At 39.4% G+C, this 115,343-nt stretch carries 91 protein-coding genes (2 of these 91 cut by a window edge); 50 read left to right on the forward strand and 41 right to left on the reverse strand.

Features of this window, described 5'->3' with window-relative positions:
- Both JN11_RS20465 and JN11_RS20470 read left to right on the forward strand, forming a co-directional pair.
- On the forward strand, positions 1 to 43 hold the 3' end of the coding sequence (locus tag JN11_RS20465) for a glycosyl hydrolase family 8 (RefSeq protein ID WP_144915612.1). The gene continues 1,202 nt to the left of window position 1, outside the view; the window shows 43 of its 1,245 coding nt (coding positions 1,203-1,245); its start codon lies off the left edge, out of view; the stop codon is at positions 41 to 43.
- A gap of 137 nt (positions 44 to 180) precedes the next feature.
- On the forward strand, positions 181 to 1,086 hold the full coding sequence (locus JN11_RS20470) for a patatin-like phospholipase family protein (protein ID WP_144915614.1): 906 nt from the start codon (positions 181 to 183) through the stop codon (positions 1,084 to 1,086).
- Positions 1,087 to 1,104: 18 nt separating this feature from the next.
- Here the strand turns inward: JN11_RS20470 and JN11_RS20475 are convergent, their stop codons facing one another.
- Complete coding sequence (locus JN11_RS20475) at positions 1,105 to 2,409, reverse strand: flavin monoamine oxidase family protein (protein WP_144915615.1); 1,305 nt, start codon at positions 2,407 to 2,409, stop codon at positions 1,105 to 1,107.
- 131 nt (positions 2,410 to 2,540) lie between these two features.
- Between JN11_RS20475 and JN11_RS20480 the strand changes: the two genes are divergently transcribed.
- Entirely contained in the window at positions 2,541 to 3,035 is a 495-nt protein-coding gene (locus tag JN11_RS20480) for an FUSC family protein (protein ID WP_144915617.1), read from the forward strand.
- Between the two features lie 36 nt (positions 3,036 to 3,071).
- Here the strand turns inward: JN11_RS20480 and JN11_RS20485 are convergent, their stop codons facing one another.
- The 9 genes from JN11_RS20485 to bglX all read right to left on the reverse strand — a co-directional run bounded on the left by JN11_RS20485 (position 3,072) and on the right by bglX (position 26,614).
- A complete protein-coding gene (locus tag JN11_RS20485) occupies positions 3,072 to 6,782 on the reverse strand; it encodes a LamG-like jellyroll fold domain-containing protein (protein WP_144915619.1) in 3,711 nt (1,236 codons plus the stop codon).
- 355 nt (positions 6,783 to 7,137) lie between these two features.
- Positions 7,138 to 9,930 carry a glycoside hydrolase family 2 protein gene (locus tag JN11_RS20490; protein WP_144915620.1) on the reverse strand — a complete coding sequence of 931 codons (2,793 nt, stop codon included), beginning with the start codon at positions 9,928 to 9,930 and terminating at the stop codon, positions 7,138 to 7,140.
- 158 nt (positions 9,931 to 10,088) lie between these two features.
- Entirely contained in the window at positions 10,089 to 11,669 is a 1,581-nt protein-coding gene (locus tag JN11_RS20495; RefSeq protein ID WP_144915622.1) for an FG-GAP repeat domain-containing protein, read from the reverse strand.
- A gap of 156 nt (positions 11,670 to 11,825) precedes the next feature.
- Positions 11,826 to 13,373 (reverse strand): FG-GAP repeat domain-containing protein, encoded by a 1,548-nt coding sequence (locus tag JN11_RS20500; RefSeq protein ID WP_144915623.1) that lies wholly within the window; start codon positions 13,371 to 13,373, stop codon positions 11,826 to 11,828.
- A gap of 18 nt (positions 13,374 to 13,391) precedes the next feature.
- Positions 13,392 to 14,711, reverse strand: coding sequence for a vanadium-dependent haloperoxidase (locus tag JN11_RS20505; RefSeq protein ID WP_144915625.1), 1,320 nt, complete (start codon positions 14,709 to 14,711; stop codon positions 13,392 to 13,394).
- A 7-nt stretch (positions 14,712 to 14,718) separates the two neighbouring features.
- A complete protein-coding gene (locus JN11_RS20510) occupies positions 14,719 to 18,300 on the reverse strand; it encodes a VCBS repeat-containing protein (protein ID WP_144915627.1) in 3,582 nt (1,193 codons plus the stop codon).
- 90 nt (positions 18,301 to 18,390) lie between these two features.
- On the reverse strand, positions 18,391 to 20,226 hold the full coding sequence (locus JN11_RS20515; RefSeq protein WP_144915628.1) for a RagB/SusD family nutrient uptake outer membrane protein: 1,836 nt from the start codon (positions 20,224 to 20,226) through the stop codon (positions 18,391 to 18,393).
- A gap of 26 nt (positions 20,227 to 20,252) precedes the next feature.
- On the reverse strand, positions 20,253 to 23,507 hold the full coding sequence (locus JN11_RS20520; RefSeq protein WP_144915630.1) for a SusC/RagA family TonB-linked outer membrane protein: 3,255 nt from the start codon (positions 23,505 to 23,507) through the stop codon (positions 20,253 to 20,255).
- Positions 23,508 to 24,313: 806 nt separating this feature from the next.
- Positions 24,314 to 26,614, reverse strand: a complete 2,301-nt coding sequence (gene bglX / locus JN11_RS20525) for a beta-glucosidase BglX (protein WP_144915632.1) — start codon at positions 26,612 to 26,614, stop codon at positions 24,314 to 24,316.
- 201 nt (positions 26,615 to 26,815) lie between these two features.
- Between bglX and JN11_RS20530 the strand changes: the two genes are divergently transcribed.
- Together JN11_RS20530 and JN11_RS20535 are read left to right on the forward strand one after the other, a co-directional pair.
- Positions 26,816 to 27,577 (forward strand): NUDIX hydrolase, encoded by a 762-nt coding sequence (locus tag JN11_RS20530; RefSeq protein WP_144915633.1) that lies wholly within the window; start codon positions 26,816 to 26,818, stop codon positions 27,575 to 27,577.
- 99 nt (positions 27,578 to 27,676) lie between these two features.
- The gene (locus tag JN11_RS20535) at positions 27,677 to 29,548 is read left to right on the forward strand and encodes a M1 family metallopeptidase (RefSeq protein WP_144915635.1); all 1,872 of its coding nucleotides are present in this window, start codon (positions 27,677 to 27,679) and stop codon (positions 29,546 to 29,548) included.
- A gap of 10 nt (positions 29,549 to 29,558) precedes the next feature.
- On the opposite strand, the gene JN11_RS20540 is transcribed toward JN11_RS20535, so the two are convergent.
- Entirely contained in the window at positions 29,559 to 29,939 is a 381-nt protein-coding gene (locus JN11_RS20540; RefSeq protein WP_144915637.1) for a VOC family protein, read from the reverse strand.
- A 138-nt stretch (positions 29,940 to 30,077) separates the two neighbouring features.
- On the opposite strand from JN11_RS20540, the gene JN11_RS20545 reads away from it, so the two are divergent.
- Entirely contained in the window at positions 30,078 to 31,064 is a 987-nt protein-coding gene (locus JN11_RS20545; protein ID WP_144915638.1) for a GlxA family transcriptional regulator, read from the forward strand.
- A 110-nt stretch (positions 31,065 to 31,174) separates the two neighbouring features.
- Complete coding sequence (locus JN11_RS20550; protein ID WP_144915640.1) at positions 31,175 to 32,461, forward strand: metallophosphoesterase; 1,287 nt, start codon at positions 31,175 to 31,177, stop codon at positions 32,459 to 32,461.
- A 198-nt stretch (positions 32,462 to 32,659) separates the two neighbouring features.
- Here JN11_RS20550 and JN11_RS20555 read toward each other — a convergent pair whose 3' ends face one another.
- Entirely contained in the window at positions 32,660 to 34,189 is a 1,530-nt protein-coding gene (locus JN11_RS20555) for a carboxylesterase/lipase family protein (protein ID WP_144915642.1), read from the reverse strand.
- A 167-nt stretch (positions 34,190 to 34,356) separates the two neighbouring features.
- On the opposite strand from JN11_RS20555, the gene JN11_RS20560 reads away from it, so the two are divergent.
- On the forward strand, positions 34,357 to 34,839 hold the full coding sequence (locus tag JN11_RS20560) for an Lrp/AsnC family transcriptional regulator (RefSeq protein WP_144915643.1): 483 nt from the start codon (positions 34,357 to 34,359) through the stop codon (positions 34,837 to 34,839).
- A gap of 4 nt (positions 34,840 to 34,843) precedes the next feature.
- Positions 34,844 to 35,806, forward strand: a complete 963-nt coding sequence (locus JN11_RS20565; protein ID WP_144915645.1) for an EamA family transporter — start codon at positions 34,844 to 34,846, stop codon at positions 35,804 to 35,806.
- Positions 35,807 to 35,968: 162 nt separating this feature from the next.
- Here JN11_RS20565 and JN11_RS20570 read toward each other — a convergent pair whose 3' ends face one another.
- Complete coding sequence (locus JN11_RS20570; protein ID WP_144915646.1) at positions 35,969 to 37,012, reverse strand: ATP-binding cassette domain-containing protein; 1,044 nt, start codon at positions 37,010 to 37,012, stop codon at positions 35,969 to 35,971.
- Positions 37,013 to 37,169: 157 nt separating this feature from the next.
- On the opposite strand from JN11_RS20570, the gene JN11_RS20575 reads away from it, so the two are divergent.
- From JN11_RS20575 to JN11_RS20595, 5 genes are all read left to right on the forward strand, one after another.
- Entirely contained in the window at positions 37,170 to 37,586 is a 417-nt protein-coding gene (locus JN11_RS20575) for a DUF1003 domain-containing protein (RefSeq protein ID WP_144915648.1), read from the forward strand.
- 86 nt (positions 37,587 to 37,672) lie between these two features.
- Positions 37,673 to 38,620 carry a lysylphosphatidylglycerol synthase transmembrane domain-containing protein gene (locus tag JN11_RS20580; RefSeq protein ID WP_144915649.1) on the forward strand — a complete coding sequence of 316 codons (948 nt, stop codon included), beginning with the start codon at positions 37,673 to 37,675 and terminating at the stop codon, positions 38,618 to 38,620.
- A 177-nt stretch (positions 38,621 to 38,797) separates the two neighbouring features.
- Positions 38,798 to 40,576, forward strand: coding sequence for an aromatic amino acid hydroxylase (locus tag JN11_RS20585; RefSeq protein WP_144915651.1), 1,779 nt, complete (start codon positions 38,798 to 38,800; stop codon positions 40,574 to 40,576).
- A gap of 4 nt (positions 40,577 to 40,580) precedes the next feature.
- Entirely contained in the window at positions 40,581 to 41,285 is a 705-nt protein-coding gene (locus tag JN11_RS20590) for an SDR family NAD(P)-dependent oxidoreductase (protein ID WP_144915652.1), read from the forward strand.
- Between the two features lie 87 nt (positions 41,286 to 41,372).
- Positions 41,373 to 42,806 (forward strand): PAS domain S-box protein, encoded by a 1,434-nt coding sequence (locus tag JN11_RS20595; protein ID WP_144915654.1) that lies wholly within the window; start codon positions 41,373 to 41,375, stop codon positions 42,804 to 42,806.
- 61 nt (positions 42,807 to 42,867) lie between these two features.
- Here JN11_RS20595 and JN11_RS20600 read toward each other — a convergent pair whose 3' ends face one another.
- Together JN11_RS20600 and JN11_RS20605 are read right to left on the reverse strand one after the other, a co-directional pair.
- The gene (locus tag JN11_RS20600; RefSeq protein ID WP_144915656.1) at positions 42,868 to 43,386 is read right to left on the reverse strand and encodes a hypothetical protein; all 519 of its coding nucleotides are present in this window, start codon (positions 43,384 to 43,386) and stop codon (positions 42,868 to 42,870) included.
- Positions 43,387 to 43,405: 19 nt separating this feature from the next.
- Positions 43,406 to 43,735, reverse strand: a complete 330-nt coding sequence (locus JN11_RS20605) for a single-stranded DNA-binding protein (RefSeq protein ID WP_144915657.1) — start codon at positions 43,733 to 43,735, stop codon at positions 43,406 to 43,408.
- Positions 43,736 to 43,882: 147 nt separating this feature from the next.
- Between JN11_RS20605 and JN11_RS20610 the strand changes: the two genes are divergently transcribed.
- From JN11_RS20610 to mnmD, 3 genes are all read left to right on the forward strand, one after another.
- Complete coding sequence (locus tag JN11_RS20610) at positions 43,883 to 44,239, forward strand: hypothetical protein (RefSeq protein ID WP_144915659.1); 357 nt, start codon at positions 43,883 to 43,885, stop codon at positions 44,237 to 44,239.
- 144 nt (positions 44,240 to 44,383) lie between these two features.
- Positions 44,384 to 45,742, forward strand: coding sequence for an MBL fold metallo-hydrolase (locus tag JN11_RS20615; protein WP_144915660.1), 1,359 nt, complete (start codon positions 44,384 to 44,386; stop codon positions 45,740 to 45,742).
- 21 nt (positions 45,743 to 45,763) lie between these two features.
- Positions 45,764 to 46,468: a tRNA (5-methylaminomethyl-2-thiouridine)(34)-methyltransferase MnmD gene (mnmD, locus tag JN11_RS20620; RefSeq protein WP_211360867.1), complete on the forward strand. Its 705-nt coding sequence runs from the start codon at positions 45,764 to 45,766 to the stop codon at positions 46,466 to 46,468.
- A gap of 61 nt (positions 46,469 to 46,529) precedes the next feature.
- Here mnmD and JN11_RS20625 read toward each other — a convergent pair whose 3' ends face one another.
- The gene (locus JN11_RS20625; RefSeq protein WP_246139064.1) at positions 46,530 to 47,327 is read right to left on the reverse strand and encodes an ankyrin repeat domain-containing protein; all 798 of its coding nucleotides are present in this window, start codon (positions 47,325 to 47,327) and stop codon (positions 46,530 to 46,532) included.
- A gap of 71 nt (positions 47,328 to 47,398) precedes the next feature.
- Here JN11_RS20625 and mazG point away from each other — a divergent pair, with 71 nt between their 5' ends.
- From mazG to JN11_RS20650, 5 genes are all read left to right on the forward strand, one after another.
- Positions 47,399 to 48,202, forward strand: a complete 804-nt coding sequence (gene mazG / locus JN11_RS20630; RefSeq protein ID WP_144915664.1) for a nucleoside triphosphate pyrophosphohydrolase — start codon at positions 47,399 to 47,401, stop codon at positions 48,200 to 48,202.
- A 60-nt stretch (positions 48,203 to 48,262) separates the two neighbouring features.
- On the forward strand, positions 48,263 to 48,709 hold the full coding sequence (locus JN11_RS20635; protein ID WP_144915679.1) for a hypothetical protein: 447 nt from the start codon (positions 48,263 to 48,265) through the stop codon (positions 48,707 to 48,709).
- Positions 48,710 to 48,922: 213 nt separating this feature from the next.
- Entirely contained in the window at positions 48,923 to 49,489 is a 567-nt protein-coding gene (locus tag JN11_RS20640) for an RNA polymerase sigma factor (RefSeq protein WP_144915681.1), read from the forward strand.
- A complete protein-coding gene (locus tag JN11_RS20645; protein WP_144915684.1) occupies positions 49,470 to 51,008 on the forward strand; it encodes a hypothetical protein in 1,539 nt (512 codons plus the stop codon). Before JN11_RS20640 ends, JN11_RS20645 begins: the two co-directional genes overlap by 20 nt.
- 24 nt (positions 51,009 to 51,032) lie before the next feature.
- Complete coding sequence (locus JN11_RS20650) at positions 51,033 to 51,794, forward strand: outer membrane beta-barrel protein (protein WP_144915686.1); 762 nt, start codon at positions 51,033 to 51,035, stop codon at positions 51,792 to 51,794.
- An 8-nt stretch (positions 51,795 to 51,802) separates the two neighbouring features.
- Here the strand turns inward: JN11_RS20650 and JN11_RS20655 are convergent, their stop codons facing one another.
- The gene (locus JN11_RS20655) at positions 51,803 to 53,050 is read right to left on the reverse strand and encodes an ABC transporter permease (RefSeq protein ID WP_262713299.1); all 1,248 of its coding nucleotides are present in this window, start codon (positions 53,048 to 53,050) and stop codon (positions 51,803 to 51,805) included.
- 57 nt (positions 53,051 to 53,107) lie between these two features.
- Here JN11_RS20655 and JN11_RS20660 point away from each other — a divergent pair, with 57 nt between their 5' ends.
- The 8 genes from JN11_RS20660 to JN11_RS20695 all read left to right on the forward strand — a co-directional run bounded on the left by JN11_RS20660 (position 53,108) and on the right by JN11_RS20695 (position 64,496).
- On the forward strand, positions 53,108 to 54,325 hold the full coding sequence (locus JN11_RS20660; RefSeq protein WP_144915690.1) for an exo-beta-N-acetylmuramidase NamZ family protein: 1,218 nt from the start codon (positions 53,108 to 53,110) through the stop codon (positions 54,323 to 54,325).
- A gap of 134 nt (positions 54,326 to 54,459) precedes the next feature.
- Complete coding sequence (gene fmt / locus JN11_RS20665; RefSeq protein ID WP_211360868.1) at positions 54,460 to 55,377, forward strand: methionyl-tRNA formyltransferase; 918 nt, start codon at positions 54,460 to 54,462, stop codon at positions 55,375 to 55,377.
- A 145-nt stretch (positions 55,378 to 55,522) separates the two neighbouring features.
- Positions 55,523 to 56,194, forward strand: a complete 672-nt coding sequence (locus tag JN11_RS20670) for a response regulator transcription factor (RefSeq protein WP_144915692.1) — start codon at positions 55,523 to 55,525, stop codon at positions 56,192 to 56,194.
- A gap of 21 nt (positions 56,195 to 56,215) precedes the next feature.
- Positions 56,216 to 57,571 (forward strand): sensor histidine kinase, encoded by a 1,356-nt coding sequence (locus JN11_RS20675; protein ID WP_144915695.1) that lies wholly within the window; start codon positions 56,216 to 56,218, stop codon positions 57,569 to 57,571.
- A 189-nt stretch (positions 57,572 to 57,760) separates the two neighbouring features.
- The gene (locus JN11_RS20680) at positions 57,761 to 59,044 is read left to right on the forward strand and encodes a TolC family protein (protein ID WP_144915697.1); all 1,284 of its coding nucleotides are present in this window, start codon (positions 57,761 to 57,763) and stop codon (positions 59,042 to 59,044) included.
- Positions 59,045 to 59,065: 21 nt separating this feature from the next.
- Positions 59,066 to 60,169 carry an efflux RND transporter periplasmic adaptor subunit gene (locus tag JN11_RS20685; protein ID WP_144915699.1) on the forward strand — a complete coding sequence of 368 codons (1,104 nt, stop codon included), beginning with the start codon at positions 59,066 to 59,068 and terminating at the stop codon, positions 60,167 to 60,169.
- 77 nt (positions 60,170 to 60,246) lie between these two features.
- The gene (locus JN11_RS20690) at positions 60,247 to 63,399 is read left to right on the forward strand and encodes an efflux RND transporter permease subunit (RefSeq protein WP_144915702.1); all 3,153 of its coding nucleotides are present in this window, start codon (positions 60,247 to 60,249) and stop codon (positions 63,397 to 63,399) included.
- A gap of 152 nt (positions 63,400 to 63,551) precedes the next feature.
- A complete protein-coding gene (locus JN11_RS20695; protein ID WP_144915705.1) occupies positions 63,552 to 64,496 on the forward strand; it encodes a D-2-hydroxyacid dehydrogenase family protein in 945 nt (314 codons plus the stop codon).
- A 21-nt stretch (positions 64,497 to 64,517) separates the two neighbouring features.
- Here JN11_RS20695 and JN11_RS20700 read toward each other — a convergent pair whose 3' ends face one another.
- Positions 64,518 to 64,844 carry a hypothetical protein gene (locus tag JN11_RS20700; RefSeq protein ID WP_144915706.1) on the reverse strand — a complete coding sequence of 109 codons (327 nt, stop codon included), beginning with the start codon at positions 64,842 to 64,844 and terminating at the stop codon, positions 64,518 to 64,520.
- A 422-nt stretch (positions 64,845 to 65,266) separates the two neighbouring features.
- Between JN11_RS20700 and JN11_RS20705 the strand changes: the two genes are divergently transcribed.
- A complete protein-coding gene (locus JN11_RS20705) occupies positions 65,267 to 65,485 on the forward strand; it encodes a hypothetical protein (RefSeq protein WP_144915708.1) in 219 nt (72 codons plus the stop codon).
- 102 nt (positions 65,486 to 65,587) lie between these two features.
- Here the strand turns inward: JN11_RS20705 and JN11_RS20710 are convergent, their stop codons facing one another.
- A complete protein-coding gene (locus JN11_RS20710; protein ID WP_144915710.1) occupies positions 65,588 to 68,530 on the reverse strand; it encodes a helix-hairpin-helix domain-containing protein in 2,943 nt (980 codons plus the stop codon).
- Complete coding sequence (dinB, locus tag JN11_RS20715; RefSeq protein WP_144915712.1) at positions 68,520 to 69,692, reverse strand: DNA polymerase IV; 1,173 nt, start codon at positions 69,690 to 69,692, stop codon at positions 68,520 to 68,522. Before dinB ends, JN11_RS20710 begins: the two co-directional genes overlap by 11 nt.
- Positions 69,693 to 69,900: 208 nt before the next feature.
- Here dinB and glgP point away from each other — a divergent pair, with 208 nt between their 5' ends.
- Entirely contained in the window at positions 69,901 to 71,556 is a 1,656-nt protein-coding gene (gene glgP, locus JN11_RS20720) for an alpha-glucan family phosphorylase (RefSeq protein ID WP_144915715.1), read from the forward strand.
- Between the two features lie 171 nt (positions 71,557 to 71,727).
- Positions 71,728 to 72,564: a hypothetical protein gene (locus JN11_RS20725; protein WP_144915718.1), complete on the forward strand. Its 837-nt coding sequence runs from the start codon at positions 71,728 to 71,730 to the stop codon at positions 72,562 to 72,564.
- Between the two features lie 61 nt (positions 72,565 to 72,625).
- On the opposite strand, the gene JN11_RS20730 is transcribed toward JN11_RS20725, so the two are convergent.
- On the reverse strand, positions 72,626 to 73,075 hold the full coding sequence (locus JN11_RS20730) for a VOC family protein (protein WP_144915722.1): 450 nt from the start codon (positions 73,073 to 73,075) through the stop codon (positions 72,626 to 72,628).
- A gap of 3 nt (positions 73,076 to 73,078) precedes the next feature.
- Positions 73,079 to 73,456: a winged helix-turn-helix transcriptional regulator gene (locus JN11_RS20735; protein WP_144915724.1), complete on the reverse strand. Its 378-nt coding sequence runs from the start codon at positions 73,454 to 73,456 to the stop codon at positions 73,079 to 73,081.
- A gap of 206 nt (positions 73,457 to 73,662) precedes the next feature.
- Between JN11_RS20735 and JN11_RS20740 the strand changes: the two genes are divergently transcribed.
- Positions 73,663 to 75,000, forward strand: a complete 1,338-nt coding sequence (locus JN11_RS20740; protein ID WP_144915727.1) for an ArnT family glycosyltransferase — start codon at positions 73,663 to 73,665, stop codon at positions 74,998 to 75,000.
- Positions 75,001 to 75,065: 65 nt separating this feature from the next.
- Here JN11_RS20740 and JN11_RS20745 read toward each other — a convergent pair whose 3' ends face one another.
- The 5 genes from JN11_RS20745 to JN11_RS20765 all read right to left on the reverse strand — a co-directional run bounded on the left by JN11_RS20745 (position 75,066) and on the right by JN11_RS20765 (position 81,871).
- Complete coding sequence (locus JN11_RS20745; RefSeq protein ID WP_144915729.1) at positions 75,066 to 77,549, reverse strand: carboxypeptidase-like regulatory domain-containing protein; 2,484 nt, start codon at positions 77,547 to 77,549, stop codon at positions 75,066 to 75,068.
- A 144-nt stretch (positions 77,550 to 77,693) separates the two neighbouring features.
- The gene (locus JN11_RS20750) at positions 77,694 to 78,860 is read right to left on the reverse strand and encodes a phenylacetate--CoA ligase family protein (RefSeq protein ID WP_144915732.1); all 1,167 of its coding nucleotides are present in this window, start codon (positions 78,858 to 78,860) and stop codon (positions 77,694 to 77,696) included.
- Position 78,861: 1 nt separating this feature from the next.
- The gene (locus JN11_RS20755; RefSeq protein ID WP_144915734.1) at positions 78,862 to 79,785 is read right to left on the reverse strand and encodes a glycosyltransferase family 2 protein; all 924 of its coding nucleotides are present in this window, start codon (positions 79,783 to 79,785) and stop codon (positions 78,862 to 78,864) included.
- 5 nt (positions 79,786 to 79,790) lie between these two features.
- Positions 79,791 to 81,032, reverse strand: a complete 1,242-nt coding sequence (locus JN11_RS20760) for a hypothetical protein (RefSeq protein WP_144915737.1) — start codon at positions 81,030 to 81,032, stop codon at positions 79,791 to 79,793.
- A 5-nt stretch (positions 81,033 to 81,037) separates the two neighbouring features.
- Positions 81,038 to 81,871: a hypothetical protein gene (locus JN11_RS20765; RefSeq protein WP_144915740.1), complete on the reverse strand. Its 834-nt coding sequence runs from the start codon at positions 81,869 to 81,871 to the stop codon at positions 81,038 to 81,040.
- A gap of 290 nt (positions 81,872 to 82,161) precedes the next feature.
- Here JN11_RS20765 and JN11_RS20770 point away from each other — a divergent pair, with 290 nt between their 5' ends.
- Together JN11_RS20770 and JN11_RS20775 are read left to right on the forward strand one after the other, a co-directional pair.
- Complete coding sequence (locus JN11_RS20770; RefSeq protein WP_144915742.1) at positions 82,162 to 82,464, forward strand: DUF1330 domain-containing protein; 303 nt, start codon at positions 82,162 to 82,164, stop codon at positions 82,462 to 82,464.
- Positions 82,465 to 82,595: 131 nt separating this feature from the next.
- Entirely contained in the window at positions 82,596 to 82,832 is a 237-nt protein-coding gene (locus JN11_RS20775; RefSeq protein ID WP_144915745.1) for a hypothetical protein, read from the forward strand.
- 224 nt (positions 82,833 to 83,056) lie between these two features.
- Here the strand turns inward: JN11_RS20775 and JN11_RS20780 are convergent, their stop codons facing one another.
- Positions 83,057 to 84,016 (reverse strand): hypothetical protein, encoded by a 960-nt coding sequence (locus JN11_RS20780; protein WP_144915746.1) that lies wholly within the window; start codon positions 84,014 to 84,016, stop codon positions 83,057 to 83,059.
- A 294-nt stretch (positions 84,017 to 84,310) separates the two neighbouring features.
- On the opposite strand from JN11_RS20780, the gene JN11_RS20785 reads away from it, so the two are divergent.
- Positions 84,311 to 84,619 carry a hypothetical protein gene (locus tag JN11_RS20785; RefSeq protein ID WP_144915749.1) on the forward strand — a complete coding sequence of 103 codons (309 nt, stop codon included), beginning with the start codon at positions 84,311 to 84,313 and terminating at the stop codon, positions 84,617 to 84,619.
- 15 nt (positions 84,620 to 84,634) lie between these two features.
- Here JN11_RS20785 and JN11_RS20790 read toward each other — a convergent pair whose 3' ends face one another.
- The 4 genes from JN11_RS20790 to JN11_RS20805 form a co-directional block, all read right to left on the reverse strand.
- Positions 84,635 to 85,027 (reverse strand): (R)-mandelonitrile lyase, encoded by a 393-nt coding sequence (locus JN11_RS20790; RefSeq protein WP_144915751.1) that lies wholly within the window; start codon positions 85,025 to 85,027, stop codon positions 84,635 to 84,637.
- A gap of 44 nt (positions 85,028 to 85,071) precedes the next feature.
- The gene (locus JN11_RS20795; RefSeq protein ID WP_144915754.1) at positions 85,072 to 85,824 is read right to left on the reverse strand and encodes an SDR family NAD(P)-dependent oxidoreductase; all 753 of its coding nucleotides are present in this window, start codon (positions 85,822 to 85,824) and stop codon (positions 85,072 to 85,074) included.
- Between the two features lie 179 nt (positions 85,825 to 86,003).
- On the reverse strand, positions 86,004 to 86,885 hold the full coding sequence (locus JN11_RS20800) for a helix-turn-helix domain-containing protein (RefSeq protein WP_144915757.1): 882 nt from the start codon (positions 86,883 to 86,885) through the stop codon (positions 86,004 to 86,006).
- A gap of 36 nt (positions 86,886 to 86,921) precedes the next feature.
- A complete protein-coding gene (locus JN11_RS20805) occupies positions 86,922 to 87,731 on the reverse strand; it encodes an SDR family NAD(P)-dependent oxidoreductase (RefSeq protein WP_144915759.1) in 810 nt (269 codons plus the stop codon).
- A 156-nt stretch (positions 87,732 to 87,887) separates the two neighbouring features.
- Here JN11_RS20805 and JN11_RS20810 point away from each other — a divergent pair, with 156 nt between their 5' ends.
- From JN11_RS20810 to JN11_RS20845, 8 genes are all read left to right on the forward strand, one after another.
- Complete coding sequence (locus JN11_RS20810) at positions 87,888 to 88,034, forward strand: DUF4261 domain-containing protein (RefSeq protein ID WP_170227813.1); 147 nt, start codon at positions 87,888 to 87,890, stop codon at positions 88,032 to 88,034.
- Positions 88,035 to 88,223: 189 nt separating this feature from the next.
- Entirely contained in the window at positions 88,224 to 89,030 is an 807-nt protein-coding gene (locus tag JN11_RS20815) for a DJ-1/PfpI family protein (RefSeq protein ID WP_144915765.1), read from the forward strand.
- Between the two features lie 264 nt (positions 89,031 to 89,294).
- The gene (locus JN11_RS20820; protein WP_144915767.1) at positions 89,295 to 89,738 is read left to right on the forward strand and encodes a hypothetical protein; all 444 of its coding nucleotides are present in this window, start codon (positions 89,295 to 89,297) and stop codon (positions 89,736 to 89,738) included.
- A gap of 179 nt (positions 89,739 to 89,917) precedes the next feature.
- Entirely contained in the window at positions 89,918 to 90,256 is a 339-nt protein-coding gene (locus JN11_RS20825; protein ID WP_144915769.1) for a PadR family transcriptional regulator, read from the forward strand.
- Positions 90,253 to 90,954, forward strand: coding sequence for a hypothetical protein (locus tag JN11_RS20830; protein WP_144915772.1), 702 nt, complete (start codon positions 90,253 to 90,255; stop codon positions 90,952 to 90,954). Before JN11_RS20825 ends, JN11_RS20830 begins: the two co-directional genes overlap by 4 nt.
- Positions 90,955 to 90,965: 11 nt before the next feature.
- Positions 90,966 to 91,637 (forward strand): hypothetical protein, encoded by a 672-nt coding sequence (locus tag JN11_RS20835; protein ID WP_144915774.1) that lies wholly within the window; start codon positions 90,966 to 90,968, stop codon positions 91,635 to 91,637.
- A 299-nt stretch (positions 91,638 to 91,936) separates the two neighbouring features.
- Entirely contained in the window at positions 91,937 to 94,363 is a 2,427-nt protein-coding gene (locus JN11_RS20840) for an ABC transporter permease (protein WP_144915777.1), read from the forward strand.
- Between the two features lie 150 nt (positions 94,364 to 94,513).
- Positions 94,514 to 95,209 (forward strand): hypothetical protein, encoded by a 696-nt coding sequence (locus JN11_RS20845; protein WP_144915778.1) that lies wholly within the window; start codon positions 94,514 to 94,516, stop codon positions 95,207 to 95,209.
- Between the two features lie 79 nt (positions 95,210 to 95,288).
- On the opposite strand, the gene JN11_RS20850 is transcribed toward JN11_RS20845, so the two are convergent.
- On the reverse strand, positions 95,289 to 96,008 hold the full coding sequence (locus tag JN11_RS20850; RefSeq protein WP_144915781.1) for a LytR/AlgR family response regulator transcription factor: 720 nt from the start codon (positions 96,006 to 96,008) through the stop codon (positions 95,289 to 95,291).
- Between the two features lie 10 nt (positions 96,009 to 96,018).
- Entirely contained in the window at positions 96,019 to 97,056 is a 1,038-nt protein-coding gene (locus JN11_RS20855) for a sensor histidine kinase (protein WP_144915783.1), read from the reverse strand.
- Positions 97,057 to 97,254: 198 nt separating this feature from the next.
- On the opposite strand from JN11_RS20855, the gene JN11_RS20860 reads away from it, so the two are divergent.
- From JN11_RS20860 to JN11_RS20870, 3 genes are all read left to right on the forward strand, one after another.
- Positions 97,255 to 98,679 carry a C1 family peptidase gene (locus JN11_RS20860; protein WP_144915785.1) on the forward strand — a complete coding sequence of 475 codons (1,425 nt, stop codon included), beginning with the start codon at positions 97,255 to 97,257 and terminating at the stop codon, positions 98,677 to 98,679.
- A 639-nt stretch (positions 98,680 to 99,318) separates the two neighbouring features.
- Entirely contained in the window at positions 99,319 to 99,633 is a 315-nt protein-coding gene (locus JN11_RS20865; RefSeq protein WP_144915788.1) for a hypothetical protein, read from the forward strand.
- Positions 99,634 to 99,909: 276 nt separating this feature from the next.
- On the forward strand, positions 99,910 to 100,416 hold the full coding sequence (locus JN11_RS20870; RefSeq protein WP_144915789.1) for a membrane lipoprotein lipid attachment site-containing protein: 507 nt from the start codon (positions 99,910 to 99,912) through the stop codon (positions 100,414 to 100,416).
- Positions 100,417 to 101,111: 695 nt separating this feature from the next.
- On the opposite strand, the gene JN11_RS20875 is transcribed toward JN11_RS20870, so the two are convergent.
- The 5 genes from JN11_RS20875 to JN11_RS24545 form a co-directional block, all read right to left on the reverse strand.
- Positions 101,112 to 101,618: a hypothetical protein gene (locus JN11_RS20875; RefSeq protein WP_144915792.1), complete on the reverse strand. Its 507-nt coding sequence runs from the start codon at positions 101,616 to 101,618 to the stop codon at positions 101,112 to 101,114.
- Positions 101,615 to 102,334, reverse strand: coding sequence for a hypothetical protein (locus JN11_RS20880; protein ID WP_144915795.1), 720 nt, complete (start codon positions 102,332 to 102,334; stop codon positions 101,615 to 101,617). The genes JN11_RS20875 and JN11_RS20880 overlap by 4 nt, the downstream gene beginning before the upstream one ends.
- A gap of 56 nt (positions 102,335 to 102,390) precedes the next feature.
- A complete protein-coding gene (locus tag JN11_RS20885; RefSeq protein WP_144915797.1) occupies positions 102,391 to 102,903 on the reverse strand; it encodes a hypothetical protein in 513 nt (170 codons plus the stop codon).
- 4 nt (positions 102,904 to 102,907) lie between these two features.
- Positions 102,908 to 103,660, reverse strand: coding sequence for a hypothetical protein (locus JN11_RS24800; protein WP_246139065.1), 753 nt, complete (start codon positions 103,658 to 103,660; stop codon positions 102,908 to 102,910).
- A gap of 124 nt (positions 103,661 to 103,784) precedes the next feature.
- Positions 103,785 to 103,943: a hypothetical protein gene (locus JN11_RS24545; RefSeq protein WP_170227814.1), complete on the reverse strand. Its 159-nt coding sequence runs from the start codon at positions 103,941 to 103,943 to the stop codon at positions 103,785 to 103,787.
- A 135-nt stretch (positions 103,944 to 104,078) separates the two neighbouring features.
- Between JN11_RS24545 and JN11_RS20895 the strand changes: the two genes are divergently transcribed.
- Positions 104,079 to 104,330, forward strand: coding sequence for a hypothetical protein (locus JN11_RS20895; protein WP_144915799.1), 252 nt, complete (start codon positions 104,079 to 104,081; stop codon positions 104,328 to 104,330).
- Between the two features lie 331 nt (positions 104,331 to 104,661).
- On the forward strand, positions 104,662 to 105,960 hold the full coding sequence (gene ltrA, locus JN11_RS20900; RefSeq protein WP_144915802.1) for a group II intron reverse transcriptase/maturase: 1,299 nt from the start codon (positions 104,662 to 104,664) through the stop codon (positions 105,958 to 105,960).
- Between the two features lie 293 nt (positions 105,961 to 106,253).
- Here ltrA and JN11_RS20905 read toward each other — a convergent pair whose 3' ends face one another.
- On the reverse strand, positions 106,254 to 111,002 hold the full coding sequence (locus JN11_RS20905; protein ID WP_144915805.1) for a DUF6443 domain-containing protein: 4,749 nt from the start codon (positions 111,000 to 111,002) through the stop codon (positions 106,254 to 106,256).
- Between the two features lie 74 nt (positions 111,003 to 111,076).
- On the reverse strand, positions 111,077 to 115,343 hold the 3' portion of the coding sequence (locus tag JN11_RS20910; RefSeq protein ID WP_144915807.1) for a DUF5977 domain-containing protein. Its footprint extends 47 nt past the window's final position; the window shows 4,267 of its 4,314 coding nt (coding positions 48-4,314); its start codon lies off the right edge, out of view; the stop codon is at positions 111,077 to 111,079.

The following is a 115,343-nucleotide window of genomic DNA, read 5'->3' on the forward strand; positions in this document are numbered from 1 at the left end:
AAACATGATCATTTTATCAGGAAATTACTGGAAGGCAAATTAATTACAGGGAACACATGATGAAATCATTATTTTGTATTTAAACAAATGAGCATTTAATTGGTCAAAAGCATTAGTTTTTAAAGGACACCTTTTTCCAGTTTTAACGTATAAGAATTATAAAGTAAATTTTTCAATCCAATGAAGCAAAAAGCAGCATTAGTATTATCGGGTGGAGGAGCAAGAGGCATAGCCCATATTGGAGTTATTGAAGAACTGGAAAAAAGGGGGTTTGAAATAACTTCTATCGCGGGTACCTCAATGGGTGCTGTTGTTGGTGGTGTTTATGCTTCAGGAAAGCTGGAGGCTTACCGCGATTGGCTTTATACCATGGATAAGATGAAGCTTTTTAACCTGCTCGACTTTAGTTTTACAACCGAGGGACTGGTAAAAGGGGATAAGTTGTTTCAAAAAATGAAGGAATTCATTTCGGATCAGGACATCGAGGATTTTAAAATACCTTATGCAGCTGTTGCAGCAGACATTATTAATAAAAAGGAAGTTATTTTTACCCATGGAAACGTATTTAACGCCATAAGGGCTTCTATCGCTATACCAACAGTATTTACTCCTGTTAAAACAGAAGATGGCCTGCTGGTTGACGGGGGAGTTATCAATAATATTCCCATAGAATATGTTAAAAGACTGCCGGGAGATATATTAATTGCCGTAAACGTAAATGCAGATATTCCCTACATTAAACCAGCCCCGCCAAAAACAGAAATTGTTGCAGAGCAATCTGTTTATCAAAAAAGACTTAAAGATTTTTATAGTCACCTGCAAAAGCTTAATCCTTTAAGTAACGAAGAAAAAATTGGCTATTTTAACCTGATCAATAAAACCATCAGCTTAATGATGTTTCATATCGCCAAAATATCCATAGAAAAAAACCACCCCGACATACTTATCGAGGTATCTGCCGATTGCTGTGGTGCTTTTGATTTTTACCGGGCCGAAGAAATGGTTGAAACCGGCAGACTAGCTGCCATTCAAAGTTTGACGCAATATGAAGATAATGAAAAAAGAAAGTTAAGGATAGAGCGATAAAAACTTAATTTTTAAAACTTATTTTAATATCCTTTTTGCAACCTCCTGCCCGCTCGAAAGAGCAGCTTCAACGGTTCCCATAGCAGCGCCTTCATACAGATATTCGCCAGCAAAAAACAGGGTATTATTTACCTGGTTATTGAGTATCCGCCGTGCTTGCGATGCTGCCATAGTATCATAAGCATATGAACCAAGTGTAAACGGATCACTTGTCCAGTTAGCTATATAAAAAGCGGTGAGCTTATCTTTTAACTCATCAACAGTTATTTTAAATATATTACTTAATGATTGGAGGGCTTGCTGTAAGACTTCTTCATCCGGTATATCTTTTTTTAGTGCTGCGGGCGGCCCACCCAGCCAACCGGTTAATACAGTGCTATGTTGCGGCACCTGTGTCCACCATGTAGGTATTTCTTCTGCCGATAACAGGAACCCCATATTTTCCAGGCTTTTTCCTGCTAATGCCTGAGTTTTATCATCCAGCCAAAAAGATTCGTCAAACTCGAGCAATACTTTTATTATTGCACCAAATCCCATATCGGCTATTGCTTTATGCTGTTCAGGTATTGGCGGATCAAAAGACACAGCTGCTTTTTGATTTTTATCAGCCTGTAAAATCCCCAATGGCAGGGCAACTACTATTTGCGCTGCTTCATAAACAGTTCCATCCAGCGTTAATACAGTTACCTTCCCTTGCTCCCACTGAATTTCTTTAGCTATTGAGTTCAGGTAAATTTCACTACCAGCATTGGTGATTTCCTGCTCCAGGTATTTAATCATTACCCCATAGCCGTCTTTAACACGATGCTGAGCCTCATTATCTTCATCCAGCCACTCATTACGCAAGGCAAAGGTGCTTGCTTTTTCAGGATCAGCAGTATCATAACCCGATACAAAGCGGCGAACTGATTTTTTTAATTCATTGTATTCATCTCCAGCAAATTCTTTTTCTAAAAAAGCTTCTATGCTTATGTCATGCTTAAGCAGCAGCAACTTTTTCATCAGCAAATCCCACTCCTCTATAAATCCGCCTTCATGTTCAAATTCACCGTTTTTATATTGCCACATTTCACCACTCGCTGGCAGGTAATCTATATTTGCTTCTTTTAACAATTGAAGTGTTACTGGTAAATCGCCATGTATAAACTCTGCACCTAATTCAACATGCTTAAAAAAGAGTTCATTGTGCAGGGTATGGATCCGGCCACCAGATCGTTCGCGAGCTTCCAGTACCGTTACCTTTTTTCCGGCTTGAGCCAAAGTATACGCTGCCATTAAGCCGGCAGCACCAGCACCAATAATTAAAACTTCACATTTATCCATTTTTATTAATCCAGGCAGATTATTGTCTATCGCAAAATAACATAAATTAAATTTTTGTTATATATTTAATACAAAGCGAAGGTTATTTGTTCAAAAAAATACAAAATTCGTCCTAAGATATTTCACTACCCATGATCATTAATCCTTTTGACAAAAAGCAAATTGCACCCAACTCCATCTACATTATAAAATGTTTAGTTGGCGTAATTATTTGCTATATCCCTTATGTATTATTTCCTCAATATCCGTTTTACTGGGCCATTGTATCTGTTGCATTAGTGTTATCGCCTGATCATAGTACCACACAGGCCTATAACCGGATTAAAGCAAATGTATTAGGGTGCCTGGTTGGTATTTGTTTATATCCATTGCAACTACCAGATCTCCTTATTTTATGTATCGGGGTAACGTTAACTATTTGTATTGGGCTAGCATTTAATGTAAAAGATGCCATAAGAAGCGCATTAGCCGGATTAGTTATTGTAACCATACAAGCAGAACGAAGCAAACATTGGTACATTGCCGTGGAAAGACTAATGTGCGTAGTTAGCGGATGCGTAGTAGCACTGTTGGTTACTTTGCTGTTTAACTTAATTTTAAGCAAAACAAAGATTAAAACAGATTAGCAATATCGCTTATATAGCGTTATGCCCTTTCAAATATTATCGTTTTATAAAAGGCGCCTCGCCTACCAGGCTTTTATTGCTATCGTTTAATACCCTTACAATATAAGTACTCGGCGGAAAATTGCTTACATTACCCTGCCATACAGCCTGCGATAGTGTTCCGGTTAATATAACCGATCCTGTAATGCTTATTATTTTAATATCATACAATTTGGCACCCGTTGATTGTGTGTCCAAGTACGCCGCATTATTTTGAACTACCGTTACATTTACAATACCACTTGTTGGATTAGGGTAAATCATCACATTAGGGATGTTAGTACTACTACCATATATCAGCCTCACAATATTTGAATAGCTTACGGTACTATCTATAGCCAAAACTTTTAAACGGTATAGATCAATCCCATTTACAGGATTTTTATCAAGAAAGCTATAACTGCCCCGGGCATCTGATAAAAAGCTGTCGATGGCAGTAAAAGTTACGCCATTGTCGGTACTTCTTTCCACAATAAAAGTAGTGTAGTTCTGCTCATTTTCTGTTTTCCAGTCAATTTTCGCTCCTCCGGTGACTTTTACTGCTGTAAAATCCAATAAATGAATGGCTAATGCCGCGTCTTCCCTGATGATAACTTTGAAACGATTTTTCCCAAAAGAAGCAGTATCATTCAGGTCGATATTAAAAATATAAGAGCTGTTATTCTTAATATCCAGTGAATCTTTTTTGTAAGTATCTATTAACCACAGGTCATAAACCGCCGGAACAGCTTTCAACTCGGTACGGGTAAGGGTATATTGACCGCTTGTTAATGCACTTACCCCGATATTGGCTGTATCCGGTTGATTTATTTTAGGCAATGTGAACCATTTAGATACCACTTTAAAACTATCTACCGAAGTAACCCAGGCAGATTGAGGAGAACTTTGCCCCGGGAAGAAAAGGTCATCCTCTCTTTGATTATATTTTTTAGTTGATCCCTGATTAAAGCCAATCAAAACTTCATTTTTGCTGGTAGTATCCTTTGATAAAGATAAACGAAGATCCTGGCTGTAAGCGGCCGTTCCTGCCGATTTCTCCAAAGCCAGTATTGTTGCCCCTGTATGTTGTGCAGATGATTTGGCATTTTCAGTAAATTGTAAAGTTGCCGAACCGGCACCGCTTGCTTTTACAAAAAAGCCTTGTCCGCTGCCTATAATATTGGTACCACCGTTGGTAGATGCCCCTGTTTGTGCGTTATACGTTCCATAGGCATCGGATACAGTTATAAACTCCCAGGCTGTAGGGTTTACATTCACCCCAATTATAGTCTCAAGTGATGCGTTTGAGTTATAGAATCCGTTCCAATCGATAGAAGATGCATATGGGTTGCCCACCAGGTTAAATCCACGCACTGCCGAGTTTCCCGCAGGGGTAGCAGGAGTACCTGCTATTACAGTATATCCCAGATTGGGAGGTGTTGACGGATTAGGGTTATACCAATCTATCACCTGTACCGATCCCTGGTTTAACGTACCAGAAGTAGTTAGCGTAGCAGGTTTTGGGGTACTCGTTGAAACGTAGGGTGAGCTGGTAGTTAATCCCCCCCTGAAAAAGAATAAAAATCCGTTACCTACAGGTATATTATAATAGGTAGTACCGCCGCCGTCGCCATCAATTAAATAGTTAGGCGAGTTGGCAATATCTTTTACGCCGCGATTATTACTATTTAAAAAGGTGCTGTATAACGGCGCCAGATTTTCACGGTACAAGTAAAGCGTTGGGTTGCCTGCTTTACTAAAGCCACCAGCTGTACCATCCGTTCCGGTAAGAAACGTTGAATCTTTAAGATAATTTACACTATAGATTTTATTGCTGTACGAATCTGTACCGGAACTCACCGGTGATGACAGCAACCTGTATCCACGATATCCTGCTCCCCCGGTTATATAGCGTTCTACCTTTACTGAGCCTGTAATGCTGTATGCTGATGGAATAATGCCCACTGCCGCGGTAGTTGTAGCATTACTTTTTAATGTTAAAGCACCGGTGTTGGTATTGTCAACAAACAAGTTGCCGCTGGTCATTGTCAGCGTGTTAAACACATCGACGGGGCCTCCTTTTATAGTTACTTTTCCATACGTTGTTATACCGCCCGATACCGTTGAATAAGTATTATTAATGGTTAAGTTACCGAATTCTGCAGTATTTACAGTATTGGAACCGGTATAGGTTTGTGTTGCCGTTGTGCCATTAAAGATCACCGTTGGGAAAGCAGTTGATGAATAGTTTATAGTACCACTATTGACGATATTACAGCCTATAGTTAATGTTTGTCCATTTAAATCAAGCTTCGCGCCGCTGTTAAGGGTCAAATTATATACACTGATACTTTGCGTTAACTGGGGGCAGGTGGTTACATTCGGGATAAGCAGCGAGACACTTCCATCAAAAAAAGGCAGCTGATTGCTGATACCGAAGGTTGTGTTATTCCAGTTATTGATAAGGGTAATGTCGCTTGATTGATTACCCGTCCACGTATAAACAACCGGCGTATTCACTGACACATTTAATGTTGAAATGCATTGGGCATTTTGTGTTACTGTTACTGCGTATGCACCCAGGGGGCTGGCATTTGTATTTATTGGATTCTGCAAGGTTGAGGTAAAGCCATTGGGTCCGGTCCATGAATAAGTGGAGTTAGCAACAGTATTGGCAAACAATTGTACAGATCCATCACAAAGCTGATAGGCGCCGCCTCCGTATAATGCATATACATCAGCATCGGTCAGGGCATGATTAAATATAGCAATATCATCAAGCAAGCCCTTATAAAAGTAAGATGTAGGGGGCGATGGCCAGTTCTGCAGGTTATCATATCCAAAGCGCCAATATCCGGCTTCGGTTTCAGCAACTTTATTTGTCGAATCCTCAGCCTTTATCACACCATCTACATACATTTTAACACCGTTGGTGGATGAAAAAGTCAATACCACGTGATGCCACTTCCCATCGTTATAAGATGCTGTAGTATTTATACATCTAAAACCATTATAATAAACACCAAAGTATATCTGTCCGGCATTATTTAAATAAATATGATGGTCATAATTACCGCTTGAGCCCGTTTGTTGATTTCCCCAACCAGCCAATTTACCGCCGGTTGTAGTAGTGGTGTTAAACCATAGGCTTATTGAAAAATCCTGTGGAGCTGAAGTAATATTTGTTTTGGTAGTTATGTATTGAGAAACGCCGTCAAAGCTATAAGCATTGTTGGCAGCCCCAAAACGGTCTGTTGTTGGTTGAGCCACCGTAGGGCTGCCTTCTGCTATACCATTATTTCCGCTTCCCGAAACATCATTAGTGCTTCCACTGGTGAATGGCAAAGCAAGTGTAGCACCGGCTGTTACTGATTGAGCGGTAGCTATAATAGGATTAGCCACTATTGTTGCAGTGCCAGAAACTCTTGCACTTGGTATCCCGGCAGAAGTGTATGAAACATAATAAGTTCCTGAAGTTTGTGGCAAATAGGTAGCCCCGGTTGCAATTACTGTAGTACTTGTTGACGTGGCATACCAGTTGTAGGTACCACCTGCTGGTAAACCGCCCGAAGCGGTAAGTGTAACAGAACCCGCACCACAACCCGGACTGCCTGAGACTGCTACAGATCCAATGATTTGGGCATTAATATTATTAATAAAAATAAATACCAAAATAAATGTGCCTGATATTTTTGTTAATAAATTATTAAAAGTAACCATTTTTATCATCCACGTAGTGTAAAATATACAGGGTTTCTCATAACGTATATAACTTTTTGATTATCAAATAAAAAAGTCACACATACGCGTACTTACTCCCTATTAATTAAGTAACCTTAGTCTAAGACAAAAATATACGAAAATAACAAACCGGCAGCTTTATTTATTATTTTTTCACTTTTTAATATATATGATTTATTTTTAATACCTGAGAATATATATCAGATTCACCAGGCAAATATTTAACAGAAAGATGCAATTAGAAGCGTATAAGTTAATATCCTGAAAAAAAACAGGGCCCCGGTTTGCACCGGAGCCCTGTTCAATTATTTGTTTTAAGTGATTATTTTATCAATAATGTGATTTATTTTGCAGGTAATGTGATTATTTGTTTGGTTAAATTCCAGCCTTCTAATAAAACTGTTGGCTGTACATCGCCTAATTTAGCTACCGGAGCGCTTACTGAAACGGTTATGCTTTCGTGTGGGGCAAGAGTAAAGTAATTACCTGTCCAGTAGCTCGGCATTACTTCTTCGCCGTTTTTCATTAATTGCGGGCGAACAAAAAATGCAATTTTATTACTGCTGTTGGTAAATTGCATTGTCCATTTATCTTCGTTGTTACCTTTTTCAGTTTTTACAACCTTAGCCTGTACCTGAGCTGTACTCATATTATTAAATGCTGTAAAGTCATTACCAGGTGCCAGCCAATAAACGTTATGTGAAACGTTCTTACCAGCAGCATCGGTTAAATTAAGTACCACAAAGTTCACTCCTTTGCTCGATGCCAGCAATTCTTTCAGTTTAATTACTTCCTGCGCACCTGTTTCGGCCATACCGATGTGATCTACTGTAAATGATTTTACCAGTTTGCTGTCTATATCATACACATCAGCTTTGGCAATCAGTAATCCGGTAGCGTGGTGAGTACGATTGATAACAGCTGCGGTTGAATCATCCTGGTTAAACTGAATATGTAAGGGTTCGCAGGCGTTTTGCATGGCATAGTAACCAGCATTGGGCTCCAAATACCAATCATATATTTGCCAGATAACACTTGGAAGTGCCGCATTCAGTTTCCAAAGCATCACACCACCCGTTTCGTTTATTTTATGGCCTGCTGCTTCAAATATACCCTGGTACCCTACCGCATTCATCAACTGCATTTTATCAGAAAAATTTACCATTGTTTGCGGCTGACCATATCTTTTCACCATCTCTTGGTAATAGCTATCATACCTGCCAGCTCCTGTAGCTGCGTCATGATACCCCCAGGTGTTATTTAGCGGAAATGGCAGTTTGGTATCCCAAACCAGGTTTGGAATTACTTTAGCCAGTGTAGTATAAGGAGGTTGCGAAGGAATACCTGTTTCATCTTTAAATACCCAATCGCCACCATCATCAGCTTTTTTATAATATACTTTCGGATCTTCCCATTGGTATGGGCCACCGCTGTACACACCCGAAGGCATATCGTCAGGATATGAACCTTTCCATCCTGCCGGTAATTTGGCAAAGCCAGATGAACTCGGAATAAACGGACGGGTGCCATCTAAACCAATAACATTATCGCGCATGGCGTCATATAGTTCCTTGCGGGCGTGCCCCTCGTTACCACCTGTCCAAACCAATAAGCTTGCATGGTTACGAATGCGGTAAATTGTACTTACCACGTTTTTGATAAATACATTCCCTTCCAGCGGCCAATCTGGCGATCCTTTAAATTCGCCCTGTGTATCGCCTGTAACCCAAAAGTCAGACCATACCATTTCACCGTATTTATCGGCAGCATTCCAGAAAGCATCAGGAGGTGTTACGCCGCCGCCCCAAATGCGTACCAGGTTTACATTGGCATTACGGCATAAATGCATTTCGTAATCATAACGTGCCGAATCCCGGTTTACCATCATATCGGGGACCCAGGCGCCACCTACCAGGTGTACACGTTTACCGTTCACATAAAAAAAGCGGCGAACAAAACCATTTACCATACTAGCATTTGAGGATACCGTGCGAATACCAAAAACAAATGTGGTATCGTCAGAAACACTGGTTCCATTAGTATATTGCAAGCGTATGCGGTATAAATTTGCCCGGCCATATCCATTTGGCCACCACAAATGAGGCCGCTTAATTAACAGCTGACTTATTTTATCGGCATTTAAATCAACTACAGAAGCGCCGTTTGCTGCAACTGAAATTGCCTGCGAAAACTGGGAAGGCAATCCTGTAAAGTTTTCAGGGCTGATACTTACTGTTAGTTTTCCGTTTTGAGCAGTATTGCTATGGTTTGATAAAGTTAAATTTAAAGATAGTTTAGCGGTGCTGGTATCAGGCAGATTGGGCAATTCTGTTACCAGTTTAGGGTGACCGATAGTTACAGCACCAGATGAGCGCAGATAAACAGGCTGCCAGATTCCCATGTTACGATCGCGCACGGGAGGAATCCAGTCCCACCCTACGGAACAAAGCATGGTTACGTTTTTACCAATGTCGCCGGTAGGCCCTCCATTTTCATAAAATGGCCCCATTGCCTGTAATTGTTCTTTTGCGGGATAGCCCGGATAATCTAAAGGATATATTTTTACGGCAATCGCATTATCGCCGCCTGCAATAACCGCATCGGTTACATCTAAATTATAATCGGCAAACATACCTACCATTTGGGTGGAGTCGGCTATTTGCTTACCGTTTACCCATACCGCTGCGCGATAATTTATCCCTTTAAATATCAGCTGAAAATGACGTCCTTTTTCGCTTGCTGCAACTTTGAAAGTTGTACGGTACCAGTAAGGTTTTTTCCATGGATTAGGATCGTTAGGTAAAAAGCTATACTGCTCCAGATTATATTCTTTATTAAACTGATCGGACGCATCTGGAATCAACATGTTATTTAATCCCTGATACGGAGAGGGGTAAATATGATTAGCTACCAATCCGGTTAGCACTGTTGAGGGCACTTTAACCGGGAACCAGTAAACCGGTGAATGATATTGAACGCTGGATAACTCGCTACCCGTTGCGTTTATAAGTGAAGATGATTGAAGATCGAAATTTGTTAACTTAACCTGTTTTACGGTTCCGGTTTGGGCAAATGATAAAAATGGCAAAGCACTCACCATAAAACCAAAGGCAACCGAATACATCAATTTTTTCATTAGTAAAATTTAATTTGAAGCGATAAAAACAATAGATTTTAAGACAAGAAATCAGGCTTATTTGATTTCTTGTCTTATTTTTTACTACTATAATTTATGCTGTAAAACTACTTAACAAAAGGGTTGCGTAAACTGTACTAATTTACCCTTTTATTATACTATTTTGGAGTATTGGCAGCTTTTGAAGTACTTATGTTTTTTAAAACTATTATTGGATTTTTTTCATCCCATTGAGGAGCAAAACCTTTTTGATTTACAAAACCACGACCCGGTGTTGAAAAATTCCCTAATATAATATCCAGTTTGCCGTCCTGGTCAATATCGCCCACCTCCATGGTTAACCAGCGTCCATAGGTTTCTATAGGCAGCTCATGAGGCATAAACTTACCTGGGCCCGTTTGTTCAAGGTAAGTAAAGCCTGCCGATGGGTGATATTTATAATCTGCGAAAAAAGCAATGGTAGCTATATCCAAATCGCCGTCATTATCAAAATCAGCTGCAATGGCTTTTGTACAGCCATCTATATGATAAAAATAAGTCTGTTTAAATTTCCAGTTACCCTGATTGGTAAAAACATATACCCCATGGTAAGGTTTAAGTACTTTTGAATAATCGCTGTTATCGCCGCAGGTGTACAAAATATCAGGTTTACCATCATGATTAAAATCAACCAGTTGAAAACTGCTTGAGCCGTAAACAGCTGGAAAATGTAACAGATTTTGGGTGATGAAACCACCTTTATGATCATTCAAAAACATCCAGATGCCTTCATCAGCCTGTGCAAATAAGCACATTACATCGGGCCAGCCATCGTTATTAAAATCGCCGGTAATTAATTGCTCACCACCAGCTTCGTTCCTGATCAACTTTTTAACATAGGTATGGTTAGTTTGTTGCTGTAACAGATACAATCCCCCGTTATCATGACCAAAACCACAAACAACATAATCGGTTAAACCGTCCTTATTAAAATCTGCAGCAACAGTTTGTACTGAACGCGGAAGACTGTCACCTATAATTACCTGTTGATCGTCCTTAATTTTACCATTCAGTTTTACTTGTATAACTTTCCCTTTAGCTACGTTAATGGGTGCCATAACCCCTATACAGGTCAAAATGGCACTTTCTGAATTATCAGCATCTTTAGTGAAGATAACGCCCGTAACCGGTGAAGGCATACTTTTTACCAGTTTCGAATTCAGTTTCTTATCCCATTTATAAAAATTATTAGCAGCATCGCCACTATAAAACTGTTTATCAAAAGGGTTAAATGCTAACAATGTGGTCATGGCTGTCGGCCCATCGGGCTTTGCAACAGGCTTTAACAAGCTGAATATGGCCCAGTCTTTAAGCGGTTGAACGCCCGGTTTGGGAATTACCAAATTCATAGGCGAGGTTTTAGAATAATAGGTGACAATTTTTTGCCATTGAACAATATTTAACAAAGAATTTCCATCGGCATAATATTGCCCCATGTAATTCTGTATATGAAGTTGTTTGGCCATAGCCGGCAAAACACCACTTACCCAACTGGCCCTGTCAACTAAAGCAGGCGAAGGAAGCTGGTGGCAAAGTGTACAATATTTTGTGGCTAACTGCCTGCCATCATCTATATCATCCTGAACTGAGTAGGGTTTATTTTTGTTACTGCAGCCTGTTAACCAAGAAATAGCAACAACCAATGAAAAAACAGCAATAATTATTACTTTATTGGGCTTTAGTTTATTGTTCAATAACATTTTTAAATATAGATTTAGCTTTTCCTTATATCAAATAACGCACATATATTTTACTTAAACACTTATTTGTAAAACATATATGGAATAAAAATTTCAGTGCCTGAATCCATTTAAAATATAGATTCAAGCACTGAAAGTATTTATAGATCTTAACTTTTACTTACGGGTATTGTTTTCCAATACCACAAAAGGAATGTTTTCTTGCCAGAAAGGCTGCAAATCGTTCTGATTCTTAAAACCACGGGAGTAATTACCCAAAATGATGTCCGGTTTTCCATCGCCGTTATAATCGTCCACATCCATGCTCATCCACCGGCCATATTTACTAATAGGTATTGCGTGGGGCGTAAAGCTAAATAACTTATCCTGCTTAAAATAAATAAACCCTTCAGAAGGCTTGTTCTTAAAATCAGCAAAAAAGGCAATGGTAGCAATGTCCAGGTCCCCGTCGCCATCAAAATCAGCAGCAATTGCTTTTGTACAACCATTTATTGGGTAAAACCATTGCTGTTTAAATTTCCAATCGCCCATATTTTTAAAGATATACAAACCATGATAAGGTTTCAAAATACGCGAATCGTGGAAATTATACCCGCAGGTGTATATCAGATCTGGTTTCCCGTCATGGTCAATATCGGCTAACTGAAAACTTGATGATCCGTAAACAGGTGGAAACCGTAAAAGATTTTTTGGAGAGAAACCGCCTTTATGATCATTTAAAAACATCCACAGACCTTCGTCTACACTTCCAAATAATACCATCAGGTCTGGCCAGCCGTCATTGTTAAAATCCCCTACTACAGCTTGTACTGCTCCGGCTTTATCAGATATATTTGATTGAACGTAGGTTTTATCTGCCTTTTGTGTAAATAGATAAACCCCACCTTTTAAATGTCCCTGTGCTAAAATCACCAGATCTGTTAAGCCATCTTTATTAAAGTCCCCTTCAATTGTTTGCACTGGGCGCGCCAATTCTGAGGCAATTACAGTTTGATTTTCTTTTCCTGTTTTCGCATCCAGATTTACATTTATAACCTTGCCATTAGGGAAATCAATCGGATCCAAACGGCCAATATTGGATGTTATTGCCTGGTTGCCCGATGCATCCTTTCTAAAAATGGCACTTACAGCCGAAGAAGGCAAAACGGTAGCGGCTTGTTGTTTTAGATTACTGTCATATTCTGTTAAATTTGAGGCAACGTAATCTGAAGTGTATATTTTATGATTAAGCTGATTAAAAGCAACCATTGAAGTATAAGCAGGATTGGCTTGCGGAGCAGGCATTTTTAAAGTAAAACCAGCCCAATCATTAACTAACGGAATTGGTGGCTTTGCTGTATCCAAATTATCTGGTGCCAACTTTCTGTAGTAAGCTTGAATGGTTTCCCACTCCTGCATAGACACACCAGCCACAGAATCCTTTTTATAATACCCATCCATATAGGCGGTTATCCCCAAATAATGGGACATTGAGCGTAAAGCGTGGTACCGCCAAACATCTTTAGTTAATGCATTTACAGGTACCAGCGCGTGGCATTTTGTACAATTTATCTGTACCAGGTTTTTTCCATCAAGTATGGTGTCGCCGGTAAAGTTATAAGATGTATTACCTTTATTTTTACAACTATCAATCAAAATACTTCCTGATAGCAAAACCACTAATAACAGAATAGATGATATTAGGTAAGTCTTTTTAATGTTCATAATATATTTGAAGATTATTTAATTGTTTAATTTTAGTTTTTGCCAGATATAGTTGCCTATTTGCTTACCCTGAACGGCGGCGGTGAGTGAGCTATTTAGATAATGGATACCACCATAAAAACGGCTCATCGCTGTTTCGTCTGATGCCTGGATAAAAGAATTAAAATGGCGCTGCATACCTATATAGTGTAGGTCGCTTGTATCCTGAAATGCAAAGTTATCACCAAATAAATGGGTTAATACTGTTGCAGAAGCTGCACTTATGGTTGAGTGGCCTGCTGTATATTCTGGAAACGGAGGTGTTTGCAATAATGGCAACCAATAGTGATCTATTTTTTCGTTGATATTGGTAACCGGCCTGGCATAGCTGTACTTGTATTTCACTTCCCAGCAGCAAATAAAGGCATCATATAGCGCAATGGAAGTTAAAGCATAAGCCAACGCGGTTTTCACGCCGTTTGCATGTGTTTGTTTACAGGCAATTGTTGTAATACCAATCCAGTGGCCACCCGGCGTAATTTTTTTATCGGCAAACATCATATGGCCGTTATGCTGTATTACAAAAGGGTTATCATCCCAAAAAGTGGCTATTTTTTTCTGCTCAGCGGTTAAGTTTTTATTGGTATTATAAACCTCGGTGTATTGTTTTACATAAGGGCTATTTTTATCTTCGCTGTAAGCCGGCGGCGGACCAGGTGAAAACTGTGAAGACGATTCAATAGCAAACACTTTCATATCTCCCCAGCAAAATTCAACGCCATCCATGTAATCAGGAGGGGTTGGGCGCCACTTAGCCGGGCTGTTTTCGCCCAGGTATTTAGGTTTACCACGTGTTTGCGGATAATCATCAACGGCAGCCCTTTTAAGGATGGTTTTACCTATCTTTTCTCCGAAATCTACAGAGCGCGTATAGGTTGAATCATCCAGATTATCCTTGTACATCGCATAAACTTTATTTTCATATTTCTTTAAGGTATCAACAGAAAAGGTAACCTTATGCGCTACTGTAAAAAAGGCCTTTGTAGCTGCTAAAGCATAATTATATTTTTTCCCTTTTTCGGGTGCTGGTGGATTCGCAAAGCCCTTCAGCTGGGTAATTATTGAATTATATTTAGGATCCGCATATCTCATTGCCTCATAAGAAGCCAATGCCGTGTAGCCATAAATCCTACTGGCTACAGGCGGTGTAAATACATCGTAAATAATTACCTGTGTTAGTTGATTTTCATTTTGATGCAAAACATCTGCATCACTTAACAATACGGCCTTTGGCTTTTGGGCACATCCTGCAAGCAGAATTACACCAGTTATAAAGGCTAAAATTTTAAAGCGTCTCATAAAAAAATTAATTTATAGGGATTTTACGTGAATGTCCGTAACTATCTGTAATAGTAACGCTTGTCATATTTTTATCAATATTGAAAAATCTTCCTGATTGTGAAAGGAATGATGTACCGTTATAAAACTCTTGTTTACTTGCTGTGCCATTTTTATACTTAATGGTAGCATACACATCCAACGGTTGTAATTTCACAGTTTCTACAGGTCTTTTTAATTCAAATAGTTTCAATGCATCCCTGTTTTGGCTGGCAGCAAGCAAGTAATTGCCTTTAGCACCCTGCAATTTCACCAATGCTTTACCATCACCGGGAATATAAATTCCGCTTTGCAGAATTGTTAAGGGTTTAAAGTGCCCGTTCCCATCACCCTTCAACACTAAACCATTAAAGGCATCATACCGGCCTGTAGTAATATCAGTTCCATAGTCATTGCCGTTTATTGCTACATCTAAGTTCCCATCTCCATCAAAATCATCTACAACCATTCCATTGAGCTGAGATATTTGGGCCTCAATAGGTAATGGCACCATGGTAAATTTACCATTGCCCTCATTTTGCAAATAGCATGATTGCAGCATATTCGCCTTTAGTCTTATGGCACCTTTACGCATTTCGGGCGTTATAACGGAATCCATTGTGGCTACTGCAAACGATTTATAATTTTGAAACTTAACGCGCATTCCAATCATTTGCTTAACAATATCATCACGGGTATTTACAGGAAATTCTTGCAATGCGCCTTCCTGGTCTTTTAAATAAACTGAAGCGAAAGCATCAAAACTGCCGTTATTGTCAAAATCCTTAGCTGTTATATAAACAGGATATTTATCGGTAGCCTTATAAAATGTATTTAGGCCGGTATTGCCAACAATATAGTCTGTTTTACCGTCGTGATTAAAGTCACCTGCAACAATGGAGTTCCACCAGCCATATTTGTCACTTATCCCGGTTTTATCAGTAACGTTTTTAAATACACCATGATCATTTTTTAAAAAAGTTACAGGCATCCATTCACCGGTGAGGATCAAATCAGGCCAGCCGTCATTATCAAAATCAGTAAATATAGCATCACATACCAACCCAATATCTTTTAACTCTTTGGCAACAGATGCAGTAACGTCTGTAAATTTCACATGCCCGTTCTTACTGTCATTACGTAAAATAATACTGGATACCGGTTTAGGATAATTCCATGGCTCAACACGGCCCGATACAAAAAGATCAAGCTTACCGTCCTTATTATAATCAATAGCTTTTACACAGAGTTTGCTGGTAAAGTTTTTGGGTAAAGCATCAGGCTCTTCTGTAAAGTTCCCTTTGCCATCGTTAATATAAAGTCTATCGCGGTATGAAGGCGAACCGGGCTGTTTTTCATAACCGCCACTTGCAATGTATAAATCCAGTTTACCGTCGCCATTAGCATCAAACAATAATAAACCCTCATCCTTAAAATGATCATCTATATTGTTTTTTCCGGGAGGCAATAAATCACGCTGAATAAATTTTCCGTTAGGTTGCTGTAAAAGCAGCTGAGCCGGGTATTTGGATGTACCTCCAATAACCATATCATCAAAGCCGTTTCCGTCAACATCCCCTACTGCTATGGCAGGTGTATATTGTGATAATTTATGAGGTAACAGTTTTTGGATATTAAAATCAACCAGGTCATCTTCTTTATGTTTATAGGTGATGCCTGCAGATTTGGTTACTTCGTGAAATAATGACTTATTGTTTATTAAAGGCTGCGCAAATGTATAAGGCTCTTTAGCATTTGTTATACTTACGTTTAAAAACTGATCGGCCTTTACATTTTTTAATTGCTGTTTTTTTCCATTTTGCCATCTGATAACTACCGAATCCAGTAAACTATCTTTTCCTAATCCAAAATGGGCAATATTTTGTATGGTTGACAGGTACCCTCTGAAAGGATTATTTTCATATACCTGGTGTTTGCCATGATTATAATAAATATCGGCCCAAGCACCTATTCCGTCAAGGTTTTGAGCACTGCCATGGAACCTGATATTTAAAAAGTGACTATTGCTTTTATCTTTTTCCCTTGATGTATTTTTATAAATCAATACCTCATCATCAATATTGCTGATGATCATATCCATATCGCCATCATTATCCAAATCGGCATAAGCAGCGCCATTTGAAAAAGTTGGCACATCAAGTCCCCAACTTTTAGTAACATCAGTAAACTGAAGGTTACCATTATTTTTGTAGGCGTAGTTTGGAATTTTCACTATTGGGATCTGGTCAAGTACCTGCTTTTTTGATGCTACCAGAAATGCTTCGGCCCTGAAAGTCGTAAAATCATGATCGGTTACATCGCGGGGATAGCCATTGGTTACTACCACATCGCGGTAGCCATCATTATCAAAATCGGTTATTAAAGGACACCAGCTCCAATCTGTTTGTGATATTCCAGACAAGTAAGCTGTTTCACTAAAAACAGGATCGCCAATGGAGTCATTTTGACCTAATCTGGGTCCCTGATTAATTTGCAGGGTATTATGGTTGTATTGGTATTGATAACCGTAGTAATCAAAGTTTTGATATAGCTGATAATTATTGGGCGCCATAAACATCTTCTTCCTGTAATTATCTTCGGGCTCCATATCAAGCTCAAAAACGTCAGCAAGGCCATCATTATTCATATCCTCGATATCCTGACCCATTGCACTTGTTGAGGTATGTTTAAAGTACACCTTTGATTTGTCGGTAAATGTACCGTCGTGGTTGTTTATGTATAGTATATTGTTGGATAAGAAATCATTGGTAACATAAATATCTTTCCACCCATCGCGGTTAATATCAATAGTAGTAGCCGCATGTCCATAACCTTCAATTAAAATACCTGCTTGTTTTGATACATCATGAAAAACAGGATGTTTTAAAATTGGATCCCAGTCATTTCTATAAAGATGCCCAGTACTTGAACGGGAGCCATCCTTAACAACAGGCCTGAATGATGATGTGTTATCACTTGATTGCGCTGAATTAACAGTTAGATACATGTCCAGATCGCCATCATTATCATAATCGAAAAATGAAGCCATTGTGGAGTGAAGCTTAATATCCAGGCCATATTCCTTTGCCATTTCTTTGAAATGAGGAACACCGTTTTTATCCGGCCCCTGATTGATATAAAGCAAATTGGTTCTTTTTACAGAATCATTCAGTAATGTATTGCACACATAAATATCGGGCAAACCATCGTTATTAATATCGATAATAGCAACTCCTCTGCCCCAGCCACCAAGGCCGCCTACACCTGCTTCTTTAGTAACATCAACAAATTTCATGTTACCCTTATTAATGTATAATTTATTGGATACCTGGTTGCCTACAAGATAAATATCGGGCAAACCATCGTTATTAAAATCACCTATGCCAACGCCGCCTCCATTATAAATATTCAGTTTATCTAAAGGGTTTATCGTATCATTTTCAATTATTTTATTGTTAAAATTCACACCCGAATAAGACGATGGAATCTGTTCAAATAAGGTTTCTTTTTTTTTGCAGGAAGCTATTATTGCTACAAAAAAAACTAATAAAAGATAATAGGGAAATTTCATTTAGCGTTTAAAAAACAGTAACAATGGTAGGCTAAGATAAAAAAAAAGGGAGAGATTTTATCTCTCCCTTTTGTATAAGATCCTTAGCTATTAATAATTAGGATTCTGTTTTAATTTTCCATTCTCAGCTTGTATTTCTTGCTGAGGGATAGGATAAAACTCATCTCTGCCTGCTGTAAATTTCGCAGTACTAAGCACAGGATTAGCAATACGGGTATCGCTTTTGTAATAAGTATTTAATACTCCAGCCATATAGCCAGTACCTAAAGGTCCACCTGTAGCACCATCCTGACGCTGAAGATCAAAGAAACGTTGACCTTCCATACCGAACTCAAGTTGTCTTTCTGTCATAACAGCAGCAAGGGCATAAGCCTGGCCGTTTGCCGAAAATTGACCTGAATACAATCCTACTACATAATTAGCAGCAGGAGTATTGGTAAAACCACCTTGAGGTTTAGTATTATCAATATAAGTATGTACCCATCCGGTTGGATCAGCAGCTCTGGCCCTAACTAAATTCACATCACTTTCAGCAGCAGACAAAGCGGCTGTTTCAACTTCACACTCTGCACGCAACAAAATAACATCAGCAAAACGCATAATACTATAGTTGTTAGCTGAACCCTGGTTAGTAGCCCAGGTACCATAGTTATCTGTAGTAGCTGTAGCAACAGCTTCATAGAACGAGTTTTTCTTAGGAGTATATGGAACAAGGTCACCACGAGTCCATGGCTCACCACCACACAGTCCCCAATCAAGATATGGAATACCGCGGCGGCCCACTGTCCAGTCCAGGCGTGAATCTACCGCTACGTTAGTAGGAGTATATGAAGCAGTAGCAGCAACACCGTGGTCATTAGGCAGGTTAACATCATCATAAGTTGGGAAACCTGTAGCCGCATCAATCTGAAACATTGGCAAACCATTAGCATCAACTTTATAAGCATTAGCTAAATGATATGAAGGTACATAAAAACCGCAACAGCTGGTATAAGTACCACCACCTGGGAAGTTTAATACATCTCCAGCATCATCATTTTGACCATTTGAACCATCACTTACTGACATTTGAGCAGCAAATACCGATTCAGGACCATTTTTAGTTGATGCATTGAAGTTATTATTAAATGGTTCCAAAGCATATTTCGCACCACTTGCTGTTACACCATTATTAATACAATCAGTTAACAATGGTAGCGCTTTTGCATATTGGTGATCATAAACATACGCTTTTGCTAAAAATGCTTCAGCGGCATAGTAATTAGCACGACCAGCCTGTGGTTGAGTTTTAGGTAATACCGTCATAGCAAACGCAAAGTCGGCCTCAATTTTATCCCATATCGGACCTGGGTTAGGAACGTTATAATTACCAGCAGCGTAAGTAACTGTTTCGTCAACATATGGAACATTTCTCCATATTTTGGCTAATTCAAAATGATATATAGCACGTAAAAAACGGGCTTCAGCAATGGCATTTTGGCCTACTGTACCAGCTTCAGAACCATCAGTAACTAAAGGCACTTCCTGTATAACGTTGTTGGCACGCTGAACGCCAGCATAGCAAACCTGCCATTTAGACTGCAGATAAGAATTGGTTAAGGAAATACCAGCGTGTTGTTCAATTGCAGGCAAATCTGGTGCCTGGTCATTGGTTGTTGACCCTTTATAGGCATCATCAGCACCAACCCCACCATAAGTCCAGTTGCTTATACCAGATCCGTAGTTAGTACCCGGTTGCCCGCTATAATATCCGTCCAACAATGAATATGCACCTATTAGTAATCCGTCCACGCCGGCTTTATTGGCAAGCGTACTCGCAGCTAACGCCCCCGCGGGAGTTGAATTCAAAATTTTCTTACAAGAATATCCCGCTGTAAAGAAAATTAATGAACCTAAAGCCAGAATTTTATAATTTAATTTTTTCATGACAATGTTGTTTTCTTTTTTAATCATTAAAATGACGCGTTAACACCAATTATATAAGCTCTTTGATTAGTAGGATACGCGCCCCAATCAACACCAAATGAAGAACTTGCGGTTGCACCGGAACCATTATTTGTAATTGAAGGTACCAATTCAGGATCAGGACCTGTATATTTTGTAATGGTAAACAAGTTTGTTCCTTGTATATAAACGTGCAATTTGCCTCCTCCGATTGCCTTTAACCAGTTTGGATCAAAAGTATAACCGATTTGAGCCACGCGGCACTTTAAGAATGAACCATTTTCAATATAGAAAGTACTTGGCGGAGTGGTAGAAACATTTAAAGCCTCTTGAGTTGCGCCAGGGTTAGTAACCTGTCCATTAACTACTGTTGCAGAATTGGTTAACAAGTTAAGTTGTTTACCACCTGGGAAACTGTTATAAGTATCGGTCCACCATTTGATATAGTTAAAATCCTTGTTTCCTTGTGATCCATATAATACCATTGAGAAATCAAAATGCTTATAAGAAGCATTGATATTTAAACCGTAAGTAAAATTAGGATTTGGATTACCAATAGCAGTTTCATCACTTGCATCAACTATTCCATTATGGTTAGTATCCTGATAAATGTAAGAACCAACTACTGAACCAGAAAGGTTAGGTGTAGAATTTAACTGAGCAGTATTTTGGTTAATACCATTAATCTTATAACCATAAAATTCGCCTATAGGCAAACCTTGTTTCTCCTCTACGAAAGCACCGATACGTGAACCACCAAATAAGTATTGAGTTTGGGTAATATTGGTAATGTTGTTTTTGTATGCAGAGACGTTAGCAGTAAGGCTAAATCTGAAATCACGACCAATTGCATCATGATAAGTAGCACTAAAATCAAAACCCTTATTCTCTACAGTACCAATATTTACATAAGGAGCAGTTGCGCCACCTGCGGTTGAAGGCAATGTTTGTTGGAACAATAAGCCAGAAGACTGTTTCCTGTAATATTCAGCAGTGAAATCTAAATGGTTAATAACTGACATATCTACACCAATATTAAGCACTTTATCTGTTTCCCATGTGGTTTTAGGGTTACCGATAGTACTTTGAGCATAACCAGTTGTCAATGTACTTAAAGCACCTGTAATAGCGTAGTCAGTAGCACCAAAACTTGATCCGTAGGTATTAACAGCGTTTGCACCGCCGATGTTTCCATTGTATCCGCTTTCACCGTAGCTACCGCGCAGTTTAAGTTCTTGTAACCAGCTTACACCTTTCAAGAAATCTTCTTGCGAAGCACGCCATCCTAATGAAACTGATGGGAAAGTACCCCATTGACGACCAGGGTAAAATTCTGAATATCCGTCACGACGTATAGTTGCACCAAATAAGTACTTATCAGCATAGCTATAATCAACACGGCCAAAATAAGATTCAGTACCTGTAGGCTGAACAAGGTAGGTGCCATTACCACCTTGCAAACTGATAGAGGTTGGTAAAGTTGTTTGATTTAAACTAAGATATGCAGGGTCTAAAGAGATAAAATTTGTTGCATATCCACCAACTTGCTGACCACCGGTTTTCTTTATTTCGTAACCTGCAAAAGCACTAATGGTGTGTTTACCAAAAGATTGTTTGTAAGTAAGGGTGTTGGTAAAGTTGTAGTTGAAAAAATAATTTGAAGCCTCATCATAGTTGTTAGGAGAGGTATGAGATTCATAGTTTTCGTAAGTGTTGTAACCAACAATCTGGTAGAAGTTATTGCTTGCGTTACCGCTAAAAGCAGTACGGGCAGTAAAATACTTCAGGAAGTCGGCTTCAGCAAATACAGTTCCCTGCATATTCCAGGTTCTGTTCAGGTTGTTTGCATTTCTTTGTTGCATAGCAACTGGATTGCTTGCATTACCAAGTGGCTCACCGCTAGGGCCAGCATAACCGCCACCATAATTGCCAGCTAAATCATAAACCGGGATAATTGGCATTTCGCGGTATGTTTCTGATATACTACCACCTTCTTGTTGCTGGTTGTATGGACTACCACCAACATTGTTCCTGTAAAATACATAACCGTTTTCGCCGAAACGAACTTTGTTATTCAATACGCTATAAGTATTGTTAACCCGTAACTGATAACGTTTTTCGTAAGTATCAATCAATGTACCATCCTGATCTAAGTATTGCAATGAATACAAGAAAGTACTATGGTCTGTACCGCCGCTAGCTGTAACAGTATGGCTTTGTTGTAAAGCATTTTTAAAAATTTCGTGGAACCAATCTGTACCTGCCTGATTAAATTTCTGTACCAGGAAGTCGTTATTTGGATTGGCCGCGTCGAAATGATAACCACCAGCTATTGTAGGGTCATTAGTAACACCTGCTGCCCCAAAAGCTCCATAAGCTGTAGTACCATGGTAACCATATGTAGGTAACGTACCCGCACCACCAGGATAAAGCGTTTCGCCACCGGCATCACCAGCTTCAAAAGTTAATATTGACTGCTGAGTAGGATTCATTAAGTGCCATACATTTCCAGATAAAGCTCTCTGTTGACCAACGTAGCCATCATAGCTAATAACAGTTTTACCTGGTTTACCTTTTTTAGTAGTAACAACAATTACACCATTACCACCGGCAACCCCGTAGATAGCAGCAGAACCGGCATCTTTCAATACGGTGATACTTTCTATATCGGTTGGGTTTACCTGCGACATACTGCTACTTTGAACTCCGTCAATAACGTACAATGGAGTAGTGTTACCGAAGTTACCTACACCACGAACGAATACTGTACTTGGAGCGCCAGGAGCACCCTGGTTAATAACAGTAACACCAGAAACCTGGCCTTGCAACAATTGTTCAGAAGAAGTAACAGGCACTTTCTTGGCATCAGTGATATCCACTATACCTACAGCACCTGTAATATCCTTCTTAACTTGTGTCTGATAACCTGTTACCACTACCTCATTCAGAGTACTGGTAGATGGTTCAAGTGAGATAGTTAGGGGGCCGCCTTTAAATACGACCTCTTTTGTTTGGAAACCAATGTAACTTATTTCGAGTACATTGCCTTGAGATAATGAGAGGGTAAAATTACCGTCAACATCTGTTACTGCACCTGTGTTAGTACCTTTGATCCTTACGGAGGCCCCAACAATAGGTAATTTGTCATCGCTGCCGATAACTTTACCTGTTTGTTTTGTTTGTGCTGTAACTACCAATGAAGAAACTAAGCAGCATAGCAGCAAGCATAGCGTTCTTCCCTTTAGGAGTAAACTTTTAAACATGAGATTGAGATTTAGTTGATTAATTTATTTGATTTTAAGCTTGTTATTCTGTGAGATTAGAATTAATGCTGTAACTTAATATCAGGAGGTTTAAGAGAAACCATGATATTAACCCTGTAAAAAAGGTTGGGCAACAAAAAATATTTATGTAGGAAAAAATGTAAAAGTTTTATCATGTAATTTACTTTAATAAATTAAAAACTTATCGTTACCTCATTTTCCGCCCGCTAAAAAAGGTGACGGCTACTTCAATAAATGTTATAATACTATCAGGTTTCTTTAATCCTTTGCTGATGCAAAAAACTACATTGGCATTGATACTAATGTAAATAGTGTGTACTGTTTACACAAGTAATTTTATAAGAATTACAAAATAATTATTTTATTGGTTAAGTGAATAACAAAACCCGCCATTGATTGCCTTAACATTATCAAACTGTTAACAAAATCAACATCGAATTAAAAAAATAGAAATGTAACATTGTCGTTATACAATACAATATCGTGGCAAAAAGCAGTTTCAAAGTTCCACAAATGATAAAAATGTCATTTGTGTCCCTATTTTTTAATTATTACATACCCTTTTGAAAGTAGGCAATCCGTTTTTTTGAAGTGTTAAAATTTCATCACTTTATGTTAAACACTTAAAACAATTGAAAATAGCCCCAGATAAACTCAACCAAATCAATATTTAAACAACATTTCTTTATAATCGCAGTGTACTTTATTGCATTATGATTAACAGAAAAAAGGGCTTTCCGCTTATAAGCAGAAAGCCCTTTTTTCAATTAAAAGCCTATTTTTATTTATTTAGACCATTGTACCGAAGCTGAATGAGTTTCGTTTGAATTGGTACCTATCTGAACAATAAATTGCCCCGGCTCCCAATCATATACTAAATCATTATTGTAAAACTTCAGATCGTTTGTGGTAACGTTAAACGACACTTCTTTGCTCTCACCTGGCTGGAGGTTTATTTTCTGATAGTTTTTTAACTCTTTTACGGCACGGCTAACACTTGCAACCGGATCGCTGATATATAATTGCACAACTTCTTCACCTGCAAATTTCCCTGTATTGGTTATTGTTACTGTGGCTTTGAGTGTTTCATTTCCCTTAAGATCAGTTTTGCTCAATTTCACATCGCTATAATTAAAGGTGGTGTAACTTAATCCATAACCAAATGGGTAAAGCGGGTTATTGGAAATATCCAGGTAATCTGATTTGAATTTAGCCGGTCCTTTACCACTAAATGGCCTGCCTGTATTTTTATGATTATAATAAATCGGTATCTGCCCAACACTTAATGGGAATGTAGCTGTTATTTTACCGGCCGGATTATAATTACCAAAAAGCACATCGGCTATAGCATTACCTGCTTCAGTACCCGGAGCCCAAGCATCCAGTATTGCATCTGCATGTTCATTCTCCCATGGTAAGGCTAGTGGCCTGCCATTAAATAATACAATCACTAAAGGTTTTCCTGTTTTTGCAAGAGCTTTTAGCAAATCGCGTTGATTTTCAGGTATAGTGATATCAGAGCGGCTTGAAGACTCTCCCGACATGTTTGCAGACTCTCCTACTACTGCAACAACAACATCAGCTTTTTTAGCTGTTTCTACAGCTTCGTCAATCAATTCCTGTGGTGAACGTTTATCTTTCATCTGGTTTAACCCAAATGGGAATGCACGTGCACCTAATAAAGAATCATCCGTAATATTTGAGCCCTTGGCGTATAAAATATTAACGCTGCTACCTACTACGTTTTTTACACCCTCCATCACACTTACTGATTTTTCAGGATCGCCGGCTATTACCCAGGTACCCAGCATTTCTGAATGATTATTGGCCAGCGGACCTATCAGCGCAATAGTTCCTGATTTTTTAAGTGGCAGGGTTTGCGCTTTATTTTTTAATAATACAAAAGAATGTTCAGCAATTTTACGAGCAAACTGGCGGTTCTCATCTGTTAATACATCCTGCTTTTCCCTATCCGCATTTATTGACTTATTTGCGTTATCAAATAAACCCAGTTTATATTTAGCTTCAAGTACCCGACGGCAGGCAATATCTATTTCCTGCTGGGTTACTTTTCCTTCTTTTAATGATTTTTTAAGCGTAGTTAAAAACCCTTCGCCAACCATATCCATATCAAGGCCTGCTTTTAATGCCAATGCCGATACCGTTTGCAGATCGCCCAACCCATGATTGGTTACTTCATTTACTGCAGTATAATCAGATACTACAAAACCTTTAAAACCCCATTGTTTGCGAAGCAAATCGGTCAGTAACCATTTATTAACGGTTGCGGGCATGCCGTTTATCGTATTAAATGAGCTCATAAAACTACCTGCTCCTGCGTCAAGTGCTGCTTTATAAGGTGGCAGGTAGTCCTGGTACATTTTATTAAGGCTCATATCAACGGTATTATATTCACGGCCGGCTTCTGCACCACCATATAATGCAAAGTGCTTTACGCAAGCCATTACTGCATCGCCATCTTTCATATTATTACCCTGGTAACCTTTAACCATTGCCTTAGCTACCTGCGAACCATACCATGGGTCTTCGCCCGATCCTTCTGAGATACGTCCCCAGCGCGGATCCCGTGCAATATCAACCATTGGCGAGAAAACCCAGTTTAAACCTTCGGCAGTAGCTTCCTTAGCTGCAATATGCGCCGATTCCTGAATTAAAGCCATATCCCAGGTTGCAGAAATGCCTAATGGGATAGGAAATATGGTACGATGACCATGGATAACATCCAACCCGAATATTAATGGAATATGCAAACGCGATTCTTTAACAGCCAGATCTTGTATTTTAGAAACATATTCGGTTCCGTAAACACCAAACACGCCACCAATTTCCCCTTTTTTAATTCGTTCTTCAACGCCATTATTTACCACAGAGCCTGTAATGGGCCGCCCCATGGTTACCAAATTTAACTGACCAATTTTTTCATCAAGCGTCATTTTGCTCATTAAATTGGTAACAAATGCATTCATCTTTGCATCATCGTTCTTTGTTTGTGCCGAAGCATTTAAAAGTGACAATACTAGAATAGAGAGTAATGCGGTTTTAAAAGTTGACAAATAGTTAGTCATATTCTGATAAATTATGATTTTTTAATCTCTGATAAAATAAAGGCAGCGAATAAATTAACAAGCAGTTTCAATGCCTGTTATAATAGAAACTTTAAACTGTTAATAGATAATTGGTTTGGACTATATAAATCAAAGTGTATTATAGACACAATTGTAATATTATAATTTAAATAATCAAAGTATTTTTGTACAATAGCAAAAATGTTAACTGAAAAAGAACTTAAAGAGTATTGTGCAGGTGCCCGCGAAAACTATCTGGCGCATATTTCCATTGATTGCGTGGTGTTTGGTTTTCATGAAGGCCTGATGAAAGTATTGCTTTTGGAAGTAAAAGACGAAGGCGAATGGTACCTGCCCGGAGGTTTTTTGTTAAAAAAAGAACCCATTGAAATGGCGGCAAACCGGATTCTGAAAGAACGCACAGGTTTGGATGAAATATTTTTACAGCAATTTCATGTTTTTGGCGATCCCGACAGGTCAAAGCAACATTTTGATATGTATAAGGACATGATAGCCCCTGAAGAAAACTGGTTCACTAATCGATTTTTAACCATTGGCTACTATGCCCTGGTTGATTTTTGCGAAACGAATCCTGCACCTGATCAATTTGCAGCCAAATGTTCCTGGCGCGATTTAAATGATCTGCCTGAATTAAAGCTAGACCATGCACTGATATTAAAAACTGCGCTGGATACTTTACGGCTTCAGTTAAATTATCAGCCTATTGGCTATAACCTGATGCCTAAGGAGTTTACCATGCCCGAACTGCAGAAATTGTATGAAACTATATTGGATAAAAAATTGGACCGGCGTAATTTCCAGCGCCGGATGCTTGGTTTTAGCATTTTGACCAGATCGGATCAACCACGTAAAGGCGGGGCACATAAAGCACCATATCTTTATTCGTTTGATCTTGAAAATTATAAAGCTGCTTTAACCGAAGGGTTTAAAGGAGGCTGGTAAATAATAAGGTTTAGTTTGTATTATTTGAATTACTTAAAAACAAGTTTTCAATCTTCACTAAGCACATAATAGTTAACAGATAAAAATAAATACCCCTTAATGAAGATTGTACATAAGTTCATTTTATTAATAGGCGCACTCATCTGCAGCTCCGTCAGCTTCGCTCAAAACTCATTACCACTGCCTTCAAATATAAAGGCAACATATACTAACGGAAACAGGACAAGCAGCGGAGAACCAGGAAAAAACTATTGGCAAAACAGTGCAGATTATACTATAAAGGTAAAATTTGATCCTAAAAGCCGCGATCTTAACGGAACAGTATCTATCGATTACATAAATAACAGTCCTGATTCATTAAAAGAGATTCATTTCAATTTATATCCCAATCTGTATAAAAAAGGATCTATCCGTAATATGCCGATAAATGGCGATGACATCACTGATGGTGTTAAAATACAACAGATTAGTATAAACAATCAGCAACAAAGCACAGATCAATGGGCAATTGACGGAACTAACATGATTGTTAAAACACCACTACTACCAAAGCAATCTATACATTTTGATATTACTTATTCGTATACGTTAAATAAAACCTCCCATATCCGTACCGGGCAGGTAGATAGCGGTGCATTTTTTATTGCTTACTTTTTTCCGCGGATAGCTGTATATGATGATATTGACGGATGGAACCGCAATCATTACCAGGGTACACAGGAGTTTTATAATGATTTCAGTCATTTTAATGCAGAAATTACTGTTCCAGGCAATTATGAAGTTTGGGCAACCGGGAATTTAAAAAATGCGAACCAGGTTTACACTCCAAAATATGCCAAACGTTTAAACTCGGCTGCTTTCAGCGATAAGGTAACCAGTATAATTAATGCTGAAGACCTTGCTGAGGGGAATATCACCCAAAATAAAACCAGCAACACCTGGAAGTTTGAAGCGGATAGCGTTACGGATCTTGCTTTCGCCATCAGCAATCATTACTTGTGGAAATCATCAAGTTTAGTGGTTGATCCTAAAACGGGAAGACGTATTAGGGTAGACGCCGTGTTTAACCCCGAACATAAAAGCTATTTTAATGTAATCAATTATGCGCGGAAAACAGTTGAAACCATGAGCTATAGTTTCCCCAAATGGCCCTACCCTTTTCCGCATGAAACCGTTTTTGACGGGCTCGACCAGATGGAATATCCTATGATGGTTAACGATGCTCCTTATGAAAAATCGGACGACGATATAGAACTGACAGATCACGAAATATTTCATTCCATGTTTCCATTTTATATGGGCATTAATGAAACTAAATACGCCTGGATGGATGAAGGCTGGGCCACTATTGGCGAATGGGTGATCAGTCCTATTATCGATCCTAAAATAACAGATCTGTATGCCGTTAATGATTACGAAAATAATGCCGGCAAAGAAGAAGATGCGCCGATTGCAACATTAAGCACCCAGTTAGACGGAATTGCCTATATGACTAATTCATATCCTAAACCTGCTTTGGGCTATCTTTATGTAAGGGATATGCTGGGCGATGAATTATTTACAAAGGCTTTGCATTATTATATTGCTAACTGGCACGGCAAGCATCCTATGCCTTATGACTTTTTCAATTGTATGAACACAGGCGCGGGCGTAAATCTTAACTGGTTTTGGAAAAGCTGGTTCTTCGACTCGGGTGTTCCAGATCAGGCAATCAGCAAGGTAGATATTGATCAAAACAAGTACACCATAACAGTAAGTAATATCGGCACCAAACCGGTACCCGTTGATTTAACTGTTTATTACGATGATAACAGCAGCCAAATTATCCATCAAAGCATTTCCTGTTGGAAAGACGGCAATAAAACGGTAATAATTCCTTTTATTGCTGAAAAGAAAGTTCAAAAATTAGTTTTAGGCAACGGCTATGATCCCGATGTTGATAAGACCAATAATGTTTGGCTTGCACAATAATTAGTAACCATTAATTATTTGAGTGTAGGGCTACGCCATTACCTTCTGTATCAACAAAAAAGGCCATAAAGCCAACCTCGTCGCTTATTTTTGTTTTGGGCATAGTGATCTGGCCGCCTACGGTCTCAATTTTCTCTAATGCAATCTGCAGATCTGGGTTCGCGTTCAGATAAATTTTAGCACCATCTGCGCTGGGCTTATGATAAGGCCCTTGCACCAGGCCTCCGGAAACTTTTCCATTCATATCAAATGGAAAAAAAGCCATTTTCATACCCATCATTTCTGAATCTTCCATTTTGATGTCGAATACTGCTTCATAAAATTTCTTTGCTCTGGCTATATCATTAACAGATATTTCAAACCAGTTTAAAATATTCACTGATGCATCCATATTTTTGTTTTTAGGTTGATTTTATATACCAAAGCTACCATCAATAATTTATAACCATAACGTATAAATACGACAACCTAAGGGGTTGATTGCGACAAACCAATAGTGTAAGTTTGAATAAGCAATAAATCCTTTATTATGAAACATGTATCTATACTGGTTCCAAATAGCCCCTGTATATTAAGCAGTGTAATTGGCGCTTTTAAAGTGTTTAATACAGTAAACAGCACACTCAAAAGACAGAATAAAGAACCTTTTTTTAAAATACAATTGGTTGGACTGAGTAATGAAACATCGTTATATGAAGGTTTGTTTATTGTGCGCCCTGAAGCACTGATTAGTGAAGTGCACCAAACGGACTTAATTGTGATACCGGCCTTTTCAGGAGATATTGAATCATGCCTTCAGTTAAACCAGGCCTACATCCCTTGGATAAAGGAAATGTTTAACCGTGGAGCCGAAATAGCAAGCCTTTGCACGGGCGCCTTTTTGCTGGCATCAACAGGCCTATTAAATGGCCGCAGTTGTTCAACGCACTGGATGGCCGCCGACGCTTTCAGGCAAGCTTTTCCGGATGTAAAACTACAACACGAAAAAATAATTATAGACGAAATGGGTATTTACTCCAGTGGCGGCGCATACTCTTTTCTGAACCTGATGATTTACCTGGTAGAAAAATTTTGCGGACGTGAAATGGCTGTTTATTGTTCAAAAATGCTGGAGATTGAAATAGAAAGAAAAAGCCAGTCGCCGTTTGCCATATTTATTGGCCAAAAAGATCATGAAGATGAGTCTATTAAAAAGGCACAATTATTTATGGAGAACAACGTCAACAACAAAATATCCGTTGATCAGCTGTCTGAAATGTTTGCTATAAGCCGCCGCAATTTCGAACGCAGATTTAAAAAAGCCACCTCCAATACCCCTGTTGAATACCTGCAGCGTGTAAAAATTGAAGCAGCAAAAAAAAGCCTCGAATCAAGTAGAGAAAACATTAATGAGGTGATGTATTCGGTTGGCTATTCAGATAGTAAAGCTTTCAGAACTATATTTAAGAAAATAACAGGGTTATCGCCAGTGAATTATCGGAATAAGTATAATAGGGAAATGACGGGCATTATGTAAGTGTTTAAAAATGAATACATGAACGCCGTGAACACTTAATACTTCCACTTATAATTTTTACCCTCCAATTACCTTTCCTTTTATAAATTGCAGCTTTTAATATCAAAAATATGCACGGAGGCGGTATCATCAGGGTGTTTTTAATTATTGCAGCCATAAGCTTGCTGCTGGACTGGTACGTTTTTAACGGCCTCAGAACCTTTACACTCGATTGGCAATCAACCCGTTGGCGACAAGTAGTAACATTAGGTTATCTCCTAATCTCCATTGGCGTTACTGCGCTCTTTATTTTAGGTTTCGGCAGCTTTAGTACCGCGAAGGGAATGACACCGTTTCATGAATGGGTATTAAGTTTCTTTATTACCTTTTTCGTCACCAAGCTTATATTCGTGCTTATTTTGTTATTGGGCGATATTGGTCGTTTCTTTTATGGTATAGTGAACAACATCATTAAGCCTAAAGACAAAATAATTGAGCCCTTTTTCCCTGCAAGACGTAAATTTATCAGCGAGATAGCCATACTAACCGCTGCTATTCCTTTTACCGGCTTTCTGTATGCCATGTTTAAGGGCAAGTATGATTACAAAGTACACCGTACCACACTATATTTTAATGATTTGCCTGAGGCATTTGACGGTTTTACCATTACCCAGCTTTCTGATATTCATTCCGGTAGTTTTGACAATACCGAAGCCATGCAAAGAGGCATTGATTTGGCGAAAGCTCAAAAAAGCGACCTCTTTGTTTTTACCGGTGATTTGGTGAACAATGCTGCCTGGGAAATTGAACCCTACATCAAAAATTTCGGTCAGCTGAAAGCGCCTTATGGGCAATTTTCTATTTTGGGAAATCATGATTATGGTGATTATATTGAATGGGTCAGTGAAGCCGAAAAAGCAGCCAATCTCGATAAATTAAAACAACACCATAAAGAACTGGGCTACCGTTTATTGCTTGATGAAAATGTAGAAATTGAGAAAAATGGGCAGAAAATATCCCTTATCGGTGTGCAAAATTGGGGCAAGGGCTTTATACAGATTGGCGATTTAGATAAAGCCTTACGCGGTGTAGATAAAGACGCCTTTAAGATCCTCCTGTCGCACGACCCCTCCCACTGGGAAGAAAAAGTACGTTATAACCCGACAACCATCCACTTAACACTTGCAGGTCATACCCATGGAGCGCAATTTGGAGTAGAAGTTGCAGGTTTCAGATGGAGTCCGGTACAATACCGCTATGTGGACTGGGCCGGTCTGGTAAACGAAAAGAACCGATACCTTTACGTAAACCGCGGCTTCGGCTTTTTAGCTTTTTCAGGCCGGTTAGGCATCTGGCCAGAAATTACGGTGATTACTTTAAAGAAGGGAAATGCGAAGGATGATAAATCTGAAATTTAGGTTTGAGGTCTCCAATGCGATTGCCAATGCATTCACGTTAATATCGCTCGCAGAATAGAATCACCCTGTCATTGCTTCGCTCGACATCCCTCTCTACGACAAGTCGTAAAGAGGGAATTAAAAAGAGAAATAAACCCTTTCCCAACCCTCTTTGCCGTTTGCGGGAGAGAGGGCAGATCCAGCGCAGCGTGGATTGGGTCAGTTATTCCCTTTCAACACAAAAACCGCCGAAGGAAAATTCTTATCATCATAAATCTCTTTTAAACCAATAGCTTTGCTGGTACTATCGTACGACATAATTTGCCTGGCATCATTACTATAATTGGGCCACTGCGGCAATGTACCACCATTGGGATTACCGGTTTTTATAAACGCCACCCAAGCTTTATGCATATTGGTTGCCAATTGTTTTTTCACCATATCCGGTGATGAGGCTAAGCCCGGGTTGTTCCAAACAAATTGTAGCTCAGCAGCATGGGCAGCACCCAAATTACTGGCCTTATCATAATTTAAACGGTACATCCAAACGGGTATCCTGTTTTGCACCAATACTTTGGCAAATCTGTAGCTATGCATCTGGTACATATACTGGGTAAGTACTTTCGCCGCGGCATCATACGGGGCATTGGTTTTTAATTCCAGTTGATAGGCTTTATAAACCATTGGGTAATCCTCCCCAAAAAGCGATCTTAAAATTCCGGTATCCGGGTGCTGCAAAGGATCATCACCGGCCATAAACAGTGCCGCTTCAATTTTATTAGTACCAATCAGTGCTTTTATCCGCGGCATATTTTTACCGGCAGCATATTGGTACGGATCGCCTTTTATAATTACCCCATCCGCTACCGGACCGAAAAACGAGTTACCACCAATACCACTGCAGGCAATTCCCTGCGCTTTCATTAATGAATCAGCAGGTAATTTTAATAAGGTTTGTATATCATAACGCCCTTTGCCCATAGCATGCAATACTCTCAATCGCTCGTGCCTGGCTGTAACCGTATCCCTGATGCATTGTACCGAGCCGCTTTCGGCAATATATTGTTGAAACAATCCTTTTGATTTTGGTGAAACCAGTACCGCACTGATCAGTTTTGCCCCTGCCGATTCCCCCATTAGGGTAATCCTGTTTGGGTCGCCGCCAAAGGCTACGATATTATGTTTTATCCAGCTAAGCGCCATTATACAATCAAGCGTGCCATTATTGCCTGATGTGGCATAATCTTTATTTAAATCGCCCAGGTACATAAAACCAAAAACACCCAGGCGGTAATTAATGGTTACAGTAACAATATCATCCTTATCCGCAAAGGCATGGCCGTTTTCGCCTTTTCCCGCCCCTGCTGTCATGCTGCCGCCATGTACCCAAACCAGCACCGCACGTTTTTGATGATCAATTTTGGGTGCATAAATATTGAGCGACAAACAATCTTCAGAGCCAATCACTTTTTTGCCCGCATTTTGAGTAGCTACAGATCCAAATTTCTGTGCAGACAAAGTATCCTTCCAAACCCCGTGTTCAACTGGAGGATTAAAACGTAACGGACCAACAGGTGGCGCAGCATATGGGATACCTTTAAATACAGCAATCCCATCCTCATTTAATCCCTTAATGTACCCCCTATCGGTTTTAACAATAGGGTCAATATTTTGTGCCGATGCCCGGCAAATGAAAACGATTGGAATAAGTAAAAAGGCGGCGGCTATTTTAAAGGATTTGTTCATCATAAAATTTTCAGGCAGCTAAAATTAAGCAATATACATTATAGGTCATGTGATTTTTTAATTACAATGGACATTCATCTTTTTGTAATTTTCGATCATTACAAAAGAACATAATTCATAATTTTTAATTTTATTTTGAATTTAATTCATTTAAATATTAAATTTACAGTATGAATAACGAAACAGAGATTATACTGGATAAAACAGACCTGCATATTTTACGCCTGATGCAGGAAAATGCCCGTATCTCTAATGCTGAGCTGGCCCGCGAACTGGATATGGCACCTTCGGGTATGCTGGAGCGGGTAAAAAAACTCGAACAAAAGAATGTCATTTTGCAATATACCACCCGCATAAACCCCAATGCACTACAGCAAAAAATGCTGGCCTTTATATTTATGAAAGCTGCGGATGGCCCTGGCTGCAATGATACCGCCAAACAGCTGGCAAAAATTCCCGAAGTGCAGGAAGTACATCATATTGCAGGTGATGATTGTTACCTGGTAAAAGTGCGCACCTATGATTCGGCTTCGCTAATGCACCTGATGCGTAATAACTTCACCAAAATACCCAACCTGTTAAGCACACGCACCACTATTGTGCTTGAAACAGTAAAAGAACAACAACAATTGGTTATACCCGAAAAACAATAAAGCCATGACAACATCATCAAAAAGTCCGTCTATTTTATTAGTAGTAATTGCATTTGCTATTGTTTACCTGGTTTGGGGTTCAACCTACTTTTTTATCAGGATAGCCGTACAAGGCGGTTTACCCCCGTTTATATTGGGAGCCATACGGTTCACAACCGCCGGACTTTTATTGATGAGTTGGTGTATAATAAAGGGTGAAAAGATATTTGTAGCTAAAGACATTATTAATGCTGCTGTAACCGGTGCGCTTTTATTATTTGTGGCCAATGGCATTGTGATTTGGACAGAGCAAACACTGCCCAGCGCTATGGTGGCTATTTTGGTATCATCGGCCCCTATCTGGTTCATCCTGCTCGATAAACCTAACTGGGCATTCAATTTCAAACTTAAAAGTACCATTTTCGGTTTGGCAATTGGTTTTGCCGGGGTGATATTGCTTTTTAGCGAACAAATTGGCGATCTGTTTAAGAGCAGTGATACGCACTCAAAATTACCATGGATGTTATTATTGGTACTGGGCACTATTTCATGGTCTGCCGGTTCTTTATATTCCAAACATAAACATCCCTCAGTATCCGCTTCGGTTAGCACAGCATGGCAAATGATTATGGCTGGTTTAATTTATATCCCGGTTAGTTTTTTACATCATGAGTATGATCATTTAAACTGGAACCAGATCCCTGCAAGCAGTTGGGGAGCTTTAATTTACCTGATTATCTTTGGTTCAATAACGGCCTATAGTGCCTATGTATGGTTGTTACAGGTTCGTCCGGCTACGCAGGTAAGTACTTATGCCTATGTTAACCCGGTTATTGCGGTACTATTAGGTGTGGTGTTTGCTGGTGAAAATATTTCCTTTATTCAGTTTACCGGCCTGGCTATCATTTTGGCAAGCGTGTTATTAATTAATCTCGCCAAGTATCGCAAACCAAAGGTAGATGTGGCTGTACTGGCTGAGGTAGAATGAAAAAAATCACCACGCGTCCTTGCTAAGAATGAAGCAATCTCTATACTACGCAGATCAGGGAGCAGAAGCTATTGTTCAATGAAGATATTCCGTTCTGTTGATTGTCCTGTGCAGAGATCGTTTCGTTCCTCACGATGACGGATGGATATAAAACCGCTCTCTCTACACCTCCTTCGGCAAAGACCTTACCGGGCTTTCCCATTTTCCGAATTCGAAATAATCCTCAATATTAATATTGATCTTGCTTCCTTCGGGATATTTTCTTTTGGCGTAATTGGTAGCTCTTAAAATTATACCATCGCGCTCAATAATCAACTCTTCATAAAAACCTTTAAACAAAACCTGTTTAACGGTCCATTTACTGCTAAAGCCTTTAACAATTTTAACATGATCGGCATAAATAACGATGGTTCCCCTTTTTGAATTGATACCACATTTTTTAGCTTCTTCTGATGTTAACTGACTATTGCTGGCTAAAATCTGAGCCGTGTATAGCAACTTAGGCGAATTATAAAGCTCTTCCGGACTTCCATTCTCCACTATTTCGCCTTCCTTTAACACAATCAGTTCATCTGCCATAGATAATATTTCAGCCGGGTCATGCGAAACCAATACAACAGTTACACCCCACTCCTTTACAATATACCTGATATCGTGTTGCAACCCTTCGCGGTAAGTGGCATCAACCTGGTTAAAAGGTTCATCAAGCAATAAAACTTCGGGCTTACTTATTAATGCTTTGGCTATGGTAACACGCTGTTTTTCGCCACCGCTTAATTTGCCAAAGGGCATATCTTTAAGTGGAAAAATATCCAGCATATTTAAGGAATCGGTTATTTTTTTGAGCTCTGTGTCCTTACCCAGTTCGCTGGCTGATAATCCTGACCGTACACTGTCCCAAACAGTAGCATAAAAATCCATGTCCTGGTTGTTTTGAGTAACCAGTCGCATAGCCTCGTGTGCTGGCTGCAATTGCTCCTCACGTTTCAGTATGCGTTCTTCCTTAAAAAAGACCTCTCCCGCATCAGGCTGCAATAAACCATATAATAAATTTAACAAGGTAGTTTTGCCGCTGCCGCTTTCGCCAACAATAGCGGTTATTTTACCTTTTGGTATAAAGATGGTTACATTGTTTACTCCCGAAGATTTATCGCCAAAATAGTTCTTGGTAACCGATATGGTCTCCAGGATCATTTCATTATGCATAGCCCGCTCTTTTTACTTTTTTTGTTAAAAAAATTATCGCCTGCGCTTTTGCAGATGGTAACTAATACGAATCGAAACTATAAAAGTTTATCAATAAAAAGAAATATCCAATTGACACAATTATTATATATTTAGCCACATAAACAAAAAACAACATATGAAACTTGACAAAACGTGGCATCAGCACCATGAAGATACTTTAGGGTTCGGACAACGACTGGCAGATTCAGTAGCCTGTGGAATGGGATCGTGGAGATTTATTATTATCCAAACAGCAATAGTTGTTTTATGGATGATTGCCAATGTTGTTGGCTTTATTTACCATTGGGATGTGTATCCTTATATTTTACTTAACCTGCTCTTTTCAACACAGGCTGCTTATGCTGCACCTATCATTATGATGGCCCAAAATCGCCAAAACGAACGTGACCGCACACAAGCCAATGCCGACTATCAAACCAACCTGGAAGCCAAAAAAGAAATTGAAGAGCTGCTGGAAAAACTGAACTCCATTGAGATTGATAAACTAGATAAAATACTGGCCATTTTGCAAAAAACAGAAGCCAAAGCATAAAGCTAAACAAGTGTTGTAAAACATTTTAACGGTATTTAACTTTTCACTAAACAACAAATCTTTGCTTTTTAGTAGTTTTGCCCACAATGACACATATTGAAGACGCCATAGCCAACGAAGCTGAAGCCGAAATAACCCCGAAAACGCGTAAGCAAAAACTTTGGAATGTAGTTAAAACCATTTTAAAGATTGCCGTAACTTCTGCATTGCTTTATTGGGTTTTTAGTAAAGTACCTTTTAGTGAAGTGAAAAACAGGCTGGTAAATGCCAATTATTATTGGATGTTTGGCGGTGTTGTATTCTATTTCTTCTCTATGGTGGCTTCTTCGTGGCGTCTGCTAAGCTTTTTTAAGTCGATAGATTTGCGCTTAAACCCACGCTTCAATTTCCGCTTATATCTTTTAGGCATATTTTATAATCTCCTGCTTCCGGGTGGCATAGGTGGCGACGGATATAAAATTTACCTGTTGCATAAAAGCTATAATTTCCCAACAAAAAAGGTTTTCATGGCTATTTTGTTCGACAGACTGAGCGGCCTATGGGCTATCGGCTTAATTGTAGTAGCTTTAAGGATATTCATTCCGCTTATTCCAGTAAGCATTCCGTTATTATTAGCGGCATTTGTGGTAGCGTCAGCCATCTACTACATAGTAGTTAAAATGTTCTTTAAAGATTTTACTAAACATTTCTTTAAGGGCCATTTAAAAGCCATTTTAGTGCAATCGTGCCAGGTAATTACGATTATCTGCGTGTTGATGGGGCAGGATTTTCATGGCAAATTTGCACCTTACCTGTTATCATTCCTGCTTTCGGCTCTTGCTGCAGTATTGCCCATATCAGTAGGCGGTGCCGGTATCCGCGAATATATATTTAAAGTATTAGCTGGCTGGTTAAATATGAATGTTGGCCTCGCTGTATTCTTAAGCATTTCATTTTACCTCATCTCGCTTGTAGTAGCCTTATCAGGACTTTATTATGTAATACGTCCAAGCCGTTTGCAGGATGGCTTGCCGGCAGAAAAAATTGATAATTAATCATCATTAAAAACGGAGACACATTAATTGCGTCTCCGTTTTGTCAATTTACTTCTATCCATTTATCAATAATACTGATACACAAAGCATTGCACCATAGTGTATTTATCCTGCCATTCTTTATAAACTTATTTCGTTAATTTTACGTTCTCTTATAAACCAGTTAGTGATTGATTAATGAGCCATTTTAATGATTTCGGTAACCCACAGGTTACTGCATTGCCCGCGCATTTAAAACAATTTATAGTTGAACAACATTACGAGCATTATACCCCGGTTGACCATGCCGTTTGGCGCTACGTAATGCGCCAGAACTATAGTTACCTTAAAGATGTTGCCTATTACCCCTACATCCCCGGTCTGCAAAAAGCTGGATTAACCATCGAAAAAATACCCAGCTTGCAGGAAATGAATGACGCCCTTGCCAAAATAGGTTGGGGGGCAGTTACTGTTGATGGCTTTATTCCTCCTGCTGCTTTTATGGAATACCAGGCTTATCGCGTATTGGTAATTGCTGCAGACATTCGTCAGCTAAAGCATATTGAATACACCCCTGCTCCAGATATTATTCACGAATCGGCTGGGCATGCCCCAATTATTGCAGATAAGGACTATCATGAATACCTGAGTTATTTTGGATCGATAGGTGCCAAAGCCATGTTTTCGGCTCAGGATTTTGAATTATATGAAGCCATAAGGGCACTGTCAATATTAAAAGAAATGCCTGATGCAGATGAAGCCGAAATAAAAAAAGCAGAAGAACTGGTGGCATTCAGACAGGAAAACATAGGCAAACCATCAGAAATGGCCCTGTTAAGCCGTTTACACTGGTGGACAGTGGAGTACGGATTGATAGGAACATTGCAAAACCCTAAAATTTACGGGGCAGGACTGCTCTCTTCTATTGGCGAAAGTGTTAGCTGTATGATGGATAGTGTAAAAAAACTACCCTATACAATTGACGCCATTAACTATACCTACGACATAACGAAAGCGCAGCCTCAACTGTTTGTAACATCAACTTTCCAAAACCTGATTGATGTACTGGAGGAGTTTGCCAATACCATGTCTTTCCGTAAAGGAGGTGTTTATGGCCTGCAAAAGGCTATCGAAAGCAAAAATACGTGTACAGCTGTTTTCAGTTCGGGTTTGCAAGTATCGGGCACGTTTACCGAATTTATAAATGGCAAGCATGATCAGCCGGCTTTTATTAAAACCAGCGGGCCTACTTCCCTTTCGGTGGATAACAAACAATTAAGTAGTCATGGAAAAGATTACCATCAGGATGGATTCAGTTCGCCGGTTGGTAAACTGAAAGATCATGCCCTACCGCTGGAAGATTTGCCTGTTGAAGATTTAGCCTATTTCGGCATAGCTGAAGGTAAAGAAACTAATTTATCCTTCGAAAGCGGTATCACCATTAACGGTACCATAACAAAAATACACACAGCCAATGGCAAAACTCAGCTAATTACCTTTGAGCATTGTACTGTAAAAAATAAAAATGGTGAAGTATTGTTTGATCCTGCCTGGGGTGTTTACGATATGGCCGTAGGCGAAAAGATCGTATCTGTTTTTTGCGGAGCAGCCGATAAAGATGCCTTTGTAGAGATAGCCTATAAATCAAATACAGAAACACATCACCAGGTTTATGATAAAAATACAATTGAACTGCATCAGCTTTATCAGCAGGTACGTAACCGCCGGCATGCAGGTGGTGATTTTGGCTTTTTAGGCAATGTATGGCTCCGCCTTCAAAAAAACCATTACAACGACTGGCTTTGCGCGCTGGAAATATTGGAAATACTGGAGCATGAAGAAGTTGAAGCCAGCGTGGCCGCAGAAATAAAAACCTTTCTTGAACTAAAAGCATCAAACGAACCTGAACTAAAAAAACTGATAACTGATGGATTTTATCTAATAAAGTATCCTGTTGAGCAAAAATTGGTAGTTTAGTAGCATGAACATCATTATTACAGGAGCCAGCAGCGGTGTCGGGTTTGAAGCTGCACTCGAATTAATATTAAGCGGAAAACACAAGGTAATTGCCCTATCGCGCTCACAAGAAAAACTGCAAAGGCTATTGGAAATTGCACATGGCCTAAACCCACAAGCTGAAATCTATGCCCTTGCCTTCGATATTGTACATGATGACTATGCAGGCTTACAACAATTTATAGGCAGCAATTTTGATAACCGCGTTGATGTACTGATCAATAATGCCGGTGTACTCATTAACAAACCGTTTGCACAACTACAGGAGCTGGATTTTGTGGAGATGCTGCAAAGCAATTTTATTGGCCATGTTCGGATTATACAATCTGTACTGCACTTGATGTCAAAAGGCTCTCATATTGTAAATATTGGCAGCATGGGTGGCTTTCAGGGAAGCGCTAAATTTCTGGGTTTAGCTGCTTATTCAGCAAGTAAATCAGCATTGCATACCTTAACAGAGTGTTTGGCAATGGAACTTGCGGAACAGGAAATAAAAGTTAATTGTTTAGCTTTGGGTTCTGCACAAACAGAGATGCTCGAAAAAGCATTCCCCGGTTATGAATCGCCGGTAATGGCTTTCGAAATGGGGAAATACATTGCTGACTTTTCTATAACAGGGCATCGCTTTTTTAATGGCAAGGTTTTGCCTGTGGCTGTAAGTACTCCTTAGAGGAATTATATTTGCTTTAATAAATACTTTTTCTTTAATTTTATATATCGTCACATACACTGCCAATTATTCTGTTTATTAAAAAAAATGGATGCTAAGCTTTCTTTTCTTCTTGACAAATCGAACGATTTTTTTTGTGTCATGGACAGAAAAGGAATAATAAAACGAACTAATGCTTCTTTCAGAAAAGCTATTGGATATTCGGAAGCAGAAATCACCGGCAAACCTATAAGCGTTATTTCTCACTCGGCTGATATTAGAAGGCACGATGAACTACTGAAGACATTATTGCACAAAAAAGAAGTTTCGGATTATGAAAGTCGCCTAAAAGCTATTGATGGTATTTATTATAATATCAAATGGTCACTGGTGTACGACTCAAATATCGATCTGGTGTATGCCAGCGGCATCAATTTAACCAATAAATTAAACGGCACTGATAAAAGCTTATCCGACAGTATCCAGCACATTATTCAAAGTTTTAACGAGGGCTTTTTTATTATTGATGCCAATTGGCAGATAACCGCATTTAATCCGGCTTTTCAGGCTATTACCGGCTTAAAAACCAAACAGCTTAAAAAAATCAATTTCAAAGAATTACATAGTTTAGGTATAACCGACAAAATTATGAAAGAATTTGAAAATGCTTTTAACGGTAATATTTCAAGTCAGTTTCAATACCTAAACAATTATACTAAAAGGTGGCTACGTGTTAATGTATACCCATATAAAAATGAAGTAATGATTTTTGTGAGGGATATTACCTCTATGAAAATACAGCAACTTATACTCGCCCTCGAAAAAAACATTCTGGAGTTAAATGCATCAGCCTTATATTCCTTTCCCCAAACTATAAATGAATTATTAAAAGGCATTGAAGAAATATATCCGGAAATGATTTGCTCGGTGCTGGAAGCAGACGATGCCAACGAACGACTATATCACCTGGCCGCTCCACGCCTGCACAAAGAATATTGCGATGCCATAAACGGAACCGACATTGGCCCTAAAGCCGGTTCATGCGGAACTTCAGCATATCATCGCTCACAGGTAATTGTAAGTAATGTAGAAACGGATCCATTATGGGATGATTTCCGGGACATTATTAGACCTTTTGGGCTTAAAGCTTGTTGGTCTACCCCTATAATCAGTGCAAATAACTACAAAGTACTGGCTACTTTTGCTGTTTATTATACCACTACCCGCGAACCAAAGCCTGACGAACTACAAATGATTGAACGGACATCCAATATTTTAAGGGTGTTAATGGAGAATAAAAAAAACCAGGATCATATCATCGATCAAAATAAAAGACTTCAGGAAATTGCTACCATCAGCTCGCATGAAATCAGAAGGCCGGTAGCTACCATTTTAGGACTGGTTAACTTATTTGATCATGATTACATCAATAATTCCATGAATAAAGAAATCCTGGCTCACTTAGATAGTACCGCAAAAGAGCTTGATAGTGTAATTCATACCATCGTTGAAAAAACAATCTTCCTAAACTCCGGATCTTAATTACTGGTGTATATAAATAGAAGAGCGATCTTAAAAAACAGACCGCTCCTTTTCAAGAATATCACTTCGCTATTAATTCAAGTTGCTTTTTAACTATTTCCGATTTCCCGTCACTGATATCATAATCAAAATTCCCCATTGAGGTATTTATTCTGATAACAGCTATTTTATTATTCTTCAATTGATCGATATCCCCGCCGTTTAATGAGTAATAAAAATAAGCCGCTGTAAAAATTGGTGTAGCATCATAATGTATGGATGAATGATCCTCAAATGCGGCATCCAGTTCAATCAGTTTACCGTCGGCAAACTTTATAATAGCCTTATCACCTGCACTTACATAAAAATCCCATTCCACAAACCCTTCTCTCAGATGAAAACACAGATAAATACCTTTGCCTTTCATAATGCTACATCCTATAAGATGGGTTGATAGGCTTAATTTACTTTGCATAGGCTCTTCTTTCGTCTCCAGAGTGGTATCGCCGGTAATTTTATCAATTACCGGCTTTTGAAGCTTTTGCGCACCGGCATTAAAGGCCAGCAGCATTGCAGCCACCATAAAAATGTACTTTTTCATAAACTGAATAAGGTTTAGGTTATTTCAATTTCATAAACTCATTAACCACCACTTCGCTTACATAGCGCTTGTTGCCATCTTTATCAGTGTAGCTTCTGTTTGATAGTTTACCTTCAATAGCTACTTCATCGCCTTTTTTAAGATAATCGCCAGCAAGTTTTGCCTGTGTGCCCCAAAGCACCAGGTTATGCCATTGTGTTTCGGTTACTTTTTCGCCCTTATCATTTTTATAGCTTTCATTAGTGGCAATTGAAAAGCGCGCTAATTTTCTGTTATTGTCAAAGCTTTTTACTTCCGGGTCCATACCTAAATTGCCTACCAGGCGTACGCTGTTTTTTAATGAGTTCATGTGCTAAATTTAAAATTTCGTATTGTTAAATGATTGATACAAAGTTGCAGGCTCCCCAAAGATTTATCCGGTTAATACCCATTTACAGTCGACAATATCTATTTGCAATCGTTTGCAAGCGGATAATATTTTATGTACCTTTAGAGCATGAGCGAAGAAAGAGGTTGTCTTGATTGCGGAACTATACTACATGGCCGGGCCGATAAAAAGTTTTGTAATGACCTGTGCCGCAACAATTACAACAATCAGCTAAACAGTAACAGCTATAACCTGATAAGGAATATCAATAATATACTGAAACGTAACAGGCGTATTCTAGAAGAATTAAACCCTACTGGCAAGACAAAAACAACCCGTAAAAAATTAACAGCTAAGGGATTTGACTTTGAATACCACACCCGCAGCTATCAAACCCAAAATGGCAAAACCTACCACTTTTGCTATGAGTACGGCTACCTGCCCCTTGATGGCGATGAGTTTTTGCTGGTTAAAAGAGAGGAATAAGCAGGCTATTATCCAGTATCATTTCAAAATAAAAATCCGAAATCGAACATTCGAAATCCGAAATCCCCACGAAAAGTCATCCTAAAACAACAAATCTGAAATCCAAATTCTGAAATCCGAAATAACATTATCTTTGCGCCCATAATGATTATCCAACAATTTTACGATAAGGGTTTGGCCCATGGTTCATATGCTGTTATCAGAACAGGCAAAATGATAGTGATTGACCCGGCACGCGATCCGCAACCCTACTATGACTTTGCTAAACAGCATAATGCTGATATTGTTGGGGTAATTGAGACCCATCCGCATGCAGATTTTGTAAGCTCACACCTGGAGATACATCAAACAACTGATGCGGTTATTTATGTAAGCAAACTTACCGGTGCCGAATACCCGCACGAAAGTTTTGATGATGGTGATATCATTAAACTAAACGACATAAAATTAAAAGCCATTAACACCCCAGGGCACTCTCCTGATTCTATCTGTATTTTGGCAGAAGATGAAAATGGCAAAGAGCAGGCCCTGTTTAGTGGTGATACTTTATTTGTTGGCGATGTTGGTAGGCCCGATCTGCGCGAAAATGTAGGCAATACCACTGCAAAAAAAGAAGAACTTGCCCGCCAGATGTACCATTCTACCCGCGATAAGCTGATGAAGTTACCTCATAATGTGGTGGTTTACCCAGCGCACGGACCAGGCTCATTATGCGGAAAAAACATGAGTCCTGACCTGCAAAGCACTATAGGCCGCGAACTACGCGAAAATTATGCCCTGCAATTAATGGATGAATTGCAGTTTATTAAAACACTAACTTCCGATCAGCCATTTGTGCCTAAATATTTCACTGCCGATGTGGAACTCAATAAAAAAGGGGCTCCTTCATTTAAAGAAAGCGTTGCCGCTGTTTTAAAGATAGACCGTAACAGTGTTTTGGATGAAAACATTCTGGTAATTGACACCAGGCCAATGGAGCAGTTTAGAAGCGGACATGTAAAAGGCGCCATTAACTTACAGGATGGTGGTAAATTCGAAACCTGGCTGGGATCAATTGTTAGCCCTACAGAATTGTTTTATTTAATTGGAAACACAGATACCGATCTGGATACAGCCATTTATAAAGCTGCCAAAATTGGCTATGAGCAAAACATTAAAGGTGCCTTGTTAGTTCCGGATAACGCTACAGAAAAAGCACCCGAATTGGATATAAATACCTTTACAACACAATCAGAAAATTATACGGTAGTTGATGTACGTAATACAAACGAAACGGAAAGTAACTTAATATTCAACCACGCCGATACCATACCATTACCCGAATTACGCGAACGTATAGGCGAGATTCCAACCGATAAACCCATAGTGGTGCATTGTGCTGCCGGGTATCGCTCAGCCGCTGCGGCAAGTATTATAGCAGCCGCGATAAATAATGTTCCGGTTTTTGATTTGAGCGAAACAATTGTTGATATTCAAAATAAAACGTTGCAGGTTATAGGTTAAGTTAATAAAGCACGTTTCACAATGAACCATGAACCAACGAATGACCTGAGAATTGTGGAAACTGCAGATGGGTCAAACACCATTTATAACCCGCAGGTAGGCGAAAACTATCATTCAAAGCATGGGGCATTGCAAGAAAGCAAACATGTGTTTGTAAGCGCTGGCCTTGACTATTATTTACATAGTGAAACAGGATCAAAAGAAACAAATGCTTCCATTTTAGAAGTAGGTTTTGGCACAGGTTTAAATTTTTTGTTAAGCGCTGATTTTTGTATCGATCAAAAAGTCAAACTCGATTATACCGGTATTGAAGCCTATCCCCTAAGCGCTGAAATGATTGGCCAAACCGGCTATGATCAATACATTTCTTCAGAAACATGGCAATCTTTTCTTCATCAATATTCAAAAAGCTTAACAGGCCCGGTTGCCATCACCCCTACATGCCAGCTGCAAGTAGCTCATTGCAAACTATTGGATTTTCAATCAGATAAACTATATGATGTAATTTATTTTGATGCTTTTGCAGCCATTCATCAACCCGAAATGTGGGATGAAACAGCTATAGCACATACTGTACAGTTTTTAAAACCGGGCGGCGTATTTGTAACTTATGCCATTACCGGGAACCTTAAACGGTCTTTAAAAGCTTTAGGCTGTAAGGTAGAAAAAACGCCTGGTGCACCAGGAAAGCGGGAAATGTTACGCGCAACTGCCAATTTCATTTGATTTGCGTGATTGTATTTATTTTTCAACCACAAAATTTCCATGTGCAAGCTCCCGATCATTATTAATGCTTTAAATACTGGTTAGGCACATTTGGTGGGGTGTAATCAATACCGTAAGCATGCTTGATAAGTTTGGCTACCACCTTGGTTACTGCATCTTCATCACGATGCATCTGGGGAAGAGATCCCATCATTGCATAGGAAATTGGATTTACAGCCGGAATAAATGTTTCCCACTCATATCCTTTTCCCCATATCAGCCCCTTAACGGTAATTTTTAGATCAGCTGAATTTTCAAGTAAAAAATCAAGCATATCTGCCGAGTTATTATTATTTTGGTTAACGGTATGGAAAATTGGGGTATGGCCGCCAAATCCATAATCATCAAAGGCTGCCCTAGCATTAATGTCGGCTCCATGCTTTAGTAAAACCCTTGCACAGGCAACAGAATTATATTCCGCGCAAAAATGCATTAAAGTTCCGCCCGTTAACGGTGTATAGGTATTATTATATAACTGATAGATTTTATGTTTAATATCAGGCGTTTGTTTAATTATTGATTCAAACTTAACAGCATCATCAATTAATACATACAAAAGAGCTTTATCTTCAAACTGTAAACCGGCATCAATAAAAGCTTTCACACAGTCCTTAAAACGGGATGTGCGGGTGTACATTTCAACTATTGTGGTGAAAAGCGGTGTTCCATCGGGTAAAATATCATCAGGTGTTCCACCATCAGCAAAATATTTCTGTATCCCTTCAACCGAATGTACCTCAACCGCATAAATAACATCATTATAGGCTCGCATTGTTTTAATAAATTGATGATAAATAAAGTTAAATAAAGATATTGACATACTTTATTTCTGGTTTCAGGATACTTTCCGACTCTCATACTTAAATCCTATTTTTACATCAAATATTTTTTATGGCATTAATACCACCATCAACTGCGGTAACACCCGAAAGTGCTTTTACCAGGCTGCTTACCATTATGGACGACCTGCGTTTAAATTGCCCATGGGACAAAAAACAAACACTCGAAAGTCTGCGCCATTTAACCATTGAGGAGACTTATGAGCTATCGGATGCCATTTTAAGTGCAGACATGCCCGAAATAAAAAAGGAATTGGGCGATATCATGCTTCATCTGGTATTTTATGCCCGTATTGCGTCAGAAACAAATGATTTTAATATTACCGATGTTTTAAACAGCATTTGCGATAAACTGGTAAACCGACATCCGCATATTTATGGTGATGTTGATGTACAGAATGAAGATGATGTAAAACGCAACTGGGAACAGATAAAACTTAAAGAAGGCAATAAATCAGTATTAGGCGGGGTTCCATTATCATTACCAGCTTTGGTAAAAGCATCCCGGATACAAGAAAAGGCGCGTGGTGTAGGATTTGACTGGGAAGAGAAAAAACAAGTTTGGGCAAAGGTAGAAGAAGAACTGCAAGAGTTTAAAAATGAATTTAATGCTGAAGATGAAAGCACTATTGATCATGAAAAAGCAGAAGGCGAATTTGGCGATCTGTTGTTCTCATTAATAAATTATGCCCGCTTTATCAATATAAACCCCGAGGATGCTTTGGAAAAAACTAACCGTAAGTTTATTAAGCGTTTTCAGTATCTGGAAACCAAGGCAAAAGAAAACGGAAAGCAGTTACATGATATGAGTTTGGCCGAAATGGATATTTTTTGGGAAGAAGCTAAAAAAATATAAAATATGCTGATATATTGTAGCGTTATTAAGAAAACCTACGTAAACCCTAAAAATTAGCATATGAAATCTAAATTACTTTACTCTCTTTTTACGGTTACCATATTGGCATTGGCAAGTGGCTGCATAAGCAACAAAAACACACCAACGCCAACCAATTATCCAACCGGAACTTTCACCGGGCAATTTAGGCTGATACGCAATAATTTAACCACAGGTGTACATGATACATCATCAGCCAACATACAACTTGTGTTAAATGCAACTACCGGCTACTCGGTCACTGGCGATACTTCAACCTTACAGGCAGGAAGCCATGGTGCTTATGCCATTAATTCTAATTACATTGATTTTCAGGATGCTACTTATCCTAAAACAGGTACCCCAACAAAAACTCACTTAAACGGTATTTATCAATATTATTATGATGGTTCTTCCGTATTTCAAATGCTTACAGCAAGCCCACTGGATACGTTGGTATTGGAATATGATTTAAAGAAAACAAACTAAGTTTTACGGTTAACCGGGTTAATTAAGTTGACCAGTTGGTGAAGTTAAAATGGCAAAATAGTAATTATTCAACTATTTCCATTAATAAAACTTAATCAGCCTGATCAACTTTCTTATTTTAATCAACTTATTTTCAATCATCTGTAGCGATATTGTCCTTTATCCCGTAAAGGATATAAAAAACAAAAATTCAGGCAGAACTAAACACACTTAATGCATCAGTCCCGGGGCATAGCTGAAGAAGAAATTATCAGCAAATGCAAAACAGGTAGCCTAAAATATCAGGAAATGCTGTATAAGCATTTCTATGGCTACGCCATGGGCATTAGTTTGCGTTACAGCCTGAATCGTGATGATGCGTTAGAGGTTGTAAATGATGGTTTTATAAAAATATTCAATGCCATAAACCAATTCGACAGCAGCAAATCATTTAAGGCCTGGCTGCGAACCATTATGGTAAATACGGCAATTGACAGGAGACGTAAAGACCTCAAATTTCAGTTGAATATTGAACTGGATGAGGCAATGCCCCTAAGCCATGCAGCAAAGGCTATTGACGACCTTAATGTACAGGACATATTAAAATTAATGAAAGAACTGCCGGCCATACAATTAACCATTTTTAACTTATATGAGATTGATGGATATAATCACGACGAAATAGCCGGGCTATTATCCATCCCTCCCAGCTCATCAAGGGTTTATTTGAGCAGGGCCAAAGAACGATTAAGAAATATGCTAAAGGCAGAAGCACAAAATAATGGACGAACAACTGGATAACGAATTAAAAAAGCGCATACAGGAGGTGTTTGAAAACCTTGAAGACATCACTGCCGATGAAGGCTGGTTGCTGCTGCGTGAAAAATTTCCGGAGGATGAGTCAAAACGCCGTGGCCTTATCTGGTTTTGGCGGGGCTCGGCTGCTGCTGTTTTGTTGATTTTTCTAGGTATTGGCTTGTGGTATTTCGAGAAGAATGGTAATAACGCCACCACAAAAAATTATGCCCATCAACATGTAAAATTGAATAATACGCCAGCAAGCATTAATCCAAAAACAAAAAACGATTCTGTAAAATATTTAAAGCAAACAATAAAAGACAATCGGCAGCAAATTGCTGAAGTACAAAAAACAAAGGGCAACACCTCACAGCAAAACACTCAACCGGATAATACACAGTTTTCGGATACGCAAAGAGTAAAAAGCAATACGGTAAAACAATCACAGTCATCAGCAAAACAAGATGAATTGCAGGTTGCTGGTATCCAAAAAACAAAGAATAAAAAGGAAAATAGACATGGGCATTTAATTCCGGGGAGCCAGGTTAATGTAGCAGAAAACAGTTTAGCAGCTAATACATTAGTTGCATCCAAACCTGATAAGATTAGGGGAGGTAAAAATGCTCAGCATCGGGCTAACCAGCAACCAGGCTTAATAGACAAACCCATACAAGAAAGTTTGGCTGCTAATGAAGATGCTGATAGTATTGGAAAGCCTGCAAATAAAAGCTCGGCCCAACAATTTGCCGCTATTACAAAGGTAGATACTGCAACAGTGATTAAAACAACATCAAAGCCCCAACCAGCCAAAAAAACAATAGATGATATGTTTGCTGCCGATAAGCAAACAACAACAAAGAAAAACGATAAGAAAAACAGCGATAAACGGGTTCATTTTGGCGTATATGCTGCCACCTATTTCAGCTATGCAAAAGGCAGTGATCAGGAAGTAAATGTTGGTGCAGGTTTTTCGTCAGATATTAAGATCAGTAACAATCTTAAACTGGTTACCGGGGTAGCCATTGGTCAAAATACATTGAGTTATTCGGGAGCTTCCTCTATTAATACAGCTGCGCCACTTATGGCTGCGGCAGCTGAGGGTAGTAAATACTTCCTGGCAGCAACGCCATCAATAAAAAATTATAATGCCAGTCTGGTTGGATTAGATGTACCTATGAATTTGAAATACGAACTTAACCCGCAAAAAAGCGATACTTATATACTTGCAGGCCTAAGCTCGGGCACCTTTATCAATCAATCATATACTTATTATTATAATTATCCTACGGTAAATTCTGCCACTTTGCAACAAACCCAGGGTGCTACTACAACAAAAAACTTTGATGGCTTTTATTTTGCCAAAACACTCAACCTGGCCTTTGGGGTTGGCTATCCTTTAGGCAAAAACCGCATGGTTATTGAGCCATTTTTAAAATACCCGCTTGAAGGATTGGGGGCACAGCAAATTCGTTTTGGAGCAGGGGGCATAAACCTGAAATTTAATTTTTCAACCAAAAAATAAAATCTCAAACCCAATCAATTCATCATGAAAAAACTTTACCTAAGCCTACTCGCATTGTTTCTGGCATCGCAATTACATGCGCAAAAATTTGAATTATCTTTTCAGGCTAACTCCGGCTTATTTCATTATTCGGGTAACTCTGCATCGTCTACTTCTGTTATTATACAAAATGGCACAACACCTAAGCAAAATTACACCAATAATCCGTATGGAAATAAAAATGCATTCAGTTATGGAGCTGATGTACAGGCGCAATATGTAAGCAAAGGCGGCTTTATTACCGGAATACAAGCAGGCTATAATATTTTAAGAAGCAAAACAAATATAACCAGTGTTTTTCCTCTTGAATTTGAATTAGAAGAGTCTGTACTCAATCCCCTTTATTATGCCCCTTTCAATCCGTCACTGCCAGCTAAAGGCAGTACCATATTGCAGGATCAGTTTATAAACTTGAACCCTTACATAGGTTATCGCATAAAAACCAAAAAAATCAATATTGATTTAATGCCTGGAATAGATATTGGTTTCGGCATAAACTCATACGACAAAGGAAAAGCCACCACAACTGATGGTACAGTTTACGAAACCGATTATAAGGAAGTAAAACCGCTAACAGATGTACGCCTTAAATTTGGTGCAGCCGTTCTTTATAAAAAATGGGGTGTAACAGCAAGTTTTGCCCATGGACTAACCAATTATACCAAAAATCTGCTTAACGATTCGCCCATTGTTTATAAAGCCCAAAGCGAACTGTTACGTTTCGGTATAAGTTACAGGATATTTTAATTGAGGCTTTATTTAAACCTTATCGCCTTAACCGGGGTAATTTTGGTTACCAGCATTGATGGAAGTATCATCACCAGCAAACAAATAACAAGCGTGCCTGCATTAAGTAAGAGTAAGTCGCTCCAGTTAAATTGTATGGGTACAAAGTTCATATAATAAGATGCCTGGTCGAGCTTAAAAAAGCGGGTGCTGTATTGAAAATATCCAGCACCAAGGCCAAATAAATTACCCAGTATCATTCCAATACTAATAAGGTAAAAAGCATTATATAAGAATACCTGGCGTATGCTCCAATTAGTGGCGCCAAGTGCTTTTAACATACCAATCATGGTAGTGCGTTCCAATATCATAATTAACAAGGCAGATATCATATTGATAACGGCTACCATTATCATCAACACCAGTACTACTTTGGTATTACCATCCAGCAAACCCAGCCATGCAAATATGGTTGGGTAATTATCCACTACTGTATATGATTTTAGTTTTACGGGCAGTATATTGTTTATGGCATCACTGGCTTCATCCAGGCGATTAAAGTCGGCAATTTTAATTTCATACCCCCCTATTTCATCATCGTTCCAGCTGTTAAGCCGGGTTATTAATGATAAATCGCCAACAACATAGCTTTTATCTACATCCTCAATCCCAAAACTATAAATGCCCTTAATAGTAAATGGCCTTACCCTAAGTGGTTCCTGCACAAAATACATTAAAATTTTATCTCCCACTTTCAGGCGTAGGCGGTCGGCAATAATTTGTGAAATCAGTAACTGTTTTTTTGATTCGGTGGTATCCTTAAAATCAATAACATCACCGGCAACCATATTATTTTTAAAAAACGACCAATCGTAAGTTTTATCAACGCATTTCAGCACTATACCTTCAATTTCATTTTTTGATTTGATGATACCCGGCTTAGTGGCAAAAGGCATTACATTAGTGATCAAAGGATTACTTAAAGCCTTTTTTTCAAAAGTAGCATTTTGCTGAAAAGGTGAATTTTCGAATGAGTTATTAAGATCGAATTTCACCACCTGTAAATCGCCGGCAAAACCCCTTACTTTTTCTTTTATCTCGTGCTTAAATCCGCGCACTATGGCCAGCGATAATATCATTACCCCCAAACCCAGCATAATACCAATAATGGCTATACGCACAATTAATTTTGAAAATGTACGCTTAGTTTTAAATGTGATGCGGTTTGCTATGTAATAGGCGAAATTCAATGCACGTGTTTTTTTGTACCTTCGCAAATATGCGGTTTTGCCATCTAAAACTGATAGTTTTAAAATTGTTTAGCAGAAATTTTTATGATTAAACTGAAAATACTTTTCCAAACTGTTGTATTCGGTATATTGCTGGGAGCTACGGCAGCTGCCCAAACGCCATATAAAACACATCGTATTACTAAACAGATAAGGATTGTTCCGGGTGCCGATCAAACGGAGCTTTACCTTAGCTACCTGAAAGGCAAAAACATTGGGATGGTGATTAACCAAACTTCGGTTATTGGTAAAAACCTTACCCCTAGTGTTGATAGCCTGTTAAAGCTACATGTTTCGGTAAAAAAAATATTCGGCCCCGAACATGGTTTCAGGGGCGATGCCAGTAATGGTGCTGGAGTAAGTGATGATATAGATAAAAAAACAGGCCTGCCAGTAATCTCACTATACGGCAAGCACCTTAAGCCCACACCCGAAGATTTACAGGGAATTAACTTAATGATATTTGATATTCAGGATGTTGGCGCACGGTTTTACACTTATATGTCAACCCTGCAATATGTGATGGAAGCCTGCGCAGAAAACAACATTGAGCTGATGATACTGGACAGACCCAACCCCAACGGTTTTTATGTTGACGGGCCTGTATTAGATACTGCCTACCGTTCATTTGTTGGCCTCAACCCTATTCCAATTGTGCACGGTTTAACCATTGCCGAATACGCACAAATGCTTAACGGTGAAGGCTGGCTTAAAAACCATGTTCAGTGCAAATTAAAAATCATTAAGGTGGGTAATTATCTTCATGATATGAGTTATACACTGCCGGTAAATCCTTCGCCTAATTTAAATACAGATCAGTCAATTTTACTGTATCCTTCGGTTTGTTTGTTTGAAGGCACCACACTTAGTGTTGGTCGTGGTACCTTTTCCCCATTTGTACAGATAGGCCATCCTTCTCTGGCGGGCAAGTATACTTATTCATTTAAACCGGTAAGTATTCCCGGCATGAGTGAAGATCCACCGCAAAAAAATAAAGTTTGCTATGGCATTAATTTGAAGGATTACGATACAAAGAAAATTCATATTTCCGGCAAACTCAACTTATCCTGGTTAATAGAATTGTACAAAGCCTTCCCGGATAAAGAGCACTTTTTTACGCCATATTTCACCAAACTTACCGGTACCGAAGCGCTACGAAAACAAATAGAGGCTGGCAAAAGCGAGCAGGAAATACGGGCAAGCTGGGAACCCGCTTTAAGCAATTATAAAGCCATCCGCAAAAAATACCTATTGTACCTGTAGTTTAAAAACGGGGCAAATTGCCACACGATGGTAAATAATTATTGTTAATACACGTCAACCAGCATCAAGCCTTAAACAAACAGCAATAATTTAAGGTTTATTGCTAACTTTAGGAATTTAGAGTATTTCCGCTTATGAGAATTGTATTTATGGGCACCCCCCAGTTTGCAGTAACTTCGTTAGATGCCCTGATCACTGCCGGCTGCGATATTGTAGCAGTGGTAACCGCTCCGGACAAACCGGCGGGCAGGGGTCAAAAGTTAAACGAATCAGCAGTAAAACAATATGCATTATTAAACAACATTAAAGTACTTCAGCCCGAAAAATTAAAAAGCCCTGAGTTTTTAGATGAATTAAAATCACTACATGCCGATTTACAGGTTGTGGTAGCCTTCCGTATGCTGCCCGAAGTAGTATGGAACATGCCTCCAAAAGGAACCATCAATCTGCATGCATCTTTATTGCCACAATATCGCGGAGCTGCCCCAATAAATTGGGCGCTTATTAATGGCGAAAAAGAGAGCGGTGTAACAACCTTTTTTTTAAAACAGGAAATTGATACCGGCGATATATTATTTACCGAAAAAGTAACCCTTACAGGCCACGAAACAGCCGGCGAACTGCATGACCGCCTGATGAATAAAGGCGCAGGCTTATTAGTTAAAACCGTAAAAGGTGTGGAAAGCGGCAGGTTTAATGAGCACCCGCAATCGCAATTGTTGGAGGGCGTGGAATTAAAGCACGCCCCCAAAATATTTAAAGAAGATTGTTTGATAGACTGGAATAAATCTGCAGAAAGCATTTATAACAAAATACGTGGTTTAAGCCCTGTACCAACTGCCTATACCTATCTTAACGAAAAGATATTAAAAATATATCTGGCAGAATACGATGTAACCGAAACCGGCCAACAACCCGGAAGCTTTTTAACAGACGGCAAAACCTATTTAAAGTTTGCTGCTACAGATGGATTTGTAAGATTAACAGATGTGCAACTGGAAGGCAAAAAACAAATGGACATACAACAGTTTTTAAGAGGCGTAAAACTATAATCAGATTTCTTTTTACAATCCATTTACTGTTTTTAACATAGCTTTGTACCCATAAGTGCATCAGCATATTAAAATGTTTTAATAAGAATACTTTTTATTAACCCACAACTATCTTTGAAACAATTACTATAACACAAAAGGCTAAATGAAGATACTGCTAATTGAAGATGAGCCTAAGGTTGCTGCATTTATAAAAAAGGGATTAGAAGAGCAATTTCATAATGTTACAGCTGTTTATGATGGTAGTTTGGGTAGCAGGCTGGCATTAGAACAGGATTTTGAACTCATTATTCTGGATGTAATTCTTCCCCAGGTAAATGGATTTGAAGTTTGCAGGCAGATAAGGGAATTTAAAAAGGAAGTACCCATTTTAATGCTAAGTGCATTGGGCACCGTAAATGATAAAGTACAGGGACTTGAAAACGGTGCCGACGATTACTTAACCAAACCCTTTCATTTTGAAGAATTACTGGCCCGCATCAAAGCGCTTGATCGGCGCAGGTCAATGGTGCTGCCGGGTACTGTTTACCAGGTTGCCGACCTACAGATGGATTGTTTCAGAAAAACAGTTACACGCGGCGGTAACATGATAACACTAACCGTAAAGGAATTTACCCTGCTTGAGGTATTAATGTATAACAAAAACCGGGTATTATCAAGGGTATACATTGCCGAAGCCGTTTGGGGAATTAACTTTAACCGTGGAACCAATTTAATTGATGTTTATATCAATTACTTACGCACAAAAGTCGATAAGGGCTATTCCAAACAACTTATCCACACGGTTATAGGCATGGGATACATGATCAGGGACTAATATAAATTAAAAACAAATTAGTTGAAAGTTAAGGATAGGTTATCGCTTCAGTTCACCTTTATGTTTGCGGTGTTGCTGCTGGTAGTTTTAACGGGCATTTATTTATTTGTTGAGCACAACCGGGTTAAAACCTTTTTCGACAAACTGGATGACCGCGCGGTTACCGTTGGCCAGTTTTACCTGGCAGAAGACAACTTATCAAAAGAAAACTTCAAAAGTGTAATAAAGAAGTTCCCACAATCATTATCTGACGAAACCATCCGCATTTATGACGATCAATTCCACGCCAAGTTTATTCATGAGGGAACGCTTCGCTGGGATACCACTATTTTAAAAGGAGTTGTTTCGCAAAAGCTGGTTCATATAACTGAAGGCAATAGGCAAATAACAGGTATTTATTATGTAGATAACTCTGGCAATTATATCATCATGGTTTCGGCTATTGACCATAATGGCTATCACTACATCTATGATCTGGGACTGATTATGTTTTTCTTTTTCCTGGCATCATTATTTATAACCTATTTTATGGGCAGCGTTTTCTCACGCATTGCGTTAATACCTATTGTTAAAATAACCAGTAACCTTAAAAGGATCCGCTCAACGAGCCTCGATCTCCGCTTACCTATCGCCACCAAAAAGAAAGACGAAATTGACGTTCTTTCATTAACCATTAATAATCTGCTGGAACATTTGGAGCAATCATTTGAAAGCCAGAAATCGTTTATTGCCAATGCATCACACGAATTGCGCACACCCATAACCACCATACTGGGTGAGGCTGAAATTACCTTAATGCACGAGCGTACCAACGAAGATTATAAATCAACGCTCAGCAACATTATTAAAGAAACCGAACGGCTTAATTATATTATTAACAGTTTGATGGATTTAATGCAAACCAACGCTGCCAATTATGAATTTCAACCAATAAGGATGGATGAATTGATTTGGGAGATAAAAGATGAGTTGTCTGTTAAGGGTAATGAAAACAATATTAATATAAAATATAACCTGCCTTATGATCCGGCAAAATATAGTTTAATGGGTAACCGGCAACTGCTTTTCATCGGCATCAGTAATATCATCAAAAACGCACTCAAGTTTTCTGATAATAAGGAGATTTATTGTGAAATACACTGCGATATAAAAGGCATTCATGTAACTATAACTGATAATGGCATTGGAATAGAACCAAAAGACATCAGTAAAATATTCCAACCGTTTTTCCGTTCTACCAACGCTTTGTATTATCCGGGTTATGGAATCGGGCTCTCTTTAACCAATAATATTATACGCCTGCACAATGGCACAGTTGAAGTGGAATCTGAATTGAATAAGGGAACAACCTTTCATTTAATCTTCCCTAATTTGTGATTTATTGAAAATAATTGTATAATTGATTTCTTTCAGTGCAATTATCGCACCCCACATTAAAAAATTTTAATATATTTCTAATAACACTCTAACGACAGTTTTAGTTTGGCACGATTGTTTTTACCTATTTTTGGGACGATTTTAGAATGAGCTTATCCATGCATATTTCTATTATTTAATTTATAAAACATGCTTAACAAATTTTTCCGTAAAACATCTTCCGTACTATTAGTTTGTTGCATCACTGCATTATCAACCAAAGCCCAGGCTCCTGCCGATACATTAAAAATAACTATTAAACAAGCCGAAGACCGTTTCTTAAAAAACAACCTTCAGCTTATTGCACAACGGTACAATATTGATAACGCGAGTGCACAGATTATTACTGCCCGTTTATTTCAAAATCCTGATTTCAATTTCAATAATGGTATCTATGCCAGTGATGTTAGTCAGGGTCCGGCTTATAAAGAGCAATCATTTAGCGTTTCGCAGTTATTTTACACTGCAGGTAAGCGTAACAAAAATATTCAATTGGCAAAAATTGGTGTCGAACAGGCTAAGTTCCAGTTTTTTGATCTAATCAGGACATTAAAATATACGCTGCGTACTGATTTCTATTCCATTTATTACCAACAGCAATCGGCAAAGGTTTATGATGAAGAAATTAATTCTTTGGCAAAAACCCTGACTGTTTATAAAGAAGAATATGCAAAAGGTTATATCGCCCAAAAAGAAGTACTGCGTATACAAGCTCAGCTTTATTCTCTGCAAGCAGAGTACACCGGCCTTATTACCGGCATTGATACTATAGAGAGTGAATTTAAAATCCTGATCAAAGCACCAGTAGGCACTACTGTTGAACCCGTTGTTACAGACGATATTATTACCAAAAATACGGTAAACAGTGTACTCTATAAGCAATTGGTTGATTCGGCTTACTCAAACCGGTATGATTTGAGAAACGCCAAAATGGCTATCGACTATAATAACATGAATTTACAGCTTCAAAAAGCTACTGCAGTACCTGATGTTTCATTTTCCATTAATTATGATAGACTTGGTGGCTACGGTAATAACTTTTTAGGTGCAGGGGTTGAATTTAATTTACCCTTTTGGAACCACAACCAAGGTGGCATTAAACAAGCCCGCATAGCTATAGACCAAAGTAAGGTACAGTTTCAAAACCAGCAAAACCAGGTAGAAAGCGATGTTGCAACAGGTTATAAAAATGCGGTTCGTGTTGAAAAACTATATAACGGCTTTGATCCACAGTTTAAAACAGATTTCACCAAACTAATTCATGAGGTACTTATAAACTATCAGAAAAGAAACTTGGGCTTACTGGAGTTTCTGGACTACTATGATTCATATAAAACAAATGTTGTGCAGCTAAACAGCATATTACTTAACCGTATTACGGCGCTTGAGCAGCTTAACTATGTTACAGGTACACCATTTTTCAATCAGCAATAAAATATTACACATACTATTTCTATGAATATAAGGACAATAAAATACAGCTTATATACATTAACTGCTTGCTTTTTAATAGCTAATGTTATTTCCTGTAAATCGAACGAGACAAATGACGATGTAAGACAGCCCTACGTAATTCCTGATTCATTGATGCGTACGCTGATAGTGGATACGGTTAAAACGTCGGCCATTACAGATGAAATAAAATTCAATGGTGCGGTTGATTTTAATACCGACAAAGTAATTAACGTTTTCCCATTGGTGAGTGGTAATGTGAGTGGTATTACTGTAATGCCAGGTGATTATGTTAAAGCCGGACAGGTATTGGGCGTAGTAAAGAGCTCTGAAATTGCTAATTACAATGCCAGTTTGGTAAATGCAGAAGCAAACTTGAGGCTAACAGCCAAACAGCTCGATCAGCAAAAAGACTTGTACAAAAGTGGTTTGGCTTCGCAGGTTGATATTACTAATGCCGAAGCCAATTATGAGCAGGCTGTTGCTGCTAAAACAGCAGCTCAGAAAATATTGAGCATTAATGGTGATAACAAAAATGGTGAATACCTTATTAAAGCACCTATAGAAGGCTTCATTGTTCAAAAAAATGCAAATAATGGTATGTCTATCCGTACGGATAATAATACCGGCTTATTTACCATATCCGATCTGAAAGATGTTTGGGTACAGGCAAATGTGTATGAAGAAAACATATCAAAGGTACGTGAAGGCGAAGAAGCGGATGTAACTACCATTGCTTATCCTGACTTAGTTTTTAAAGGAACAGTTGATAAACTGATGAGCGTACTTGACCCCACCAGCAAAGTAATGAAAATGAGGGTTGTGTTAAAAAACCCCGGCTATCAATTAAAACCGCAGATGTTTACAACCGTAACGGTTTACAATAAGGAAAATACGCAGGCAATTTCCATATCAAACAAGGATCTGGTATTTGATAACAGCCAGTACTATGTAATTATTTTAACCGGCAAAAAAGATGTACAAATAAGGCCGGTAAGCATCATCAGCATAAATGGAAAAACAGCTTATATAAAAAGCGGCTTAAAACCAGGTGAAAGAGTTATAGGCTCAAATGCCCTGCTTATTTACGGTTCATTAAACAGTTAAGGTTAATTAAAAAATCAGCGAATAATAGCTTATGCAGGTTTATGGCATAATCCGAATGTTCGATAAATAAATAGATAATGATTAAGTTTTTAAGGGGTATTATTGGATTTTCATTAAAAAACAAATACCTTATTATATTTTTGGCTGCCTTACTGGTTGTTTCAGGGATAATAACCTTTATGCAAATGCCAATTGAGGCCTTTCCTGATGTTACTAATACAGAAATAGATATTATTACACAATGGCCTGGTCAAAGTGCCGAAGAGGTTGAAAAACTGGTAACTATCCCCATTGAAATAGCTTTAAACCCGGTTCAAAAAAAGGTAAGCCTGCGTTCAACCACCATATTCGGGTTGAGCTATGTTAAAGTAATATTTGACGATAATGTACAGGATCAGGAGGCACGCCAGCAGGTAATGTTCCTGCTGAATAATGCAACACTGCCAAACGGCATTGTACCGGCAGTACAACCTCCTACCGGCCCTACCGGCGAAATTTTCAGATACACCTTAAAAAGCACCTTTAGGGATGTAAGGGAATTAAAAACCATACAAGACTGGATAATTGACCGCCGCTTAAGAGCTATTCAGGGTATAGGCGATATCAACAGCTTTGGTGGTAAAACTAAAACTTACGAAATAACTGCCGATCCGGGCAAACTGGCAACACTGGGCATTACGCCGCTGGATGTATTTGCTGCTGTACAAAAAACCAACATCAACGTAGGCGGTGATATGATTGAGCAAAACAACCAGTCATTTGCTGTGCGGGGTTTGGGGCTAATTAAAAACATCAATCAAATAAAAAACATCGTTATCAGTACTAACAACGGCACACCTGTATTGGTAAAAGATGTTGCCACGGTATCTATTTCTAACGTTCCGCGCCTAGGCTGGGTAGGCCGCAGCGATGCCATATTTGATAAAGACGGCAAAAGAGAAGTAAAAGACGATGAAGATGCGGTTGAGGCGATAATTGTAATGCGTAAAGGTGAAAACCCCACCGAAGTAATTAATGCCCTTAAACAGGAGGTAAACAAATTAAATAATGACATCCTGCCTGCTGATACCAAAATAGTTCCATTTTACGATCGGTCAAACCTCATAGGTTTCGCTACACATACCGTTTTACATAACCTTATTGAGGGGATATTGCTGGTTACCTTCCTGGTATCGCTGTTTATGTTTAACTGGCGAACCACCCTTATCGTTTCCATTATTATTCCAATGGCGCTGCTGTTTGCCTTTATTTGTCTGCACTTAATGGGCATGTCGGCAAACCTACTCTCTTTGGGCGCGGTTGATTTCGGGATCATCATTGATGGCGCCGTAGTAATGGTTGAAGGCATGTTCGTTATCCTTGATCACAAGGCCCTACAGATGGGGATGGACCGGTTCAATAACCGGATCAAACTCGGCTGGATTAAAAATAATGGTGCAGTATTGGGTAAAGCTATATTTTTTGCCAAACTAATTATTATAACAGGCCTGTTACCTGTATTTGCCTTTCAAAAAGTTGAGGGCAAGTTATTCTCTCCATTAGCTTATACATTGGGTTTTGCATTATTGGGTGCGCTTATCACTACGTTAACGCTTGTACCAGTACTGATCAGCATGCTGCTGAGAAAGAATGTACACGAAAAACACAATCCTTTTGTGCACAGACTTACCGCTTTTATGCTATTTGGTTTTACCTCTGCATTTAAATATAAAAAAGTAGTAGTAACCACATCCCTTATTGTAATGGTTTTAGGGCTATTTGCCTTTAAATTTTTAGGAAGTGAGTTTTTGCCCGAGCTTGACGAAGGCTCCATATGGCTTCGCGTGCAGTTGCCTTATAGTGTATCATTAGATAAATCTGTAGAAACGTCCAAACAAGTTCGCAAAATATTAATGACTTTTCCTCAGGTACAATACGTAGTTTCTCAAACCGGGCGACCGGATGATGGTACAGACGTGGCCGGATTTTATAATAATGAGTTTAACGTACTGATGTATCCGGAAGATGATTGGAAGCCTAAGATCTCAAAGGAAGAGCTGATCAGCCAAATGAATGCTAAACTTTCTGTATTGCCAGGGGCCGATCTTAACTTTTCGCAGCCTATTAGTGATAATGTTGAGGAAGCGGTTTCGGGTGTAAAAGGCTCTATAGTAGTAAAAGTTTATGGTGATTCGCTTAACTATATGGAAGACAAAACCAATGAGGTGTATAACATATTGAAAGGAGTAAGAGGCATCACAGATTTAGGTGTGCTAAAAAGTATTGGTTTACCTGAGCTTGATATTAACCTCGATCAGCAGAAAATGGCTCAATACGGAGTAACTACTGCCGATGCCAACTCTGTAATTGCTATGGCTATTGGAGGCCAATCTGCTTCTACCCTGTACGAAGGTGTAAGAACCTTTGATATCAGGGTCCGCTTCCCTGAGGCTTTCAGAAAAACACCTGACGATATCGGCAACCTGTTGGTGCCAACTCAAAGCGGGGCAAAAGTTCCGGTTAAGGAAATAGCCTCCATTACTCAAAAAACAGGGCCCTGCTTAATTTTCAGGGATGAAAACGAGCGCTTTGCCACGCTTAAATTCTCTGTTCGCGGCAGGGATATGGGTAGTACCATTGCCGAAGCACAGCAAAAAGTAAATGCCAAAGTTAAACTGAAACGTGGTTACCATATGGCCTGGCAAGGTGATTTTGAAAACCAGAAACGTGCCGAAAAACGCTTGATGCAGGTGGTACCGGTAAGTTTAGCATTAATATTTGCATTGCTGTTCATTATGTTTGGCAATTTCAAAGATGCAGCCCTGGTATTCCTTAACGTACCTTTCGCCATAGTGGGTGGTATTGCGGCTTTACTTATTACCGGAACCAATTTCAGTATATCGGCAGGTATAGGCTTTATTGCACTGTTTGGTATTTGTATACAGGATGGTGTACTGCTTATCACTGTATTTAAACACAACCTGGATACGATTAAGGGCGAACGCCTTACGCTATATACAGCAATTAAACTTGGTGTAAATTCAAGAATAAGACCGGTAATGATGACGGCCCTGATGGCTGCTATTGGCTTATGCCCGGCAGCATTATCGCACGGAATAGGCTCAGAAAGTTCAAGACCATTGGCACGTGTAGTAATTGGAGGTATCCTTTGCGCTATGCTCTTTAGTCTTTGGGTATTCCCGCTCATTTTTGGATGGGCCTACCGTAAAAGCGACGAAACCACCAGGTAAAAAATACTTAATACCCCTAAGTGCTTATTAAGGTTGTTGAAGGCGGTGCAGCATTGCTGTACCTGCCTGATACAACTGTTTAAACTATTGCAAACAAATCATTTCCCAATCCGTCATATAAATATTCCTAATTTTACAGGGATTATAAACTTATGAGCGAGAAAATAAAAGTTGCTGTATTAGACGACTATCAAGGTGTGGCATTTACTATGGCCGATTGGTCGGCATTAAAAACACAGGTTGAAATAACTGTTTTCAATAACCATTTGACTGATGATGCAGCAGTTATTGAACGCTTACTCCCCTACCAGGTGATTTGCGCCATGAGGGAACGCACACCACTAAACAGGCAACGTTTGGAAAGATTACCCAACCTGAAACTTATTGTATCAACTGGCAAACGCAATGCCTCCATTGATATGAAAGCAGCCGAAGAATTAGGTATTGAAATAAAACCAACCGGCTATATTGGCACAGGCGCCCCCGAAATAACCTGGGCATTGCTGATGGCAATAGCACGTAACATTCCGGCTGAAAACAACAATTTAATTTCAGGCAACTGGCAAACTACTATAGGCACCGATCTGGTTGGTAAAATAATAGGCATAATAGGTTTGGGTAATATTGGAAGCAAGATAGCCTCCTATGCAAAAGCTTTTGACATGAATGTGATTGCCTGGAGCCAAAATCTTACCGAAGAAAAAGCGGCAGAAGCAGGTGCAAAGTTGGTGAGTAAAGAAACGTTATTAAAAGAAGCTGATTTTGTAACTATTCATCTGGTTTTAAGCGACAGATCAAGAGGTATCCTTCAAAAAAAAGATCTGGAACTCATGAAACCTACAGCCTATTTCATCAATACCTCCAGGGGACCACTAGTTAATGAAAAAGCATTAATAGAAGTACTCCAGGAAAAAAAGATTGCAGGCGCAGCATTAGATGTATTTGATACAGAACCACTACCCAAGGAACATATTTTCAGAAAACTAAAAAATGTGCTGGCAACGCCTCACATTGGCTATGTTACTGAAAATACGTACAGGCTGTTTTATGAAGATACCGTAAAGGCTATTGAAGAATGGCTGAACCAGCGGAATTAAACTTCAGTTAAAGTATGTTGATTAGAAAATACTTGTGAGTAAGTATTTCTCGAGCAGGTAAATAAACTCATCAACTGATGAGATACCACTGGAATTGGTACGGCCTTTATTCCGGAAAGTGTATAATATTTTTCCATTACTCAGGCATTCAATGTGAATTTCCATATTATCTATCTGCCACAATAAATAAAGGCTATCTGCAGGTGTGAACTCAAATCTGCCGGTTCTTTGCAGATTAATATCTTCGATATAGTTCAGCAGTTTTTCTGCATTGGCAATAGTAATATAGTTAAGGATAATATCCTCATTATCTGCATTCTTTAACACAGCTTCAATCTCGGGGTGCATACTACCAACAATTTATATTCCATTATACGAATGCTATTCTTTGTTGGTTTCAATAATTATTATTTGATTAAGCATCAAAATAACCTTTCCTGCCAGGGAAATTGCTTTTAAACTCAATGGCAATTAGGGGGCACCTACGGAGCCACTAGTTATATTCATTTATGCTATAAACAGGTGACTCCGCCGGAGTCTTTGATTGAAACCCCAACAGTTCCAGCGGAACTACCTGTTTATAGGATATAAGATGATGTTTTAACGGCTCCATCGGAGCCTCCTGTTTTTAAAAGCGATTGCTGCCTTTGCTGCACGTTTCTTATCGACATATAAATTTTATAGATTTTGTGCTTTTTGATGAATTAAAAATTTCAAAATTTTATACCTTTACGCCCGGCTGTTAAACAGTCTGTTTAGCTTAAAACGTTATGAAGAAAATTAGTGTAGCTCTTTTTATTGCCGGAATAATCATCACCATCGGTTTAGTTATCTATTACAGAGGCCAGGTTAATCCTGTTGATTCTGATTCAATGACCATTGACCGCAGCGGTAACCAGGTTTCTGAATGGCCTGTGTTCATCGGTATTATCTTTACTTTTGTTGGCGCCGTATTTTACTATGTGAGCCACACTGAAAAGAAATCTTAATATAAATCTTATATTGATTTTTTAAGTATATGTACGATAGCTTAGCTATACGTACTATTATAGATATTGGTATGCTTCGTTATGTGGCATACCTTTTTTATTTTAATACACCGGGTTGGCTTTAATCTCCAGCTTCTCAAACCTTAATACTTCAATACTGGGAAAATCAAAATCCTGCACTACTTTACCTTCTATCAGGTAACAGCCTTTACCCCTAAAGGGATAATTGGGCGTAGTATTAGGGAAGTGAGTAGTATCAAAAAAATCGCCTTCGGCATCCAGAAAAGTGCCAAACCACATTAGGGTATCTTTTTTGGTATGCACCGTTTTTTCACATATATAATTCCCTATCATTCGCACTGTTTTTCCGATATTGTTTATCATATCCTTAGCCATAAAATCACCCCTGTAGTCCGTTTTAAGCATATCAAACATGGTAAGCGACAATGGGAACCCTAAAAGCTCCAATTCGTGATAAGCATTTTCCAAATTAGTATTAACCAATTCGGGCAGGCTATACTTTTTGGCAGGGATGTTAAACAATTCATTTCCTGGCTTGGATGGAGGTTTGTTGCCCAGATAATTATGTACCTCCCAAAGCAATTCTTTTTTACTGTTGCCGGTAAAACGCAATGCCCCTACCCTTATCAGTATGATGCATTGCTCAAGAGTGATGCCTGTCCGCTTTATAAAATCTTCCAGGTTAATAAACGTACCATTCAACTTACGTTCTTCGGGGATGCTTTCATGATACCTGTTTTCGAACCCGGATATGCCTATCAAACCCAAGAAAGCATCGGTTCCTTTTATGTTCACTTTTGATTCACTGTGGTTTACACAGGGTAAATGCACTGTGGCACCTGCTTTTTGCAGCTCGTGTACATATAGCCAGCGTGAGTAGAAGCCCCCATAATTATTCAATACAGCTACCATAAACTCCCTGGGATAATACGTTTTCAGGAAAAGGCTCTGGTAGCTCTCTACCGCAAAACTGGCCGAATGTGCTTTTGAAAAACTATATCCCGCAAAGCTGGATACCTGCCGCCATACCTCGGCAGTAATATCATCAGGTCTGCCCAGTGCTTTGGCTCCGGCAAAAAACTTATCCACCAATTTATCAAACTCCACCCGCGAACGATATTTACCACTCATGCCCCGGCGTAAAATATCTGCATCCGAGCCATCCATACCGGCATAGTGGATACATATTTTTATTACATCTTCCTGGTACACCATTACGCCGTAGGTTTCTCTCAGCTGCTCTTCCATCACCGGGTGCAGGTAAACCACTTTAGCCGGTGCATGAAAATTACGGATATAAGCCTGCATCATGCCTGATTGTGCCACACCCGGCCTAATGATAGAGCTGGCAGCAACAAGAGTGAGATAATTGCCACAACGCAGCTTGCTGAGCAACTGCCGCATAGCCGGCGATTCGATATAAAAACAACCTATACTATTGCTCGTTTTTAGGCGGGTATTAATCACTGCATCTTCTTTAAATTGCTTTACTGCATGTATATCTACCTTTTTATCCTGGTTATCGGCAATTAATTGCGCAGCTTCCTTAATATGCCCTATCCCCCGCTGACTCAGGATATCAAATTTCTCAAAACCAATAGCTTCGGCCTCGTACATATCCCATTGTACGGTGGGCATACCCTTGGGCGGCATATCAAGGGCCGTAAAATAGGTTATCGGCTCTTCTGATATCAACACCCCACCGGCGTGGATGGAGCGCTGATTGGGCATATTCTGCATGTACCCATAAATGGCCTGTATTTTTTTATAAGCCGGGTTATTATCGTGACTATAGCTATTCGTTTTGTCTGTAAAACTATCAATCTCTGCCTGCGGCAGTCCCATTACCTTACCTATTTCACGAATTACAGATCTATCTTTAAATGTGCTCATAGTACCCAGTAAAGCAGTATGCTGCGGGGTATATTTATCAAAAATATATTGCTGTACCGCTTCCCGCTGATCCCAGCTATAGTCTATATCAAAATCGGGCGGCGAGGTTCTGGATTTGTTTAAAAACCGTTCAAAATACAAATCGAGTTCCAGGGGGTCTACATCCGTAATGCGCAGGCAATAAGCCACTGTGCTATTAGCACCCGAACCGCGGCCCACATGATAATATCCCTTATCCATAAAATGCATAATGATATCATGCGTAATCAGAAAATAAGGAGCAAAACCCTGATCGCGGATAACCTGCAGTTCATTATCAATTTTCTTTTTTGCTTTGGCATTATTATTCCCAAAGCGGTACAACATTCCCTGCATAGTGAGCTCATAAAGTCGTTCATAATCACCTTGTATGCTTCCGGTAAATGTTTTTTTGTTTCTTGATTTTTCTTCCGGTACTTTGATAGAACAATCGGTCATCAACTTTTCTGTATTGCTGATGATAAAGGGATACATGGAAAAAAATTCGCGCAGTTCATCAACCGGTAAAAACATTTCACCGGGTTTGCATTTATTATGCTCTCCTACTTTAGTTAATAGTGTATTCAGATCAATAGCACACAGGTATTCATGCAGGCGATATTCTATTTTATTAGCAACAGTTACCGGGTTCAGGGCAATCAGTTTATCTTTTATACCGGCAAGGGGTTTGCCGAAAATGTTATTCAACTGTTCGTGCCTGATGCCGATGTATTCATTTTCCTTTAAATGAACATTCGTATCGCCACAAAAAGGATAAACAACATAAACGTTTTGAAAATCCCATGGCTTATTAGGCAGGGGCTTGTTATTAATATTATGAAACGTTAAAAAATCATTCAACTCTTTAAAACCTTCCCGGTTACGAGCAATACCGATGTATAAGAGTTGTTTATCCCGGTGAAATGCCATCCCGGCAATGGGTTTAATACCGCATTGATTGGCCTGGCGCACAAACTCCATCATTCCTGATGAATTATTAATATCTGTAAGCGCCAATTGCTCCACACCATTAGCTTTGGCATGTTTCAACAGGGTTTTAATATCCATGGTTCCATACCGCAAACTAAACTGCGAGTGCGTGTTAAGATACATCGGGCCTGCTTTTAGGATTAGGTTTTAACGATGAGGCAATTACAATAGCCTTTTTGCCAAACCGGTTACGTATTTTATCCATTGACTGGTATAAGCTGTATTGTTCGTTACTGGTACTATAAAGATCTATCTGCTCAAAACCACCTACCAAATGCGACAAGCGGATACCCACCAAACGCAACAACATACGGCGGTCATAAGCTTTATCAAACAATTCCTTGGCTTTCTCTATCAGTGTAAAATCTAACGAAGTATAGGCAATACGGGCCTGCCTAGTAACAGTTTCAAAATTAGCGTAGCGGATGGTAACAGTTATGCATGCCGTAAGCTTATGCTGTTTACGCAGTTCATAGGCCAGTTCGGTTATCATGGTTGCAATCAGCTGTCGTATCCGTTCTACATCCATACTTTCGGTTGTAAAATCGCGCTGATCGCTTATTGATTTATTTTCGCGGTAGGGAATTACCGGTGTGTTATCAATACCGTTTGCCTTTTGCCATAAGGTAATACCATTTTGCCCCATTATTCTGAACATCATTTCGGCAGGTATTTGTATCAGCGTATAAATCTGCCTCACGCCCATCTCGCTAAGTTTAATGTAGGTAGTATCACCCACGCCAGGTATTTTTTTGATGGATAAAGGATTAAGAAATTGCTGTACTCCAGGCAATTCAATATACCCCTCACCATTGGGCTTATGTTCATTGGCCACAATTTTACTCACCGTTTTATTTACCGATAAGCCAAAAGTTAAAGGTAATCCTGTTTCATCAATTACCTTGGTACGCAATTCGTGGGCAAATTTGAGCGTACCAATATATTTGTCCATTCCGGTCATGTCCACATAATGCTCATCAATGGCCGCCTTTTCCATTACCGGCACTCTTTCCCTTATTACTTCAGTAACCATGTGCGAGTATTTGCTATACTCATCGGCATTACCTTTTACAATATGCAGCTGCGGGCAAAGCTGTTTGGCCATTCGGGTTGGCATACCGCCATAAACACCTAACCTACGGGCCTCGTAGCTTACAGAAGTAAGAATGCCCCGGTCGGCATTGCCGCCAATAGCCACGGGCCTGTTTTTTAATCGGTTGTCTTTCAAAACCTCAACAGCCACAAAAAAACAATCCATATCAAGGTTTATGATCTGCCTTTGCATATCATTAATTAAAACAAGGTATAAAAAAACGTTTCAGCATAAATTCACAGCAAATATAATACTAAAAATATTAGCAATTGCAAAATATTGAATTTGCATTTACTACATTATCATATACCAATAATCGTCCACAGGGGCTTGTTTTTCCATTATATGTCATTTTTTTGTTGCAATGAAACCAAGTGCTGCGGTTAGGGTTTAGTTGGTGATGATTAGCAAAAACGACATTTTCGGCTACAAGCCGGATAAAAAATATAGTACCCCGGTGGCTTACTTCTCTATGGAGTTTGCGATAGACCAATCCCTTAAAATTTATAGCGGCGGCTTAGGCTTTCTGGCAGGCTCACACCTGCGCAGTGCTTATGAACTCAAGCAAAATCTGGTGGGCATAGGTATGCTGTGGAAGTATGGTTATTATGATCAGCTTCGCGATGGCAATGCCTTAATGAAGCCTGAATTTATTGAAAAAAATTATTTTTTTTTAGTAGATACGGGTATTGTTTTTACCGTACCGGTACATGATGCCCCGGTACACGTAAAAGCCTTTTTGCTAAAACCGGAAACATTTGGTTCGGCACCTTTATTTTTATTAAGTACAGATATTGAGGAGAATGACGAACTCTCGCGCAGCATTACCCATAAGTTGTATGATTTGAATGAAGCAACCCGTATTGCACAAAGCCTGGTATTAGGCGTTGGCGGTGCCATGCTGCTGGAAATACTACAGATGGAGCCGAAGGTTTATCATATGAATGAAGGGCATTCGCTGCCATTGAATTTTTACCTGTACGCCAAATACAAAAATCTTGATGAAGTAAAAAAACGCGTGGTGTTTACCACCCATACCCCTGAAATGGCAGGAAATGAATCGCATGGTTATGGTTTGTTAAAGGAGATGTCGTTTTTTTATCATTTGCAGGAGCATGAGGTAAAAAGCCTGCTGGGTATGGATGGCGATAGTTTTAATTATACGCTTGCTGCACTTAAGTTTGCTGGCAAGGCCAATGGCGTATCCAAAATTCATGGGGAGGTGGCCCGCAAAATGTGGGGAAGCAACCCGGGCATCTGTGAGATCACCTCTGTCACCAATGCCCAGAATAAAACTTACTGGAAGGACGATTTACTGGAGGACGCTTTCAGCAAAAACAATGACGAGGCCATTATCCGCAGAAAAAAAGAAATGAAAAGGCAGCTGTTTAAAGTGGTGGCCGATCAATGCGGAAAACTATTTGATGAAAACATATTGACCATAGTATGGGCCCGCCGGTTTGCCGGTTATAAACGTGCCGACCTGGTAATGCAGAATTGGGATCGGTTTATTAAGCTCATCAATAATACACAGTTGCCCGTACAGATTATTTGGGCCGGGAAACCTTACCCGGAGGATTATGGCGCCATTGAACTTTTTAACCAGATTATGAACCGGGTAAAACCATTAGCTAATTGCGCAGTGCTTACCGGTTATGAACTGGCACTATCGGCCCTGCTAAAAAAGGGAAGTGATGTTTGGCTCAACAACCCCAGGATGTATCGTGAAGCATCAGGTACCAGCGGTATGACAGCAGCTATGAATGGTTCTGTAAATGTATCCCTGCCCGATGGTTGGGTTCCTGAGTTTGCGAAAGACAAGGAAAACAGTTTTATCATTACCCCTGCACCTGATGAATTACCTGTAGAAGAAAAAGACAAACAGGAGGCCAGCACTTTGATGGATATTTTAGAAAATACGGTTATCCCTATGTACTACAACAATCAAAACAATTGGTTAAAAATCATGAAACAGGCATCGAAAGAAATTGTGCCTCAATTTGACGCGGGCAGGCTTGCGGATGAATATTACAAAATAATGTATAATGTATTATAAATTGTAAAAATAGTACCAAATACCAATCAAGTTCGTTAAATTTATACAACAAAACACTGCCTCCCCCCTAATTGATAAAATTCAAATAATTATGTGATCACCGTCATGTATTATTTGCCCCAAAATTCTCAATTTTACTTTAATACCTAATTTACGCTATCCCTGAAACCTATGAAAACGATATTAATCATCAACGACAACTCTCCTGAAGCCAAACATGCAGCAGAGTTTGCTTTAACTGTAGCCCAAAAGATGCAGGCTAATATTATGCTGGCTAACACTTTTGTTAAAACGCAAAAAACGGTTGAACTGGTCACAGTGGGTAGTGCGGATAAAATCATGATAGAAAGCTATCAGACTTCAAAATTATCTGAGCTTTTAAAAGCGTTGAATAATAAGGAGATTGCTGATTTTAAACCAGAGATTGAGGAATTGGATATTTCTAACATGGATGAGAGCAAACTGTCTGAAATGATTAACCTGAACCATACCTGGATGATTATAAAAGGCATGTCAGATACCTTACCGGCAACTGTTTCAGATCATAATCTCAATATTCATACAGTGCTGAATAAGGTACTTTGTCCATTGTTTTTGATTCCGGCAAGCTGGCAGATAAAAGATATTGAACGTATGGTTTACATTGCCGATTTAAGGTATTGCCGCATTGAAATTGTACGCTATTTGGCAGAACTGGCCAGACCATTGAACGCTGATTTGTCAATTGCCCATACATCAGCCAAAGGATTGCCTGATATGGCTGAAAAATACGCACTGGCCGTGTTTAGTGATGAAATATGTAATAATGTTAAATATGAACGGCTTCTCTTTAATAATATCAAAGAAAAAGACCTTTCAAAAACAGTGGATGTATTGATTAATGGAATGCATAATGATGTACTGGTGATGGTAAACCACCGCTTTCATTTTGAGGAAATACTGGGCCGGTATATTACCGATACTCTTCCGGTACACCTTTCAGTACCTTTACTTATTTTCCCTTATTAATATCCTATTCGAAATAAAAAACCACCGGCAGATTGACCCGCCGGTGGTTTTTTATTGCTGATTAAAATTTATCATCATTAACCTCTATCCAGAAGTTATCAGGATCCTGCAAATAAACCTGCTTTACACCATCGGGCCTTAATTGTGGTGATTTTGAGTCGCCTTTCCAGTTACCGTATTTCACGTTCAGTTTATCCAGGTGATCAGTAAAAGTCTTTAAATCATTAACGTGATAGGCAATATGGGTATTGATATCATGATCATATACTGCCGCTGCTCCTTGTATAATGTGCAACTGACTATGTTCGCCTGTACGGAACCATACATGTTTACCGTCATGAAAAGGCTCGGGAATAACTTCCAGTTGCATTACATCTTTGTAAAATGCCGCGCTTTTATTTAAGTCTTTTACATAAAGTGCAATATGATCGGTTGTGGGTGCATTTTGCGCAAATACTGTTGCTGATGTTAAAATACCAAGCAATAGAAATAGTACTTTTTTAAATCTCATAGGTTATTTAATTAAAGTTGTAAATTGTTGAAACTGCATCTGTGTCTCAGCAAAATTGCACAAACCATCCAGCAAATCGCTTAGTTCAGCGCCCTTTGCTGATAATTCATATTCTGTACGCGGCGGGTTAACAGGTAAATGAGTTTTATGAATCAGTCCCTGCTGTTCCAGCAACTTCAGCCTATCGGCCAAAATATGGTCGCTTATATGTTCCAGATCATCCTTTAAACTGGTAAAACGATTGTTACCCGCTTCAATACTAAAAAGCACCTCCGTCATCCATCTTTTGCTGAGCAGATAAATCAATTCATTCAGCGCACATTTTTCTTCTAAAAAAGCTTGATTGTAATAATTGGTTGAACTCAGTTTTCTTTCTGCCATCACTAATTTTTTTAATAGTTCTTTATGCTATGGTAAAGTTATTCAAATTGTTATGCAACAAAAAAAGCATGTTGCAAAAATTGCCGTTTATGACAAACATGTTACCTGCGGCGGCCGAATACGCCCGGTGGATTAACAGCAATCCCAATTCCCGGTTTATAAATCGCAGATAATTAGTACTTTTAGACTTTTCAAGTAAGCTGAGCATGTTAAAAAAGGCCATTCGCAATCCGTATTTTATATTTCTGCCCTTTCTTTTCTTTTACGCTTATATCATTTTTATTAATAAATGGCCAAAACTGTATGGTGATGAAGTGCGCTATGCTGATTTTGCATGGAACCTGCTGCATGGCTATTATTCACCAAAGCCGCCTCATATTAATTTATGGAACGGTCCCGGCTATCCGCTGTTGCTGGTGCCCTTTATGGCATTAAGAGTGCATGCGCTTTACATTACCCTGGTGAATGCGGTATTGCAGTATTTAGCTGTTGTGTTTTTATACAAGGCTTTAAAGCTGGTTACCAATAATAAAATAGCCCTTATATTTAGTTTGCTGCTGGCCGTTTATCCAAACGTATTAGCCATTTTACCCATACTGTATACCGAAGCCCTTACAGGTTTTTTAGTTTCCTCCCTTATTTACAGCATTACACTTTGTTATACCCGTGGAAAAACAAAATACACTATTATAACCGGGCTGGTATTAGGTTATTTAACCTTAACCAAGGTAATTTTTGGCTACGTTTTAATTATTTGTTTAGCGGCTTGTTTAGTTGTTCTGCTTTTTAAAAGAAACAGGCCATATAACCTGCGGATGGTGAAAATTTTGCTGTTAGCCTTCGCGGTAACCATCCCCTATCTGGCCTATACCTACCGCTTAACTGGTAAATTATTTTACTGGGGAAATTCAGGCGGAATGAGCTTGTATTGGATGAGTACCCCTTACGAAAATGAATACGGCGATTGGAAAGTACCCGATTTAACCAATAACCAATACCCCGTGCTCTTTAAGTCGGCAGAGGCCGATGCTATTTTAAAGAAAAATCATTTAAAGGAAATCAATTTCATTTTAAAACATAATGAAGTGGAGCAGGATATACTTTTTAAACAGGCGGCCATAAAAAACATCAAAAACAATCCTTCTAAATTTGTGGCTAATTATTATGATAATATTTCAAGGATGCTGTTTAACTTCCCCTACTCCTATTCCTACCAGAACTCGGCCATTATAGGTAATATCATCAGGGGATCATTAATTTTATGGGCCTCAGTTGCCGGTATAGTATGTACCATGCTTAACTGGCGCAGAATAATATACCCCATAAAGTTTATATTGCTCATTACCGGTGTTTATTTATTGCTTAGCGGGGCATTAAGTGCCTACCCACGGCAATTGGATGTTATAGTACCGGTACTGCTTTTCTGGACAGGCTTTTTGGCCGCCAATTTACCAAAGCTTAAATTGAAGTTTACCGAGCAGGAACATCTGGAAGAAATTGAATTAACTGATCTGGAAGAAATGAACATTTATACAGAAGAGTAAATTCAGTATAAATGCTAGTTTGTAACGAATCCAGGGTAATTACTTTCTGTACTTTAACTTTGGCATTATTTAACCTCATACCGCAATACCTGTCGACCCAGGTTACCTTCACCATCAATACCTTCAATTACTACACGATAGGTTCCTTTACTGCCTGCATTAAAGTATCCAAATGAGGCTTTTCCATTGGCATCAGTTATAATGTTAGGGTTCCAATAAATGGCTTTACGGATATCTGCGACTGTAGAAGTATTTTTTGACTCGTACCGGGGCGAATAAAACTCACGCTCTTTATAATAGCCTTTAAATTTATAGGTAACCAATCCGTCAACCGGATAATGCACATTATCAGCGGCCCCTGCACCATGTTTAAGGGTGATAAGCAATGCACCGTTAGGCGCGCTTGAACCATAGATGGACAGATAGGAAATACTGGTCAGCACTTCTATTGCGTAAACATCATCAGGGTTGATGTCATCTAAATCATTGGGACTTGCTTGTGCGCCATCTATCATTATAGCCATAGGGCCGCCGCCACGTAATCGGGTAGTATGCAAACTATACGGCAATCCGTTACGCCATATAACGCTAAACAACCTGCCTTGCAAACATTCTGATAACTTAGCACAACCTATTAACTTCGAGCCCAAAAAAACCTGGTCGGCATTTCCCGGGCCATTCAGGTTTCCTGAAAATTTCATATTATCGGATAAAGTCGGATCGAAAAACTCATTTTTTTTCGATTTTACCTCAACTTGCTTTAACTGGATAACATTTTTTAAACCCCGCTGCTGTTCTTCGGTATAAGTTTTTTTCATAGCCGCCAATACGGATTCGGGTGTTGTAGCACTTACGGCATTGGCCGTTTGTTTATTCCTTTTGTTTACAGACGGATATTGGGTTTCCCTGATAATTATTTTAACATTCCTGCCCCCGTTTATTTTTCTGGCATTGATAATTGCCTTAGTAGAATCGGGCAGGTTTACATTTTTAAAAGTAAAATTGCCGCTTGCATCGGTTAAGGTATCTGCAGAAAAAAAATCTTTTATAGAAGTTAGGCGCACCATTCCGTTTGGTACTGGTTTGTTTGACTGAGTTTTAACGATACCCAATAAGCTTAACGATGTTTCAGGCTTAAAAATGGGTTCCTCAATTTTGCCGGCCAATATTTTCTTCCACTCAAACCTGTGATAACCTTGCGTCAGCATCAGTAAGTCAAGGTCGGTACGTGCCTGGTCATTATTATTGATAAAGTAATAATTAGGATTTTCAATATGTCCTTTCAACTCCTGGGTTAATAGTAAATCGGTAAAAATGGTATACTCGGCCTGCTCATCAACCGGTATATCTGTTTCGTCGGTAACTGAAACCGAGAAAGAGCCAACAACGCCTTTAATATCCGCTTTCTTTGCTTCAAGGCTTATTGATACGCTGTCCCGTGGTTCATAGCTTTGCATATGGGTTGATAACGCCAGCGATAATTCTGCTGCTTTTTTTATAAAAACAACCCGCTCATTTAAAGGTTCGCCAGTTTGCGAAAACAAAGTAAACTGAACTATGCCTGATGGGAAACGTGCTTTATCCAACACCGTGGTAAAAACCGGGTTAAGCAGTTTACCACTGCCCGAATAATAACATTTACCACCCGCCTGTGCCAGCAGGTAAAATGGTGCATTCTGGTTACTATTAAAATACGTCTGGTTAGCCGCTACTTTTACATAAATACTATCGGCAGCGTTGTTTATGGTTAATGTAAAGCCGCTATCCTGTGCTTGAGGCAGGTTTACAGTAAATGTACTACCATTAGTGGTAGTAATTTTAGCTTTGTATTGCTTACCCGGCTCTGGCAATAATGCGAATTGCCCCATGCCCGCATGTTGTGAAGTAAAAGAGGCTATTTCATTTCCATCCTGATCAGTTACGCTGCCCTGTATATTTTCGGAAATACCTGCACTGTTTATTGCCTTGAAAGCCACTTTTGAACGTAAACCATTTACCAGATAGCCACCCTCCGGAAAAAACTGCACATCAATATCAGTAATATTAGAGGATGCTGAATTATTTAGCGGTAATATCGTTTGTGCTTTCACAGCAGTTGGAAACGCAGCTAAACCGCCAATATTAATGAGTTCATCGTAATAATAAGCACTGTCATTTCGCATCCAGTTGGTATAGGCCCGCAGTCGGTAGGTACCACTTTTATAAGTATAAGGCACTACAAAATCTCCATTGGCCATACCTAAATGCAGCGGTAATATTAGGCGCTGTACTACCGTATCCCCGCCGTTAATCAATTCTGCATATAATATACCACTTAATGTAGATGGTTGATGATGATTGCCAATTACCGTGTAAGCCTTAAACCAGATGGTATCACCCAAACCGTACCATGGACTATTCAGGTGCAGATGCACCTTTTCAGCCGGATTATTTTCAGCATATTGCTCTAAAGCATCTATATGATGTTTGAGGATCAGGCTATCCGTTTGTGCATAGGTTAAGGTTGTTATTAAAATTGAAAATATGAACAGGGGTATTCTTTTTTTCATGAGGATAGATAAAGTTACCGGGTTAAGGCTAAATAAGTAATTCCTTAAAGTTAATTTTTATTAAAGAATTCCGAAAAGAAATTTAGCATCAATAAACTTTGTATCAAAGTTTTGACTAAAGGAATCCCCCCAATATTCAAGCTATTATCTCCTGAAATCCGCAATCAATGGGGTTTTACAGGTAACCCTATCCGTGTAAAAGTCAAGCTCTTTACCTGCCAATACGTGCAAATGCCTTAGTTTATAGCCTAACACATCCTGTACCTGTTTCAGCTTGGCAACTTCAAACTGTTTTATTTCGGGTTCAGGAAGGTCTTTTAATAGCATAAATTTCACTTCAACGTGTAAATCGCTGTTAGTAAGCAGTTGGATCTGAAAATTGTCGGCATCCTCCAAAACATCCTTAAAATCATCCAGCGAATAATTACTTTCATACAAGGTGAATGAGCCTTTTTCCCTTGTTTTTAACTCCAGGTAATTAATACCATTAATGGTTATCAAGCGTCCAACATCGCCTAAACTATACCGGAACACGGGAAAACGTTTCCTGAACAAATTGGTAACTAAAATGTTGCCATAACCATCTGCATCGGGATTAATTATTTCGGTAAGCAGCCCATCAATCACCTTAAATAGAGATGGATTATTTGAATAATCGCTCCAGGCCCAGATACCTGTTTCGGCAGACCCATAAATAGAGTAAATGTTTGTGGTACCCAAATATTCCTTAAAAACCTGTATGTACGATGGCAGTAAAAACTCGCCTGCAAAAAGCAGATTTTTAATAAGAAGTTTTTGGCCGTTCTTTTTTAAATGCTGCGCAAAAAGGAACAGCTTTGAGGGTGTACCGAATATAAAATTTGGTTTAAAATGCAGCGCCGTATCGTAGGCATCTTCATATTTAACGTTTGCACTAACGGCCAGTGTGGTAGCCTGGCATTTCTCCAGTATATCATCCAGAATGGCGGCTGTACGGTACATATCCATATAACCAAACATATTGAGCGCTATGGTATTGGGCGAAAATATATGATCGTTTGTTAATGCCCGGGCCAATACCTTTCTTTGCTCCAGGTTTTCCTCAATATCTACCGGAAAAACCAATGGCTTTTGGGTTGACCCACCCGAACGTACCAGGTAAACACCCCGAGCTTCGTTTTGCAGATCAAAATGGGCATCCAACAATTTAATCAGCACTTTTTTATCCAGTATTGGGGCATCATAATAATCCGGATAATCTGCATAAAATGAATTAAACAGGGATGATGCCCGCGCTATTGCATAATAATCGCTTAAGTGTTGATCATTCATATTAAAGCATTATCCTGATGATGGAATAAACTATAAGCTGGGGCAGCAGATAACTATAGTGAAGGGCAAAAAAGAGCTTTTGCTTCACAGAGCACAAACTGGCAAACGAATGTGCATACCAGCGGCGGCCTATCATCCCTACCAACAATCTGTCGTTAATATCTTTACTATTCTTGTACCTCGAGAACACCGGAGGCAGTTCAATTTCTTTATAGTTGGGATATATTTTGCGCGACAAACTACCTTTCACCTCTCGTACCCGAAGATAGTTGCCAGTGAGCAGCCCAATATTAGCCTGGGTTTGGGCGAGAATATGTTTAAGTACCCGATACCAAAAATCAATACCCTCGTGCAGGGTTGAATTAACCACATAGCGTATTGACTGCAACCACTTACGCTTTACAACAACGTTGCTGCCTACACCCATTACAAAGTGAGGAGATGTAACGGCTCTTAAAGGATCTTTAACCTCATATAAATCTTCAGAAATGGGGGTAAGGTATTTCTTAAGGGCGTCTATATCGGGATAAACCTCTCTGCCAGGCATAAATTCAATATTCAGAATCATGAAATCGAGTTTCTCGGCGCCAAATTTCCAATTGGCTATAGAAAGCAGGTAAGGGTGATAAAGATCATCGGCATCTAAAAAACTGATCAGCTCGCCTTTGGCTCTTTCTAAACCAATGTTACGTGCATTGCCGGGGCCTCCATTTTCAGCAAGTTCAATAAATTCAACGCGGCAGTGTTCGCAAAACAAAGGCTGCTTCTGTAAATATTCTTTCGCAATAGTAAGACTATCATCAGTGCTGGCATCATCCACAATTATCAATTCGTCCGGGCGCTTGGTTTGCATCACCAGTGATTCCAACGTTTCAATAATATAATCTGCCTTGTTAAACAGCGGAATTACAATAGAATGTGTCATATAACTTACGATCTTAAAACCATTGGTGGAAATATCACTGCCCTGCCCTGATGCACATTTACCACGCAGGCGGCCGAGGCCCTGAAAAGCCCCGGCCCAAAAGAGTGATCATTATAGCACAGCAACATACCAACTAAACTAACCGGGCCATCATCAGGACTATCCGGGTAAGTAAATTGCTGCTGATCAACATATTGCTGCACCATATATTCGTGCCATTGTTCGTTAATTACCTTTGCCCAGGTTTCGGCGATACATTCATCTTTCACATAAATGCCAATACCCCTGCCCCCGCTATTTTGCTTAATAAGCCAATTTTGGTGGGAGTTGATAATTTCATCCCGTTTTTCAGATTTATTAAGCGTATAGGTAGGAATCAGGAAGGGTTTTAAAAACTGATACTCCTCAACAGACAGGTAATCAGCCATAATAGCATCATCATATAATACCGCAAGTACACGCTTATCGTGTACCAGTATCAAAGTGCGTACATCGTTAAAATAAATACCATTGCGAATAATATGACACAAAACATCCGGAGAGAATTTCCGCAGCTCCTCCCTGTCCATCTCCAAAATAAACTGAGAAACAGTTTTTCCTCTTAACGTTACTAGTCCATTGTCCATCTCTAAATCAGCCGGCGAAGCAAACAAAGCGTTTAATCCTTTTTTACCAAACTCGTTTAACAGGTTGAAGATTTCTGTACCCTTCTCGTTATCGTGTACCATTACTAATGGTTCTTTAGCATCGAAAATATGGTAGAATGTATCCACAAAATCCTGCTGGCCGGGTACAGCCTGCAATTCCAGTTGTTCAATAACTTCCGGGTTACTAACTGCCAGGTTGAGATAATAACTTAACATCCATCCGTTTATGGCATAGCGGGCACCAATTTCACATATTTTTGCCTGTCCGTTAACATCCTGCAAAAGATCGGGTCGGTATAAACCAACCCGGTATTCTTTTTCGGCAGCAACTTTTAATATACTTTCCAGTTCGGCATCCAGGTTATAAATGGCTCTGATGCGCTCATCTGTAAAATAAGCAGATACCACTTTTACCAAAGCTTTATTAAGCGTACGGCATAAGCGTTCCATTTGTGGCAAATAATGCGGCTTTACCACCACCGGTATATGCGAAAAAGAATCTTCGCCAAAAGGCAAGGCACCGCAGTACGCTGCCAATAATTTCTTTAGCAAAGCGCCGCTGTGCGTTGATTCCTTCAGGTCAAAAATTTCTGCAGTCATATCGATTATATAGCTTCAGTTTCCAACTGAGCAACGGCTGTTAACTGCGCGCTGATGGTTTTCATTACCAAGGCCTTCTTGTTTAAATAATCGCTGATTATGCCACTCAGGTCATATTCTTCCAGTTTTATATTCATGGCTTTTGCATAGTAAAAAATGGAGCTTACTGCATAAAAGAAATGGTTCTTCTCCGTTGGACCGCAATGAACGGTGATCCAGGCAAGGGTATTTTTCAAGTCAGTTTTCGAAAAATCAAACTCGGCCTCCAGCCAGTTAGTGAACTTTGGTAATATTACTTCCACTTCGCCATGGGTATAAATTTCATGTACCAGGGTGGTGAGCAAACCAATCATGATATCCTTGTTTCTTAATGAGTTTTGATCTTTCCAGGCTTTAAAGGCACGGGCATTAGGATCAAGGTGCTTTTTCAGCAGCCATTCGTCATCGCCACAAATGTTGGTTGCCATGGCATAAAAAAGGTCGGAGTGCAATACTTTACCTACAACTGCCAAATCTTCATCCACAATACGATTAAGGCTGGCAACCGATCTGAATAACTGTGACTCATCGGCAACCGGACTATTTTTATGCACAAGCATAGTCATGCGGTTACTTAAGCCTGCCACTGTAACCGCGCTGTTATTAGTTTGGCTCCAGCTCTGAAAAAATGGACGCAGGCGTGCCGGATCGGGCCTAAGGGAAGTTAACAAAGTAAAGCTATCTTCAATGGTAGTAAAGTTTTGTGCCTGTGATGGAAAATGCTTTAGTAATTGCCTTTTCAGATGCGAGTCATCCATTCCTTCCAGTACCGGGATGATGATTGATAATAAATTTGCCATTGTTTTTAAGGTTTAGTTTTAAAAAAATGATAAGGTTTAGTTTTTTTGATCGGCAACCAGCCGGTTTAGGCAAGCCGGTTTATACAATAATTTTAACTTTTGAAATACATAAAGTTCCATCAAGCAAATTATTATACATCGATCTGCGTAAAATTATCTAAAAGTTAATACCAAATACCCCGTAAAAACACCCTTTTTGAGCGTGAAAAGCACCTTATTTTGAGATTTATGCGATATATTTATATTGATTTTAGCACGGAATAAAACAAGAACCTCATTAATAATAGTTTATGATTTATATCACCCAGCTTATTTATATAAAGGAAGGCCAGCAGCATATTTTCCATCAGTTTGAAGACATTGCTATTCCCATTATTTCAAAATATAACGGACAACTGTTGTTACGGATCCGGCCCGACGAAACTGCTGTTATTGAAGCCAACATTGATAACCCTTACGAAGTGCATTTGGTAGAATTTGCATCAGAAGAAGATTTTAAAAACTTTATGTACGACGAAGAGCGTAAACAGTTTTTACATTTAAAAGAACAATCCATTAAGGCTGTAACCCTGATAAAAGGAACAAAAATTTAACGCAACGGCATTGCAACTGGCTTGATCTTATTTTCGAGAAACAATTGTTAAGGAAAGTTAAAATTTTCGCTTTACAACAATACAAACCCCATTTAAACGTCTTTAAGAGACATTTAAGCTACCAACAAAATATGAAATATAAAATCAAGTTACCCGACGGGAATGCACAATTTATCCAGATAACCAGTGCCTATTTTAAATCATGGCATGTGTGGATGGTTAAGTTTGAAGATGGAAGAGCGGCAATGCTTTTTAAAATGGGCAGTGAATGGATGCAGAGAAATGAAGATTTTCTTGAATTCCCGGTACTGAGGGAAGTCGGGGCATTTATTGACAAAATAATTATTAAAAGAAGAGTAGCGTTGTAAGTTTGCGGTAGGCAGTTAGCACATCCAGATATTTTAATCTAATTCTGTAAAGCCAGGGAATCTTTCAAGACTTCCTGGCTTTATTGTTATCATCATTAAATTTTCAATTCATTTTTCGGAGTAGTAAAAAAGCATATTGTTATGCTGATAAGGGTACGATAAATGTTTATTTATTTGGGGGGGCCATAAAATGTAGTACCTCCGGCCTTTGTCTTTATTTCCAATTACTGTGTGATAACCGTTTTGTTTTTATCAACTAATGAAAGGTATTTACGCAGTATTTTCTTTTGAAGCGGGGTTCCGATTTTAAGTGTAGTATCAATGTGCCTGCGGAAAGCTTTAACGAACAGGCTATCGTTACCGAAATCGGCAAAGCAGGCGATTTTTTCGGCAGTCAAATCATCGGCTTTATTTTCATATTTTGGTATATCCAGCTTATACTTATGCTCTTTATTGTTATAAACATAATCCATATTTTCTTCCCCATTTATTAGTGGAAGATCTTCATGCGCACACCAGGGGCAATCGCTTTTATAAATACTCCCAGGAAAAAAGTTGTATGTATAATCTACAGACAGATCATCATCCGAATCCCCATCAAATTCAAAAGTTGATTTCACCGACTGGTTTAGATAAAGGCCCCAGCCATATATATGAGCATCGTTTATAATGTCCAGGCATTTGTAAACGTGGTTGTTTGTCAATTTATAAAAGCTATATCCATCAATATAGATCCCTGAACCGTGATCATAAACACGACGTAAATAAAATGTTTTATTTCTGGAATAATTGTTAGCTATATAAAGCGTTGGAGAATTATAAAATGTATCAATCTCTTCCATATAAATAAGATACCAATTGTTGTTTACCTGCTTAAATACACAGAGGGATGGAGAGGAAACATCCCAGCCTTGCAAACAAAGAAGCTCGTCATTACCATCGCCATCCAAATCTGCACGAACAATATTGAAAACAAATCCATAATCAGGATCAACATGCATAGCATGCGGGTTATTTAAAGTATCAGGCTTAATGAATTTAGCAAATTCACTTAGCAGTGTGGTATCGGGCTTTTTGTAGGTAAACTGCGTCGCTTTTTTGATCCAGCTATCGGGTATTTTTTTCCAACTGGCATTAACGGTTTCTTTGCCCCTAAATTGGTTGCCAATATTGTTGCAAGACATAATAAGTAAAACGGAAACAAGAATGATAAAGCGAGACTGGCGGTGCATAATTCCGAATAATTGATGTTAAATTTAAGCTATTTAATACACCAAATTCATGCTATAATTAATTTTTATCAATAATTCGCCCTGTTGTCAGAAGATTGCAAATAGAACCACTATGCAGGTAGATTGCATCAACAGCAAAAGGCAAAACCCTTACTCAAGGTTTCTGCCTTTTGCCTGTTAGCCAATCAAAAAGCCATAGATATTTTTATATCTTTACCACAGTAAAAACCTAAACATATAATCACCATGGGAAACAAGGTTCCGGTAAAATTCATGAATAATTCAAACAGATATATTCCGATAGCAATATTTCAAATTGTAAAAAACACGAAGAACGAGGATGAGCGTCGTATTGTATTTTCTGGTGCGATCCCTTCTTTTGGATTCGGCCGATGTGAAATAGATGATTCCATAAGGCCACTCGCATGCCTTTCGGACAAGAGGTATGAAGTAGGAGCTCTTTTTGAAGAATCAAGGGGCGACCGGGCCATCGAATTAGTCTTTCAAAGTCCTACGGGCGGTGAAGTGCGTTATGACATTGACTATTGGGAATAAATGTAGTTTTGGGAATTATTTATACTGATCATCTGTTACATGTTCCATCCAGTCAACCGGCGAACCGTTTAGTTTTTCCTGTATGGCAATATGGCTCATGGCTGTGGTGGTAGTAGCGCCATGCCAGTGTTTTTCGTTCGGCATAAAGTAAACTACATCACCGGGGTGAATATTTTGCTTTGCTTCACCCTCGCGCTGTACCCAGCCTGCACCTCCGGTAACAATTAAGGTTTGTCCAAAAGGGTGGGTATGCCATGCGGTACGTGCACCGGGTTCAAAGGTAACCAGCGCCATTGCCACGCGCGATGGTTCCGGCGGATTTATCAAGGGATCGATGCGTACTGTTCCTGTAAAATATTCTGCGGGACCTTTCCCTGAAGGCTGCGAACCGCTGCGTATTATTTCCATATTTTTCTGTTTTGTATTATTCTTTTGATTTATAAAAGTAAGTATTAACGTACGGTATATCCTCCATCAACAGCAATAGCCTGGCCAACAATAAGACTTGCGGCAGGACTGCAAAGAAAGAGCACTACAGCAGCTATTTCTTCCGGACGGCCCCAGCGCTTATTAGGTAATTGATTAAGCAATTCTTTTATCTGTTCCGGTTCACGTTCTTCCATTGCTGCAGCCATTGGCGTATAAATAATACCCGGGCATACTGCATTAACATTAATCCCCATTGCGGCATATTCCAAACCGGCACATTTGGTAAACCCTATTACACCGTGTTTGGAAGCATGATATATTCCCCGCTCGGCGGTACCGATCAGCCCACCTATAGATGAACAGTTTACCACTGCACCGCTGCCTTGTGCACGCATCTGATGTAACTCATATTTCATACAATTCCATATGCCTCGCAGATTGATAGCCATAACTTTGTCGTAGGCTTCGCCGGAAGCATCGGCTGTATTGGCAACCGGATCATTTATGCCCGCATTGTTATAGGCATAGTCCAACTTACCGTACACCGATACAATATGATTGATCATTTCCTCAACGCTTTTTTTATCCGCCACATCGCATGCAATGCCTAAAGCACTATAACCAGCAACAGTTAACTCCTTTACTTGTTCTGCCGGTTCCTTAAGGTCACACAATACAACAGTTGCACCTGCTTCAGCAAAAGCTTTTGCCGTTGCCCAGCCAATGCCTTGTGCTGCGCCTGTAACCAGGGCCACCTTACCTTTCATTATTTCCATTGCTCATTAAAATTATAAGGCAAAGGTATGGCAGGCAACAGATCCGCTGTTAAAAGCTATCAAACAAAAAAGTAATGATTTCAAACAATATAGCCAGATCATTCCGGCTGTGCATCCGCGACTATGTGATCTGCGTCACTAACCTATAAACAGATAAGAGCAGCTTTCATAATTTTGTTTTAAACAGCCTCCATCCTGAAAGAGCGCGGCGTATTGCCGGTCAATCTTTTAAAGTAATTATTAAAATGCGTGGGATATTCAAAACCCAGGGCATAAGCAACTTCTGCAATACTCCAGTCAGTATGATGTAACAGCGCTTTGGCTTCGCTGATAATTCTTTCAGCAATATGGGTGCTGGTTGTTTTTGCGGTAATTTCCATTACTGCCCTGTTTAGGTGGTTTACATGCACGGAGAGCACATTGGCATAATCCTGTGCCGTTTTGAGTTTTAGCGGCTGCTCAATGCCATCAATAGGGAACTGTTTTTCCAAATGATTCAAGAACAGCGTGGCAATACGGGAAGATGCATTGTGGTGCTTATGGAAATTATCGGGCGGCTGAAATTTCAGCGCCTCGTGGATCATTAAAATAATGTAGTTCCTTATCAGATCGCTTTTAAAGGCATAATCGGCCTCTTGTTCGGCTAGCATCCTTTCAAATATATCGCCGATATATTTCTTTTGGGTTTCTGTTAATATAAATACAGGATTACCGCCGATCTTAAAAAATGGCGACTCCTGTAAGCTTTCGGACCTGTCATTGCTTTTCAAAAATTCTTCCGTAAATAAACAGGCATATCCGGTTAATCCAGCCGACAACAATTCAGACGAATAAGGGATATGTGGATTACCAAAAAACAAATACGTGCCCTCAACAATAATCCCACGATCGGCATAGTTAATATCGCTTTTTCCGGTTACCATACATATTTTGTAAAAGTCGCGGCGGGTATATGATGGCAGCGGATGAACCGACGTTTCTATCGGGTAAACCTTAAAGCCCTTTAGCTTAAGATCAAACGTATGCGATTCGTTAATTTGAGAAACAGCCTCATTCTTCATCTTGCAAAGTTAAAGAAAACAAACAATTGCTTTTATCTATTTCGTGGGTATGGATGGCGCCCTGTAATTCAGTCCGGCGGTAGTGCCGCAGGTTACATCAACGGTTACACCGGTTATTTTTGCGGCCAGGTCAGACGATAGAAATACAGCCGCGTTCGCAATATCCGCCATTAGGGGAAGTTTCTTTAGCATGGTATCTTCTTCCATCTGTCGGAGCACAGTTTCCATAGCTTGCGGATCGTGTTCAACAGCTTCTTTAAATACCATGGAGTCTGGCGAACCAGCGGAGCGGATATTCACTAAGCGAACACCATAAGGACCAACCTCAGCCGCCAGGTTTTTGGCAAAACACTCAAGAGCACTGCATGCAGGCGCAAAACCAGCAGTATAAGGGTATCCTATGCCGCCCGGCGTTGCCGTTAGCGATAAAATAACGCCAGACTTTTGCCTCATCATCACTTTGGCAGCGTTGGTTGCCGTTAAAAAATGAGTTTGCATGGCAATATTTACCGGTCGTACAAAATCCTCTACGGCCATATCAACCAGGGGCATGCCTTGTATCACTTTAAAATCAATGGCATTGTATACAATATCAATTGTACCGGCGGCATCGACCACCTTTAGCAAATGGTTGCTGATCATCTTCGCATCCAGCGCATCTACCTCATCAACTTTTGCAATACCGCCCGAGGCAATAATATCATCCGCTATTTTTTGCAATGACCCGGTATTACGACCGGTTAAAAATACCCTTGCCCCCGCCTCGGCAAGCGCCCGGGCAATGGTGCTGCCCAACGAACCGCCCGCACCATAAATAATGGCATTTTTGCCCTGAAGTATTTTCATCGATTTACGCTATTGGTTAATTAAATATCGGCAGTAAAAGAAACAAAAGCAAATGGCTGGCATATCCCCTCCTGTCCCGCAGAAATAGGGGACATATAATACACGTGGGGACAAGCAAAACAGCCCCCGCTATAGATCAACAAATTAACAGGCAATGTGGGACAGTATGGGACAAAAAATGGCGATGTAATAAAAAATGGCAACACATTGGAAGGCATTAAAAGTGGCAGCCGGTGGAAATGCGAACGAACCATATCGCCTATACAACCTGAGCGCGTAATTATTAATGTGCAGCCAGAATAATTAAGCCTTGGTTGAATGAGGCTATAAACTTCAGAACGCGGTGTCACATTTTAGGACTATCTATGCTACCGCTAAACTTTAGCCAGTGGAATTTTCAGGCGCGATCATCCATTTAAATCTAAGGATCAGCAGGTTGTCATTTTTTTTGTAACTATATTTTATTTACAAACTCTAAGTATAAAAGCCATCATGAAGAAATTTTACTTTATAGTATTGTTACTATTAATTGGCACTTCCACTACCTTTTCGCAAACAACAGCCCCAGCCGATTCAATGGTTTATGTTTGCCCTCCCTGTAACGGCAGCTGTGATCAATTGCAATTTGATAAGCCGGGCGTTTGTCCGCATTGCGGCATGGCGCTGGTAAAAATGTCACTCAGTGATTTTAAGAAGCTGTTAGCTGCAAAACCTATTACCATTGCTTTTTACCTGCAGGATGGTGTGGAAGTGTTGGATTTTGCGGGCCCGATGGAAGTTTTTATCACAGCCGGCTTTAATGTGATCACCGTATCAAAAACATATAAACCCATCCGCTCAAAAACCGTTTTATTTATAACGCCCGACTATACCATAGCTGATGCACCCAAAAGCGATATACTGGTTGTTTTTGGTGGCCCTACCCAACCAACTATTGATGACCCTGAAGTAATGGCTTGGCTAAAAGCACAAATAAGTTCAGATAAGTATGTAATGTCGGTATGTACAGGCGCGTTTATTTTAGGCAAAACAGGCATTTTGGATAACCTTACAGCAACAACCTTTCATACAGCCATAGGCGATCTGGCCAAAGCATATCCCAAAACCAAAGTATTGGCCAATACCCGTTTTGTTGATAACGGCACTGTGATTACCACAGCCGGGATTTCGGCAGGCATTGATGGTGCGCTGCACCTGGTTGAAAAACTGCGCGGCAGGCCCTATGCAAAAAGTGTTGCCGAAACCATTGAATATGATAAATGGGTTCCGGATAATGGGCTGATTGTGAAAACGAATTGAAGTTAAAAAAATCATTTAGCATGATTTTTTTCCTGCTGTCCGAAGTCTTTAAAATCGGACAGCGGGGCCATTTCTATATCTTAGACTTGTATTTGCAAAAAGATATTGTTTAATTTATACAACTAAACTAACTATCAAGCTACATCAATCTTTACACTTTTATAAAATGATATGCTGATCTTAATCTGGGGATTGCTAAACATAGCACTTTTCATATACTTTATTTCAATATGCTTTAAAGCAACTAAGTTTATTCGGGAGAGAATGGGCACTCTGGCTGCTATTATTTTTGTTCTCGGGTTATTGTCCTTTTCCAGCCATTCCTTTAATAACGATGAAAATAAGGAACCTAATACCAACCAGTATAAGACATGGAAATTTACACCAAAAGACAGTTTAACTGGAGTCTGTTCCAAAGAGTTACGCTTAGAAAAAACGATGGTTTTAAATTATAATTTAAGTATAGTTTATGGCACAGATAAAAAAAGTAATTCAAGTATTCCAATCAGTGCATGTTCATTCAATACGGGCCTTATAAGCGGAACCAACTGGAAACCATTAATAATTACTGTTGACACCACATCTGTTATTAACAAACTGCGATATACTGTGGATGGCACAGTTGACTGGACGTTGCTTGGTATAACTTTGTATTCTCAAACTAAGGATTATAACGGAATGGTGTTTGTAACGCCATCCGGGAATTAGGACTAAGCATAACTGCTGTGCGATTTCTATGATTTTGATAGCTAGGGACTATTTATGCTATCGCTAAACTTAGACCAGTGAGGTATTTAACAACCAATGTTGAATTTTAATTAAAATCATGCCCCGATTATTTATATACATAATTTTGTTATGTATATAAATTGTTTACATTTGTCGTTATGAATACTAATCCATTATTAAAAGGCACACTGCAAACTATTATTTTAAAGTTGCTGGAAAGTAAAGACCGGATGTATGGTTATGAGATTACACAGAAGGTTAAAGAAGTATCTGAAGGCGGGATTATGCTTACAGAGGGGGCGTTATATCCTGCCTTGCATAAATTAGAAGCCGATGGCTTTTTGGAAACAACAGTTGAAATAGTAGATGGTAGAGCCCGAAAATATTACCGGCTCACCGAGCATGGGGGGAAAGAAGTAACCAGCAAATTAAAAGAAGCGCAGGCTTTTATTGATCAGCTGCAGAATTTATTGAACCTTAAACCGGCTATAAAATGAAACTAACAGAGCAGGAAGGTGAGCTTTTGAAGCAATACTTAAGTAAAATATTAAAGTACCGCGAAACCTATGATGAGCTTTACGATCACGTTGTTACCGCTTTAAGCCATAAAACCACGATCACATCCTTTGAGCAATCTGTTTATGATATTATCACAGATGATTTTGGAGGCTATGATAATTTAATGAAACTGGAAAAGGCTTCTAAAAAGATGGCCATTAAGGATACTATAAAGGGATTTTTAATTTATTTTACAGGCTATTTCAAATTCCCTAAACTGCTATATACCGTTGCGGGTATTGTAATGGTATATTATTTTACCCTGCATTTTCAATTAACACTATGGACTGTGCAGGCAATTTGTCCGGCCATGATCTGTTTTCCGCAGCTATACTATTTTGTTACTCTTATAAAAGAGTTTGCTTTTTTACAAAAAAGAGATAAAAAAGGATACGTTTTTAAACCCGCATTTAAGTTGAATGTTATTGCTGCAATAGGAACATTGCCTGTCTGGATATTTCTGCCCTTCACCTACTGGCTACCGCCGATTTACTTAAGTTTCTGGCACAGTCCACATCCCGTATTTGTAACATCATTTTTAATGACCTCCGTGTTGTATGCTTTATCACTAATGAAGTTATACAGAGATATAGCAATAAGCAGGACACACATCATATTAGCTGTTGATAAATTTTAACATAATATAAAATGACACTAAACGCTACTGACTTAGACTATATTAATGATCGCTTAAAAAACGATATTAAAAGCATATACCAGGAACCTTATGATGAAATCAAAGATCACATTATTACGGTTATTGAAGTTGCCCGCGAAAACGGCGATAACCGTAATATTGCTTTTGTTTTTGATGAGCTACTGGAAACACATTTTAAAGGTTACCGGACTTTTGAGAAAATAATAAAGGAGTATCCATTGACCTATTACAAAAAAATAACCAGGCTCCATTGGGCCAATATCAAATATTATTTAAACTGGAAGACCATCTTGCTAATCACGCTGTTTGTTATAACCGGATTTTATCTACCTCAAAATAAAATAACATTTCTTGCACTAATAATTGGATTAATAGCCACAGCGTTTATGCCCGCTATTTATTTTTTTTATCAATCTAAAATACTAATAATTAAAACTGACAAGGGAAAGAGTTCAATTGTAAAGCTCTCAATGCAAAGCATGTCTACGCTTTTAATATTCATAGGCATTATACTTAATGGCATTTGCCAGATAGCAAGGATTTTCCATTTTTTTAACCCCGTTTTTCATCCTGTGGTTTATATCCTGCTGTTATCCTGCTTCGTAATTTATGGGTTAAGCAGTATGCGTTTATGTCGGCAGGAGTTTAAAATTGCAAGTTAAGTCCCGCTATTACATTAAAGGTTGTTTAGTCCTAAAGAAAGTTTACAGGTTTTAGATTAACGCCGCTGCCCCACTGTCCGATTCCGCCTTCGGACTAATATGCCTGTAGTTTGCAAAAAACTTTGGGACTAGCACGGTGCCTCCACGCGCCTCCCACCTACCCAACTGTATCATAACCGAACAACATATTGTTACAAAAACGTACAACCCTATACTCCGCCAAACAATTAAACAACTAATTATCAGTAATTTATTTATTTGGTATTACTTTTCGAAGCATTAAACAAATTAGCATTGCCATGTTCAAAAATTACTTCAAAACTGCCTGCCGTAACCTGATGCGTAATAAGAGTTATGCCGCCATTAATATTACCGGTCTGGCCATAGGAATTGCAGCCTGTTTGCTCATATTTCTGGTTGTTCAGTACGAAACGGGCTTTGATAATTTTCATTCCAATAAAGATAATATCTACCGCATCATAACGGTCTCACACGGCGCAGATGGCTTAACACATGGCAGCGGCGTTCCGTTGCCACTCGCTGACGGATTAAGGCTCGATTTTCCGCAGTTAAAGCAGGTAGCCAATATTATGCAGAACGACGGTTCGCACTATTCGGTAAATGATGCAACCAACGGCAGCACGGTAAAGAAATTTAAGGAAGACCTGGCTTATTATGCCGACCCCCAATTTTTTCAAATTTTTGATTTTAAATGGCTTGCCGGAGATAAAAACACCGCACTTGCAGGGCCTAATGCCATCGTATTAACGCGTGACGAAGCCAATAAATTCTTCGGCGACTGGCACTCAGCAATGGGGAAGATGGTAAGGTATGAAAACAAACACGACTTTAAAGTTACCGGCATCCTGGAAAACACACCCATAAATACCGATTTCCCGCTGAAACTGGTTGTATCGTGGGTTACTATGATCAGTAAAGACGGCGATCTTAGCGGCAACGCGCACGATTGGATAAGCACCTTTAGCGATCATAATTGCTATATCCTGTTGCCGCCCAACAGCAGCATAAAACAATTTAACACGAATTTGGAGGCATTTGCCAAAAAACATATCCCACCCCCATATAATAAAAGCGCTTACCAGTTGGAGCCCTTGAATGATATGCATTATAATACCGAATTAAATGTTTTTAGCGGCCATACATTCAGTAAGCAACTGATCAGTGTCATCAGCCTCATTGGTTTGTTCCTGCTGTTGATAGCATGTGTTAATTTTATCAACCTGGCTACGGCCCAGGCAGTAAACCGGTCGAAAGAAGTAGGTGTACGCAAGGTTTTGGGCGGCAACCGCAGTCAACTGGTGCTGCAATTTATAAGCGAAACGTTAATTATTACGCTATTTGCCGTGCTACTGGCGGTTGTAATTGCTATGGCAACTCTGCCTATGCTAAATAACCTGCTAGAGATTCAATTGAGCGGCAATTTCCTTGCTAATGCTATAGTGGTATTCTTTCTGGTAGCGGTTGTTTGTGGTGTTACCTTATTGGCGGGCTTATACCCCGCACTGGTACTTTCAGGCTTTAACCCTATCGAGGCGTTAAAAAACAAGGTAAAAGCAGGCCATTCAAGTGGCATTTCCCTGCGCAGGGTGCTGGTGGTTACGCAGTTTTGTATCGCGCAGTTCCTGGTAATTGGTACACTGGTGCTCATCTCCCAAATGAATTACTTTAAAAACAAACCCCTTGGCTTTACTAAGGATGCTGTGATCTCTGTGCCATTCCCAGGAGATAGCATCAGCCGCACAAAGATAAAGGCATTTAAAGACCAGCTTTTGCAACAGCCCGGCATTAAAGATGTAAGCTTTAGTTTTGCCAGCCCATCAGATAATAATGCATGGCACAGCGATTTTAAATTCAATAATTCGCCTAAGCAAACCGATTTTAGCGCCAGTTTAAAATGGGCCGATGCAGGGTATTTTAAACTTTACGACATTCCGTTTGTGGCGGGCGGCCCATATAAGCAATCGGATACTATTTCAGGATATGTTGTTAATGAAACCCTGGTAAAGAAACTGGGTATTAGTGATCCTAAACAAGCTATAGGCAAATACATTATGCTATGGGACGATAAGAAAAAATATGCGCAGATAACGGGCGTAGTGAAAGATTTTCATGTCGGCTCATTAAAAGATCCTATCCCCCCAGTGCTGATGAGTCCGTGGGTTGCTGTTTATCAGAAAATGAATGTAAAGATCCAGCCCGCTAACGTAGGTCACACGTTAGCAGCAATAGAAAACTCCTGGAACAAAACATTTCCGGATGGTATATATGAATATCAATTCCTTGACACTACCATTGCCAAATTTTATAAGAGTGAAGACGAACTATCCACCCTTTACAAAGTATTTGCAGGGATTGCCATATTTATATCCTGCCTGGGCCTATATGGCTTGGTTTCCTTTATGGCCGTACAACGTACCAAGGAAGTAGGCATACGCAAAACACTAGGTGCCTCAGTAGGGCATATCGTTTATCTTTTCTCTAAAGAATTTACGCTGCTGGTTATTATAGCTTTTGCCATAGCAGCACCAACAGGCTACTATTTTATGCAGAAATGGCTCCAGGGTTTCACTTACAGAATCACCCTCGGTCCCGGTATATTCATCCTGGCTATTCTGGCATCGGTGCTTATTGCATGGCTGGCAGTGGGCTATAAGGCTGTTAAAGCGGCTTTAGCTAACCCGGTGAACAGTCTGCGCTCAGAATGAGCTAATGCTGTAAAAGAAATGCCATATATGTCCGATTTATATGATTTCGGACGGCGGTGGCCTGTATTCACAGAATACAGGCCGTTGTGTTAAAGCTCGATTAATCTGATATATTGTTTTTTATTTTATCTTTACCTTAATCACTTTATTATGAAAAAATTAACCATTATACTTTCATTATGCTTGATGATAACAAGCACGGTTATACATGCGCAAACCCATGAAGATTCGGTCAAGATTGAATTGAACACTTCAAGGGATGATTATGTTAATAAAATAAAAGAATATGGTTTTAAACCCGGGCTAAAAATCCCACCAATTGTTCTTGACAATCCACGCTCCTTTGGAAATTACGATGATAGTTTAAATGTTATTCATACCTGCAACTGGAATACCTTACCACAGCAAGGGAAGGATTTCTTCAACGGCTTTGCCCAACATTTGGGACAAGGCCTTACCGGAGAAAAATTTTTCAGGCTGGCTGTTTATAAATGGATATTTATACACGAACTGAGCCATTGGTGGCGCGCTTGCCAGCATCAAACCGCCGATCCTTATGAAAATGAAAAGGCAGCAAACCGGATAGACGCTGCTTACTGGCACGAAAAAGAGCCTGATTTTTACCAATTTATGTTATTGGTCTTTAACGATGTGTTGCATAATACACCAAATCCAGTACCAGCTGGTCAGCAAAAAGAAAAATACCTGAATGATAATTATCAAAAATTACCTGGCGGATCGGCTTACACCTGGTACCAATCAGTTATGATTGTAGAAGTTAGTAAAGAAGTACCGTTCGAAACATTTAAGCAAGCTATTGAGCTTGCAGGAAAGCCAGTGCATTAAAATCTTCTTTATGCCATCTGTCTTGTCCTAAAATAGTTAGCGTGTATTTACCATCATCAATCCAAAAACCAACAAATATTTATTGGCGATTTACTTCACCCTTTATGATCCTGGCAAAATGTTCGCGATAGGTGATCCCAATAGGTAAGGGTGTTTTATTAATAATAACCTTCGCTTTATCTATTACCTCAATATGTTTTAGCGAAACAATGTACGATTTATGAATCCGTATAAACATATCGGCAGGAAGCATTTTTACAATATCATTTAAAGGAAGCAGTGGCATTATTTTTCCGTTTTTGGTATAAATAGTGATGTAATTTCCGCAGCCTTCAATATAAAAAATATCGTTATGCGCTATCCTGAATAATTGCGAACCACTTTTAATAAGCACCGATTTATTATCCTGCAGTGAGGGATTATGTATAGTTTCACCATCTTTCTTTAGCAGCTGGTAATTTTTTGCCTTATTAACTGCCTTCAAAAATCTGTCGTATTTTACAGGTTTTAAAAGATAATCTACCGCATTAAATTCATAGCTTTCTGCACCATACTCAGCATGGGCGGTGGTAAATATGATCTTCGGAACAACTGTTAGTGAGTTTAAAAATTCAATTCCCGACAATTCAGGCATATTAATATCCAGAAACACCAGGTCTACCGGTACTTCAGCCAAAAATGCCATGGCCTTAAATGGATTGGTAAATCCTTCAACAAATTCTAAAAATGGCGTTTTTTTAATATATCCTGTAATAAGATCTAGCGCAAACGGTTCATCATCAATAGCAATACACTTCATAAAATACCGGTTAAAGCTGTATAGCCAATTTTACGTAAAAAATATCGTTATCATTACTTATGGATAGAGTGTGCCGGTTGGAATATAGCAACTGCAAGCGTTCGCCTGCGTTTTTTAAGCCAATTCCCGGGCTGGGTTTATCTGCCACTGTGGTAATTTTGTTTTTAGTTTCAAGTATCAATACGTTAGCATCTAAATTGATAATAATAGATACATCCGATTTTTTACTCAATATAATTCCATGTTTAAATACGTTTTCAATAAATGGAATTAGGATTATTGGCGCTATTTTATAGTTCGCCCATTCGCCATTTAGCTGATATTTTACCTGGCTTACCAATTCGGGCGAAAGACGCTGTATCTGAAGGTTTATAAAACTGTTAACGTAATTAATCTCGCTTTCAAGCAGCACTTCTTCGCTGTTGCTTTCATATAAAACATAACGCATCAGGCCCGAAAGTTTTTCAACAATATCGGCAGTTACGTTGTCGCCACTTTTAATTGCACTCGAATAGGCCATGTTTAAAGTATTGAACAAAAAGTGCGGATTTATTTGGCCCCTCAGGTATTTTAGCTCGGCGGTAAGCTTTTCTTTAATAAGCCGTTGTCTTATGATCTCTTCTTTAAGCCATTGTTTGGTTAACCCATAGCCCAATGATAGTGACAATACAAACAACTTGCTCTCCACGTTGATTATTACCTCCGACAGCAATGGTTCTTTCTCTGTAGATAAAAGTGAGATAGCATAAAAATGATCAAGAACAGCGTTTAACCCTACAACCATAACGTACAAAGAAATCACCCACAAAAAATATGTGCCATAGCGCTGTATGGAGATAAACCTGGGAATAAGGTATAAGGCATTAAAATAAAACAGTGCGAGGTTTAGCGTTTCGCTCCAAATTAATATAGGATAAATGCTTCCGTCGCTTTTACGGAACGGCCCTAATGTTTGTGCTGTTCTCCAAAGCGTAAAAAACAAACATCCCCAAATAAAAACGTGTATTATCGGCTCTAAATACTTTTTGATTTTGATTCCCTGGCCCATTTATTTTTTAAATATAGTGCCGATATATTTATTAACAACCTAATCTGCCAATAATTATTCCAATGGGCTTTCTGTCTATTCGTATTGCATTGGTCAATTAAATCGCCAGTTCAAATGGCATTTAAGTCCGTTCAGATAATTGATTTTCCACTGGCACCAAATCATCTTTCTTTGCTTCAAATAATTTAAAATCATTTTATGAAAGCAAAAATATTTCTCGTCCTCATCCTGGTTTTCTCCGGGTTGTTGGCACATAGTCAGGAAAGTAACCCAAGCAGGTTACGGGGGTCATGGTTAGGTACGCTACCACTGCCAAACGGTGCAGGCCTGAGGTTTGTAATGCATTTTAAAACGCACGATAAAAATCTCACAGGCACATTTGATGTGCCGGAACAAGTGATTAAAGATGGTTTTATAGATTCTGTGTGGATTGCAAAAGACAGTGTGTTTGCTGATTTCACAACCAGGATAGGTAAAGGAGCCATGTACAAAGGCGTTTTTTTGCCTGGTGATTCGGTCATCCAGGGAAACTGGATACAGGGAGGTTCGCACCCATTAAATTTAAAACCCACTACCTATATATATACCCAAAAGAGTAACTTAAATCCAAAGTTTGATGGCTACAAAATTGTAAAGCTGATAGAAAGCACACCCACCAAAGATCAACAGAATACAGGTACATGCTGGAGCCATGCAACAACTTCTTTTATAGAAACGGAGGCCATGCGCCTAGGAAAGAGCCCCGTTGTGCTTTCCCCAATGTACTTTGTTATCCCAACGCTTATCGATAAAGCCGAAAAATATATAAGGATGCAGGGTAACCTTTACTTCATTGAAGGTGATTTAACCTTTAGCGCGCTAAAAGCATATAAAGAATTTGGCGCGATACCAGAGGATATTTATTCGGGTAAAATTGATAACTCATCAATACACGAACATTTAAAAATGGAAAACACCATACGCGAAAAACTAAAGTCGTATGTTGATGCAGGCCGTGGCAATATGACACCCGAAGAATACAGGGCATCGATAGCCGCTATTATATACAAAACAATGACTAAAGCTCCTCAAACTTTTAATTATGATGGGAAAGTTTACACACCAAAATCATTTGCAGAAGAAAAAATAGGAATTAACACCGATAATTATATCGAGATCACATCGTACACGCACCACCCTTTTTACTCAAAATTTGCTTTAGAGATACCATCAAACTGGAATAACAACGCTTACCTTAATGTGCCGATAACTGATTTTATATCCATAATAGATCATGCTTTATTAAATAATTATTCAGTTTGCTGGGATGGTGATATTGATGAAGGGTATAATAATGGCTTTTGTAAATTAGAAAAAAATGAGGATGTGACTCAACTGTCGCGCCAGGCAGCTTTTGATAATTATACCACGCAAGATGACCACAACATGCATATTATTGGCATAGCAGAAGATAACCAGGGTAAAAGGTTTTATATTGTTAAAAACTCTTCCACCGGTGCCGATTGTGGCGGCTATGTTTATATGTCAAAAGAATACTTGCTGTTAAAAACCATATCAGTGATGGTTCATAAAGATGCAATACCTGTGGATATAACGAAAAAATTAAAAGCCGGGCTTTTGTAATTCATACTGAATCAACACCATACTCAGACTTCCCGTTATCAGCATAATTGGAAAGTCTGATTCTTTCACTTCCTCCTAGCTGATCGAAGTTAGCACAGCACGCTCCTTTTACCATTAAGCCATTTGAATTATAGCAAGTTAAATGTATTTTTAAGCTTTCTTCTGTACAAAGAACGAACAGTTAAGTATGTCTATTATTTTCCTAAACTCTAATTCGCAAAGTTTTGGGGTCATTGGAGAACCTTACTTCTCTGAAACACCGGCAACGCCAACAAGCTATAGAACATCCTCAACAACTTTTTCCTGGTGGTACAAAAATTCTTATGACGATAACTCGGGTAAGGCTAGAGCTATCATTACTAAAATTTATAATGACAATCAGATCTTATTTACATGCCATGTTTATCTTGAAAACGGAAATGTACTAGCCTTTTCAGGATATAAACAAAGATAAAAGCTATCCGTCTTATATCTCTTCACTAAACCATGTTACAAACGATGAAACTTATCATAACATTGTTAATCTGCCTTTCGATGGCCTGTATTAACAGCCAAGCACAACAACGTCTATTTACATTCACAGTTAATACAAAAAACTATCAGGTCAATGAAACCAAACTCAATGAGTTCTTTGGCGAGGTGTTTATTGATCTCACACAAAGAGGCATCACTAAACTGAAATATTTTGAGCTATGGCAAGATTCCTTTGAACGATGGAAGAACACTTGTTTGTTTGGTCACTTTACATTTACTACTTATAGTAGTTTGATGGGAAGTGTATCGTATAGCGGACAAATCAGTCGTGAGGATCTAGGACTAAATGATGATGGCTCAACTCCTAAAGGCAATCCAAACAACAAGAATAACAACAGATTAAGAACATCTTATCTTACGGGCTACATGGAGTTTTATATCATAAATAATGTAACAGAGTTCAGGGTCACCACCCACTAGTTTGATCATAGAGGTTATTTATAAACGGAATGGCACTTATCTATGATATCATATCAATAAAGCTCCACAAGCCTTCACTATCCTTCCCCGCTTTCGGTTGCTTACAAAGTGGAATTGAAACTTCGCAAACTCGCTACGCTCGTTGCTTTTCATAATGGCTTACTAATTGAAGAACATTTATCACCTATCCCTCAGAGTATTAGAATTACATCTATTTTCCGATTACTGCAATCACGTGTACTATTATTATCTTTGAGTATCACTTAAACATATCACATGAAGAAATTTCTATTTTTCATCTCACTAGTACTAATACTTGCTGGCTGTAGCAAATCATCATCTGTGAAACCATTAATTGTCTTAACTGGTAGCTATGTCTCTTATAGAGAGGTAGATACTCTATACAAAGGTCTTATTGTCGCTGACGGGATTGAAACCATAACAATTCATTCAGCCACTGGAGACACAATTTACAACTATCCGGGTACAGTAAACGCTAATAGCTATTACAATGTCCCAGATAATAATCCTGCGGCCGAGGGGCAACAAGATATAACATTCAGTTCTAACAGCATTGCAACTGAAACTGAAACCTCTTTTGTGCCTACAACAATTACCTATAATTTGAAGACTGGTACCTTTAATGATGGTCGTAGTGATATGCGTGAACGAATTGTAGCAATCAACGCTAACACAGTAGAAATGATTACTAATCAATATTTGGTTGATAACCAACCAAATACAACAGGAGTTGTGGTCGCTGTTTATTATAGAAAGCAATAAGTCGTTTGTATACTTAAATCCAAACTATAATTCATAAGCCTTCACTTGCCTTAGCCTCATTTGTTGCTTAGATGAGGAAAGGCAAGCTCTGCTTATGGCTGGGCGCAGAGGCCATTCACACACTAGGCAGAAAGGCGTTACGTTTTCCTTACGCTTGCAAACAGATGCGCCAAGTTACGCGATTGTCAATTAGCTTTCAGCACATTGCCAATTACCGGCTATGGCCGACTTGTCACACCGTTTGTCAGCAGCGAGCGGAAAACTCCACATTCGCTTTCTCTGTCTTTTTATAAGTTTCATTTATGCTGCGCTTACACTTGGTCTATTCGACCAGGTGACACTTGCAACATTCAACACATAAAAACTCAGACGCTCATATTGTTTGGCTCGCCTACGCCTACGAAAAAGGCTGCACAACTGTCACAGCGTTTGATATTACAATGCTTTGGCATTGTTCAAACCCTCCGCCAGTTGTTTGTGCAGCATACTATGCAGCCGCACGTTGTGCTCTTTCTGCATAGACCTTTTTCGTTACTCGCAGACAACTTCGTTTCTCTGCGTTGTCTTTGGAAGGCTCGAAGGAAATACAATGCATATCGCATCCGACAGAAAGACAGAATGTGTGCTCAGCCTGACAGAGTCTTTTAAACATAATTTCGTTGTCTCGGTTAGCGTGAACGCTTAGCCGTACGGGTTTATATACTACTTGATATTTCTTTAAAAGCCAAATGTACTTTTTTAAAAAAAGAGGCTACTTCAACATCATAACTCCATTCATTAATATCATTACAAAACGAAATTGTGATTTTACTATCTAGCAATCCTATAAAGATATTATCAACGTTTTTTGCCCCCCGCAAAGCAAACCAAATTTCGTGTCGCGTCCTATAATCATACACTTGATTAATTAAAGCTTCGTCAATGGTGTCAGGATCTAATTTTTCATAAAAATCATAAACTCCTTTCGCAATCGATGTACCGTTTATATTTGTTGGGATGTCCTCATATAGTAAAGTTTTTTCGTTTTCCAAAAACCATTCTAAAAAAACGGTTAAATCCCATTGGATATCAAAAGCTGTTTTTAGCAATTTTTCATCATCTAAAATTTCCAGCTTTATTCTAGACCAGTGTTCACCAATAGATGAGGAAGAGTCTTTATAAGGGTGTTCTAATAATTCGTAATAAAGATTTAATAACATCATTTTCCCTTGATTAAACGATTATATTGTGATTTGGTAATTTGTCCTAGATTTAAAAAGTCTTTAAGGACTTTTGCAGGTGGTTTCGTGCCACTCACGGGATAGCCATGCCAACCTCCAGTATTATCTGACTGAAATTCGTATACCTTTCCATCATGAAAACCATATCTTTGTTTACCTGCTAAAATAGAGCTATTTAAAACTTTGCCTGCGAGATCATCGTTAAGATCCATTTCTGTACCCCATCCTCCTTTTTGATGTTTAGCTGTTGGTGAATATTTTAGTTCACCGTCTGTATGACCATTTTGCTTTAACCATCCTTGATATAGTAAATCTTGTGGTGAGCCTTTACCAGTATTTAATCTATGTAAAATTTCACTCACTTCCTCGCGAGTCAGTTGTTCAGGTTTTTTAAAGGGCTGAATTGGGTGAGGGATATCATTTTTCCCTCCCTCTGAATCCATGACAATTAAAGTAGCGGTTAAAAGTGCAGCACTTACCCCTTTTCCAAGGAAACTTAGCCCCCCTTCTCCAGCCTCCTCTAATTCATCCCATATTAACCTACCATTTTCATCAACGACCGTATTACTTTTAGGAGTAGGGATTTTAACATCACAACAAGTGCTTTCATTTGGTGCCATCCCATCAGGATCCTCAAATCTAATGGCATTGTCTAGTCCATAAACATATGGACCCCAACGCCTACCTTTTTCCGCCAACGGATTTGCAAGTTGTTATGTTAACCACAACTTTGGAATACGACAAACCTGATACACTACCCTTTTCGGCGTATGTAGTAAAGCTTGTTTGTCGCCGATGAATAAAGAAAAAAATATTGCTCTGTGTTGTTAATTGATATATAACTGTAGAAATTTCGGGGATTTAGTATCTCGTTTTTAAATGAAATGGCGCAATCAGAGGTGTTAAGATTATTAGCACCTATCGTAAATCTATATAGTTTTATAACATCTTTATTGATAGGACAGTTCCGCCATTTGCCAATAGTCGTTTCCTTGGTGACAATACTATTCTCCCAATTACTAAACTGAGGGTAGTTATTGTTAACTTTGACGTCACCAAGAGAATACACATAAAGCTCAAAAAAATCTCCACTTGTAGTGATGCCGATAAAGTCCTTTTTACAGACAAGTTTTGTTTTACCATTGTATCCAACGAATATTTTCGCAAAATCGGCTACATTTAATGGATCGAAGGCGAAATCATCATATATTAAATATAAGATTCCTAAAATTAATACAATAGATAATAGTTTTAACGCTTTTTTCATATCGTTATTTTTCAATTAGTACAGTTGCATGTCCATAGCCCTTAATAACGAAATCTTTTCCGTCATTTGACCCGCCGGGTCTACCCGCCCAGGTAGCAAAATTTCTTAGTGGTCTGTTTTTTTGCATGTCGAATTTATAAGTATCTACCTTGTTTGGATCTCCAATCATCACAGCACCTGTTTTTGAATCCAATAGGGTCATATTTAACGATCCGTATACCTTACCAGTAGTGGTCAAGCCGTCATCGTATCCAATATTCCAAATAAAATTCTTAGAAAACGTGCCACCATCTTTATTGCCGAATGATGCGGTAGTTACGCCTGGAAGATTTATTTTACTCTCATCTACAAATAATGGCTCTCCAGATTTCCCGTTCCACCAAGCATCAGCCTCGGATTTGGTTAAAAAACCATCATAGTCAGGTCGATCTTTTAAGGTAACGTAGTTAGTAGCGTATTTATTTGCAGCCTCTTTACTATCAAATCCGTAATTGGGATCTCCCTCTTTATAGGTACTTTTTTTTACTGCCTCGTCGTGATTCATTCCCTGTTTAAAGTCTTCTTTCTTCATAACTATAGCTTGTCCCTTTAGTCCCTTATCATCGGTACCTAATAACGAGCCATCCGTGCTATAAATGGGATTTGCTGCCATCCCGTCCGGATCAACAAACTTAATCGGATTATTGAATCCATAGTTATACGGCGAATATCTCCGCATCTTCTCTGCCAACGGGTCTACACTCGTCCATCTCCCAATTACAGGATCATAGAACCTTGCGCCATAGTCATACTGGTTACCACACTTTTTTCACCGTTTTCCAGGTTTTCGGTTTGCACTTTTTGGGTGCTATAAAGAACGTTTGTAAGGGTAAAGATAAACGTTAGTTTATCTTTTGCAAGGCCGTGGGTGTGTTGTTTTTTTCGGCGGGTTGGTGGCTATTAACCTGGTTAAGCTGACCATCTGTTACCGCAAAGGTAGCCTCCGAAGCGGAAGCAGTAAAGGGACTTTCGCGGCATAAACCCACAAGCCTTTCACGCACCAGGCCATTTATTCCACGTTCCCTTGACAGCTCCCGCTTCTCCCGCTTTTGGTTGCTTAACAGAAGATCACCTGAACCCCTATGCCCTTTATTTTTTGATACCCGGATTTACAGGTAAGCAGCAAGTTTGTGTTTTTGTACCACAAAAACTACCACGGCTTTGCCGTGGCAAACTTGCCTTTGCGCCTGATGGTTGCAGTGTGCCTTGAAGCAAAGTCAAAGACTTTGCGTGCTGATAAAATGATGGTGGCAGACCCACCGAAGGGTATGACAGGCAAACCCTTCAAACCACCTTGTGGTGCTGCCTTCCGAAAGGGGGTGGTATTGAACGACAAGGAAAAGGCGAAGATTATTCGTCAGGTAAGGATCAGAGAGTTGAACATGTGAACTGCTGGTATAAAGCGTCGATAACGGTGATACTCTGTCAAAACCGGGACAGTGCAACAGTTCCGGGACAAAGTTTAGCGGCAATAACCTGAAGCTGGCTAAACGGCAGGCGGCGCATAGGCGGCAAGACTCTGATTCAGGCGTTTTATCGGAACAAGGGAACTTGTACAGAAGGGATAAAGGGAAAGCACAAGCGGAGAACCTGCAAGGCGAATACCTAATTCTGTACAGGGGCGGACTAAGCCGTAGTAGTGATGAAGTTCCATGAAAGTGGAAAAGAGCGAAGGGCTTAGCCAGTTAAGTTTCAATTTATTTAACAACCGTAATTGGGATGATTGATTATTATGAAACAAAGACCCAACCTATCACAAGGAAGATGGTATGGGAAGCTTACAAGTTAGTAAGGGAAAACAAAGGCAGTGCAGGCATTGACCAGCAAAGCCTGGAAAGCTATGCGCTGGATTTGAAAGGAAACCTGTACAAGTTATGGAACCGGCTAACATCAGGGAGTTATTTCCCTTCCGAAGTACGGGAGGTGAAAATACCCAAGAAGTCAGGAGGCTACAGAAGCTTAGGTATTCCGACAGTAGATGACCGCATTGCCCAACAGGTAGTCAAAAGTTATTTAGAACCTAAGATTGATGGTTCTTTTCATCCGGACAGCTATGGTTACCGCAAGGGCAAGAACGCCCATCAAGCCATTGAAATGGCATACAAGCGATGCTATAAGTATAGTTGGGTGATAGACCTTGACATTAAAGGGTTCTTCGACAACATTGACCATGAGCTGATGATGAAAGCACTATCACGGTACACACAAGAAAAGTGGATACTGATGTATGTCGGTAGGTGGCTAAAAGCGAATGTGGCAGGCGAGCATGGAAATGTGCAACGTACAAAGGGCACACCGCAAGGCGGAGTGATCAGCCCACTATTAGCGAACATCTACCTGCACTTTACTTTCGACAAATGGATGGAGAGGTATCACCCCGAAATTCTGTTTGAACGGTACTGCGATGATATTATTCTTCATTGCGCCACCCAGAACCAAGCAGAGCTAATTAAAAGGGTGGTTGCCGAACGGTTCAGGGAATGTAAACTGGAACTCAATGCGGACAAAACCCATTTGGTGTATTGTAAAAGTATGGGGCACCGAAGAAACTATTCACAGGTAAGCTTCGACTTTTTGGGCTACACCTTTCGCCCAAGACTATGGCGTACCGGGGCAGGGGTCAAATTATCCTTTACACCATGCATGAGCCAGCAGGCGAAGAAAGCGGTAAGGGATAAAATCAGAAGCCTTGCATTATACAGGTTTCAGATTCCTGTTCAGGAACTTGCAAAGATGCACTATACCAGCTATAACAAGGTAGAGAATAACACCCGTGATATTGCTATTGATGAACTGGAACGCTTTGCCGGGTATTTCGGGATGACCATTGACCAGGTAGTACATTTTGATATTCAGCCGGTTGATGTGACTATTCAGGACAAGCCCAACTTCGAGCAGATCAATATGATTAACCAATTGGACGAGGAAGATCGCACAGTGGTTTTTAAGATTATTGATACCATGCTTACCAAAAAGAAGTTTAAGGACTTCTTTCAGAATAATGTGGCTGCCCTGTAAAACAACAAAAGCCCCGGTTAAGGGGCTTGTTGTTATTATTATTTCAATTTTCTAATTAACTTTTTAATAGCAATTACTAAAAGATAAAAAAAAGTCGCCCAACATATGTAATTGAAAAGTATGAACCAAGGCGAATAGTTTAAGTTAAATGGCTTTGTTAAGAACCAAACATATAAACTCTCAAAGATACCTCTTTTCTGTCCCCAAGTCATTAGAAATGGACTTGTAAATACAATCAGCAATATATAACCTAAGAGAAATAGCAAGTAATAAACAATGATCTTTTTCATGGATTAGTTTTTTACGCCCTGTTGCTGAAGCCATTTTACTATAGTATCCATTAACTGATTTGCCTGGGCTCCAGGCCTTGCAGCATCAAAGTGATGTGCTTTATCGCCTTGACCACCACCCTGAATAAGACCGCCTTTAATAAGGAAATCATAAACACCTTGTGGATTACTTATTGCATCGCCCTTAATATCGTACCTGATTACATTTTTTATATTTTTATTTGAAGTTAAATCATTGTACAGGTCTGATTTATCTGAGATTGGACTGCCAATCAGCACTAAATTATCAATTACTTGTCCTGAATTAGCCAATTTAATTGCCGCTTGTGCTTGCAAGACACTTCCATAGGAGTAGCCAACCATATTAAACTGCTCGCCTTCCTTCAAAGGATGGTCTTGTAAGTCTTTTTTATAATCAGCAACGGTTTTGTCGATCGTCTCATTTTGAACAGGGCGAGTTTCCCCTGTGGATGCTGCAAATCTTCCGGCGCTTACAATTACTGGTTCGGTAGCAGAGTTTCTATAATTATTGGTGAACATAATATCATGATATTTTCCGTTTGACTCATTCATCCGATGAAAATCATTTATTCCATTTTTTGCGAATGTTTGTTGCCATCGTTGAATGTAGTTCCAACCATCCTGATCGTTGTTTGCTCCGCCAATAAAATAAATCCGCTTACCATCAGGGTCAACAGCAACAGTTGGCCTGTTTAACACATAAGCATATGGAGTGTAGCTTTCGTATTTTTCAGATTCTTTATCGACGGCTGTCCATCTCGCAATCACGGGATCATAGAACCTTGCGCCGTAATCGTATAGTTGGGTATTTAGCTGAAGCTCCTTTTTATTATAAAGATACAAGTTTTGTGGAGACACAACGGGGCTGGCAGAAATATCCATTCCAAAAGGCATGTAGTTATCTTGCTGCACTGTTCTTGCCACTCCGGTACTACTGTCAAAGGTTAAACGCACATTACCCAAATGATCCGTTAAGTTATACTCGTAATTATACGCCGTGGTTCCATTGGGAATGGCCCGTCCTTCTTCCGTCTGGATAAAAGTAATCGTTTCACTATTTATGGCACCGTCATATTCTATCCCATTAATATAATCAGTGGCTGTGGTCCCTATTACTCTTCTTACCTTTTGTCCGTCAGCAGTATAAATATAGGTAGTGTTTAAAGCAGGTATACTTTGCGGCAAATCCAGCAGGTTGTAGCTTGTCGTAATCCCCTTACTGTTATCGGTGGTCATATTCCCGTTTACATCATATGCATAGGTCCAGTTGCCGCTTTTATAACCTGTTCCGCTTGCATCAGCCGAGAGGTCATTCACACTTCCCAACTGGTTTCCATTATAGGTATAACTCAAGTTATCAATTAAGGTGCCGCCGTATACCCGTGATAAGGTATTAATGTTTCCCTCCATATCATAGCTGATGCCGCTCTCACTATAATTATTGTCTGTTGAGGTACCGCTCATCAGCCTGTTCAAATTATCATAGGTGTAGTTAAACCTGTTATTCAGGTTAAGCAGCGTTCCGTATAACTGGGCAGCTATATTTCCGTTATATTGAGGATTGGCACCTGTGTTATAATTTAACTGCATGGCAAACAGCGAGGCATCGCTTGTAACAAGCCACCCACGTTCATTATAAGTATTAAATACATACTGCAAAAAGTTCACACCGTCTGTACTGTGGATACTTTTGGTAAGTAATTGTCCTATTTCATTATACTCGATATTGGATAAAAGGGTCAATGCATCGGCAGGTCGGGTGCCATTGGTTATTTGCTCCCAGGTGTTTAACCGTCTGTCCATATGATCATAATCATATTTGTTAAAAACAGTCACCACAGGCGTTGTATTTAATGTACGGTGAATAAAGTGTTGCCGAGTAACTGTTGTTGGCACATTGGTAAAACTGTACGTAGTGGTAATAAGATCATGATTGTCTGGATTAAATACTGCATTAAAATAGTGCTGGCTATATACCGATGTACTTCTACCCAGGTCATCGTAATAAATCACTTTGGCCAAAGTTTGCGTTGTTCCCAATACATTGGTAAAGCTGGCAGTGAGCAGCCCGGTCGTCATTGTACTCGCATTTGCCGGGGCGCTATAAGCTACCGGGATCCAATTGGTGGCTAAATAGTCATCATAAAAATTCAGCGTTAAAAAATTTTTTGTTTGTCCGGCCGGGTCGCTCAGCCCGTCATAGCCAGAAAGTGTGCCACTGGCCCTGGCTTCCCATTTGGGGTCAGTCGTTGTTTTATAAAAATTGGTGAGCCATAGCACCTCTGTTTGTGAGGGTGTCGAGATACTGGCATCAGCAACACTGCCCGAATACGTCCAAATGCCGGTATTGATTACCCTGCCCACGCCGTCATATTTGGTATTGATCCAAGACTGGGGGGCCTGGTTACGCTGATTGGCATCCTGGGTCATCACTACCTGATCTATCGTATTATATACGGTGAACTCCCATCCTTTGCCTGGCAGTTTTTTTTGCGTCAGCCTTTTCCGACCATCGTAACGGTATTGGTAGCATATATTATCCAGGGTAGCCTGGCTAATCGCTGTGGCAGCATCAGGGTTGGATCCCGGAGGCAATACAAATGCCAGTAAACCAAAATCATCATAAACATAATAGGTACTCAGCATCTGTAATGCCCCACCTGCCTGGTTATAAGTACGTTTAAGTACTATACGGCCCAGCATATCCTTGTATTCCTCGGTGGTATTCAGGCAGCCGTCTGTTGCAGCATTCCAGTTTTCATTCCGGGTAATGGTAAGGTAAAGCATTCCGTTATTATAAGTAGCAGTATTGTTGGTGCGGGTAAGCGTCCTACTCTGGTCGCTGTTTATAGTAACCGTATAAAGCGCCACCATACGGCTGCCGGGATTATCAACGAGTGTGGCCGGATTAAATACACTTTGGTCATTGCTTTCATAATCGGCGGTAACCGTATGACCGCCGCCGGAAACATTATCAGTTGATAATTGCCACGATGCACCCGGAGCCGCTGATTCAACAACTCTGTCTAATGGCGAGGGTTCATAGTTGGTCCCCGAGTAAGGGAAATTAGTATTCACATGATCCTGACCGCCTGTATTATAAAACTGGTACTGGGCACCTCCGGTATAACCACCGGTCCCCGTCAGTGCATTTGGCTGATAGGCACCGGGAGTTGGCGTATCACTGGTATAAGGCAGATATTTAACCGAGCCCCGACCAAATTGATCATAGGCAAAAGGCTGAATAAAGTCATTTTGGTTGGGCGATCCGGCCACCTGAATGGTCTGCAAAGGTCTGCCCAAACCATCAAAATATTCTATTGTTTGTTCCAGGTCACAGGCTGTACGATTAACCAATCCTTCAGCATTTGTTATACCGGCGGTACGAGGCGTTGAAATTTCTATAAAATTCACATTACTACTCAACATAGTATTCAACGGTGTACAATCCGTTACATTAATTGATGCCACGTTGGATACTGTTACCCCATTACTCGTTACAATCAATTGGTAGTAGGTGTTAACTGCAAGCGGAGATCCGGTAGGCGTTGGGTCATAAACCTGTCCGGTTGCTCCCGTAATATTTACCCAGTTGGCGCCTGGCCCGCTTCCGGTCGTGTTACTTTGCCATAGATAGGTGTAAGTGCCGTTGCCACCGGTTACTATTGCATTTAGTTTTTGCGCCGGGTTACCGGGATAGATGCTTTGAGATGCCGGGCTGATATTTACTGTGAGTTGAGGATAAACGGTTATTACTATCGGAATGCTTGATACCGTAACGTCCCCGCTGATTGCTTCCAGTTGATAATAAGTGGTGGATGTTAAAACGGGAGGCGAGTAATTGGTTCCCGTTGCGTTACTGATATCGGTATAACTACCCGGCGCACCTGTTGAGGAAATTTGCCATTGATAGCTTATGCTACCCGAACCACCGGTGGCATTACCTACCGACAATGCAGCGGGCTGGGTATTGTAATTAATGGACTGACTACCATTTATTACCAGGCCTGATACCAGTTGCGGATAAACATTTATAAGAACTGTATTGCTGGCGGCAGAAGAACTGCCGCTGGTGATAAACAATCGAAAGTAGGTATTGGAAGTTATATCGTCTGTTGGCAGCGTTAAGCCTGTTGCACCGCTTATTGATGTCCAATCATCGCTGGCACCATCAATGGAGCTTTGCCATTGATAGCTAAACGTCCCGTTGCCCCCACTTGCCGAAGTTGCTGTTATAGTGGGCGATGAATTATAATCTATAGTGGTACTGGCGGCAGTGATTATGCCGGGAATTACCGGTACAGCAACGGTAACCGATAGAGTTTGGGGAGGACTCGACCCGCTGCTGTTTACAGCTGATACTTGAAGAGTTGCTGTACCTCCGTACGAAGTGTTCCAGGTTACCGTGCCAAGAATGCTGGTACCGCTGACGGTTCCGGCAGAGGAGGGAACTATGGCCCAGTTGTAACTAGTAGCGTTAGCGACTGGGGAAATAGAATAATTCAAGGTCGTTCCTGCTGAAACATTAGTTGACCCAGTGATTGGTCCGGGCATTCCCGGTGAGCCAGATATAACCAGCGTACGAATCTGGGCCTGCACACTGGTTGAAAAAAATATAATGCCAAACAGAAAAACAAGCATTGTTATTGTTTTTTTAAAGCTTTTTCTTTGTTCTGACAGCCCGATAAAGGCATATTTCTTCTCTGCCCGGTATAAGATATTGCTAAACATATTTGCTAATTAATGATAAGGTGGATTAAAATTTGCTTTTCTGAGTCGCAACTATTGTATATGAATTTCATCATTTAAAGTGTCATAATTGTTGTTACAGGGGTAGTATTACATAAAGGGCCATTTGCCGTAAGCACAAACTTGTAAGTTGTTCCTGTAGTCAGCATCATTGGGGCTGTATTTAATTGTACTGTAGTTGCCAATGAACTAAGGATCAATTGACCCACCTGGTTTCCGGTACTATTATTATAAACCTCAAGAACCAATGTCGTTGATTGAAAAGAGACTTCATTAGTGGTAATGGTAATCGAGCCATTGCCCGAAGCTTCTGTTATATTAAGCGTTGGCTGGATACAAGGTGCGATGGTGCATCCTCCGTTGGCGTTGGCATAGTCCGGCCCATTTCTATTAAGATCATCCTGTGCTTTTGCATTTGCATCCGCCTGACTTATATAAGATTGGTAAGTCCCCTGATTTACCGTATAAAGAACTTGTGACCCAACGTAGCCTGTGCCACAATTATTCCGGGCAAAGGCCTGACTTATGGTACTATTGTTTGTAAAAACCCCATTATTAGAACCCGCAGCGTTCCAACCGGCATAACCGTAATTATAGGCTTTTACAATATTCTGATGCAGATCTTTAATATCAATTAGTCTTTCGTCCTGGTCATAATCATAGTAATTAATACTTCCTTTGGTATCAGTGGATGCCGTCATTCCGATTAACGGATCATAGATATAGGTAGACATTTGCCCATTAACCGGATATAAATGCAGGTCATCAACAGAACCTGTTCCATTAATGGACACTGAACTTACACCGGTAATTCTATGCATATAATTGGTCCAGCCGTTTAGGGTACGTAATACCACCGGGTAACCATTTATGGTACCTAAAATAGTATAAGGGCTGCTATTGTTAGTCCAATAAGACAGGTTATAAGTTTTTGTGGATATTAAGTTTGATGCACTTATACCACCAGATGCCAGGTAACTATAGCTTCCGGAGGGAGTTGTACCATCCTGTACCGGGGTGCCGCTATAGCTCCAGTTGCCTGCCGAGCCAGATTCAAAACTGGTATAGGCATAATCATTTGCTGTAGCATTGACAATGGCAGCTGTTGGTAAATCATTATTATAGTCCCAAAGGTAATTATATAAAGGGCCGCCCACTTTTTGCTGCTGAACCAAATTGCCCGTACTATTGTATACATAGCTTAACCTTTGCTCGTAGTGGCTATCCATTGTATTTGCAGGGACAGATGGCACCAGTGCAACCGGGGTTACTGAATTTAATGCATAGGTACTCAGCGGAGTGAACATATTATCATGAAGAGAATATTGCGTATAGCTTGCCCCTACTGTCTGCCCGTTTACTGTCGAAATATTTTCTATCGGATAGTCAAGCATATTCAGCCCATACATCATGCTTGTAAAATCAGTACTGCTGCTGCTCGTATAATCTGCTGTGTAATAAGTCTTGTTTACATACGTTTTTCCGTCACTTTGTACCGTAGTTGCAGAACTTTGCTGGTTAAGCGCATTATAAGTGTATGTGGTAGTGGTAACAATTGGGTTTGCTGAATCATAAGTGGTTTCTATTTTATCTAATAAGTTAACATGCCCGGTATGGATAGGGTAAAAATGTAAAAATTGATTACCATCAACCAGATTATAAACAGAACTTTCAGCACTTGGCGCCGAATTATTTTGAGGGCCATAACTCCCACCTCCTTCCGCAGGGGTATCTACAAATATAAAAGTAAAATTACCGATAGTGGAAGATGATATAATAGGATCGCCAGCATAAGTATTATCACATTGCACAGTATTAGCCCTGTATTCACACTTGAATCCCCAATAAGTTGCAGGGTTACCTATTGTATAATCATAATGAGTAGTATGTAGGGTTTGATATTGACCAGAAACATCCTTTTGTTCCTGTTGTTCAATAAGTTTACCGTTATCCAAATAGGCAGCTGAGCGGGTACCGGGTAAATTCCATCCGGAAAACATATAATTATCGGGTTCACATTTAAAAGAATACATAGTACGGCCCTGGTCATTTCCCAAGCCGTCAACCCTTTGCTCGTAAACTGTGGAATAGCCAAATAAGCTGCCATTAGCAGAAAAGGAATAGGGTATCACTGGATCTGAATAGACAATTTCTACCGTTCTTGGCACAACCACATTGGTGAAACAATTACAGGTTGCCCCGGTTGGATCAAGACAAGCTACAGTCGCCCCCCAAAGTGTCCCAGATGCCTGGCAAATTGGGCTTCCAAATACCGGGTGGTTATCATTATATAAATAGCGATAAAATATAGGTTGAGTCATCAATTGACCACCAGAATAGGTAATGTTTTTTTTCATGGTAACCTGACCCCCAGCAGAATAATCAGTAATGGTTTTTATTCTTAATCCAGGCCCTGTATTATAAGGCACTGTTGTCGACCATGTTTTATAGCTTACGGAAATAGTCGCAAAGGGTCCTCCTAAAGCGCCGTTTGTTAATGTATTGGGATAATTAGCAATAATACGGTAATGTCCTGGGGGCAAATTTTTAGTCATATTGCTTAATGTGCAACTTCCTGTTGTGGCGTTAGGATTAGGTAAAATATCAGTGTTATGCCAGTCAAAAATATTTTCAAGGTAAGAGCTCGTAGACGTAAAATTGGCTGGGGTATTCCAATTGCCCGATGCATCTTCCACTTGAATAAGCGCCCATAACCCACCTGCATTCGCAGCATCTAATGGCTGCACACCGGGACTATAATCATAACCTGTACAACCACCCGGCTGCCCCAGAGTTGAATAATCGCATACCCCAGTTCCTCCTGCACTTCCGCAGAATAGCCTAACTGTAATCTCAGTGGGATTGACATCATTAAAATTAGAATCCATGAAACCGAGGTCAGGAATATCAAATTCCTGTACCTGAGCGCCATTTCCTATTGCATTTACGGTCTGTATTGCATCGGTGATATTGGATCCTCCCTGGTTATTAGTAAATGTATTGGGTTCATATTCAAAGGCAGTGTATCCTCCCGTTGGGTAGGTAATGGTATTTAAGATACCTGCTTTCATAAAATTAAAATGTGCTGACCTGTCGGCAAATGTCACCAGTCCCTGTTCTGCATCTGTAATGATAGAAAGAGGGACTTGCGTACCGGTAAATGGCAGGTAATTATAATCCGGTAATAATGACTTGGTCGTGTTTCCATTAAAATATCCCCATATATCTTGTGCCCAGGAAGTTTTAAATGGCATTGGAGTACTATCATAGGTAAAGCTATAAGGAGGATCCGAATTAACCTGAACAGACAATAGTCTCAGCCTTTGCTGACGATATGATTGGGTAGCAAGTGAAGAAGCTACGGCAGGAGCAGCATTCCAACCAGTCAGTACCGTTTGGTTATCGGTTGTAAAATCCCCATAATTCCCTTCCGGATATGAAAAATAATCGTAATTAAAATTGATCGTTTTAAATGGTGAAGTATCCGTCGTATGCCAAACTGTAATGGAGCTCAATTCCTGACTGGCAAAATCAGTCCTGCCCGTGTAGTTAAACTCTACTTTGCCATTGTCGAAATCAATTTCCGACAAAAACTTTTCTGTAAGCTGTGTATAAGTAAATGCATCTGACAAGCCAGGCTGTGCTGCTACATTGTCTCTTGTCCATGATTGCAATCTTGTCATAATAACTGGTTGCAAAGAAGATGGAGAGTTCGCATATTTGAAGACAATTTTTTTGCCCGTCGTACTTATAATGGTATCCAAATAGGTTGTACTGGTATAATTTTGACCACCTTGTATAGATGATGCTTGAATATAATCGTCAAAAATGTACTTTGTTCCATCAGGCGTGATAGCGATATAGGTTCCACCGTTTTCAATTAACTTTATATTCTGTCCGTCAACACATACCCAATTATTGTACGCAGAGCCATTGGGGTTTACAAACTTCGCCGTTATGCCATCTACACTTAAAATGCGTGTATTGGGATCATAATTTGCGGTGGTTCCTTGAAAGTTAAATTGTGGGAAAGCTGTACATACCCCCTGTGAATTTTTAAAAACTTCTCCTTCGGAAATAATATTCGTTAAACTGGGCAATGTCTGGCTTGGCGGCCCGGTAACTGAAGGCGGCGCAATATCCGGTCCTCCAAAATTAGCTCCGTTCCCAATCGGATCAATAATTGCCGCATTAGTGGAAATGTTCCAACCCAAGCCTACTATACCAGCTTCCTCCGCCACTTTAATACCGCTGGTATTATAATTTAGCGTTATAGGGTAACTGAGATTGCCGGATTTAATTTCGTATATCGGTACACTGACA

This window comes from Mucilaginibacter frigoritolerans, from assembly GCF_007830615.1.
GTDB classification, from domain to species: domain Bacteria; phylum Bacteroidota; class Bacteroidia; order Sphingobacteriales; family Sphingobacteriaceae; genus Mucilaginibacter; species Mucilaginibacter frigoritolerans.

What these genes read in the sequence shown, in the direction of transcription:
- JN11_RS20470 (WP_144915614.1), top strand. Translation starts at nt 181, where the DNA reads ATGAAGCAAAAAGCAGCATTAGTATTATCGGGTGGAGGAGCAAGAGGC.
- JN11_RS20475 (WP_144915615.1), bottom strand. Translation starts at nt 2,409, where the DNA reads ATGGATAAATGTGAAGTTTTAATTATTGGTGCTGGTGCTGCCGGCTTA.
- JN11_RS20480 (WP_144915617.1), top strand. Translation starts at nt 2,541, where the DNA reads ATGATCATTAATCCTTTTGACAAAAAGCAAATTGCACCCAACTCCATC.
- JN11_RS20485 (WP_144915619.1), bottom strand. Translation starts at nt 6,782, where the DNA reads ATGATAAAAATGGTTACTTTTAATAATTTATTAACAAAAATATCAGGC.
- JN11_RS20490 (WP_144915620.1), bottom strand. Translation starts at nt 9,930, where the DNA reads ATGAAAAAATTGATGTATTCGGTTGCCTTTGGTTTTATGGTGAGTGCT.
- JN11_RS20495 (WP_144915622.1), bottom strand. Translation starts at nt 11,669, where the DNA reads ATGTTATTGAACAATAAACTAAAGCCCAATAAAGTAATAATTATTGCT.
- JN11_RS20500 (WP_144915623.1), bottom strand. Translation starts at nt 13,373, where the DNA reads ATGAACATTAAAAAGACTTACCTAATATCATCTATTCTGTTATTAGTG.
- JN11_RS20505 (WP_144915625.1), bottom strand. Translation starts at nt 14,711, where the DNA reads ATGAGACGCTTTAAAATTTTAGCCTTTATAACTGGTGTAATTCTGCTT.
- JN11_RS20510 (WP_144915627.1), bottom strand. Translation starts at nt 18,300, where the DNA reads ATGAAATTTCCCTATTATCTTTTATTAGTTTTTTTTGTAGCAATAATA.
- JN11_RS20515 (WP_144915628.1), bottom strand. Translation starts at nt 20,226, where the DNA reads ATGAAAAAATTAAATTATAAAATTCTGGCTTTAGGTTCATTAATTTTC.
- JN11_RS20520 (WP_144915630.1), bottom strand. Translation starts at nt 23,507, where the DNA reads ATGTTTAAAAGTTTACTCCTAAAGGGAAGAACGCTATGCTTGCTGCTA.
- bglX (WP_144915632.1), bottom strand. Translation starts at nt 26,614, where the DNA reads ATGACTAACTATTTGTCAACTTTTAAAACCGCATTACTCTCTATTCTA.
- JN11_RS20530 (WP_144915633.1), top strand. Translation starts at nt 26,816, where the DNA reads ATGTTAACTGAAAAAGAACTTAAAGAGTATTGTGCAGGTGCCCGCGAA.
- JN11_RS20535 (WP_144915635.1), top strand. Translation starts at nt 27,677, where the DNA reads ATGAAGATTGTACATAAGTTCATTTTATTAATAGGCGCACTCATCTGC.
- JN11_RS20540 (WP_144915637.1), bottom strand. Translation starts at nt 29,939, where the DNA reads ATGGATGCATCAGTGAATATTTTAAACTGGTTTGAAATATCTGTTAAT.
- JN11_RS20545 (WP_144915638.1), top strand. Translation starts at nt 30,078, where the DNA reads ATGAAACATGTATCTATACTGGTTCCAAATAGCCCCTGTATATTAAGC.
- JN11_RS20550 (WP_144915640.1), top strand. Translation starts at nt 31,175, where the DNA reads ATGCACGGAGGCGGTATCATCAGGGTGTTTTTAATTATTGCAGCCATA.
- JN11_RS20555 (WP_144915642.1), bottom strand. Translation starts at nt 34,189, where the DNA reads ATGATGAACAAATCCTTTAAAATAGCCGCCGCCTTTTTACTTATTCCA.
- JN11_RS20560 (WP_144915643.1), top strand. Translation starts at nt 34,357, where the DNA reads ATGAATAACGAAACAGAGATTATACTGGATAAAACAGACCTGCATATT.
- JN11_RS20565 (WP_144915645.1), top strand. Translation starts at nt 34,844, where the DNA reads ATGACAACATCATCAAAAAGTCCGTCTATTTTATTAGTAGTAATTGCA.
- JN11_RS20570 (WP_144915646.1), bottom strand. Translation starts at nt 37,012, where the DNA reads ATGCATAATGAAATGATCCTGGAGACCATATCGGTTACCAAGAACTAT.
- JN11_RS20575 (WP_144915648.1), top strand. Translation starts at nt 37,170, where the DNA reads ATGAAACTTGACAAAACGTGGCATCAGCACCATGAAGATACTTTAGGG.
- JN11_RS20580 (WP_144915649.1), top strand. Translation starts at nt 37,673, where the DNA reads ATGACACATATTGAAGACGCCATAGCCAACGAAGCTGAAGCCGAAATA.
- JN11_RS20585 (WP_144915651.1), top strand. Translation starts at nt 38,798, where the DNA reads ATGAGCCATTTTAATGATTTCGGTAACCCACAGGTTACTGCATTGCCC.
- JN11_RS20590 (WP_144915652.1), top strand. Translation starts at nt 40,581, where the DNA reads ATGAACATCATTATTACAGGAGCCAGCAGCGGTGTCGGGTTTGAAGCT.
- JN11_RS20595 (WP_144915654.1), top strand. Translation starts at nt 41,373, where the DNA reads ATGGATGCTAAGCTTTCTTTTCTTCTTGACAAATCGAACGATTTTTTT.
- JN11_RS20600 (WP_144915656.1), bottom strand. Translation starts at nt 43,386, where the DNA reads ATGAAAAAGTACATTTTTATGGTGGCTGCAATGCTGCTGGCCTTTAAT.
- JN11_RS20605 (WP_144915657.1), bottom strand. Translation starts at nt 43,735, where the DNA reads ATGAACTCATTAAAAAACAGCGTACGCCTGGTAGGCAATTTAGGTATG.
- JN11_RS20610 (WP_144915659.1), top strand. Translation starts at nt 43,883, where the DNA reads ATGAGCGAAGAAAGAGGTTGTCTTGATTGCGGAACTATACTACATGGC.
- JN11_RS20615 (WP_144915660.1), top strand. Translation starts at nt 44,384, where the DNA reads ATGATTATCCAACAATTTTACGATAAGGGTTTGGCCCATGGTTCATAT.
- mnmD (WP_211360867.1), top strand. Translation starts at nt 45,764, where the DNA reads ATGAACCATGAACCAACGAATGACCTGAGAATTGTGGAAACTGCAGAT.
- JN11_RS20625 (WP_246139064.1), bottom strand. Translation starts at nt 47,327, where the DNA reads ATGTCAATATCTTTATTTAACTTTATTTATCATCAATTTATTAAAACA.
- mazG (WP_144915664.1), top strand. Translation starts at nt 47,399, where the DNA reads ATGGCATTAATACCACCATCAACTGCGGTAACACCCGAAAGTGCTTTT.
- JN11_RS20635 (WP_144915679.1), top strand. Translation starts at nt 48,263, where the DNA reads ATGAAATCTAAATTACTTTACTCTCTTTTTACGGTTACCATATTGGCA.
- JN11_RS20640 (WP_144915681.1), top strand. Translation starts at nt 48,923, where the DNA reads ATGCATCAGTCCCGGGGCATAGCTGAAGAAGAAATTATCAGCAAATGC.
- JN11_RS20645 (WP_144915684.1), top strand. Translation starts at nt 49,470, where the DNA reads ATGGACGAACAACTGGATAACGAATTAAAAAAGCGCATACAGGAGGTG.
- JN11_RS20650 (WP_144915686.1), top strand. Translation starts at nt 51,033, where the DNA reads ATGAAAAAACTTTACCTAAGCCTACTCGCATTGTTTCTGGCATCGCAA.
- JN11_RS20660 (WP_144915690.1), top strand. Translation starts at nt 53,108, where the DNA reads ATGATTAAACTGAAAATACTTTTCCAAACTGTTGTATTCGGTATATTG.
- fmt (WP_211360868.1), top strand. Translation starts at nt 54,460, where the DNA reads ATGAGAATTGTATTTATGGGCACCCCCCAGTTTGCAGTAACTTCGTTA.
- JN11_RS20670 (WP_144915692.1), top strand. Translation starts at nt 55,523, where the DNA reads ATGAAGATACTGCTAATTGAAGATGAGCCTAAGGTTGCTGCATTTATA.
- JN11_RS20680 (WP_144915697.1), top strand. Translation starts at nt 57,761, where the DNA reads ATGCTTAACAAATTTTTCCGTAAAACATCTTCCGTACTATTAGTTTGT.
- JN11_RS20685 (WP_144915699.1), top strand. Translation starts at nt 59,066, where the DNA reads ATGAATATAAGGACAATAAAATACAGCTTATATACATTAACTGCTTGC.
- JN11_RS20690 (WP_144915702.1), top strand. Translation starts at nt 60,247, where the DNA reads ATGATTAAGTTTTTAAGGGGTATTATTGGATTTTCATTAAAAAACAAA.
- JN11_RS20695 (WP_144915705.1), top strand. Translation starts at nt 63,552, where the DNA reads ATGAGCGAGAAAATAAAAGTTGCTGTATTAGACGACTATCAAGGTGTG.
- JN11_RS20700 (WP_144915706.1), bottom strand. Translation starts at nt 64,844, where the DNA reads ATGCACCCCGAGATTGAAGCTGTGTTAAAGAATGCAGATAATGAGGAT.
- JN11_RS20705 (WP_144915708.1), top strand. Translation starts at nt 65,267, where the DNA reads ATGAAGAAAATTAGTGTAGCTCTTTTTATTGCCGGAATAATCATCACC.
- JN11_RS20710 (WP_144915710.1), bottom strand. Translation starts at nt 68,530, where the DNA reads ATGTATCTTAACACGCACTCGCAGTTTAGTTTGCGGTATGGAACCATG.
- dinB (WP_144915712.1), bottom strand. Translation starts at nt 69,692, where the DNA reads ATGCAAAGGCAGATCATAAACCTTGATATGGATTGTTTTTTTGTGGCT.
- glgP (WP_144915715.1), top strand. Translation starts at nt 69,901, where the DNA reads ATGATTAGCAAAAACGACATTTTCGGCTACAAGCCGGATAAAAAATAT.
- JN11_RS20725 (WP_144915718.1), top strand. Translation starts at nt 71,728, where the DNA reads ATGAAAACGATATTAATCATCAACGACAACTCTCCTGAAGCCAAACAT.
- JN11_RS20730 (WP_144915722.1), bottom strand. Translation starts at nt 73,075, where the DNA reads ATGAGATTTAAAAAAGTACTATTTCTATTGCTTGGTATTTTAACATCA.
- JN11_RS20735 (WP_144915724.1), bottom strand. Translation starts at nt 73,456, where the DNA reads ATGGCAGAAAGAAAACTGAGTTCAACCAATTATTACAATCAAGCTTTT.
- JN11_RS20740 (WP_144915727.1), top strand. Translation starts at nt 73,663, where the DNA reads ATGTTAAAAAAGGCCATTCGCAATCCGTATTTTATATTTCTGCCCTTT.
- JN11_RS20745 (WP_144915729.1), bottom strand. Translation starts at nt 77,549, where the DNA reads ATGAAAAAAAGAATACCCCTGTTCATATTTTCAATTTTAATAACAACC.
- JN11_RS20750 (WP_144915732.1), bottom strand. Translation starts at nt 78,860, where the DNA reads ATGAATGATCAACACTTAAGCGATTATTATGCAATAGCGCGGGCATCA.
- JN11_RS20755 (WP_144915734.1), bottom strand. Translation starts at nt 79,785, where the DNA reads ATGACACATTCTATTGTAATTCCGCTGTTTAACAAGGCAGATTATATT.
- JN11_RS20760 (WP_144915737.1), bottom strand. Translation starts at nt 81,032, where the DNA reads ATGACTGCAGAAATTTTTGACCTGAAGGAATCAACGCACAGCGGCGCT.
- JN11_RS20765 (WP_144915740.1), bottom strand. Translation starts at nt 81,871, where the DNA reads ATGGCAAATTTATTATCAATCATCATCCCGGTACTGGAAGGAATGGAT.
- JN11_RS20770 (WP_144915742.1), top strand. Translation starts at nt 82,162, where the DNA reads ATGATTTATATCACCCAGCTTATTTATATAAAGGAAGGCCAGCAGCAT.
- JN11_RS20775 (WP_144915745.1), top strand. Translation starts at nt 82,596, where the DNA reads ATGAAATATAAAATCAAGTTACCCGACGGGAATGCACAATTTATCCAG.
- JN11_RS20780 (WP_144915746.1), bottom strand. Translation starts at nt 84,016, where the DNA reads ATGTCTTGCAACAATATTGGCAACCAATTTAGGGGCAAAGAAACCGTT.
- JN11_RS20785 (WP_144915749.1), top strand. Translation starts at nt 84,311, where the DNA reads ATGGGAAACAAGGTTCCGGTAAAATTCATGAATAATTCAAACAGATAT.
- JN11_RS20790 (WP_144915751.1), bottom strand. Translation starts at nt 85,027, where the DNA reads ATGGAAATAATACGCAGCGGTTCGCAGCCTTCAGGGAAAGGTCCCGCA.
- JN11_RS20795 (WP_144915754.1), bottom strand. Translation starts at nt 85,824, where the DNA reads ATGGAAATAATGAAAGGTAAGGTGGCCCTGGTTACAGGCGCAGCACAA.
- JN11_RS20800 (WP_144915757.1), bottom strand. Translation starts at nt 86,885, where the DNA reads ATGAAGAATGAGGCTGTTTCTCAAATTAACGAATCGCATACGTTTGAT.
- JN11_RS20805 (WP_144915759.1), bottom strand. Translation starts at nt 87,731, where the DNA reads ATGAAAATACTTCAGGGCAAAAATGCCATTATTTATGGTGCGGGCGGT.
- JN11_RS20815 (WP_144915765.1), top strand. Translation starts at nt 88,224, where the DNA reads ATGAAGAAATTTTACTTTATAGTATTGTTACTATTAATTGGCACTTCC.
- JN11_RS20820 (WP_144915767.1), top strand. Translation starts at nt 89,295, where the DNA reads ATGGGCACTCTGGCTGCTATTATTTTTGTTCTCGGGTTATTGTCCTTT.
- JN11_RS20825 (WP_144915769.1), top strand. Translation starts at nt 89,918, where the DNA reads ATGAATACTAATCCATTATTAAAAGGCACACTGCAAACTATTATTTTA.
- JN11_RS20830 (WP_144915772.1), top strand. Translation starts at nt 90,253, where the DNA reads ATGAAACTAACAGAGCAGGAAGGTGAGCTTTTGAAGCAATACTTAAGT.
- JN11_RS20835 (WP_144915774.1), top strand. Translation starts at nt 90,966, where the DNA reads ATGACACTAAACGCTACTGACTTAGACTATATTAATGATCGCTTAAAA.
- JN11_RS20840 (WP_144915777.1), top strand. Translation starts at nt 91,937, where the DNA reads ATGTTCAAAAATTACTTCAAAACTGCCTGCCGTAACCTGATGCGTAAT.
- JN11_RS20845 (WP_144915778.1), top strand. Translation starts at nt 94,514, where the DNA reads ATGAAAAAATTAACCATTATACTTTCATTATGCTTGATGATAACAAGC.
- JN11_RS20850 (WP_144915781.1), bottom strand. Translation starts at nt 96,008, where the DNA reads ATGAAGTGTATTGCTATTGATGATGAACCGTTTGCGCTAGATCTTATT.
- JN11_RS20855 (WP_144915783.1), bottom strand. Translation starts at nt 97,056, where the DNA reads ATGGGCCAGGGAATCAAAATCAAAAAGTATTTAGAGCCGATAATACAC.
- JN11_RS20860 (WP_144915785.1), top strand. Translation starts at nt 97,255, where the DNA reads ATGAAAGCAAAAATATTTCTCGTCCTCATCCTGGTTTTCTCCGGGTTG.
- JN11_RS20870 (WP_144915789.1), top strand. Translation starts at nt 99,910, where the DNA reads ATGAAGAAATTTCTATTTTTCATCTCACTAGTACTAATACTTGCTGGC.
- JN11_RS20875 (WP_144915792.1), bottom strand. Translation starts at nt 101,618, where the DNA reads ATGATGTTATTAAATCTTTATTACGAATTATTAGAACACCCTTATAAA.
- JN11_RS20885 (WP_144915797.1), bottom strand. Translation starts at nt 102,903, where the DNA reads ATGAAAAAAGCGTTAAAACTATTATCTATTGTATTAATTTTAGGAATC.
- ltrA (WP_144915802.1), top strand. Translation starts at nt 104,662, where the DNA reads ATGATTGATTATTATGAAACAAAGACCCAACCTATCACAAGGAAGATG.
- JN11_RS20905 (WP_144915805.1), bottom strand. Translation starts at nt 111,002, where the DNA reads ATGTTTAGCAATATCTTATACCGGGCAGAGAAGAAATATGCCTTTATC.